Raw genomic sequence first — 111144 nt, forward strand, 5'->3', positions numbered from 1 at the left:
CGCTCAGCCCGTCGAGCTTCCAGATCAGGTCATCGCGAGTCGCCTGGAGGTAGTGGTGCAGCGCAGCCTTCGGGTCGTCCAGATCAGCCATGCCTGCCAGTCTTTCTCATGCGCCGAGCCGGTGTGCGAGGTGTCGCCTGCAAGATCAGCGCCCGCCTGGATGGGGCGGCATCCTCACTTGCCGCCGATCGTGTGCGTCGGCCAGCGATCAGCCGTCACGGCGGATGGTCGGCCCGTGGAGACGACGAAACACCCGGCCTCTATGGTGGGCCGATGGCATCGGTCAAGCAGATCCAAGTCACCTTCGACTGCGCAGAACCTGAGCGCGTCGCTCGGTTCTGGTGCGAGGTGTTGGGGTACGTCGTACCGCCGCCACCGGAGGGGTTTGCTACCTGGGAGGATTTCGGTCGCGCGCTGCCGCCTGAGCATAAGGGCTCAGCGTTCGCATGCCTTGATCCCTCAGGTGTGGGCCCGCGACTGTTCTTCCAGCGCGTTCCCGAAGGCAAGGTCGTCAAGAATCGGGTGCATCTTGACGTGCGGGTCGGCACCGGGCTCGTGGGCGAAGAGCGCGTGGCCGCACTTGAGGCCGAATGCGCACGACTGGTCGCGCTCGGCGCGGTACGCGTGCGACTACTGCCTGCCGATGGCGACAACGAGTCGTGCCTCCTGATGCAGGACATCGAGGGCAACGAGTTCTGTCTCGACTGAGTGGCCGCGAACGTGGCACCTTCGCGAGCAGCCAGCCGCTCGTGGCTTTGCCGATGAGCGATAGACGGTTCCGAAGGACCACCGATCACGCGGGAGTTACGGGCTGCCCAACGGGCGATCGGGCTACTGCGTCTGAGCCGGTCGCGAAGGGGCGTCGAGGAGTACTTCGTACAGGTAGAGGTCACGGTTGGCGCCTATGTGGCGGAACCCGGCACGTTCGAGGGTCCGCTGGGAGGCGACGTTGTCCCCGGTGGTGTCGGCGACAACTCGGGACAATCCGTGATCGGCGGCGACGTTCAGCAGGGCGACGAGTGCCTCCGCTGCATAGCCGTGACCACGGGCTGATGGGGCAAGGCCGTAACCGACCCCGACACATCCGTCGTCCGGCTGACCCTTGAAACCGATTCCACCGATGGCCTTCCCGTCGGCGGTCCGGGTGATCCGGTAGTGCCCGAAAGGGCGCTGGTCCCCGTGGGCGGCCGTGGCTGTGAGAAAGGCCGTGACGCCGATGACGTCGCCGTCGAAAGGAAAATCCTCAGCCCAGGCATCCCCGGCTCCGGCGCGCCGCCCGACGATGCGTTCACCCTCTGCCGCGTCGATGGCGTGCAAGCACAGTCGCGGCGTTCGAAGTTCGGTCACGGGCAACACAGAAGCAGCCCTCGACACTCCGCACAAGCCGATTACGCCACCTCGGAAAAGGCCGGTCGCGGAACCCTTGGGACGCACATGCCGCTGACAGCGCGAGCGTCACGGCGCTGTCGGTGGGTGCCAAGGTCGTGTGCGGCTAGACCTGGCGGCCGTAGGTGACGGCTTCCCGGACGAGCCGAGGCGCCTTCTCAGCAAGCTGCGGATCTGGCCGTGCTCCCAGCGCGTCGTTGATAGTGGAAAACGCCAGCCGGAACGCGATCCAGGTCGTCGCCTCGAAGATTTCCTGGTCAGTGAGACCCGCGTCGCGTAAGTGCTCCACGTGAGCCTCGGTCGTGGCATTCGGATCCTGGACGACCTGACGAGACCAACCGGCCAGTGCGGCCTCCCGCTCGGACAGGTCACTGTCGACGCCTTGCAGCACCCGTGCGGCGGTCGCCTCGTCACTGAGTTCGGCCAGCCGGGAACCCCACGCCAGCGCACAGTATGCGTCGCTGCGGGCAGCGGCGGTGGCGGCGACCATCACGGCTACTTCCCTTGACGACAGGCCTGAATCAGCCAGGAGATCACCACGCAGGGCCTGGAAGGACGCCAGCACATCAGGACGCCAGCACCAGACACGAGTGAGGTTGTTGATGTAGCCGTCGGAGGTGAGATCGGCCTCGTAGGCGGCAGTCACCGCTGGGCTTTGCGACGGATCGGCGAGGAATGCAGCCGGACGGTTCATAGGGTTAGTGTGCTGCACCCGGCGACCGCCCACAGACCGATCAACGACAGCTCGGGGACGGGCGCTCTCGTGCTCGGGGAAGGGTCGGTCAGGCCCGCTCGGCCACGCGGGCGACGAACGCCCGCCAGGCGGCCGGCGAGAAGGTCAACGCCGGACCGGCCGGGTCCTTGGAGTCCCGCACCCCGACGATGCCCGGCACGTTGTCGGCGACCTCGACGCACGCGCCGCCGTTCGTGGAAGAGCGGGATGACTTCCGCCATTTGGCACCGGTCATGTCCATGTCTTTGCCGCTTCCGTGAGAACGTCGAGAGTCAGGCCGAGCGGGAGGGCCTCGCCCCGGACCGCGTCCCACGACAGTCCAAGGCTAGCAACCTCCTCGGCCTGTCCCACGATCTGCGCCGCACGCTGGTTGTCGACGTAGCCGGCCCGAGACCCGTCCGGCAGGTCGGCGACGATGAATGCCCCGGCCAGGCCCGAGTACATGCCAGCCGACGTCGGGACGATGTGCAACTGGATATGCGGCTGTTCGGCGCAGGCGATGAGGTGCTGCAGCTGCTCGGCCATCACGTCCGCGCCGCCGCACGCCCGTCGGACGACCATCTCGTCCAGAACCACGAACAGCTGCGGGGCGGGTTCGCGGGCGAGGACGACTTGCCGCTCCATGCGCGCCGCGACCCGCTGGTCGAGTTCCGAGGTGGGCACCCGTGCCGCCCGGAACGTTGCACGTGCATACCCCTCGGTCTGCAGGAGGCCGGGCACGAAGGCGTGCTCGTACCAGCGCAACGCGGTCGCCTCGCGCTCAATCTCGATCCACTCACGGAGCCAGATCGGCGCGGCGTCGCCCTTGACCAACTCATCCCAGAGGGTCGCGAAGTAGCCGTCCGCGCCCAGCGCGTCGTCGACCGCTGTCAGGTAAGGCCGAGTGGGCGGCTTCGTACCGGTCTCGATCGCGCTTACCTGGGAGTCGGAGCAGAAGACGCGCTCGCCCAGCTGGGCTTGAGTCAGCCCCGCAGCCGTCCGCCGTCGCCGCAGCTCGCGCAGAAGGTACTCCGACGGCGAGATTCCCACAGCTTCCACGCCCTTCCACGGTCTCCCACGGCATTCCTCACCCGTCTCCAACCGACCGCCACGCTCCGCGATCCTGCGGTCACTGTTTCCAGCGTATGAGTCGGGCGTCCAGGGTGGAAGCCAGGACGGCGCGGCCGGTGGAGGAGACGAAACCCGGCGGTCGCGTTCGTGGCGGGGCCGCCCCGGCGATGGCGGGGTGGCCCCATCTCCAACGCCGACAGACAGGGAAGAACCGTGCCCAAGGACAAGCCGCAGCCCGAGCAGAAGCCGAGCGAGCTATCAGCACCGCCACCGCCGCGCGTACCGGGTCCAGTCGGTCCACTCGTCCCGCCGTTCCGAGGCCGCGGACGGGTGAACGCCACACCGGGGGCACCGCCGGCTGCTGTCCCGGGCACGGCCATGAGGCCTGGAGCCACCATCATTGTCCCGGAGGCCGACTACGCCTTCGGCGCGGGCCCGTTGCGCATGCGCGTCGAGGAGGTGGTCGGCCAGGCCACGCACGGCGGCGAGCGCTGGGCCGAGTTGCGGGGGCACGACGTACGGCCGGACGGCTCGGTGGACCCCCGCGAGCGGTACGCCTCCGTGCGGGTCGACCGGGTCACGGTGATCGCATGATCGAGCAGGCGACACGGCACATTCCCCTGCGGCCGATGTGGCTGTGTCGCGTCGACGCCCATCCCTGGCCGTGCGCCTCGGCGAAGCTCGACCTGCTCGACGCGTACGCGGACGACCGGCACGGGCTGCGGCACCACCTGTCGGAGCTGAAGGACGAGGCCGAGGACGACATCGCCCAGCTCGACAGCGGCAACCGCCCCCAGCTGGCCGATCGTTTCCTGTCCTGGGTCCGTCCGCGCGGCTGACCCTCCGCACGGACGCGCCTTCAGCGCTGCCTCCCCGTGAACGGTGGCCCGGGACGGGTCTGCGGCCGGGGGCGGCGACGACCCCGGCAGGAGGCGTCGAGGTCAGGCTCCGGGCTCCTGGTCCACATCGGAGCGGAAGTGGACGACCCCGCTGGCGCGATCCAGCCGGTACCAGGCCGACGCGTCGTCCGCCCCCGCGTCGAAGCGCGCGTCCAGTGCCGGCCCCGACCACCAGTCGGGGCGGGATGGCAACCATGGCGACAGTCGCGCGTCGGGCGCGACCAAGTCGGCGCGGTCCTCAGTGTCCGGCGCTGTCAATCGCGTCAACGCGGCCACGTCGGCGACCCGGGCGACACCCTCGCGGGCCAGGCGCAGGGCACCGGGGCTGAGGTCGCAGAGTCCGCCGTCGACCCGCTGCACCCAGTGCACCTCCAGGATCGCGCCGAGCGGTGCCAACTCCCGGACGACCGGCGCCACGTCGGTGTGCAGCGGCGCGGCGACCCCCGCCTCCCGCTCGTCGCAGCTCGCCGGTGAGAACGACGGGCCGAGTCCGACCGCGCAGAGCCCGACCAGGCCGACGGTCCAGAGCGCGACCGGCCACGCGTGACGGGCCCACCGCCTCACCGACACGGCCACCGGGGAATCGCCGACCGACAACATCTGATCATGGGAAGAGGCTACGCCCGCCGTGCCGGAGCGGACTCGTCGTCGCCCGGCCGGTCGGCCAGCGCCACACCGACCGCCTCCTCCGGGGTGTCGACGTGGCGCGGGCCGGACACCGGCGCCCCGGTGGCGTCCACCACCCGCCAGCCGCCGAGCACCACCACCGGTACCCCGCCCCGGCGCATCGCCAGCGCCACCTCGCTGAGGGTGCCCCAGGAGCCGCCCACGGCGATCACCGCGTCGCCGCTCCACACCAGGACGGCGTTGCGGGCCTGTCCCAGGTTGGTCAGCAGCGTCGCCGAGGCGTCGGCGACCGGGCCGGGGGCGGTGCCGTCGTCGGGGCGTACCGCGATGACCAGGCCGTGGTGGGCCCGGGCGCCGGCGGCGACCGCGGCCATCACCCCGCCGCCACCTCCGCAGAGGACGGTCGCGCCGCGCGCGGCGAGCAGCTCCCCCACCCGGCGGGCGTGGGCCAGCTCGGCCGGCGTCGCGGACGCCGGGCCACAGACCGCCACCTGCACCACCCGGCCTCACCTCCGCCGCCGAGGTTATCGCCGGTGACGGCCGCCGAGGGGGTACGCCACGAGCGCCTCGCCTCGACCCGCACTCGTACCATCCCGGCATGCGGCAGGAGGCGGAACCGCGGCGCCAGGGCGTCGTGCCGCGAGCGGAGATCTGGATCCGCCTCGCACTGGTGCTGGTGTTCGGGGGCAGTCTCACCCTGATCGGCCTGGGTGCCCTGTGGCAGGGTGCCCGGGCGACGGTCGGCGAACACACCGGGGTCCCGGGACGGGTCGAGGTCACCGGATGCGATTCGTCGGTGCGCCGGGAGGTCCGCCGGTGGATCTGCTCGGGCCGGTTCACGGCCGACGACGGGAGCCTGCGCATCCCGCAGGTGACGATCGAACCGATCTTCGACGAGCGCCCGACGACGCCGGTCCGGGCGCGGGTGCAGGGGCCGGGCGCGACCGTGGCATGGCGTCCGAGCAAGGTGCCCTACACCAGCTTCGGCTTCGGGGTGGCGTTCCTGGGGCTGGCGTTCGGCGCGTCCTGGGGGCTCCTGCGCGACTACGGCACCGGCGACGACGGACTGTCGAAGCGGGCCCGCCGGCGTCTGGAACGGCAGCAGCGGGGCCCGGCCGGCCCGCCGCAGCTGGGCAACCGGGCCCGCAGCCGACGCCACAGGCGACGCCGGTCCGCCACGTGAGGTGGCTCCCCGGTGCACGCACCGGGGAGCCACCTCAACCGGCGTCAGAAGACGGCGACGCCGTACTTGCTCAGGGCTTCCTTGACGGGCTGGAAGAAGGTCTGGCCGCCGGTGCGGCAGTTGCCACTTCCGCCGGAGGTCAGGCCGAGCGCGGTGCTGCCGGCGTAGAGCGGGCCGCCGCTGTCGCCGCCCTCGGCGCAGACGTTGGTGGCGATCATGCCGCGCACGGTGCCCTCGGCGTACCGGACGGTGGCGTTGAGGCCGGTGACCGTGCCGGTGCGGGTGCCGGTGGTGCTGCCGCGGCGGGTCACGGCCTGGCCGACGTACGCGTCACCGGCGGCGGTGATGTCCTGCGTGCCGACCGAGCCGTCGATGGCGACCGAGGTGTTGGTGTAGCGGACGATGCCGTAGTCGTTGCCGGGGAAGCTGCTGCCGGTCCGGTCGCCGAGCTTGGTGCTCAGCGCCGAGTTGGCGTACCAGCTCGCCGAGAGGTTGGTGCAGTGCCCGGCGGTGAGGAAGTAGTAGGTGCTGCCGCTGCGCACGTTGAAGCCGAGCGAGCAGCGGTAGCCGCCGCCGTAGATGGCGTCGCCGCCGGAGATCCGCATGCTCAACGTCCCGGCCAGGTCGGTCGTGCGCGCGCTGCCGCCGGAGGCGGCCACGGCGGCCCCGATGCGGGCCCGGTCGGCGGCGCTGACCGTGCTGTCCACGCCGACCACGACCTGGTTGGTCACCGGGTCGACGTACGTCGCGGTGCCGGTGACGCCGAGGTCCACCCGGGACTGCGCGCGCTCCAGCGCGGCGGTGCTGCGGGTGACCAGGCGGGCCTGCCCGCCGGCGGCCCGGACCGTGGCGGCGGCGCGCGCGTCGGTCACGGCGACGACGGTACGCCCGGAAGTGTCGACGTAGGAGCCGGCGGTACGGTCGGCGCCGAGCGCGGCCGTGAGGGTGGCGGCCCGTTCGGCGGACAGGGGTGCGGGGGCGGCGTGCGCCGGTGCCGCGGCGACGGCGCCGGTGAGCAGGGCGACGGTGACGGCGGACATCACACCACGTCGAGTGAGTCTCACGCGTTCCTCCCGGGGAGGGCTGGACGGCCCGATCGGCCGATCGATGAGTGCACATGTTTCTCCCGGCGCCGGGACGGATCCAGGCCCCCGGCGCGGTTGTTCACCCCGGGCCGGACCGGACGTGGCCGCGTAACGCGTCGACATCGATGGACGCTGTTGGATTCGGCGCACTGCCAGCTCAGGGTCGTGCTTCCGACGCGGTGTCGACGCCCATTGCCCGGGTCGGCTAGCCTGCCGGCCATGCCATCGACGCTGACCGAAGCGACCGATCCGTACTGCCTGCGCGAGGGCGAGAGCGCGGCGCTGCTCGCCGGGCATCCGTGGCGCCGGTTCGTGGTGCTGGGCGACAGCGTCGCCGAGGGGATGTGCGAGCCGGTTGACGGGTATCCGCCGGTGCAGTGGGCGGACCGGATCGCCGCCGAGCTGCGTGCGGCCCACCCCGGGCTGGCGTACCTCAACCTGGGCCGGCGGGGGCTGCGGGCGCACGAGGTGCGTGCGGCGCAACTGGACGCGGCGCTGGCCTTCGACCCCGACCTGGCCCTGGTGGTCTGCGGCGGCAACGACGCGTTCCGCCCGGCTTTCGACCCGGACGCGGTCGACGCCGAGCTGGCCGAGATGATCGGTGCGCTGCGGGACGCCGGGGCGGACGTGGTCACCGTCGGCATGTTCGACGTCTCGCACAGCCCGGCCGTCCCGGCTCCCCTGCGGTCCGGACTGAGCGAGCGGATGCGTCGTCTTTCTTCGCACACGGGGCGGCTGGCCGCGCGGCTGGGCACGGTGCACGTGCACCTCACCGACCACCCGGCCGGCGCGGAGGCGTCGCTGTACAGCAGCGACGGCCGGCACGGCAGCGCCCGCAGCGACGCCATCGCGGCGGCGGAGACGGTACGCCGGCTCGGCGCCCACCTCGCCGCCCGACGCGCGCCCCGGCCGTGACCCGGGATCGTCTGTCGTCTCCCGACGCCGGCCGCGACGGGAGACGACAGACGATCCTCGGCCGGGTCAGTCGGTGAGCAGGATGCCGGTCAGCAGGACGCCCCGGGCGAGGTTGAGCACGCCCTCGCAGCCGGGGTAGCCGACCCGGGCCAGCGCGCCGGAGCCGGTGCGGCCGAACAGGTACGGGGCGATGCTGTACGGCACCTCGGCGGTGACCACCTCCCCGGTCTCGATCTGCACGAAGTCCATCGCCACCCGGTCGGCCGGCATGTACCGCTGCAGGATGTTGCCGCCCCGCGCCACGGCCGCGCGAACCCCGTCGGCCCAGGCCGCCGCGCTCAGCTCCGGGCCGATCAGCACGTCGTGGCCCGCGGAGCCGTCGGCCGGCTTGGCCACCAGCTCCGCCTGCTCGGCCAGCGCCCGGTCCAGCTCGGCCTCGGTCAGCACCACCGTGTGCGGCACGTACCGGCGGATCAGGGCCTGGTCGTCGGCGGGGAGCTGGTCCAGGTCCTCGTAGAGCCAGGCGAAGTTGACCTTGTTGCCGAGCAGCCAGGCGGCGGCGCTGACGAACATCGGCAGGGTGCCGGCGGCGAGCGCCCCCGCCACCGCCTCCAGGCCGGGGCTCGGCGTGACCCGGTTGGGCACGAAGAGCCGGAACAGCGCGTCCACCGGCGCGCCGCCCACCACCAGCCGCCGGTCGGCGTCCAGGGTGGCGGTGGCGACCGGGGCGATGACCAGGTCGATGCCGAAGCGCCGGGCCTGGTCCACCAGGGGCGAGAGGATGCGGATGAACGTCTCCGGGTCGTCCAGCCCCGGGTACTCGGCGTCGAAGTCCATCAGCAGCGCCACCCGGGCCCCCTCGGCCAGGCCCAGTTCGTCGCGGATCGCCACGAACCGCTGGTCCAGCAGGGACGGTGCCGGCCGCGCCGGCACGCCGTCGAGGAGGCCGCGCTCCCGGTAGAGCTGGGCGAAGCGCTGGATCACCGTGTCGGCGTCGAAGCCGCCGCCGAGGCTGCTGTCGATGTTGTACTCGACGATCCGCGGCTCCCCGCCGGAGAGCAGCACGTCCGGCCGGTACGCGGCCAGCAGCGCCTCGGTCAGCGGCTCGTCCTCGTCGAGCAGCCGGGTCTCCCCCGCCGGCACGCCGAGCAGCCGCCGCAGTTCGCCCGCCGTTCGGGCGCGCCGCCGGCAGGCGTCCAGGACGAGCTGGGCGATCCGGTCGCAGACCTCGTTCAGCTCGCGGAAGGAGTCGGCCGTCAGCACCGTCGGCCGGGCCAGCCGCCACTGCTTGTTGTACGTCGCCCGGCCGTGGAAGATCCGCTCCCACTCCTGCGCCCCGGCCGCGACCATCGCCCGACGGGCGGCATCCGGCAGGTCGGTCCACGCCCGGCCGGCCGCCGGCCACCGGTAGTTCACATCGATCATGATCCGTCCTTGGTCACGTGGTGGATGGCGGCGGTGAGGGCCGCCCGGCCGGGCTGCACGGCCCGGTCCAGCGCGGGCGCGAAGGGCAGCACGGCGCCGTCCGGGCGGGTGACCCGCCGGGGCGGGGCGGCCAGCGGGACCCGTTCCACGACACTGGCGATGATCTCCCCGGCGATGCCGCAGGACCGGTTGGAGTCGTCGAGCACCACCAGCCGCCCGGTCCGGGTCACCGAGTCGACCAGCCCGTCGAGGTCGAACGGGTAGAGCGTGCGCGGGTCGAAGACCTCGACCGACACCTGGTCGGCCAGTTCCCCGGCGACCGCGAGCGCGTCGTGCACCAGATGCCCGACGGCGACCACGGTCACGTCGTCGCCGGCCCGGCGCACCACGCCCCGGCCCAACGGCACCGGGGCGAGGCTGGCGAAGTCGACGTCCTCGCGGACGTCCAGCGCGCCGGCCGGGGCGAAGACCACCACCGGGTCGTCGTGCCGGATCGCCGAGACCAGCAGCCCGTACGCGTCGGTCGGGGTGGCCGGCACCGCGGTGACGATCCCGACGTGGGCGAAGAGCGAGTACGGGTGGTCGGAGTGCTGCCCCGCCCAGCCGGTCCGGGAGCCGGAGCCGGGCACCAGGTAGGTGACCGGGGCGGCGCACTGCCCGCCGGTCATCAGCGGGAACTTGTGCGCGTGGTTGACGATCTGCTCGAAGACCAGGAAGAGCAGCGACGGGATCTGGAACTCCACCACCGGGCGCATCCCGGCCAGCGCCGCGCCGGTGGCGAAGCTGGTGAACGCCTGCTCGGACAGGGGCGTGTCCAGGACCCGCTCCGGCCCGAACCGCTTGAGCAGGCCGGCGGTGATGTTCGACGCGGCCACCCGGATGTCCTCGCCGAGCAGGAACACCGCCTCGTCGCGGGCCAGTTCGTCGGCGAGCGCCCGGGTCAGCGCCTTGCGGTAGGACAGCCGTGGCATCAGCCACCTCCCGTCCGGGCGGTCAGCCCGCTGGCGTACAGGTGGTCCAGCGCGCCGGCCGGGTCGGGCTCGGGGCTGGCCAGGGCGAACGCGACGGCCGCGTCGAGCGTCGACTCGACCTCCGCGTCGACGGCCGCCCGGTCCGCCGGGACGAGCCGGGCGCCCTGGATGTGCACCGGGTCCCGGGAGCGGCCCTCGGCCACCTCCTCCGGCGGGCGGTAGTCGAGGCGTACCGCGTGTTCGAAGGTGTGGTGGGCGTCGAAGCGGTAGGTGCGGGCCTCGACCAGCTCCGGGCCGCCGCCGGCGCGCATCCGCGCGACGGCGGCGGCCGCGCCGTCGCGTACCGTCTCCGGGTCCTGGCCGTCGACGACGGCGGCCGGCATGCCGAACGCCTCGGCCCGGCCGACGATGGTGCCGGCGACCGCGCCGGCGACCGGCATGGTGGTGGCGTAGCCGTTGTTCTCGCAGACGAAGAGCACCGGCACCCGCCAGAGCGCGGCCAGGTTGAACGCCTCCAGCAGCATCCCCTCGTTGACCGCGCCGTCGCCGAAGAAGGTCGCCCCCACCACGTCGTCGCCGCGCCGCCGGCGGGCCCAGACCGCGCCGGTGAGGATCGCCCCGGAGGCACCGACGATGGCGTTGGCGCCGAGCACCCCGCGGGAGAAGTCGGCGGCGTGCATCGAGCCGCCCCGGCCCCGGTTCAGCCCGGTCTCCCGCCCCAACAGCTCGGCCATCATCCGGGCCGGGTCGGCACCCTTCGCCAGCACGTGCCCGTGCCCGCGATGGGTGCCGGTGACCAGGTCCTCCTCGCGCAGCGCGGCGCACACCCCGGCGGCGATCCCCTCCTGACCGAGGTACGGGTGGATGCCGCCGACGATCGCCCCGGAGTGGACCAGCTCGACGGCCCGCTCCTCGAAGCGGCGGATCAGCCGTACCGTGCGGTAGAGCCGGACCGGGTCGGCGCCGGTCACCGGTCGCGCCCCTCCTTCACGGCGACGAGGATGTCGTCCCACAGCGCGGCCCGGGCGGTGAGCGCCAGGTTGACCGTGTCGGCGCACTCCTGCCACCTGGCGTCGTCGTCGCCGCAGAGGTCGGCGAGCATCTGCATCGCCATCGGGGTGTGCTGCTCCCCGTCGACCTCGATGTGCCGCTCCAGGTAGTCGACGAAGGTGTGCAGCCGGTTGCTGCGCTCGTTGACGGCGACGACCTGGGTGAACATGTCGGGGATCAGGTCCTCGCGGCCGAAGGCGAAGGCGGCGGCCTGGCAGTGCACCGGGGTCGACTCGATGATCTTCCAGGTGGTGGCGGCGAACCGCGTTGACGCAGCCGGGACGCCGGCCTCGGCCAGCGCGGCGGTCACCGGGCGACCGGCCCGCAGCAGCTCGACCAGCGCGTCCACGGCGGTGGTGTCCGCGCCGGCCTCCCGCATGCCGCGCACGTAGAGCTCGAAGTGGCTGATGTAGCCCTCGCCGAGCTCGTCGCTCTCCTCGACCATCACGATGTCGTTGATCAGGCGGCGGCTGCCGGTCGGGCCGGTGGGGATCCACGGCACCGTGACGCAGGTGAGCTGCCGTTGCAACGACTTCAGCAGGGACATGAAGTCCCAGACCGCGAAGACGTGGTGCTCCATGAAGGTGACCAGCGCCTCGTGGGTGTCCAGGTTGGCGTAGAGCGGGTGCTTGACCACCACGTCGCGGCGGTCGGTCACCGCCTGCTCCAGCCGCTCGATGCCCGGATGCGTCTTCCCCCAGTCGTACCGTGACATGTCAGCCTCCCTGCTGGGCGCGGTCGCGCCAGATGACCGGGCAGTATTCGGGGTCCGCGTAGTCGGGCCGCCCCTCGTGGGTGCGGCGGACCAGCACGTCGTGGTTGTACGCGGCGAGCGTGCCGTCGGAGAGCCGATACTCCCGCCAGGCGTTGTCGCCGTCCTGCAGGTGCAGCGAGATCGCCTGGCGCGGGCGGCCGCTGACGTTGGCGCCGCTGCCGTGGTAGGTGCGGCAGTGGTGGAAGCTCATGTGTCCCTTGGGGATGACCATCGGGATCTTGCGGATCTCCGCGCCGTTGTACGCGGCGTTCTCGGCCAGCATCTCCTCGAGCTGGTCGCGGTCCCGGTCGGCGAAGTGCCGTACGACGGTGTCGTCGGCGCCGATCTCCTGCCACCGGTGCGAGCCGTCGACCATGGTGATGGTGCCCATCTCCTCCCCGCAATCGTGGAACGGGATGAAGGCGGTGAGCATCTTCTCCGACGACGAGGACGCCCAGTAGTGCTTGTCGAAGTGCCAGGGCACGATGTTGGACGGCTCGCCGGAGATCGGCGGCTTGTAGATCAGCGTGGACTGGAAGATCCGGATCTCGTCGGCCTGCGCCAGCCGGGCGGCGACCGCGCCGATCAGCGGCTTGCGCAGGATCGCCGCCAGCCCGTCGTGCTCGTGGTGGACGTAGTCGTTGTGCCGCTGCACCGGGCCCTTGGCCGGTTCCCAGTAGGCGAGCTTCGGCGGGCGCACCGGCAGGCGGCGGTCCCGCTCGCCGCCGTAGTAGCGGTCGGCGGCGGCGGTGAGCGCGTCCACCTCCTCGTCGGTGAGCAGCTTCTTCGACAGGTACCAGCCGTGTTCGGCGTAGCGGCGCACGTCCTCGTCGGACGGGAGCAGCGCCTCCTCCTCGGCGGTCAGCGTCGGATGGAACTCCGTGGTGGTCATGCCCCAACCCCTCGTGCCGTGCCGGCCACGACGGCGGGGGTTGCCCCCGCCGCGGCCAGCTCCCGTTCCTTGGCCTCGTAGAGCGCCTTGATGTTGCCGCTGCCGAAGGTGCGCGCCCCGCGCCGCTCGATCAGTTCGAGGAAGAGGGTGCGGCGCACGTGCATCGACTCGGTGAAGATCTGCAGCAGCTGCCCGCCGTGGTCGGAGTCGACCAGGATGCTCAGGTCGCGCAGCCGGTCCAGCGGCGCGTCGATCGGGCCGACCCTCCGCTCCAGGTCGTCGTAGTAGGCCCCGGGGGTGCCGGCGAAGCGCACCCCCCGCTCGGCCAGCGCCCCGACGGCGGTGACGATGTCGTCGGTGCGCAGCCCGAGGTGCTGCACCCCGGCGCCGTGGTGCGCGGTGAGGAACGCGTCGATCTGGCCGGGGCGGTGGCCCGCGTCCGGTTCCAGCAGCACCAGGGTGACCCGCCCGGACGGGCTCTGCACCACCTTGGAGTTCATCGCCTGGCCGGCGACCTCGATGTGCTCCTCGAAGATCTGCGCGAAGCCGAAGACCCGCTGGTAGTGCGCGACGGTCTCGTCGAGCTGCCCCGGCGGCACGCAGACCGCCAGGTGGTCGATCTCGGCGAGCAGCTTGTGGTCGTCGGTGACCGGCGGCGTCGTCTCCACCGCCCCGGGCAGGAACTCCGTCCGGTCGCCGCGCCGCTCCACCAGCCGGTGCAGCACGTCGCCGAAGCCGCCGACCTCGGCGGTCACCACCTCGGCGTCCGCGCCGGTCCAGGTCCGCGGCGCGCTCACCCCGGTCGCACCCCGGGCCACCAGCTCCGCGTACGCCCCGGCGGCGTCGCCGACCTCCAGCGCCACCACCGCGATCCCGTCGCCGTGCCGCTGCACGTACGTCGAGGCGGGATGCCCGGCGGTCAGCCCGGAGGTGAGCAGCATCCGGATGTCGCCCTGGCTGAGCAGCAGCGAGCGCTGCCCGGCCAGCCCGGTCTCCGGTCCCCCCTGGCCCCGCAGTTGGAAGCCGATCGCGGTGCCGAAGTAGAAGGCGGCCTGCCGCGCGTCCCCCACGTACAGTTCGATGTGGTCTATTCCACGGATGTCCATCTCCAGCCCTTCCCCATGTCCCCCCGTGAGTGCGGTCCGGGCGCGTAAGGCCCGGGTTGTCACCTGTGCGGCCCGGCGGCCCGCGCCCCGGCGGTGCGCCGCAGCAGCAGGCTGACGTTCTGGCCGCCGAAGCCGAACGAGTTGGTCAGCGCGAACTCCGTCCCGGTCGCCCGGGGCTCGACCCGGATGTGGTCCGCCGGGCAGTCCGGGTCCGGGTCGTCGAGGTGGTACGTCGGCGGCAGCAGCCCCGCGCCGAGGGCCAGCGCGCAGGCGGCGGCCTCGACCACCCCGGACGCGCCGAGCAGGTGCCCGGTGAGCGCCTTGGTGGAGCTGACCGGCACCCCGCCGACGCCGAAGACCGTCGCCAGCGCGGTGGTCTCGGCGATGTCGCCGAGCTTGGTGCCGGTGCCGTGCGCGTTGACGTAGCCGACGTCGCCCGCCGACACTCCCCCGCCGGCCAGCGCCCGCCGCATGCACTCGGCCGCGCCCGCGCCGTCCGGTCGGGGCGCGGTCGGGTGGTACGCGTCGGTGGTCGCGCCGTACCCGGCCACCTCGGCGTAGGCGGTGACGCCGCGCGCCGCGGCGTGCTCGGCGCGTTCCAGCACCAGCAGCGCCGCCCCCTCGGCGAGGACGAACCCGTTGCGCCGGCTGTCGAACGGCCGGCTGGCCCGGGTCGGGTCCGCCCAGCCACGGGCCAGCGCCCGGGCGTTGCCGAAGGTGTCGGCGAAGGTCGGGAAGAGCGGCGCCTCGCTGGCCCCGCAGATCACCACGTCGGCCTCCCCGCCCCGGATCAGCCGGACCGCGTCAGCGACCGACTGGGCGCCGGAGGCGCACGCCGTGCCCACCGCGGAGCTGTAGCCGCGGATGCCGTGCGCGATGGCGATCCGCGCCGACGGCATGTTCGGCAGGATCCCGGTCAGCAGGTACGGGCTGACCGCCGCCCGCCCCCGGGCGGCCCGCGCCACCACCTGCGTCTCCAGCGTGGACATCCCGCCGACCCCGCCGACGATCACGCCGATCCGCGCCGGGTCGACGTCCCGGCCGACCTCGATCCCGGCGTCGGCGAGCGCGTCGGCGGCGGTGAGCAGCGCCAGCACCACGATCCGGTCGAGCACCTTGGTCTCCGGGCCGGCGGCGACCGTACGCGGGTCGATCGGCGGCAGCAGCCCGGCGACCTCCAGCGACTCCCGGGCGGGGTGCCCCTCGGGCGGCCGGGCCAGCCCGGACTTCCCGGTGGTCAGCGCGTCGAAGGTGGCCGCCACGCCCCGCCCGACCGGGCTGAACAACCCCATTCCGGTGATGACGACGGTCATGACGGCGACTCGGTCAGGTAGCGCTCGCGCAGCGCCACCTTGCGTACCTTGCCGGTGACGGTCACCGGGATGTCGGCGGAGGCGACCGGCACCACCCGGCGCAGGGTCGCGCCGACGTCCGCCCCGAGCGCTGCGCGGACGGCCCCGGTGCGGTCGGTCCCCGGGTCGGCGCCGGCGGCCAGTTCCAGCAGCACGTCGGTGACCACGGTGCCGTCGTCCCGCTTGACGATCACCACGGTGCAGTCGGTGACGTCGGAGCAGGCCGCCAGGATGCGCTCCTCCGACAGCGCGGTGAAGAAGCGCCGCCCGTCGGCCAGCTCCACCGAGTCGACGGCCCGGTCCAGGTGGTAGTAGCGGCCCTCGGCGTCGGCGTACACGAGGTCGCCGGTGAGGTACCAGCCGCGCAGCCGGGACCGGTAGGTGGTCACCGAGTCGTTCCAGTAGCCGCGGAACAGCGACGGGGAGTCGATGCCCAGCCAGCCCACCTCGCCGGGGGGCAGTTCGTTGCCGTCTAGGTCGAGCACCGCCACCCTGGTGAAGCGGTAGGGACGGCCGACGCAGCGGCCGTACCGGTCGGTGTCGGCGGTGTGGGTGAGGTGGAACATCGAGTGGCCCATCTCGCTGGAGCCGAGCCCGTCGATGAAGACCGAGCCGGGTACCCGCACCACGCCCTCGCGGGTGACGGTGTCCCGGGAGCCGACCGCGACGAGGCGCCGCACGTGCGGCTCGTGTGAGCAGTCGCCGGTGTTGAACCACAGCCGCACCGAGTCCAGGTCGTACCCGGACAGGTCGAAGCGGGCCAGCTCCGCCCAGGTGACGGAGAAGCCGAACACCCCGTCGGGGCGCCAGCGCTGGATCGCGTCGAGTACCCGCTCGCCGCCCTGCTCGGACAGGAGCAGCATCTCCGCCCGGTTGCCCAGCGCCTGGTTGACCATCAGCACGGTGGCGGTGTGCGGGGCGGGCAGCGCGTTGAGGATCCGGCTGGTGCCCTGCGCCTGCGGCATGGACAGCAGGTGCCGGGTGGCGGCGAAGAGGCTGGCGTGCGAGTGCAGCACCGCCTTCGGCACCCCGGTGGTGCCGGAGGTGTGGGTGATGACGATCGGGTCCTCGTCGTGGTGGCGGTAGTGCGGCGGCGCGTCGGCCGGGTCACCCGCGCCCGCCTCGGCGGGCTGCCCGAGCAGCGGCGCGCCCAGGTCGTGTCCCGCGAGGGCCTCGGTGTGCGCGGCGTCGGCGAGCACCCCGGCGGCGCGCAGCCGGCGGATGTACTCGGCGGCGATCTCCGGGCGGAGCTTGCCGTTCATCAGCGCGGGGATCGCGCCGAGCCGGGTCAGCGCCAGGAAGCTGAGCACCATGTCGGCGGCGCCGGTGGCCCACACCGCGATCGGGTCGCGGGGCCGCACGCCGCGCCGGTGCAGCCAGGCTGCCCGGGCGGCGACCCGCTCGTCGAGCTGGCCCAGGGTGAGCGGCCGCTCGGCGGGGTGCCCGTCGACCGGGGTGTCGAAGGTCAACCCCGGTCCCGTCGGGTCGGCCCCGTGCGCCAGCACCCGGGCGAGCACGTTGCCGGCGCCCAGCGCGGTGTCGGCGGCGAGCGCCCCGCGCAGTCCCTTCGTCCTCATTGCCTCGTTCCTCCCCCCAGCAGCACCGCGACCGCCCCGGTGGGCGTGCCGTCGGGTGCCTCTTCCATCAGGACCAGCAACGCCTCGTCGGCGTCGCCGTCGTACAGCAGCAGGTCCGCCTGGGCCAGGCCGTCCGCGCGCGGGTCGCCGGTGGGGCTCAGGCACACCACCGGGCCGTCCAGTCCCCAGCGCGCCGCGACGTGCCCGGCCACGCTGTTCGGCACCGACTGGAAGAAGAACAGCGGCCCGACCCGGCCACCGGCGGCGACCGTGGCCCGGACGTGCGCGGCGCTCGGCCGGTCACCGGCGGCGCTGACCAGCACCACCGCGCGGGTGGTGCCCGACGGCGCCGGGCGCGTGCCGTACCGGCGGGTCAGGCAGCGGTCGGCCACCGCCGCCACCAGCGGCGCGAACGGCGAGTGCACGAACCCGGGCAGCGCCGGCGGCGGCCCGTCGCCGGGCTCCGGCCAGCGCGCCTCGGCCAGCACCCCACTCCCCCCACTCCCCACCCCGCGCGATCTTGCAGTTTCGGCCCGCGAATTGCCCGGGTTGGCGGATATGTCGGGGCCGGAAGTGCAAGATCGCGGGGTGTCCGGGGTGGGGGTCATGGGGCACCTACCAGGAGGGCGGTGTTGGCCCCGCCGAAGGCGGCGTTGAGGGTGAGGGCGTGCGGGGTGGTGACGGGGCGGGGGGCGTCGGTGACCACGTCCAGCGGGCACGCCTCGTCGGGGCCGAGCCAGCCGGCGTTGACCGGCAGCTTCCCGTGCCGTAGCGCCTGCACGGTGACCACGAGTTCGAGCAGGCCGGAGGCCTCCAGGGCGTGCCCGTGCACGGACTTGGTGGAGCTGACCGGCACCCGGCCGGCGAGGTCGCCCAGCGCCAGCCGCAACGCGGCCGCCTCGGAGGCGTCGCTGAACCCGGTGCCGGTGGCGTTGGCGTTGACGTAGCCGACCGCCGCCGCCTCCAGCCCCGCCCGGCGCAGGGCCGCCCGCACCGCCCGGGCCAGTCCCCGCCCCTGCGGGTCCGGCTGGCACGGGTGGTACGCGTCGCCGGCCCGGCCCCACCCGCACACGGTGGCGACCGGCGTGCCGCCCCGGCGACGGGCCGCCCCGGCGGACTCCAGCACCACCGCGGCCACCCCGTCGCCGAGCAGCAGCCCCTGCCGGCCGGCGCTGAACGGGCGGACCGCCCCGTCGGCGGCGAGCGCCCGGCCGGCGTCGAAGAGCGCGAACTGGTCCGGTTCGACCAGATAGCCCGCGGCGACCACCACCCGTGCGACGTCGCCCCGACCGATCATCGTGGCCGCGTCCGCGACCGCCGTGCTCGCCGAGACGCAGGCGCTGGTGTAGGTCCGGGTGGGCCCGCCGAGGCCGCACCGGCGGGCCAGGTGCCCGGCGAGCGCCGGCACCTCGACGTCGGCACCGCTTGCCAACCCACCGTCGGGTCCGGTGCGCGAACGGTCGTCGGCGAAGGCGACGGGCTGGGACAGCGGCCCGCCGTGGGTGGCCAGCAGCAGGGCGGACTCCGCCCGGGCCGCCGCGTCCAGGCCGGCGGCCCGGCACGCCGCGTCGATCGCGTCGGCCAGCTCGTCCGGCAGGGTCCCGACGTCGGGCAGGGTGGCCGCGACGGTCACCCGGCGGCCGGTGGTGTCGAAGCGACGTACCGGCCGGAACGCCGGCGTGCCGGCGAGCACTCCGGCGAGCTGGGCGTCGACGCCCCTGCCCAGGGCGCTGACGGCGTAGCTGCCGACGATCGGTACGGGCTCCCGCTCAGCCATCTGCGGGGCTGGTCAGGGAGGTGCGGAACACCGCCAGGGCGTCGTCGACGGTGCGGATCCCGGCGAGCTGGTCGTCGGTGAGGTCCAGCCGCCGGTCGTAGCGCTGCTCGACAAGGTGCACGAGCCAGGCGAGTTCCATCGAGCCGACCCGGTGCGGCACCTGGTCGACGGGTTTCGCGGTCAGTTCGGCGAGCATGCTCACCAGGTCAGCTCGCCCCAGGTCGGGCTGACCGGACATCAGCGGTTGTCGCTGGTCGACCCGGCGACCCGGTCGGCGACCATGCGGGTGAACTCGCCGACCGTCATCAGGGCCAGCTTCTCCGACTCGTCGTCGGCGAACGTCAGGCCGTACCGGTCCTCGACGCGGACGGACAGGTCGGCCAGGGCCAGGGACTCCAGGTCGACCCCGGACGGGCCGAGGGTGGTCTCGTCGTCGATCCCCTCGACGTCGTAGTTCATGTCCTCGAGCTGCTCGATGACGAAGGTGCGGACCTCGTCGCGCATGGCTTTAACCTCTCTTCGTGGGCGAGCTACCGGTGTCCGGTCGGGACACCGTGCACGTGTGGGTCAGCGCTGCCCCCGGCGGTCGGCCGGAGGTGGCGCGCCGGCTGCTGCGGCGGGCGGGGTGCACGCTGCTCGGCCGGGCGGAACGGGAGGTCGGGGTGGGCCGCCGGCCCGACGGGCGGCCCTGGGTGCGGGCCGGTGCCGTGTCGCTGCCGGTCAGCGTCAGCCACGCCGAGGGCGTGGTGGTGGTCGCCGCCCGGCGGGCCGGTCCGGTCGGGGTGGACGTCGAGCGGCGTCGCCCGCTGCCCGCCCTGGCGCTGGCCCACCGCTGGTACGCCCCGCCGGAGGCGGCCTGGCTGGGCGACCTGCCGGACGCCGCCCGGGTCGAGGCGTTCCTGCTGCTCTGGACGGCCAAGGAGGCGGTCGGCAAGGCGTTGGGCCGGGGGCTGCGCGCCGGTGGCCTGCGCCGGCTGATGCCGGTGCCCGAGCACCCGCGCGAGCTGCTGCGCCCCCTGCCCGACCGGGCCGGCGTCCAGGTCGGCCACCCGGGGTGCGGTGCCGGGCTGGTGCTGGCGGTCGCGGTCGGCGCCGGGGCGGATCCGGGCGGCCGTGCCCAGGTCGAGGTATCGGTGGTGTTCGAGTAGCGGGCCGGTGCCCGGGTGTTCGCCGAGCGGGCCGGTCACGGGGCCGCCGCCCGCAGCGCGGTGACCGAGCGGACCAGCTTGCCGGTGGTGGTCCGGGGCAACTGGTCGACCATGTGCAGGGTGCGGGGGCGCTTGTAGCCGGCGAGCCGCTCGGCGAGCAGCTTGTCCAGCACCTCCTCCGACAACGGGCCCTCGGGTTGCACGTACGCGGTGATGCCGTCGTCGTACACGACCACGGCGGCGGCCACCCCGGGCAGCCCGGTGAGGGTGGCCTCGACCTCGGTGAGGTCCACCTTCATCCCGCCGATGGAGACCTGCGAGTCGAGCCGGCCCTTGACGGTGACCAGGCCGGTCGCCGGGTCGACGGTGCCGGCGTCGCGGGTGTGCAGCCAGCCGTCGGCCCAGCGGCTGGGGTCGCTGAGCCCCACGTACGGCGACGCCGGGCAGCTCACCCAGAGCTCGCCGCCGGACTCCCGGACCTCGATGCCGGGGGCGGGGGCGATCGAGGGGCGGTGCCGTCCGTACAGGTCGGTGCCGATCACCCCGACCTCGGTCATCCCGTACATGTTGCCCAGCGGGACGCCGAAGCGGTCGGCGAACGCCTGCGCGGTGGCGGCCGGGACCAGTTCCCCGCCGGTGGTCATCCGCTTGAACTGCGGCAGCGGGCCGTCCGGTCGGGTGGAGGCGAGCAGTCCGATGTGGAAGGGCACGCCGAGCACCGTGGCCGGGGTGTCCTGGGCGGCGACGGCGGCCAGGATCGCGTCGCCGCCGAGCCGCTCCGGCGGGACCAGCTCCACGCCGGCGTGCAGGCCGTAGAGCAGGCCGCCGACCAGGCCGAGCACGTGCACCATGGACGGCAGCAGGATGATCCGCTCCCCGGGCAGCGCCACCCCGTCGATCCGGGTGTAGCGGCGCACCTCGGCGACCAGGTCCGTCGCGGTACGGCCGATCACCTTGGACGGTCCGGTGGAGCCGGAGCTGAGCTGAATCACCGCGTGGCCGCTGGTGGCCGGGGCGTCCGAGTGGGACGTGACGCCCTCGGTGACGTCGACGAAGATCCGCAGCGCGCCGCCGCCGGTGCGCACCGGCGCGACGACCACCTGCGGGGTGAGCCGCTCCAGCGCCCGGTCCACCTCGTGGTCGGTGAGCCGGTGATCGAGCAGCACCGCCTGGGCGCCGGTGCGCCAGGTCGCCAGCAGGTTCACCACGTACGCCAGCGACGGCGGCAACCGCAGCGCGGCGGCGCCGCCGGGGCGCAGTCCGGCCGCGGCGAGACGGGCCTGCGCCTCACCCACCAGGCGCCGCAGGGTGCCCCGGTCGACCGGCTCCGGCAGACGAAGACAGATGTCATTCGGCCGGCCTGTTAACAATATTTCGTCAACCCAACCCGGGTCTGTCGCCGTAGAATCTTCCGTCGGACGATCCATGGTCACTGCCGCCCACCGCCCAGCGTCAAATAGGGCGTAATCCGCCCATCAGGTGCGTCTTTCGGGGTGCTGTCGGAACCCTACGACAGGCCGGAAAGCCATTGCTAGATGCAAATGGCTAGATCAGAAAGAGCGGCCGGCCGGATTGCCGACACTCGATCGGACAGGCAGGATCAGGCGCGGGCGCCGGGTCGGGACACCGCCGGCCGGGCCGCCGTACGCCCGCAGTCGCCGACGGGGCACCGCGGCGTCCGGTGACCGCCTCGGGTTCGGCCTTTCGGCCTGGTCACACGCCACTCAGTGCCGGAGCACGGCCCGGATCCCCGAGATGTGCGCCCCCGGCCGATCCGCCGGAGCGGCGGCGGCGCAGCGAGCCCGACGCCGACCACGCGGCCCGTCGCGACAGGACAGCCGTCGCTACGGCGCGACATTCGGCACGGCACGATCTGGACAGTTGGCGCTCGAAACGGACGTGTCAGTCCTCTACTGGAAATATCCGTAGCTCATCGGGCTTTTCCCGCTCCGGCCTCAGCGGAATCCGGGTGGAAATTGATGACGGAATGACGACAGCCGGGAGAGCGAGCGGAACCGCCGGCATGAGTGATCCCCGGGGGGTGCGGTGACACGAGCAGGCACATTGGGCTTGTCAGAGATAGTTGTGGCGCGGATGATGTGAGGCCACCACGTGCCACACCCACGGGGGGAGGTGGTGGGGATGGCAGCCGCAGAAGCATCTGTCGCACACCGCGCCATGGACGGCCGGCGATTCCGGCTCACCGGCCCACTCGACTTCAGCGCGCCGTTCACCTCGGTGGTCGAGCTGGCCATCGCCGGCCGGCGGCACGAGTTCACGGCCGGCTCGGTCGGCCTGGCCGACGAAATGGCACAGGCGCTCGGCGTCGACGACTTCGACGAGAAGCTGACCTATCAGGGCGGCACCCTGTTGACGGCGCGCGCACGGTCGTACGACGCGCAGATCCGGCTGACCGAGGACCGGCTGGTGGCGGCGTGGCGAGGGCGCCGGTACTGCTTCCTCACCCAGTTGTACGGCGCCTCGACCGCGCAGCTGCTCGCGATGCTGCGGACACTGCGGATCACGGAGCACGACGACGGCGTCATCGTGCGCCCCGACACCAGGGCCGGCAGCCGGTTCGCGGCGCCGGCGACCGTGCTCAAGCAGGTGCCCGGGCTCGGCCTGCTGGACATGACGCCGCTCACCGCGGAGCGCACGCGACAGCTGCCGTCGTGGCGGGGGTTGCGGACCGGGGCGGGAGAACTCTTCCGGGACACGCTCTCCGACGGCCAGCCCTACTTCGTGCTCGCCGCCGCGGACACCTGGGTGACCGTGCTGCCCCTGGCCGACACGGTGCTCGACCGGGTACCGGACCTGGTGGACGGGCTACGCGTCCAGTCGGCCGAGTAGGCCGTCGTGTCCGCGTTGGTGGCCAGCGTCGCGGCGTACACCGTGCTGCTCACCCTGCTCCTCGCCTGCGGTGAGCACCTCTCGAAGCCGGCGGCCCTGTCGACGGCGCTGGCCGCCCACCGGGTGGTTCCCGCGCCGTCCACCGTCGCGGCGGTGGTCATCGCGGCCGAGGGCCTGCTCGGCATGGCCGGAGTCGTCGCCCTGCTCCGCGACGACGGTGGCCGGCTGCTGGGCGTGGTCCTGGCCGGCAGCGTCGCGCTGCTCGCCACGTACGCGGGTTACGGCTGGTACGTCCGCTCGACCCGGCGGGCCGTCCCCTGCGGGTGCTCACGGGTCGAAGTGCCGATGACCGGCTGGGTGGTGGCGCGCGCGTCCACGCTCGCCGGCCTGGCCCTGCTCGGATCACTTCTGTCCGGCGCGGTCGTGCCGGTGGGGCGAGCCGGCACCTCACTCACCATCGTCCTGCTCGCCGCGGCGACGTTCACCGCGCTCCTGGCGCACCTGCCCGCCGCCATGCACGACCCGACCCCGGACCGGCCGGGGGCCGGGGTGACCCGAGGAGGCGTACCCGGATGAGTTTCCAGACGAGCGCGCTGATCCTGAGCTGGATCGCGATCCTGCTGCTGGCCCTCGTGGTGTCCGGCCTGGTACGTCAGGTGCACGCCCTGTCCACCGGCACCGTCGGCCGCCCCGGGTCCGTCGGCCTGCGGCCCGGCTCGCCGGCCCCCCGGTTCCGGGACCTGGCGCCGCCGTCCCCGGCCACCCTGGTCCTGCTCTTCCTGGATCCCGGCTGCGCGACCTGCGACCAGCTGCTCGACGCGGCCGCCGAACACACCCGACGGACCGACGTCGTGCTCCGGATCCTGTACCGCGACACCGTCCCGCCACGAGCGGCGGACCTGCCGATGACCGTCCTCGGCGAGCAGGCGGACCTGTTCGACCGGTACGACGCGATCGCCACCCCGTTCGCGGTCGTGATCGACGCGACCGGCCGGATCCGACGGTCCGAGCCGGTCGGCTCCGCGGTGGCGCTGGGCCACCTGCTCGACGAGGTCGACAACCTGTCCGGCGACGACACCGTCCACTCGATCCGACGGGGAGGCACGCGATGACCACCCTCGACGCGGTGCCCGCGCTGCGGGGAACGGACCCGGGTACCGGCACCGCGTCCCGGCGGCGGCCGCCGGCGAGCCGGACCAGGAGTGGCCTGACCATGTCCTGGGCGCTGTCCCGCCGCACGCTGCTGCAGGCCGGCACCGCGCTGGGCATGGCCGCGCTGAGCATCTTCCCGGCCGCCCGCCGCGCCTACGCCGACGGATACGACATCTACGGCAGCTGCCCGAGCTACGCCAGCGACCAGAACTGTTCCCCCGGCTGCGGTCCGAGCCCGATCTTCGCCGCCGCCTGCAACACCAGCGGGACGAACACGGGCTTCCACAAGAACGACGGCACGACCTGGAAGCTGCGGCCGAACCAGTGCTACGCCGGCACGTACGACGGCTGGCTGTGGCGCTACCAGGGCGCGTGCGGCGCGTGCGCCTGCTCGGTGGAGCGCCGCTGCCACGACGGGTACCGGCAGACCAGCTCGGGCTGGGTGAGGTCGATCTGCCGCTGGAACACCGACTGCGGCTGCCTCACCTCGGTCGGCTGGCCCACCACCAGGCGTGGCCAGTCCGGCCCGAACGTCTACACGGTGCAACACCTGCTGACCGCGTGGCACTATTCCGCCACTGTGGACGGCGTCTTCGGCAGCGGCACCGAGACCAGGGTGAAGCAGTTCCAGTCGGCCAGGGGAATCCCGGCGACCGGCGTCGTCGACGGCCAGACCTGGCCCGTCCTCTTGCCCACCGTGTCGGCCGGCAGAATCACGGTCAGCCGGGTGATCGACCCTCGGCCGCGGCTGCCCATCGTCGGAGCCACCGTGCACTATCCGTACGCCGGACACGTCGTGCGGGGCGTGCAGCGGCAACTCAACAAGCACGCGTACGGGCTGGCTGTGGACGGGGTCTTCGGTTCGGGGACGGAATCCGCGGTACGGGACTTCCAGCGGCAGAACGGGCTCGCCGTCAACGGCGTCGTGGGACAGACCACCTGGCGTACGCTCACCGGCGGCGCCGTATGACGGGCCAGTCGCCACCCGTACGACCCGTTCGACGGCTGCGCCGCTGGGCCACCGACCCGCTCGTACCCGTCCTGCTGCTCACCGCCGGCGCGATGCTCGCCGCCGTCTCCGGGCACGTGCTCACCTGGGCTGTGGTCGGCGGGCTGGCCGGCTACACGCTCTCCGGCTCGGTTTGAACCCGCAACAGCGCGTACGCGCTAGCCTCGCCCGGGCGGCGAGATCGGCATCCGCAGGGGCAGCTCCTCACCCTGTTCGTCCTGGGGCTGCTCGCCGGTGGCCTGCTCAGCGGCGTGGTCCTCGGGACGCTCTCCGGGCTGTCGGCGCCGCTGCCGGTGTCCTGGCGGTACGCGGCCGTCGTGGCGGTGGCGCTGCTCGGAGTGCTCCGGGACGCCAAGGTGGTGAGCATCCCCCTGCCGCAGAATGCCCGTCAGGTGCCGCAGGACGTCCTGCGGCCCAGCCCGCGGCGCGGAGCGCTGCGATTCGGATTCGAACTCGGCACCGGCGTGCGGACGTACCTGTCGGCCACCGCCCCGTACGTGCTCGCGGTCGCGGTTCTGCTCGCCGGTCAGCGCCTGCAGCTCGCCGCACTCGCCGGTGTCGGCTTCGGCGCGGGGCGCGCCGCCACCCCGCTCATCCGCCGCGCCTCCGGGGCGGTCGAGGGCTGGGACGCCGACCTGCCCGCACGACTTCGCACCATCACCGTCACCGCATGCGCCGCGCTCGCCGCCGCCTTCGGCCTGCTCTTCCTGCACCAGTTGTAGCCACGGCAACTCACCCTTCACCGCTGAGCGTTGAGAAATCCGACGGCGGTGGCGGTCCACCAGCCGGCCTGGGAGGTCACCATGACCAGGGTCGCCGCCAGCAGGACCCCGCGCGGTGGGGCGTTTCCGTCCAGTTCCGCCAACCGCTCCTGCACCTGCCGCGCGCAGAGACCATTGACCGCCACGGCCAGCACCGCGACCAGCTTGACGACGGTCCACGGTGCGGACGTGTCGGGGGCGAGAACCACACCGCTGGCCGTCAGGCCACCCAGGCCGAGCCAGACCGGCGTGTGGACGCCGTACGCGACCTGCACGACGGTCGCCAGCTCCCGGCGTCGGAGCAGCCACATCAGCGCGAACCAGTCCAGCGTCAACACCGCGCCGAAGCCCAGCACCATCGCGGCGAGGTGGGCGAAGAGCGCGACCTGCCGGACGCTAGCGCTGGTGCGCAGGTGCGGGGCGACAAGGAAGACCGCCGTCCAGACAACCAACAGGGCCAGGAGGCAGCACGTGGTCCGGCGCCAGGGCCGGGAACGGCGCAACCGGGTGACGGGGGCGCTCCCATCCAGAGCTGACATGGCACTCTCCGCAGGTCGGAACCGTCGTACATCGGGGTGTCCCGAGGTGGTTGCGCGCTTTCCGGGTACACCCCGTCCGACCCAACCGGGGGGCGAGGTCGGTGGATGACGCCGGAGGGGCGTGGGCGGGCCGTGCACCGGGCCGGCCCGCCCACCCGACGTCCGTCGACCGCGCCGTCAGCCCGTCGCGATCCAGCCGGTCATGATGCCCATGACGTCCTCGTGGGGATGGTCGGCGACGTAGTGGGCCGCGACCTCCAGGACATCACCCCGGCGGATGGTCGTGATCGGAGAGCCGGTGCAGGGTGGGGCGCTGGAGATCTCGGGGTTGCCGTGGGGGTCGATGAACTCCGGTGAACCACCTGACACCACGGTGACCGCGCATATTCGTTGACCGGTGGTGACGTTGGTGGTCGTGATGGTCCTGCCGCCGTGGTGCAGGTGACCCTTCAGGTAGACGATCCGACCGTTCACCGTCGACGTCCACCGTGCGGTTCGGGTGGTACTTCCGGCGGGGACGTCGAAGGTGGGGTTGAGGCAGCTGACCACGTCCAACCACATCGGGGTGACCGGCGTCAGTCGCCGCGCGGCCTCACCGGTGACGTAGGTGTACTCGAGGGAGATGTAGACGCTCTTCTCCTCGTGGGCATGGTTCATCAGGTCGTACACCATGCTCCAGCGGTCGCCCGAGTCGATCCGCATGCCGTAGCCGGCGGGCAACGTCACCGGGGTCCGTTCGTTGCCCGTCGAGAACACGCGTTTCGGACCCAGCCCGCCGAGACGGCACACCAGGTCCGGCTCACCGAGCTGGCCGATGACCGCGTGGTGCAGCATCGGACCGGTGTTGACGTTCGCGTTCCGGCCGTCCTCGTACACCAGGTTCGGCTTGATCGCCGTCACCATGCACTGCACGCACGGCTTGGCGATGTTGAGGTCCAGTCGGTTCCCGGTGGTCCCCATCTCGTCGTGGGTGTGGCCGGTGGCGGCGGGAAGAGTCCACGGACCGTACCGGATGGTCCTCGTCTCAGTCACGTCGACCTGCTGCTCGCGACTGTCCCCGGCGCTCGCCACCGGGATGTCGACGACCGTGGTACCGGCGACGGCGACCGCGAGAGCCACTGTCAACGTCAGCCTACGGACAGACATCACGTCCTCCTTCGGTTGGCTGCCCCCAAACGGCGCCACATCCGGACATATATGGCTACTGACCGTTCGGTAACTGCCTGCTGACAGAATGGCCACCGCAACGATCGATGTCAATGGATGGCGGGCCGGCTTCGGGTTGCACCTGGTGCGGGGCAGGGTGCTACGACATCGCCGCTGACGGCACGCACCGGGTGCCCGGCTCGCACCCGAGCCTGAAGTCCGGCCTGCCTACGCCCGGTCCTCGTCCACCGGCAGCCCGTGATGGCGGGCGAGCGCCAGCAGGGCAACGCACAGCTGCTGTACGGGCAACGGCGTCACCGGACCGTCGAACCAGCGCGCCATCGCGGTCCCGCCGACCACGCTCAGCATGAAACGGGCGAGTTCGTCGGCGACGGCCGGGCGGTCGGCGAGGCCGAAGACGTGGCCGAGCGAATCGGTGGCCCACTGCCGCAGGTCCAACCGGTACTGCCCCAGTTCCGCGATGGCCGCGGCGCCCATGCCCTCCTCGAGCATGCCGAGACCGAGCAGCAGCCGTAGGTCGTGCGGATGATGCTCGAAGGCGGCGCTGGCGCCGTCGAGGAACGCGGTGAGCCGCTCCCGCACCGTGTCGCCGGCCGGCCGGGCCCCCGGGAGCGAGCCGACGAGGTACTGGCGGGCACGGCGGAGCACGGCGAGGTAGATCCCGTCCTTGCTGCCGAAGTGCCAGTAGATCGAGCTGACCGGCGCCCCGGAGGCGGCGGAGATCTTCGAAATGGAGGCACCGGCGTAGCCGAGCCGCGCCATCAGTGCCGTGGCGGCGTCGAGAATCGCGTCGCGGGAGGGCACCTGGGCGCCGTGGAGGGCGGCGTCCTGCATGGCCTCGAGCCTAGTGCCGCGGCCCTTCACCGGCCTGCTCCGCCCGACGGTCACCTGATCCGGAACCGCGACCGGACGGCAGCGTCCTCAGTGCGCGCCGCCGAGGTTGAGCACCACGACGCCGGCGATGACCAGACCGACGCCGACCACCTTGGTCACGCTCAGCGGCTCGCCGAGGAAGACCGCGCCGATGGCCACGATCGCCGCGGTGCCGAGCCCCGACCACACGGCGTACGCCACCCCGACCGGGATGTCCCGCACCGCCAGGGCGAGCAGCAGGAACGCCGCCAGGTACGACCCGGCGAGGCCGAGCGTCGGCCAGAGCCGGGTGAATCCGTCGGTCGCCTTGAGCAGGCTGGTGCCGAACACCTCGGCGGAGATCGCGAGCAGCAGGAACAGGTACGCCATGCCCGCGATCCTCCGCCATCCCCGTCGGCGGCGGGTCACCTCGGGTGCGGGTGGGCACGACCACCGCGCGGCGACCGGCGTCGGCGCGGCCGTGGTCCCTACTCCCCCGCCGCTCTCGGCGCCGGTGGCGCCCCGCGCAGCACCAGCGCGCTGTTGAACCCGTCGAAGCCGCGCGCGCCCACCAGGGCGACCCGGTTGCGCGGCTGCCGGGGCGTACGCAGGAAGTCCAGCTCGCAGCCGGGCGCCGGCTCACGAGGGCCGGCCGACGCGGGCAGCTCGTCGTGCCGGAAGGCGAGCAGCGCGGTGGCCACGTCCAGCGCCGACCCGCCCTGGTGGGCCCGGCCGGTCAGCGGCTTCTGGGTGGTCACCGGCGGCGGCCGGTCACCGAAGACGGCCCGCAGCGCCTCGGCCTCGCCGCGGTCGTAGCGGGGCACCCCCAGCGCGTCGGGCAGCACCACGTCCACCTCGTCCGCGGTGACGCCGGCCCGGTCCAGGGCCAGCCGCATCGCCCGGGCGTACTGGTCCGGGTCGCCGGCGGTGTCGGGGCCGGTGTGCGCGGCGTCGTGGGTGGCCCCCCACCCGCTGACCTCGCCGTAGATCCGGGCGCCCCGGGCCAGCGCGTGACCCAGCTCCTCCACCACGAAGACCGCCCCGCCCTCGGCCGGCACGTACCCGCCGGCCGAGCGGTCGAACGGCCGGTACGCCGCCTCCGGGTCGGCGGCGTCGCTGAGCAGCCCCGAGCGCAGCTGGCAGGCCAGCGCGTACGGGCTCAGCGGGCACTCGGTCGCCCCGGCGATCACCACCGGGGTGCCCCGGCGCACGGTGCGCACCGCGTGGGCGAGGCTGTCCAGGCCGCCGGCGGTCTCGGCGACCAGCACCCCGCACGGTCCCTTGAACTGGTGGTGGATGGAGAGCTGTCCGACGCTGGCGGCGTAGAACCAGGCGATCGACTGGTACGCCCCGACGGTGCGGGTCGCCCCGCCCCAGAGCCGTTGCAGCTCCCGCTGCCCGAACAGGTTGCCCCCCGACGAGCTGGCCAGGGTGACCGCCCACCCGTACGGATCGGGGGCCCGCTCGGGCAGGCCGGCGTCGGCCAGCGCCAGCCGGGTGGCGGCGAAGCCGAGGTGGGTCCACCGGTCGGTCTGCACCAGCTGCCGGTTGTCGGCGTACGCCGCCGCGTCGAAGTCGGCCACCTCGCCGGCGACCCGGGTCGGGTAGCTCGCCGGGTCGAACAGGGTGATCGGGCCGGTGCGCCGGATGCCGTCGCGCACCGTGCGCCAGTGCGCGTCGACGCCGATGCCGCTGGGCGCCACCACCCCGATGCCGGTGACCACCGCCCGGGCGCTCACCCCGCCCGGGCCGGTCACGCCGCCACCGCCAGCCGGCGGAAGAGCATCGCGGACTGGAAGCCGCCGAAGCCGCTGCCCACCGAGAGCGCCACGTCCACCGGCGTCTCCCGGGCCACGTTGGGCACGTAGTCCAGGTCGCACTCCGGGTCCCGGGTGGCCCAGTTGGCGGTGGGCGGCACCACGCCGTACTCGATCGCCAGGGCGCAGGCGGCCATCTCGATCGAGCCGATCGCGCCGAGCGAGTGCCCGACCATGCTCTTGATCGAGCTGACCGGCACCCGGTACGCGGCCTCGCCGAGCGCCCGCTTGAACGCCGCCGTCTCGTGCCGGTCGTTCTGCCGGGTGCCGGAGCCGTGCGCGCTGATGTAGGAGACGTCCGACGGGGACAGCCGCGCCTGCCGCAGCGTGTCGCTGATGGCCAACGCCATCTCCACCCCGTCGGGCCGCAGCCCGGTCATGTGGAAGCCGTTGCTGCGGCTGGCGTACCCGGCCAGTTCGCAGTAGACGTGCGCGCCGCGCCGGCGGGCGTGTTCCCACTCCTCCAGCACCAGCACCGCGGCGCCCTCGGCGAGGACGAAGCCGTGCCGGTCGGCGTCGAACGGCCGGGAGGCGTGCGCCGGGTCGTCGTTGTCCGGGCTGGTCGCCTTGATCGCGTCGAACGAGGCGACGGTGACCGGGGAGATGGGCGAGTCGGCGGCACCGGCGAGCACCACGTCGGCCTCGCCGTCGACGATCAGCTGGTGGGCGTACCCGATGGCGTCGATGCCGGAGGTGCAGCCGGTGGAGATCACCTGGGCGGGGCCGTGCAGCCCGTGCCGGCAGGCCACGTCGGCGGCCAGGCTGCTCGGCACCAGGGCCGCATAGAGGTACGGCCCGCCGAGGGCGTGGTCGACCAGCCAGTGCCGGCCGGAGTCGCTGACCCGGACGTACTCCTGTTCCAGGGCCATGGTGCCGCCGACGGCGGTGCCGAGCACCACCCCGGTCACCTGCCGGTCGGCGTCGGTGAGGTCCAGGCCGCTGTCGGCCAGGGCCTCGGCGGAGCAGGCCAGGGCGAACTGCACGTACCGGTCGGCGCGCTGCCGTTCGGCGAGGGTGAGCCCGGCGGCGTCGGCGTCGAAGTCGCACTCGGCGGCGATCTGGGAGCGGAACGGCGACGGGTCGAAGAAGCTGATCCGCCTCGTCGCCGTCCGCCCCTCGGTGACGGTCTTCCAGAACCTGTCCCGGGTGGCGCCGCCCGGCGCGACCACCCCGACGCCGGTGACGACCGTCCGGCGCCCGGTCACGACGCGCCCCGCTGCTCGACCAGTTCGGTGTCCACATGGCCGAGTTCCGGGCGGGGTGCCAGCGGGCCAAGGTGGAAGACCACCTCGGCGGACTCGTCGCCGGTGTTGCGCAGCCGGTGCCGGACGTTGCGGGGCACGAACAGCGCCTCGCCGGCCGCCAGCTCCACCGGCTCGTCGTCCAGGTCGACGGTGATGGCCCCCCGCGCGACGTACAGGAACTCCTCGCTGTAGGGGTGGTAGTGCTCGGCGATCCGCTCACCGGACGCCAGCGCGGCCACTCCCATGAAGCCCGAGGTGCTGCCGACGGTCTTCGGACCCAGCAGCACCCGCAGTTCCCCGCCGCGCCGCCGGTCGGCGGTCACGTCGCGGGCGGCGACCAGCCCGGTGGTGATCTCACTCATCGTCGCCTCCCGCGTACGCCCGCTCGATGCGCTCCTTGATGACGGCCAGCTGCACCCGGCTGTTGGCGTTGATCCGGGCGGTCATGCCGGCGTTGTCCACCGGCGCGGTCGGCTTCATCGCGAAGTCCTGCACCCAGGTCATCCGGACGCCCTCGGGTTCCTCGGTGTAGCGCCAGTGGATGCGCATGTACTCGAACGGCCCGGTCTCCACCCGGTGCGCCCGCACCTGGCGGCTGGCCGGGTCGGTGGTGCGTTCGCTGACCCAGCTCCAGGCGATCCCGTTCTCGTCGGGGTGCATGGTGAGCCGGAAGCGGACGGTGTCGCCCTCGCGGTGCAGGATCTCCACCGCGGCGTACTCGGTGAACAGGTCGGTCCAGCGCGCCACGTCGTTGGTGATCTCCCAGACCAGCGGCAGGGGCGCGGCGATGACGATGCTGTTCTCGGTGTGCCCGGGTGGCTGGGCGCGGCGGGCGACCAGGTCGGCGACGGCGGGGATGCTGAGCTGCCCGGCCTGCTCGGGGATCTGCACCCGCCACCGGTCGGCCACCACGGCGGAGAGTTCCAGCAGGGCCAGCGAGTCCATGCCCAGCTCCTCCAGGGAGGCGGCGGGGGCGCGGGCGGCCGCGTCGGCGTCCAGGCCGCAGTGCGCCACCAGGATGTCGGTGATCTCGGTGGTGAGCGGCTGGCCGTGGGTGACGGTCATCGGGTCCTCCTCGGAAGCGGTCAGGACTGGTCGGTGGCCGGTGCCGCGGTGGCGGCGACCGGACGGGCGGTGGGGCGGGGTCCGGGTGCGGTCCCGCCGGGCCGTGCCGGGAGCGCGGCCCCGACGACGGCGGGACGCGCGGCCGGATGCGGGGTGGGGGGCGACGGGGGTGGTGGCGCGGCCGGGGCCGCCGGTGCACCGGCCGCGCGCCGCGCCGCGCCAGCCCCGGGCGGCGACGCCGGGGGCGCCGCCGGCTCGGCCGGCAGGTCCGCCTCGGGTGGCGGGGTGGGTTCGGGCGCGACGGCGGCCGCTGCCGCCGGGCCGGTCCGGGTCGGCTGCCGGTCGGCGAGCAGGCGGTCGACCAGGGAGGTGGTGTAGCGGCCCTTGCGGAAGGCGGGGTCGTCGAGCACCCGCCGGACGAACGGGATGGTGGTGCGCACCCCCGGCCCGGCGATGTCGAACTCCTCCAGGGCGCGTTCCAGCCGGTTCAACGCCAGCTCCCGGTCCGGCGCCCAGACCGCCACCTTGGCCAGCAACGAGTCGTAGTACGGCCCGACCAGGTAGCCGGGGTGCCCGTGGGTGTCGACCCGGGTGAACGGGCCGCCGGGCGGCAGGAAGCGCTCCAGCCGGCCCGGGGTCGGCGCGAAGTCGCGGTCGGGGTCCTCGACGTTGACCCGGCACTCCACCGCCACCCCGTGCGGCCGGACGTCCTCCTGCCGCAGCCGCAACGGCAGCCCGGCGGCGATGTGCAGCTGCTCGTGGACCAGGTCGATCCCGGTGATCATCTCGGTGACCGGGTGTTCGACCTGGATCCGGCAGTTGATCTCCAGGAAGTGGAACGCCTCCTCGGCGTCCACCAGGAACTCCATCGTGCCGGCGCCGGTGAAGCCGACCTCGAGCGCGCCGCGCAGGGCGGTCTCGGCGATCGTCTCCAGCGTCCGGGCGGACAGCGCCGGCGCGGGGGCCTCCTCCACCAGCTTCTGGTGCCGCCGCTGCACCGAGCAGTCCCGGGTGCCCAGGTGCACGCCGTTGCCGTGCCCGTCGCAGAGCAACTGCACCTCGACGTGCCGGGCCTCGGTCAGGTAGCGCTCGACGTACACGCGGTCGTCGCCGAAGGCGGCCTGCGCGGCCGCGCGGGTCCGCGCGTACGCCCGGGGCAGCTCGGCCGGGCATCGGACCACGGTCATCCCCCGGCCGCCGCCGCCGGCCGCCGCCTTCACGATCACCGGGTAGCCCACCTCGGCGGCGACCTCGGCGGCCCGTTCGGCGGTCGGCACCGGGCTGACGCTGCCCGGCGGCAACGGCAGCCCCGCCCGGCTCATCAGCGCCCGGGCCGAGGACTTGTCCCCGAGCGCGGCCATCACCTGCGGCGGCGGGCCGATGAAGACCAGCCCGTTGTCGGCGCAGATCTCGGCGAAGTCGGCGTCCTCGGAGAGGAACCCGTAGCCGGGGTGCACGGCCTGCGCCCCGACCAGGCGGGCGGCCTCCACGATGGCGGCGGCGTTGAGGTAGCTGCGCCGGCTCGACGCCGGTCCGATCAGGACCGCCTCGTCGGCCAGCCGGACCGGGGTCGAGTCGGCGTCCGCAGTGGAGTAGACCACCGCCGTCCGCACGCCCAGTTCCCGGCAGGCGCGCAGCACCCGCAGCGCGATCTCACCCCGGTTGGCGATGAGCACCTTCTCGAACATCCCCACCACCTCAGGCCGGGTCCAGCGCGACCAGCGGCTGGTCGTACTCCACCGGTCGACCGTCGTCGACCAGGACCTCGGCCACCCGGCCGGCCCGCTCGGCGGTCACCTCGTTCATCAGCTTCATCGCCTCGACGATGCCGACCACCTGCCCGGGCCGGACCAGGTCACCGACGGTGACGAAGGGCGCGGCACCGGGCTCGGGCGCCCGGTAGAAGGTGCCGACCATCGGCGAGCGCACCTCGATCCGGCCGGCCGGCGGGGCGGGCCGGGGGGCCGGCGGCGGGGCCACGGGGGCCACCGCCGGGGCGTCGGGGGCGCGGCCGGTCTCCGTCCCGGCGACCCCCTGCCCGGCGGCGGCTTCGTGCCACTCCACCTCCAGCACCGTGTCGCCGCTGCGCAGCCGCACCCGGCGTACCGGGCCGGCGACCTCGGCGACGAGCTGCCGGGCATGCCGGCGTAGGCCGGCCAGCACGGCGTCCACCTCGTGCGCCGCCTCCGCGCCGTCGGCGGCCGACGGCGCGCCGGCCGGGACCGTCCCGGCGCTCACCGGGCACCCGCCCGGGTGCCGGCGCGGGCCGCGCCGAAGCGCCGGAAGCGCTGGCGACGGCGGCGCACGAGGGTGGCGGGCGGCACGTCGAGCAGCGGCAGCAGGTGCGCCAGCACCGCCTCCCGCAGCGCGCGGGCGGCCGCCTCCGGGTCGTGGTGCGCCGCCGGGACCGGCTCGGGGACGAGGTCATCGACGACGCCGAGCCGGCACAGGTCGGGGGCGGTGAGCCGCAGCGCGCGGGCGGCCTGCGGAGCGGCCCCCCGGTCCGGCCAGAGGATGGCCGCGCAGCCCTCCGGGCTGATCACCGAGTAGACGGCGTGCTGGAGCATCAGCACCCGGTCGGCGACGGCCAGCGCGAGGGCCCCGCCGCTGCCGCCCTCACCGGTGATCACCGCGACCACCGGGGTGGGCAGCATGCTGAGGGAGAGGATGTTCTCCGCGATCGCCGCCGCCTGCCCCTGCTCCTCCGCGCGCACGCCCGGGTCGGCCCCCGGGGTGTCCACCAGGGTGACCACCGGCAGGCCGAGGCGGGCGGCGAGCCGCATCAGCCGCAGCGCCTTGCGGTGCCCGGCCGGGCTGGCCATGCCGAAGTTGCGGGCCACCAGCTCGCCGGTGGTGTGGCCCTTCTGGTGGCCGATCACCATCAGATGCCGGCCGTCGAGGCGGGCCAGGCCGCCGACCACCGCCGGGCAGTCCCCGCCCAGCCGGTCGCCGTGCAGCTCGACGAACCCCTCGAACGCGGTGTCCAGGTAGTCCAGTGTGGTCGGCCGGCCGGGGTGCCGGGCCAGCCGCACCGTCTCCCAGGCGTCGGCCGGCGGCGCGGCGTCGACCACCGGCGGATCCGCGACGGCGGCCGGGCGCGCGGCGGGGGCGGGCTCCTGCCGGGGTACGGCGGGACGCAACGCCGGGCGGCGGCCGGCCCGGGCGGCGGCGAGCAGCGCCACCAGCCGCCCGCGCAGGGCGTGCCGGGGCACCACCATGTCCACCTGCCCGTGCCGCAGCAGGAAGGCCGCGGTCTGGAAGCCCTCCGGCAGCTCCCGGCCGGTGACCTGGCGGATGACCCGGGGACCGGCGAAGCCCATCCGGGCGCCGCTCTCGGCGAGCACCAGGTCGGTGTTGGTGGCGAACGACGCCGCCACTCCCCCGTACGTCGGATCGGTGAGCACGCTGACGGTGAGCAGCCCGGCCTCGCGCAGCGCGGCGATCGCCTGGCTGACCGTGGCCATCTGCATCAGCGACAGCGCGCCCTCCTGCATCCGCGCCCCGCCGGAGGCGGTCACCAGGACCAGTGGGACCGCGTCCTCCAGCGCCCGCTCCGCCGCCCGCGTGATCAGCTCACCGACGGCGGCGCCGAGGCTGCCGCCGAGGAACCGGAAGTCCATCACGGCCAGCGCGCACGGGTGCCGGCCGATGGTCGCGGTGCCGCAGACCACCGCCTCGGCCAGCCCGGTGCCGGCCCGGGCCGCGCTGAGCCGGTGCGGGTACGACAGCACGTCGACGAAGTCGATCGGGTCCACCTCGGCCGCCCGGTCCGGCAGCGGGGTGAACGACTCCGGGTCCACCAGCTGGCGCAGCCGCTCGGGGGCGGCGAGCCGGGCGTGCTCCCCGCACTCCGGACAGACGTCCAGGTTGCGGCGCAGCCGCTTGCGGTACAGCAGCGAGGCGCAGCCGGCGCACCGGGACCACAGCTCCCCCTCCCGGGGGGCGGTGGCGGTCACGGCCGCCGCCCGACGGGGGCGTCCGCGTCGAAGCGGTAGAAGCAGTGGGCCATCGCGTCGCGGGGCTCCCGCCAGGTCGGCAGGTACGGCGAGATGTACGGGCGCAGCCGCGCGCTGACCCGCTGGAACTCCGGATGCCCCCGGGCCGCCTCGACCGCGCCCGGCGTCGGTGCCTCCGTCTCCAACAGGTGCACGTAGAGGTCGTGCAGCCGGTAGAGCGAACGGTGCCGGACACCGACCAGGCGCGGCAGCTCCGTCGCGTCGGACTCGGCGAAGATCTCGGCGACCTGCGCCTCGGCGCTGGGTACCACCTTCGCGACGATCAGCGAACGGTCCATGGATGGGCCTCCCCCCACGGCCGCCGGCGCGGTGTGGACCGCGCCGCGAGCCGGACGACTGCCGACACGATGCGCGCGGCGGCGTCACCCCGGCGTCACCGGCGGGCACCGACCGACGCTGTCGCATCGTGACGGTGCGTTGACGCAATCTGTGTATCCGCTGTGCGGCGCAAGGGCCGCGACCACGGCGTGCGCACAGTTCAGAAGGGGTTTCATGGTTGAGCGTGGCGAACGCCGGACGGAACCTCGACATTGACCGAGAGTGACCACAATTGATAATCTTCGTCACGGTCAGCCCGGTGGCCGTGGCCACACCGCCACGGCGCAGCGACCCGACAGTGCGGTCACGGGTGCCGCACCGGGACACACGAGGAGTCGGGACGCGCGTTCCGCAGGGGGTGCCGCCGTGGCCGCTGATTCGTCCATGCCGACGACCGGGCGCCCACCCGGCACGGACATCTCGCTGCACCTGCTCGGCGGCTTCCGGCTGCTGCACGGCGACACCCCGATCGTGGTCCCCCGCGGGCTGCAACGGGTCATCGCGCTGATCGCGCTGCGCCCGGGCGCCACCCGCAGCCACCTCGCGGGCCTGCTCTGGCCGGACGCGCCGGAGGACCGGGCGTTGTCCTCCCTGCGCACGGCCCTCTGGCGGCTGCGCCAGGACCCGTGCTGCCCCTTCACGACCGCCGGCGACACGGTGCGACTGGACCAGGTCGTCCGGGTCGACGTCGACGCGCTGGTCGGCACGGCCGACCGGGTCCGCCACGGTGAGGACCCGTCCGCCGCGCTCGCCGCCGGCCGGCACGACCTGCTCCCCGGCTGGTACGACGACTGGGTCCTCGGCGACCGCGAGCGGCTGCGCCAGCTGCGCCTGCACATGCTGGAGGACCTGGCCGGCCACCACCTGGCGGCCGGCCGGCACGGGGAGGCGCTGCAGGCCGCGCTGGAGGCGATGGCCGCCGAGCCGCTGCGGGAGACGCCGCACCGGCTGGTGGTGCGCATCCACCTCGCCGAGGGCAACGCCTTCGAGGCGGTGCACGCCTTCTACGTCTACCGCGACCTGCTGCTACGGGAGCTGCGGCTGGAGCCCTCCGCGGCGATGACCGCGCTGCTCGACGACACCCTCGCGCCGATCCGCGACGCCACCCGGGAGCGGCCCGGCCCCCCTGGTCGACCGCCGGCCGCCCGGGTCGCGCCCCAGGGCGGCTGACCGCCGTCACCGCCGTCACCGCCGGCGCGGCACGCGTGACGGTCAGGTGACAGCCGTCCCGGCAGGGTGTGCCGCACAGCAGTCCGTGGGCTCCGACCTCGACGGAGCGCCACCGGCGAGAGGGGTCCCATGAGCCGTCTACTGATCGTCAGCAGGATCCTCCCGGGCTCGGAGGGCCGGGTGGCGCAGATCTTCGCCGAATCCGACGCCACCGAACTGCCCGCCCTGACCGGCGTCCGGCACCGGTCCCTGTACTGCCTGCACGACCTGTGCATCCACCTGATGGAGACCGAGGACGTGGACCCGGACGCGCTGGCCGGGGCCCGCAACCACCCGCTGTACCTCCAGGTCAACGAGCGGCTCTCCGCGCACACCTCCCCGTACCTGCCGACCTGGCATTCCCCCCGGGACGCCATCGCCGGCTGCTTCTACCGCTGGGACGCCGCCGACGTCCCGGCGCCGCGCCCGGCCGGGTGAGCGGGCGGACGCCGAAGAGGACGAGCCGCCCCGGCCGGGTCCGACGACGGCACCTCGTCGCGGCCGGCCGGGTCCACCCGCTTTCCGTACCGTCGGTCATCCCGCCGCCACCCGCCGACACCGTGCATCCCACCTGCGTCGCGATGACCCATCCTCCCTGTCGTCCGCCATACGCGTGTGCGAAGCTGCCGGCGAGTTTTCTTCGTGACTTTCACCGACGTATGCAAGAGGGAGGTTTGCCGTGCCGTCGACTTTCGGGCAGTGGCTGATCGTGATCCTGGCCCTGGTGCTGGGCGGAGCCGGGGGCTGGGTGGCCCGCGGCCGGCAGGCCGCGGCGACCGCCGAGCGGCCGGAGCCCATGGTGGAGGGTGACCCGGTCGTCGGGCTCTCCGAGGAGGAGAAGGCCGAGGCCACGGTGACCGCCACCGTCGACACCCCCCAGCCGGCGGCCACCGTCGACGTCGCGCCGGCGCCCGCCGCCGTGATCGACGCGCCCGCCCCGCACGACCTCGACGCAACGCCGGCCGCCGCGTCCCTGGCCGCCAGCCACACCCCGCTGGCCGTCGACGAGGACACCGCCGCGTCGGACACCGTCGCCGGCCCGGTCGACGTGGCCGCCGCCGGGACCGACGTGGCGGCCGATCACACCGACGCGCTCGACGACCGCACCGACGCGTTCGACGACCGGATCGACGTCGCCGTCGAGGCCGACGAGGAGCGGACGGTGGAGCCGGTCGGCGTCGCGCAGGGCGACCCCGACACCACCGCCACCGCCCACGAGGTGGACGCCGAGCCCGTCGCCCCCGCCGCGCCGGTCGAGGCCGTCGCCCCGGCCGAGGTCGAGGCTCCGGCCCCGGCCGAGGTCGAGGCAGCGGAACCGGTGATCCCCGCTCCCCGCCGTGCGCTGGATGACGAGGCGCCGGTCGCGTCCGACGAGCCGGCGACCGCCGACGCGGACATCGTGGCCACGCCGGACGCCGAGACGGCGGACGACTTCCGCCGGATCCAGGGCGTGGGGCCGAAGATGGCCGCCGCGTTGCAGGCCGCGGGGATCCGCACCTACCGCCAGCTGGCCGAGCTGGACGAGCCGGCGCTGCGCGAGACCATCCGGGCCGCCGGGCTGCGTGCCGCGCCGAGCGTGGCGACCTGGCCGCAGCAGGCGAAGCTGCTGGCCGGTGCCGGCGCCGAGGCCGGTGCGGTACTGCCCGAGCCGGCCGCCGACCAGGCCTGAGCACCACGTGGGCCGGTGTCCGCGCCGAGGCGCGGACACCGGCCCACACCGTCTGCCCCGGACCGTCACCGACCCGGGGCGGCGTACTCCTCGACGATGGCCGCGAGCGTGTGCCGGGCCTCCGCCGCGCGAGCCGGATCGGTGACGTGGAGCGTGATCAGCGCCTTCCACAGCGCCCAACCTCGGCCCCGGTTCCAGGTCGCCTCGTCCACGGCGAGCGCGTCGCGGAACGCGGTCCGGCTCCCGGCGGTGAGCAACGTCCAGGCGACCGTCAGGTCACCGGCCGGATCCCCCACCCCACAGCAGCCGAAGTCGATCACCGCGGCCAGCCGACCGTCGCGGACCAGCAGGTTGCCGAAGGCGACGTCGCCGTGGAACCAGACCGGTGGGCCGGACCAGGTGGAGCGCAGCGCCAGCTCCCAGATTCCGGTGACCAGCTCCCCCGGGATCCGGTCACCCAGTCCGGCGATCGCGGCCCGGGTCTGCGCGTCGTACGTCCGAAGTGGTCCTCCGCGCCAGGCGCTGTGCTCCCCGGCGGCCGGACCGGACGTGACGTCGATCCGGTGCAGGGCCGCGAGGAAGCCGGCGAGCCTGGTGGCGAACGCGGTCAGGTCGGCGATCCGCTCCACCCGGGCCTGTCCCCCCCTCGATCCACCGGTACACCGACCACGCGAACGGATAGCCCTCGGCTGGCTCCCCCTGCGCGAGCGGGATCGGTACGGGCAGCGGCAGGTGCGGGGCGAGCACCGGCAGCCGGCACTGCTCCTTGGCCACCTGTGCGGCGTAGCCGGGCGCGCTGGGCAGCCGTACCGTCATCTCGTCGCCGAGGTGGAAGGTCCGGTTGTCCCAGCCGCCCGCCGCCACCGGGCGGCCCGGACGGGCAACCGGGATTCGCCGGGAAAGCGCCGAACCGGACACGTCGCCCGGCGGCCGTCGCTACCGTCGGTGAGCGGGCCGACCGCGGCCCGCCGCGCCGACAACCCGGTCCGCAGGAGCAGCAACGTGCAGCCACTCATGCCGGAGCCGCCCGCCCGGCAGACCGGCGCGCCGGTGCGCGACCCCGAGGGTCCCCGCCGGGTGACCCTGCTGGAGCTCTTCTTCGACCTGGTCTACGTCGTCGCGCTCGCCCTCATCTCCAACAGCCTGGTCACCGATCTGACCTGGCAGCACGCCGGCCAGTCCCTGATCATCCTGATGGCGGTCTGGTGGACCTGGGCGATCACCACCCTGGTCACCGACATGTACGACCCGCAGCGCACCGAGATCAAACTGTTGATCACCGCAGTGATGTTCGGCGCGCTGCTGATGACCACGGCCATCCCGCACGCCTTCACCGACCGGGGCATGGTCTTCGCCGGCACCTACGTGGCGATCCACCTCGGCCGGGGCCTGTTCCTCATGCCCACGGTACGCAGACACCGGCCGACCCAGCGCCGGGCGGCGCGGATCTTCATCTGGTTCGCCGTCTCCGCGGTCCCCTGGATCATCGGCGCCACGGTGAGCGGGCACGCCCGGGAGGCGTGCTGGGCGCTGGCGCTCGCCCTCGACTACGGCGGCTTCCGGCTGGCGTACCCGGTGCCCGGGCTGGGGATGGTCCCTGAGCGGCAGCGCAACGTCACCGCCGAGCACCTGTCGGAGCGCTTCCAGCAGTTCTTCATCATCGCGCTCGGCGACGCCGTCCTGGTGATCGGCATGATGTTCAGCCGCGTGCACTCCGAGGCGGAAAACATCAGCGCGTTCGCCATCGCCTTCCTCACCACCCTGCTGCTCTGGCGGATCTACGTGCACCGCTCGGGTGAGCTGCTGCCGCACGCGATCCAGGCGGCGAAGGCGCCGAGCCGGTTCCTGCTGACCGCGCCGTACACCCACCTGACGCTGGTGGCCGGGGTGGTGATCACGGCGGCCGGCTTCGACCTGGTGCTGCACGAGCCGCTGGGGCGCACCCCGCCGTCGTGGGCGGCGGTCATCCTCGGCGGGCCGGCGCTCTTCCTGGTCGGCCGGTCCGCCTTCGAGTACGAGGTGTTCAGCCGGGTCTCGCTGTCGCGCCCCGGCGGGCTGCTGGCGCTGCTGACCCTCGCCCCGGCGGTGCTCTTCCTGCCGCCGCTCTTCGCCGCCGCGGGCGCGATGGTGGTACTCGCCGGCGTGGCGGTCGCGGACGCCCGGCGCAGCCGGGGCAAGCCGCCGGAGAGACCGTCCCCGCCGCACTGATCCGGCCGGCGCGCCGGTGACCGTTCCGGATGTCGTTTATCCCCTCGTCGCCTCTGGGTACAAGTGCGTCACCTCGACCCACCACGACCCTGGAGGCACCCCATGCGCGGCACATCGATTTTCGGAGTCATCGTCGTCATCTGGTTGCTCATCGGCGCGATCGCCGCCGGGCAGCGCGGCTACTACAGCAACGACGACACCAACTGCGCCGAGGCCGGCACGATCCTGGTGACCATCGTGGCCGGGCCGCTGAACTACGTCGGCGCCAACCCGAAGGTCGACTGCAAGCTGCCCGAGCCGTCCAAGTAGGTCCGCCGACCCCCGGCCCGCGCCCGCACCCCCGGGGCGCGGGCCGTGTCGTGTCCGCTCCCGATCACGTCCGTCACTACCCGTACGGCGTCCTAGGAGGCTGGGTCGAGGGGTGCGTTTGCCGGCGGACGGGCGGGGAAGGGCAGCGGCCCAGCGCCGGACGGGACGGAGACGCGGCATGCAGATCGGCTACAAGCTGGCCTCGGAGGGGTACGCCCCGCAGGAGATCATTCGCCAGGCGGTCCGCGCCGAGCAGGCCGGCTTCGACTTCGTGGAGATGAGCGACCACTTCCACCCCTGGCTCGACGTGCAGGGCCACTCGTCCTTCACCTGGAGCGTGCTGGGCGCGATCGCCGCGAAGACGAGCAGCCTGGGCCTGGCGACCGGGGTCACCTGCCCCACCGTGCGGTACCACCCGGCGATCATCGCGCAGGCCGCGGCGACCATGGCGTTGATCTCCGACGGCCGGTTCACCCTCGGCGTCGGCGCCGGGGAACGCCTCAACGAACACGTGGTCGGGCAGGGCTTCCCGAGCGTACGGGGGCGACACGAGCGGCTGCGCGAGGCGCTGGAGATCATCCGCCTGCTCTGGCAGGGCGGCTACCAGTCGTACGAGGGCAAGCACCTCCAGCTGGAGGACGCCCGGGCCTTCGACCTGCCGGACACCCCGCCGGTGATCGCCGTCGCGGCCAGCGGCAGGTCGTCGGCCACCATGGCGGCCGAGCTGGGCGACGCCCTGTTCGTCACCGAGCCGAAGTCGTCCATCGTCGAGCACTACCGGGCGGCCGGCGGCTCCGGACCCCGCTACGCCGAGGTGCCGCTCGCCTGGGCCGGCGACGAGGAACAGGCGGTGCGGGCGGCGTGGGAGACCAGCCGGTGGTCGATCACCGGCTGGAAGGTGATGAGTGAGCTGCCCAACCCGGCCAACTTCGACGCGGCGACCTCCTGGGTGGAGGACCACCACATCCGGCGCCAGTTCGCCGTCGGCCCGGATCCCCAGGTGCACGTGGCGGCGGTCAGGGCGTTCGTCGACGCCGGCTACGACCACATCGTCCTGCAGAACGCCGGCCCCGACCCGGACGGCTTCCTGGACTTCTTCGCCGGCGACCTGGCCGGGCGGCTGCGGTCACCGGGCTGACTGGCGGCCCCGGCTCACCAGCGCTCAGCCGCCGACGTGGATGCCCGGTCGGCGCGACGGGTCCGGCTCACTCTTGCGGATGATCTCCCGGACCACCGGCGGCGTGTCGCCCCGACCGAGGATGAGGTAGCGCAGCAGGTGGGCGAGCGGGTTGCCCTCGGACCACTCGAAGTGCGCGTGCGGGCGTACGCCGGTGCCGTCGCGCAGGGCGAGCAGGATGGCCGCGATGGCGTTCGGGACGGCCGGGCTGCTGGCCCGCAGCACCCGGTAGCCGCCGACCTCCACGCCGTGCACCCGCAGCACCTGGCTGAACTGGGACGGGTCCACCACGTCGATCTCCAGGAAGAGCACGTCGGCCGCACCGGGCACCGGGTTCATGCCGCGCTGCGCCCGCTCCTTGACCCGGTACTCCTTGAGCGCCCCGCTGTCGCGCTTGTTGGCGATCAGGTGCAGCCGGCCGTCGTGGGTCAGCGAGTCGGCGATGAACCGCCGGGCGGTCGGGTCGAACTCGATCCGCTCCGCCCGCAGTTCGGTGGTGCGGGACACCCGGGAGATCAGCGAGACGGCGATGATCCCGGCGATGAACAGGGCCGAGATGGCGATGCCGTCCGGCTTCTCGATCACATTCTCGGCGAGGGCGTAGAGCAGGACGGCGGTGAGCAGGCCGAAGCCGGCCCCGGCGATCCGGTGGTGGGCCCGCACGGCCGCGATGGTCACCGCCACCGCGCCGGAGACCATCATCGCCAGGATCCCGGTGGCGTACGCGCCGGCCTGGGCGTTGACGTCCGCCCGGAAGGCGACCGTGATGGCGATGCTGATCACCGTGTAGACGATCACCACCGGCCGGACCGCCCGGCCCCACTCCGGCGCCATCCCGTACGACGGCAGGTAGCGCGGCACGATGTTGATCAGGCCGGCCATCGCCGAGGCGCCGGCGAACCAGAGGATCAGCACGCTGCTGATGTCGTAGACGGTGCCGAACGCCTCGCCGAGGTGTTCGTGGGCCAGCCAGGCCAGGGCCCGTCCGTTGGCGGCGCCACCCGGCCGGAACTCCTCCGCCGGGATCAGCACCGTGGTGACGAACGTGGTGGCGATCAGGTACACCGACATGATCAGCGAGGCGGCGGCGAGCAGCTTGCGGGTGTTGCGGATCCGCGCCTCCAGGCGCTGCCGGGAGTCCGCCCCCACCCCCTTCACCAGCGGCATCATGCTGACCCCGGTCTCGAAACCGGACAGGCCCAGCACCAGCAGCGGGAAGGCCAGCACCGCGGGCCCGAGCAGGTCGCCGAGACCGGTGCCGCCGGCGGTCAGCGCCTGCGTCCAGTCGCCCACCAGGGACGGGCTCGCGGCCACCTCGGCCAGCCCGACCACGACGATCACCGCGTTCAGCCCGAGGAAGACCGCGACCAGCGGGATGGCCACGGTGACCGCCTCGCTGAATCCCAGCAGGAACACCCCGCCGAGGACCAGCAGCAGCACCACGGTCACCACCACGGCGGCGGCCGTGCCGTGCGGGAAGGACGCCGGCAGGTACGGGTTCTCCAGCAGGTGGACCGTCGCGTCGGCGGCGGAGAGGGTGATCGTGATGATCCACGAGGTGGCGACGAAGCCGAGCAGCACCAGGACGAAGATCTTGCCGCGCCAGAACGGCAGCAGCCGTTCCAGCATCGCCACCGAGCCCTGCCCGTGCGGGCTCTCCCGGGCCACCCGCCGGTACATCGGCAGCATCCCGAACAGGGTCAGCGCCACGATGAGCAGGGTGGCCAGCGGGGAGAGCGCCCCGGCCGCCAGCGCCGCGATGCCGGGCAGGTACGACAGGGTGGAGAAGTAGTCGACGCCGGTCAGGCACATCACCCGCCACCAGGGGTGGCGCTTCTGCGTACCCTCCTCCGCCTCGGGACCGGCGGGCTGCACCTGGTGGGCGAAGAGCCAGCGCCGCAGCGGGTCGGCCGCCGGGCGGGGGCGGGCGTGGCTCTCCACGCACTCGGGGACCGTCACCGACCCGGACCGGGTGCGCTCCCCCTGGAGCGGATCGCGGGCCGCCCGTACCTCAGGCCCGAGACCCGCCGGCGTGCCACGCCGCCCCCGGGTACGCCGTGGCGCCGCCCCGTCCCGCCCGTCCCCCATGCCCGTCCCACTCTCTACGGTCCTGCACCGACCGTAGGCGGTCCCCGCGGCACGGCTCGGCGGAACCGGCAAGCCGGGAGATCATCGAGGGCACGCCACCGCGCCGGCCCCGCTGCCCTCAGCCCGGTGGCGCCCCCAGGACGTCCCGCAGGGCCTCCGGGTCGGAGACGGTGACCGTGGCGCCCGGGTGGCGGGGCCACGGCCCCGGCACCAGGGCCGGGACGGCGTCGGCGAATCGCACACAGACCCCCGCGGCGGTGCTGGTGCCGAAGGTGACCCCCTGGTCGGCGAACGACAGGTGCGGCCCGATCGTCCGCCACCACCGGTACGGCCCGTCGAGCCGCGCCCCGGTGATGTTCGCCCGGGGGGTGCGCAGCCGCCAGGGTCCGTACCGGATCTCCAGCGCCTCGTCGTCGACGAGCACCCAGGAGGTCTCCGGGCGTACGCCGAGCAGCGCCAGCGGGGCCCGGAAGGCGGGGTCGAAGCGGAACGCGGAACGGTGCACGGACATGACCCGCGGGTACCCGGTGCGGGCCGGCCGACACCCCGGCTCACTCCAGCGCGCGGGTCCAGTCCTCGACGTGCGCGTCCAGGTGCGCGGCGGTGGCCCGCCAGTACGGGCCGTCGACGGTGAAGATCCGGGCCCAGGGCTGCACCCCGTCGCGGGCGCCGTCGCGCAGCAGCGCGTACATCGCCCGGGCCCGGCGGCCCAGGGTGGCGGCCAGCGCCGGGCGGTCGGCGCCGGCCAGGCCGTACCCGTCGACCAGAGCGCGCAGCCGCCGCGCGGACTCGGCGACCGGCCGGTCCGGCCGGAGGCCCGCCATGGCCTGCGCGGCGTACGCCAACTCCCAGCGCCGGGTGCCGGGGCCGGCGCCGTCCCAGTCGATCAGCACCCAGCCGCGGTCGGCGCGGACCAGGTTCCAGGGCGCGGCGTCGTGGTGGCAGACGAGGTCGGCGCCGTCCGGGGCGATGGCCACCCGCCAGCCGGCCGGCTCCGGGGGCACGAACCCCGCCACCGCGTCGTGCAGGTCGGCCAGCAGCCGGCCGATCGAGGCCAGCTCCGCCAGCGGGTACGTCCCGGCCTCCGCCCCGCACTCCCCCGGCACGTACTCCAGCACCTGGCGGCCGCGCGCGTCGCGGCCCAGCGGCCGGGGCGCGCCGGTGAAGCCCACCGCGTGCAGGTGCGCCAGCAGCGCGTCGACGCTGTCGGTCCACGGGCCGGCCGGCCGGCGCACCGTGTCGCCGACCCGGACCACGCCGGTGGTGACGTTGCCGGGCAGGGGCTGTTCGGTCAGCGGCATCGGGCCATCCTGCCCGGCGGGGACGCGTCCCCGCGCCCCGGTTTTCCGGAGCGCGGGGACCCCCCGTCCCCGGCTACTGCAGGTACGCCCCCAGTGGCGACAGCAGCAGCCGGCCGAGTGCCGCGGCGTTGTCGTCCAGCCGCGTGCGCTCGCAGTCGCGGGCGTGCGGGTCGTGCCGGCACCGCCAGATCCTCTGGGCGTTGCGCCAGGCCACGTCCCGGGTGTATTCCACCAGTTCGCCCTGGTACCAGTCGTCGACGTCCCCGTTGAGCATGTCGATCAGCAGCTGCCACCGCTCCAGGTAGCCGCGCCGTAGCGAGGGGATCTTGTCGGCGAAGATGTCGTTGATCTTGAGATAGTCGCGGTGCTGCTCGCTGCCGTCGACCGGCTCGGACTCCAGGTGGTCGAAGGTCGTCACCAGGGCGAACGGCAGGTCGAAGTTGATGTGCGCGTTCACCCCCGCCGCCGCCGACGGCAGCGGCCGGGCGTCCGGGCCGCGCATCCGCTTGAACAGGCACGACCAGGCCTTCGGGGTGGTCGGGCTGGACTCCGTCCACAGCCGCAGCGCGTCGAAGTAGCGGGTGGCGAACTCCACGTCGAGCCGGGACAGGAAGACCGGGTCGGCGAAGAAGTCGTCGTACAGCCCCTCCAGCACGCTGGTGGTGATGGTCAGGTACAGCTCGTTGAAGTCGGCCAGCGGGCAGCTGCGCTCCAGCGGAGGCAGCCGCACCAGCAGGTCCTGGAGCTTGGTGAGGTGGTCCACCACCGCCGGCACGTCGCCCGGGTGGTCCGCCAGCAGCCCGACGATGTCGGCGTGGACCGGGCCCCAGACCGGTTCCGTCATGTCTCCTCCACAGTGGTCGGGGCACCCCCGTGCCGTCGGCGTCGCTGGACAGCCTTCCAGCGACACCGACGTACGGGATCAGTAGAACGACGTATTCGTCGCGGCCCGGTTTGCGTCAGTCGGCGCGGTTGCGCAGGTAGATCGCGCTGGCCTGGACCCGGGTACGCACCTGGAGCTTGTCGAAGATGTGCGAGACGTGCACGCCGATGGTCCGCTCGCTGATGAACAACCGCTGGCCGATCTCCTTGTTGGTCAACCCCTCGGCCACCGCGGCGAGCACCTCGCGCTCCCGGGCGGTCAGCACCGCCAGTTCGTCGCTGACGGGCTCGCTGCGGGTCGCCCCCGCGCCGCCGGCCGGCTGGGCGCGCTCCTCCAGCTCCACCCGGGCGCGCCCGGCGAGGTTCTTGATCTCGCTGGTCAGCGGCACGGCACCCAGCCCCTGCGCCATCTCGTACGCCCGGCGCAGCAGCTTGGCCGCGGTCGCGCTGCGGCTGCGCCGGGCGAGCAGCGCCTCGGCCTGCCGCAGCCGCGAGTACGCCGCCGGGTACGGGTGGTTGCGCCGGTCCCACTCGGCGGCCGACCGGGCCCACAGGTCGGGGTCGCCCCGTCCGTCGAGCCGACTCAGCTCGGCCGTGCAGAGCACCAGGAAGCCCTCCGCGCCCAGGCGTACCGGCCGGGCGGCGTGGGCGCTCTTGCGGGCGACCCGGTCGACCACCTCGCGCAGCCGCCGGACCACGGTCTCGTCGACCGGCACCGTCCGGCTGGCGTGCGCCTCCGCCTCGGCGCGCAGGCCGTGCCAGGCGAGGGTGGCCAGCAGCACCACGTCGTCCGAGCGGCTCTCGGTGAGACCGCGCTGCACCGCCTGCCGGGCCACGTCGTGCCGGCCCTGCCACATCGCCAGCCCGGCCCGCAGGATCAGCATCGGCAGCACGTGGCGCGCCCCGCCACCGGCCAGCACCGTGGCCACCGCCTCCAGGTCGCGGTCGGACGCCTCCACGTCGCCGTAGCCGACGGAGAGCCGACACCGGGCCAGCAGCAGCTCGACCGCGTCCGCGCCGGACGGGCGGTGCCGCAGCGCCGCCGCGACGACCTTCTCCGCCTCGGCCCACTGCCCCACCCGGAACAGCCCGTTGGTGGCGATGGCCAGCAGCCGGGTCTCGTAGGTGCGTCCCAGGCCCAGCTCGGCGACCCGCTCGGCGCCCCGGCGGGCCACCACCACCCCCTCCTCGAGGATGTTCAGCGGCCCGGTCAGCAGCTCCGCCAGGTGCAGGTACGCGCACGCCACGTCCTCGGGCCGGCCGGCCCGCTCGGCGATCTCCAGCGCCCGCCGCACCACGGCCAGGCCGGCGTCCGGGTCCTCCAGGAACGCCTCGCTGAAGCCGAGCGCCGAGCTGGCCAGCACCACCTCGGTGGTGCTGCCGTCGACCTCGGCCGCCAGCGCCAGCGCCTCCCGGGCCCGGGCGCCGGCGTCGGCGTACCGGCCCAGGTGCAGCAGCAGCTCGGCGAGGTGGGCGGCGGCGGTGGCCCGTTCCCGGGAGGTGCAGTCCGCGGCCTCCAGCACGCGCTGGTACTCGGCCTCGGCGGGAGCCGAGCGCCCGGCGGCGGCGAGGTAGCGGGCCCGCCGGATGCGCAGCGCACAGGACGGCTCGGAGTCGTCGCCGCCGGCCAGCTCGGCCAGCAGGGAGAGCGCCCGGGCGTGCTCGCCGCACTGGTGGGCGGTCTCGGCCGCGTGCTCCAGCAGCGTCGCCCGGTCGACCTGCACCGGCGCCGCCTCCGTCGGCCCGGCGGGCGGGGTGTCGGCCAGCTGCAACGCCACCGACCAGTGCCGGTGCGCCTCGGCGAAACCGTGCAGCCGCTCGGCCTCGCGGGCCGCGGCCATCGCCGCCGGCAACGCCCGGCCGGGCTCACCCGCCAACCGCCAGTGGTGCGCCAGCCGGGCCTGGTGCAGCTCCGCCGGCGCCCGGGTGAGCGCCTCGGCGTAGCGCCGGTGCAGGGCGGAGCGCTCGGCGGGCAGCAGCTCGTGGGCGAGCACCTCGGCGACCAGGCGGTGCCGGAGCCGGTAGCCGTCGTCGGCGCCGACCAGCAGCCGGTGCGCCACCGCGGCGCGGACTGCCTCGATCAGCTCCTGCTCGGGCAGGCCCAGCACCTCGGCCAGCAGCCAGTGCTCGACCGGCTCCACCCCGGCGGCCACGGCGTGCACCACCGCGTGCGCGTGCTGGGGCAGCGCGTCGACCCGGGACAGGAAGATCTCGCGCAGCGTGTCGGAGAGCCCGTCGCGGCCGTCGCGCAGGTCGCGCGCGAGCTCCTCGACCACGAAGGGGTTGCCGCCGCTGCGCTGCCAGACCTGCTCGGCGGCCTCCGGCGTCGGCGGCGTGCCGACGATCGCGGCGACCAGCCGGTCGGTGTCCGCGCGGTCCAGCGGGGCCAGGTCGACCACCCGGACCGAGCGCAGCCGGCGCAGCTCGGTGAGCACCCGGCGCAGCGGGTGGGCGCCCTGCAACGACTCGGCCCGCACCGCGGCGAGCACGGAGAGCTGGAGGTCGCCCAGACCGGCGAGGAGGTAGAGCAGCAGCTGCCGGGTGCTCCGGTCGACCCACTGCAGGTCGTCGAGGACCAGCACCAGCGGACGGCCCTCGGCGATCAGGCTCAGCCCGCGGGACACCCGCTCCAGCAGGGCGCCGCCGTCGGCCGTGGCCGTCTCCTCGGCGAACGTCCGCAGCAGGCCGCGTACGGCCGACGAGGTCCGCGCCTGGGTGGCGGTCAGCTCGGCGTCGAAGCGACGCAGCGCCTGGATCACCGGGTGCAGCGGCGAGGCGTCGCCGATGTCCAGGCAGGTGCCGGTCAGCACGACCGCTCCCCCGTCGCGCAGCCGTGCCCCGACCTCGTGCAGCAGCCGGGTCTTACCTACCCCGCTCTCACCGCTGACGAAGACCGCCGCCGTCTGCCCGGGCCCGAGTTCGTCGAGCAGCGCGGAATGCAGCGCCGTCAGCTGGTCGGCACGGCCGACGAGCGGTGCATTGTCCACATCGCTGGCCATGCCCGCAGCCTAGTCACAGGTCCCCGCACCGTTCTACGGGCTTGATCCCGCTGTGGTACTCCTCGCGTCGACATTGCGACTAAAGGTTGCGACCGGCCGACATACGTCGTTCTGCAGATCCCCCGACGGCCCGGTGGTGACAGTGTCCGGATGTCGTAAGGCACCACTGCTGGGGGGAAAGGTGGGTGCGATGCCACTGTCCACGGTCGCCACCGGTCGGGAGGACGTCACGTCACCCTGGCCGGTCCGGGAGGAACGGCGCGTGGTCAGCGTGCTGTTCGCCGACATCGTCGGTTCGACGGCGCTGACCGAACGGCTCGACCCGGAGGACGTCCGCGCGCTGCAACGCGCGTACTTCGACACCGTCGCCGGGGTGCTGCGGCACTGGCACGGCGTGGTGGAGAAGTACGTCGGCGACGCGGTGATGGCGCTGTTCGGCGCGCGCCGCTCCGACGGGCTCGACGCGTACCGGGCGGTGCGGGCCGCGCTGGAGATCCAGCGTGCCCTGGACCGGCGGCCCATGCCGGGGGGCGTGCGGCTGCGGGTCCGGGTCGGGGTGGCCACCGGTGAGGCGGTGGTCGACCTGGCCGCCGCCCGCGACGGCGGGCACGGCGCGGCCAGCGGCGCGGTCACCACGACCGCCGCCCGGTTGCAGGAGTACGCCCCGGCGGGCGGGGTGGTGGTCTGCGCCGCCACCCACCGGGCCACCGCCGACCTGGTCGACCAGCGGGTGCTCGCCCCGGTGGCGCTGGCCGGCAAGGCGCTGCCGGTCGACGTCTGGCGGGTCACCTCGCCGGCCCGGCCGCGACGGACCCGGCACGAGGGTCCGCTGGTGGGCCGGCGCCGGGAGCTGGCCACCGCCCAGGACCAGCTCGTCCGGGCCGCCCGCGAGCACCGTCCACGATGGGTGTCGCTGGTCGGGCCGGACGGCATCGGCCGCAGCCGGCTGCTGCACGAGCTGCGCCACGCGCTGCGCGAGGTCGACGGGGTGGCGGTCCGCTGGTGCGTGGCGCACTGCCCGCCGTACCCGCAGGGGGCGCTCGGGCCGGTCGCCGAGCTGGTGCGCGACCTGGCCGGGGTGCGCGACAGCGACCCGCCGGCGGTGGTCCACCGGCGGCTGGCCGCCCTGGTCGACGGGCTGGTCGCACCGGCCCGGGCCACCCCGACGGTCGCCGCGCTGGCGGCGCTGCTCGCCGCGCCGGAGGGCACGGCCACGGCGACCGGTGGTCCGGCGGCCTGCCGCCAGCTGCTGCTGGCTCTCGCCGCCCGGCAGCCGGTGGTGGTCGCGGTCGACGACCTGGACCGGGCCGGGCCGGAGCTGGACCGCTTCCTGCGGGCCCTCTTCGCGGCGGCCACCCTGCGCGGACTGCCGTTGGCCGTGGTCGCCACCCACCGGCCGCAGCTGGCCGACCCGCTGCCCGTGCCCGACGACCGCCGCTGCTGGGTGGCGCTGGCGCCGCTGGGCGCGGTCGACACCGGGCGGTTGCTGCGCCGGCTGCTCGGCCGCGCCGGCCGGCCCGCCGCGCTCGCCGGCCGCCTGCTACCGCTGGTCGGCGGCATGCCCGGGTACGCCGGCGCGTACGTCGCGGCGGGTGGCAACGGGGAGCCCGGACTGCCGGAGGCGGTACGCCGGATGGCCTCCGCCCGGCTGGACCTGCTCGACGACGCACGGCGGGCGGTGCTGACGGCGGGCGCGGCGCTCGGCGTCGACTTCACCGCGCCGGCCGTCGACCGGCTGCTCGGCTGGGCGCCCGGGCGGGCGGCGACGCTGCTGCGCCGGCTCGCCACCGCCGACGCCCTGCTCCGGTGCGACCGGCACGGCCGGTACGAGATCGTGGACCCGGCCCTGCGCCGGACCGCGTACGACCGGCTGCCCCGGGCCGTCCGCGCCGAGTTCGGCCGGCGGGCCGAGCAGTGGCGCGCGACGACGCCCGGGCGGGTGGCGCCCACCCGCTCCGGCCCGCCCGCTCCCCGCCTCGCCCCGCCCCGCCCGGCCGCCGCCGAGCCGGCTCCCGCCCTCGACGCCGAGCAGGTGTCCGCCCTCGCCGCCGAGCGGATTGCCGCCCTCGCCTCGGAGCCGGTTGCCGCCCTCGCCGCCTCGGCTGCAGCCTCCGACGGCGGGCGGGACCGCGACGCCACCGCACCGCGCCGCAACCCGGTGGCGCCCGGCAGCCGGTCCACCCTGGACGGTGCCGGGCGGTGGTCGACGCCACCGGCGTCGTCGCCCCGGCACCGGGCTCGGGACGGGCGCACCCGGGCGGCCGGCGGCCTCCGCCCCGACCGGGGGCCGGGTCCGCGTTCCGGCGGCAGCCACGAAGACAGGGTCGTGCTACTCCCCCGGCTCGCGGCCGGGCCGCGCCGGCACGGGCGAGCCCCCGACACCGTCGCGGGCCACGACCGGACCCTGCGCAGCGCGCCGGACGGGCGCGCGCACCGGCCGTCGTCGCCTCCTGCTTTCACCGGCCGGGGCAGCGCGGCCGTCGTGCTGGCACTGCGTCACGCGGCAGCCGAACCCGCCGAACCGACGCCGCCGCACGGTGCCCCGCCACTGAGACGGGTGTCCTGAACCGCTCGCCCGGCACGCTGGGCGGCCGGCGAACCGGCGGATCGCGCGGGCCGGAGACCAGGGCGGCCACAGGCTTCGGCCGGCTGGCGAGTTCGCACCCTGGCTGCGCGCTCTGCGGCGTGTCGCGGGGTCGCCGGGCCGGGGTGCCGCAACACGCCGCAAGGCGGGTCGGGCTGGCCGTGCCGGAATGCCGGTCGGCTGGCCTCGCCGTCCCTGCTGGCCGGCGAATCGCGCCCCGGCCGCTCGGTTTGCGGTGGTGCGGAGCCCGACGGCCCGCCGCTCGGGCCGATGGCCTCAACCGCGCCGGGCGGCCGACCGGCGGACCGGCGGGCGGGTGGCGCGGTGGACGGCCGGGTCAGTCGGCCGACGGGCCGGGCAGCCCGGCGAGGAAGGTCAGGACCCGCTCCCAGGTCTGCTCGGCGGCCCCCGGATCGTGGTCCGGCACGTCCGGGTCGGTGAAGAGGTGCCCGGCCCCCGGGTAGCGGAACACCTCCAGCCGCGCCCCCGCCCCGGTCATCGCCCGCTGCCACTCGGCGACCTCCTCCGGCGTCTCGTACTCGTCGGGGTCGGCGAGGTGCAGTTGCACCGGCAGGCCCGGGCGGACCGCGGCCGGGTCGGCGCCGGTGCCGTGCAGGAGCAGCAGCGCGGCGGCGTCGGGCCGCTCGGCCAGCAGCGCCCCGGCCACCCCCGCCCCCATCGACCAGCCGGCCAGCACCGTCTCGGGCGGCAACGGGGCCAGCGCGGCCCGGCCCCGCCGCAGCACCTCGTCGTGGCCGATCTTGTCGAACAGCGCGAAACCCGCCTCCACGGTGTCGGTGGGCGGCTCACCGTAGAGGTCGGGGGTGACGACCCGGTGCCCGGCCGCGCGCAACCGGTCAGCCTGGGCCAGCACGGCCGGCCGGAGCCCGTACACGGAATGGAAGAGCACGATGTGTGTCATCCGGTCATCGTGCCGGAGACCGCCGACGGCGGGGGCACGCCGCGCGGTCAGCCCCCGGTCCCGCGGGCCAGCGTCCGGCTGCGGCCCCGGAACTCGGCGACCACCTCGTCACCCCGGGAGACGGTGACGTCGTAGATGCCGCTGCGACCGTAGCGGGTCCGTTCGGTGGCCCGGGCGGTCAGCAGATCGCCCTCGCGCACCGGGCGCAGGAAGCTGATCTCCCCGCCGGCGGCGACCGTGGCCGGGCCGTGGCTGTTGCAGGCCAGCGCGAAGGCCGTGTCGGCGAGCAGGAAGACGAAGCCGCCGTGGCCGATGGCGTGCCCGTTGAGCATGGCCGCGGTCACCCGCATCCGGGCCACCGCGGCGCCGTCACCGGCGGAGACCAGCTCGATGCCCAGGGCGCGGGAGGCCACGTCCGCGTCGAACATGTCGTGCGCGGCGGTACGCCCCGCCGCGACCCGGCCGTTCTCCGCCATCTCAGCCCACCCGCCGCTGGTCGACGATCCGCCGCATCTTGCCCATCGAGCGCTCCACCCCGTCCGGCGCGATCACCTCCACCGCCACGCTGACCCCGATGGTGTTCTTCACCTGCTCCACCAGGGCCCGGCCGGCGCGGGCGGCCTCCTCGACGCCGACTCCGGTGCGGCGCTCCACCTTGACCGTCAGGGTGTCCATCCGCCCCTCGCGGGCCAGCACGCACTGGAAGTGCGGCGACAGCGCGGGGGTACGCAGGATCAGCTCCTCGATCTGGGTCGGGAAGACGTTCACCCCGCGCACGATCATCATGTCGTCGGTCCGGCCGGTGATCTTCTCGATCCGGCGCATCGGCCGGGCGGTGCCGGGCAGCAGGCGGGTGCGGTCGCGGGTGCGGTAGCGGACGACCGGCATCGCCTCCCTGGTCAGCGAGGTGAGCACCAGCTCGCCCTGCTCGCCGTCGGGCAGCACCGCGCCGGTGACCGGATCGATGATCTCGGGATAGAAGTGGTCCTCCCAGAGGTGCAGCCCGTCCTTGGTCTCCACGCACTCGGTGGCCACCCCCGGGCCCATCACCTCGGACAGGCCGTAGATGTCCACCGCGTGCATGTCGAGGCGCTGCTCCATCTCCCGGCGCATGTCCTCGGTCCACGGCTCGGCGCCGAAGATGCCGACCCGCAGCGAGGTGGCGCGCGGGTCGACGCCCTGCCGCTCCATCTCGTCCACGATGGCCAGCATGTAGCTGGGGGTGACCATGATGACCTCGGGCTGGAAGTCGCGGATCAGCAGGACCTGCCGCTCGGTCATCCCGCCGGAGACCGGGATGACGGTGCAGCCCAGCTCCTCGGCCCCGTAGTGGGCGCCCAGGCCGCCGGTGAACAGGCCGTAGCCGTACGCCACGTGCACCCGGTCGCCGGGCCGCCCGCCGGAGGCGCGGATCGAGCGGGCCATCAGCCGCGCCCAGGTACGCAGGTCCTCGCGGGTGTAGCCGACCACGGTGGGCCGGCCGGTGGTGCCGGAGGACGCGTGCAGCCGCGCCACCTGCTCGCGGGGCACCGCGAACATGCCGAACGGGTAGTTCTCCCGCAGCTCCGCCTTGCCGGTGAACGGGAACCGGGCCAGGTCGGCCAGCTTTCGGCAGTCGTCGGGGTGCACGCCGGCCGCCTCGAACGCCCGCCGGTAGTGCGGCACGTTGTCGTACGCGTGCCGCAGCGACCAGCGCAGCCGGTCGAGTTGCAACGCACGCAGCTCGTCGACGCCGACCCGCTCGACGGGTTCCAGCTCCTCCGGCGAGGGGGTGCGGTCCTGCACGGTGCCTCCTGTGCGCGCGGGTACCGGCGCGGGTCCGCGCCGAGGCGACGTTGCGTACCGTACGCCCCGCCCCGGACGGCCGACCAGCGCGGCGACGGTCGATGAACCTGCCGCCCCATCACGCAGTGAAGCGGCACAATGGCGCAGGGTGGCACACGGCGTGGGAGGGTGGCGACGATGACGCGTACCGACACGGCACCGGCGGGCATCGGCGGGCGGGCGGGGGTGGCCCCGACGAGCCGGCGGGAGGACCTGGTCGCCGTCCTGCTCGGCGCGTGCCTGGTGGGCGGGGCGCTGGCCGACGGGTGGGCGCACACCCGCCTGCTCGAGACCATCGAGGGTTTCTTCACGCCGTGGCACGGCCTGCTGTACGCCGGCTTCGCCGGCAGCGCGGGGTGGATCTGCTGGCTGGCGTACCGGCGTCGGGATCGCGCGCCGCGGTGGTGGCGCGACGGCTGGCCGCGGGGGTACCGGGTGGGCGCGATCGGCGTCGCGGTCTTCGCCGCCGGCGGGCTGGCCGACCTGGTGTGGCACGAGACGCTCGGGGTGGAGGTCGGGCTGGACGCCGAGTTCAGCCCCAGTCACCTGCTCCTCGACGGCGGGGCGGTGCTGCTGCTGACGAGCCCGCTGCGCTCCTGGTGGGCCAGCCGGGAGGGCGGGGCGCGGGCGGCTACCGGGCTCGCCTCGTTGGCGCTCGGCACGATGGCCACCACGATTCTGCTCGGCCACTCCTCGGCGTTCCTCAGCGCCGCCGCCACCCAGGAGACGGGGGCCTCCGGTGCCCAGCAGGCGGCCGTCCTCGGCGTGGACGCGTACCTGGTCACCACGGTGGTCATCGGCGTGCCGTTCCTGCTGTCGCACCGCCGCCGGGCGACGCCCGGGGCGGCCACCGCCGTGGTCGCCGGGGTGGCGCTGTTCGCCCTGGTGATGTTCGAGTTCCCGGTGCCGCAGGCCTGGGGCGCGGTCGGCGCGGTCGCCGGCGCCGCCCTCGCCGACCTGGTGCTGTGCCGGTCGGACGCGGTACGCGGCCCGGACGCGGCGCTGCGGCTGCCGGTCGCCGGCGCGGTGCTGGCCGCACTGGTCTGGGGTGGGCACCTGGCCGGGCTGGCGCTGGCGGACGGGATCGGCTGGACGCCGGAGGTGTCCAGCGGGGTGGTGACGTTGACCGCGGTCGAGGGCGCGCTGCTCGGTGGGCTGGCCGCCCGCCCGCTGCCCGACGCGAACTGATTCCCCGACGGGCCGGGCCGGGGCGGATGGTCCGGCCGGGCCCGCCGTGGCTCGTCCGCCGACCGCTGTCAGGGGTTCTGCGGGTCCAGGTTCCGGTCCCGGAGCAGGGCGTCGAGCTTCGCCTCGATGCGCTCGTCGGACTCGCGGGACTGCGACGATCCCCAGTGGTAGAACAGCGCCAGCCCGGCGGCCTGCCAGATCAGCTGGAGGAACTCCGACTGCCAGTTCTCGAGCGTCGAGGCGAAGAACTGCGGCAGGAACTCGCTCCAGGCGAAGGACTGCCCGTGCTGGCTGGCCTCGTTGCTCTCCACGACCATCTGGAAGATGAACTGACCGCCCCAGGAGAGGAGGAAGAACGCGCCGGTGACCAGGGCGAACGAGTACGCCTTCGGCCACCCGGGCTTGCGGAACGGCGGGCCGTCCGGCCGCCGGCGACCGCCATGGGACCCCTTCTTCTCCCCGTCCCCCGCCGCGCGTGTGCCGGCTGTGGTGCTGCTTCCCGCCATCACGAACCCCCTCTCGACGATCGTTGTCGCGCGGTTGTGCCCCGACGCCCGTCAGCCGAAACCGACGCGGCGCGGCGCGGGCGGTGCTCCACGCCGAACCGACGCAACCGCCGACGACCGTATGGTGGACCCGATCGGGCAGGTCAGGCCCTGCGCCCGGGGTCGACCGGTGGTCCGTTCACTGATGGGAGGACGGGTGTCAGCACCCCGGCGCATCGACCCCGACGTCGACCTGCGCGTACCCGCCGACCGGCGCGAGCTGGGCGCACGCCCGGCGGCCGTGCTCGGCGCCGTCGCCGCCGGCGGGGTGCTCGGCGCGCTGGCCCGGGCGGGCGTCCAGGCGGCGCTGCCGCACCCGCCCACCGGCTTTCCGTGGTCGACCTTCTGCGTCAACGTGACCGGGTGCCTGCTGATCGGGGCGCTGATGGCGGTGCTCGGCCGGCGTGACGCGGCCCCGCTGGTCCGCCCGTTCCTCGGCGTCGGCGTGCTCGGCGGGTTCACCACCTTCTCCGCGTACGTGGTGGACGCCCAGCGGGCGGTCACCGCCGGGGCGGCGCCGGTCGCGCTGGCGTACCTGGCGGCGACGCTGGTCGCCGGCCTGCTGGCGGTCTGGGTCGGGGACGCGCTGGCCGCCCGGCTGCTGGACCGGGACGTCGACCGGTGACGGTCCTGCTCATCGCCGTCGGCGCGGCGCTCGGCGCGCCGCTGCGCTACCTGACCGACCGGGCCGTGCAGGCCCGGCACGACTCGCTGCTGCCCTGGGGGACCCTCACCGTCAACGTGGCCGGTTCGCTGCTGCTCGGCGTGCTGCTCGCCGTACCCGCCGGGCCGGCCGTCACCGCCCTGGTCGGCACCGGCTTCTGCGGCGCGCTGACCACCTGGTCCACCTTCGGCTACGAGACGCTGCGGCTGGCCCGCGCCGGCGCCCGGCGCCACGCGCTGGCCAACGTGCTGCTCAGCGTGGCCGCCGGGCTGGCCGCCGCGACCCTCGGCTACGCGCTGGGCCGGGCGCTGACGGGCTGACGTCGACCGGGGCCCCGGCGGGCGGGGCCACGCGGCAGGTCCCACCCGTCCGGGGCGGCCGGTCGGCGGCTACGGAACCGGATCGGCCGGCCGGGCGCGCCCGGTCAGCCCGACCACCGGGCCCACCACGAAGACCGCCGGCGGCCGGACGTCCTCCCGGGCCGCCAGCTCCCCCACCTCGTCCAGCCGGGACGACAGCGACCGCTGACCCGGCTGGCCGGCGTCCTGCACCACCAGGACCGGGGTGTCGGCCGCCCGGCCGTGCTCGATGAGCACCGCCGCGATCTTCTGCACCGTGTCGACCGCCATCATCAGCACCAGGGTGCCCCGGGCCCGGCCCAGCGCCGCCCAGTCCACCAGCGAGTCCGGGTGCCCGGGCGGCAGGTGGCCGGAGACGACGGTGAACTCGTGCGCGACCCCCCGGTGGGTGACCGGCACACCGGCCAGGGCCGGCGCGGCGACCGCGCTGCTCACCCCGGGCACCAGCACCGTCTGGACCCCGGCCGCCGCGCAGGCCTGGACCTCCTCGTGGCCCCGGCCGAAGACGTACGGGTCGCCGCCCTTGAGCCGGACCACCCGCCGGCCGGCGCGGGCGTGCGCGATCAGGGTGTCGTTGATGGTGTCCTGCCCCATCGACGGCCCGCGCGGCACCTTCGCCGCGTCGACCACCAGCACCCCGGGGCGCAGCCCGGCGAGCAGGCCCTGCGGGGCCAGCCGGTCGGCCACCACCACGTCCGCGGCGTCCAGCAGCGCCCGCCCCCGTACGGTGATCAGGTCGTCCGGGCCGGGGCCGCCGCCCACCACGGCGACCTGGCCCGGGCGCAGGCCGGGGTCCTGGCCGTGCTGGTGGTGCCCGTGGTGCTGGTGCCCGTCGTGGTGGTGGTGCTGGTGGCCGCCCACCGGATCGTCCGGGTGGTCGTGCGGGGTCTGCGGCCGGCCCACCTTGTCGGCGAAGCCCGGCATCAGCACCCGGTACGCGCAGGTGTCGCAGTTCATCCGGATGTCCCCGCGCAGCGCCTCGGCGTGCCGTTCCAGCACCAGGTCGGCCAGCGCGTCGCAGTCGCCGATCAGGTCGGCCACCCGCACGTCCAGGTCGGGGTGGGCGGCGGCGAACTCGGTCGACCGGGCGACGATCCGGTCCGGCAGCACCCCGGCGAAGAGGAAGTACGGGGCGACCACGATCCGCCGGGCGCCGAGCCGGCGCAGCCGCTCCAGCACCGCCGGCACGGACGGCTCGGCCAGGGAGACGAAGCCCGGTTCGACCCCGGCGTAGCCGCGCCCCTCCCAGAGCAGCCGGGCCACCTTCGCCACCTCGGCGTTGGCGTCCGGGTCGGTGGAGCCCCGGCCGATCAGCGCCACCCAGGTGCCGGCCCGGTCGGCCCCGGCCAGGGCGGCGTCGATCCGCTCCGCCAAGGCGGTGTGCAGCAACGGGTGCGGCCCGAGCGGCCGCCCGTAGCGGTAGGTCAGGCCGGGGTGGCGGTCCTGCTCGCGGGCCAGCGCGGCGGGGATGTCGCCCTTGCCGTGCCCGGCGGCGGTGAGCACCAGCGGCAGCGCCACCAGCGACCGGTGGCCCCGGCCGGCCAGCGCGCCGACCGCGTCGGTCAGCGGCGGGCGGGACAGCTCGATGAAGCCGCCCTCGACGTCGCCGGCGCTGCCGGCGGCGCGCCGCCGGACCCGGTCGACGAGCGCGGTGAACTGGTCGACCCCGGCCGCGCTGCGCGTGCCGTGCCCGACGATGACCAGCGCGGTCATGGCGCCTCCTCCTGGTACAGCAGGGCGTTGAGGGCGGCGGCGGCGACCGCCGAGCCGCCCTTCTCGCCGACGTTGGACACGGCGGGCAGGCCGCTGGCCCGCAGCGCCGCCTTGCTCTCGGCGGCGCCGACGAAGCCGACCGGCAGCCCGACGACCAGGGCGGGCGCCGCGTCGAGCGTGATCAGTTCGGCCAGTGCGGTCGGCGCGCAGCCGACCACCCAGACGGCGCCCGGCCCGACCCGGTCCAGGGCGATGCGCACCGCCGCCGCGGAGCGGGTCAGGCCGGTGTCGCGGGCCAGCTCGGCGGCGGCCGGCTCGGCGACCGGGCAGACGATGTCCCGACCGGCCCCGGTGATCCCGGCGGCGACCATCCAGACGTCGGCCACGATGGGCGCGCCGGCGCGCAGCGCGGCCAGCCCACCTGCCAGCGCCGCCTCGTCGCAGACCAGCTCGGTGACGTAGCCGAGGTCGGCGCTGGCGTGCACCACCCGCTCGGTGACCGCCCGGCTCAGCGGGGGCAGGTGACGCAGGTCGACCCGGTCCCGCAGGATCCGGTACGACTCCCGCTCGATGGGATGCACGACACGGGTCACGGTCGCTCCTCGGCCGTGCCGCCGTAGCGCCGGTCGTGGCCGCGCAGCTTCCACAGCACCACCGCGCCGACCCAGGCCAGCACGAAGAGCAGCACCACCGCGTAGCCGAGCTGTTCGAAGTGGTCGCCCAGCGCGGCGTACCCGGACAGCGCGGTCAGCCCGAGCTGGTCGACCAGCAGGCTGGCCAGGTAGACGCTGGCGACCAGGGCACCGACCAGCACGGTCATCCCGGTGGTGGCCAGGTTGTACCAGAGCCGCCGGGCCGGGTGCCGGTACGCCCACGAGTAGGCGCGGGCCATCAGCAGGCTGTCGGCGGTGTCCATGGCGGACATCCCGGCGGCGAAGAGCAGCGGCAGGGTGAGCAGGGCCAGCACCGGCAGGCCGCCGCCGGCGGCGGTGCTCGCCGACAGCGACAGCAGGGTGACCTCGCTGGCGGTCTCCAGCCCCAGGCCGAAGAGGAAACCGACCGGGGCCATGTGCCAGGAGGAGCGGACCAGCGACCGGGCGCGGGAGCCGAGGATCCGGTGCACCAGGCCCCGGTTGAGCAGCAGCAGGTCCAGTTCGGACTCGTCCAGCGCGCCGGCGCGCAGCCGCCGCCACAGCTTCGCCATCCCGGCCAGCACCGCCGCGTTGAGCACCGCCACCAGCAGCAGGAACGCGGTGGCGGTGGCCGCCGCGACCACCGCGCCGACCTCGCGGATGCCGGCCAGGCCGCCGTCGGTCATGGTGGCCGAGGCGAGCCCGATCACCAGGGCGAGCAGCAGCACCACCGCGCTGTGCCCGAGGGCGAAGAAGAAGCCGACGCCGACCGCCCGGCGGCCGCGCAGCAGCATCAGCCGGGTGGTGTCGTCGATCGCGGCGATGTGGTCGGCGTCGAAGGCGTGCCGCACCCCGAGCAGATACGCGAGGGCGCCGGCGCCGGCCAGCCCGCCGGCAGCCGCCGGCTGGTCGTTCCAGTACAGGTAGAGGCTCCACCCGGCGACGTGCAGGGCGGCGACGGCGGCCACCACGCCGCCGAGGCGGACCCGCTCGGCGCGGCTCCACCGGCCGACGGGCGGGGCGGTGGTCGGGGTCGAAGTCATCGGTCTCCTCGTGGTTCGGCGGTGGCGCGGATGGCGTCCACCGGGCAGATCTCCAAGCACTCCAGGCAGCCGGTGCAGCGGTCGTCGCGGACGGTCAGGCCGCCCGGCGTCGGCCGGATGGCGTGCGTCGGGCAGGTGAGCAGGCAGGCGCCGCAGCCCTGGCAGGCGCCGATGATCACCCCCGCCACCGGTACCCCCGGGGCGTGACCATCCGGCCGGCGACCAGCCGGGTTCGGGTGCTGCCGACGACCACCACGCCGTACATGTCGACCAGGGCCGGGTCGAAGGTGGCCAGGGTGGCCAGGTGGACCCGTTCGCCGGCGCGGCTGGCGTTGCGCACCACGCCGACCGGAGTGTCCGGCGGGCGGTGCGCGGCGAACAGCTCCAGCGCTTCACCGAGCTGCCAGTCCCGAGCCCGGCTGCGCGGGTTGTAGAGCAGCGCGACCAGGTCGGCCTCGGCGGCGGCGGTGATCCGCCGGACGATGACCTCCCACGGGGTGTGCAGGTCGGACAGGCTCAGGTAGACGTGGTCGTGCCCGAGCGGCGCGCCGAGCAGCGCCGCGGCGGCCAGCCCGGCGGTCACCCCGGGCACGCCGACCACGTCGACGCGGGCGTCGGCGTACTCCAGGGCGGGGCTGGCCATCGCGTACACCCCGGCGTCGCCGGAGCCGATCAGCGCGACCGCGTGGCCGGCGGTGGCCTCGGCGACGGCGGCGCGGGCCCGCTCCTCCTCCGCGCCGAGCCCGCTGGCGAGCACCCGGGTGCCCGGCCGCAGCAGGTCGCGGACCTGCGCGACGTACTGGTCGAGGCCGACGACCACGGCGGCCCGGCGCAACTCGGCCACCCCGCGCGGGGTGCGCAGGTCGGGCGCGCCGGGGCCGAGCCCGACGATCGCCAGCCGGCCGCGCGGGGCGTGCCGGGCGACGGCGACCGTCGCCATCGCCGAGGCGGTCTTCGGCACCAGCAGGATGGCGTCGCCGCCGCGCAGCGCCGCGGCCTCCGCGACGCTGGGGGTGCCGACGGCGGCGCGGACCACCTCGCTGGGGTGCGGCACCTCGACGGCGGCCAGCTCCGCCACCGGCCAGGTCCGCAGGGGTACGCCGAGCGCGCGGGCGGTGTCCACGATGCCCACCTCGTCGGCCTTGAGGTCGACGCTGGCCAGGCAGCGCAGGCTGGCCTCGGCCAGCCCGGCCCCGGCGAGCGCCCGGCGCAGCAGCCCGGCCACCTCGGCGGCGGCCACGCCCCGGCTGGAGCCGATCCCGGCGACCAGGGACGGCGGGCGCAGCACGGCGGTCCGCCCGTCCAGCGGCACGACCCGGTCGGTGACCAGCAGCCGGTACCCGCCGTCCGGCGCGTCGGCGCGCACGTTCTCGGGCAGCGGCGGCAGCGGCCAGGTGGCGTCGGAGTCGAGGCGGACCGGCTCGCCGTCGAGGATCGCCCGGGAGACGGCGGCCACCGCCCCCTCGACCGGCCAACCGAGGGTGTCCAGGCCGGGCAGGCCGACCGCGTCGGTGGCGGTGGTGACCACCGGGCGGGCGTCGAGCAGCACGGCCACCTCGGCGGCGAGGGCGTTCGCGCCGCCGGCGTGCCCGCCGAGCAACGCGACCGCGTGCCGGGCGGCCTCGTCGACGACCACCACGGCCGGATCGGTGCGCTTGTCGCCGAGCAGCGGCGCGAGGATCCGGACCACCGCCCCGGTGGCCAGGAACGCCACCACCGCGTCGCACTGCGCCCAGGCCGTCCGCAGCGCGTCGGCGACCGTCTCCCCGGGGATCTCCCGGGCGTGCGGCCAGGCGTCGGCGAGGGTACGGGCGTGCCGCCGGCCCGCGGCGGTGGCGGCGACCAGCCCGACGCTGGCGGGACCGGCCGGGGTCCCGACCGTCGGGCTCGCGGCCGCAACGGTCGTGTCCCCGACCGGGCCGGGCACGGTCGCAGCCGGGCCGGGCGCGGTGTCGGCTCCGGTCGGAACGGTGTCGGGTGGTGCGGTCTGGTGCACGTGTGCTCCCCGCGAGGGTCCGGTGTGGTGGGTGAGTGGCGTGGTCACCGGTGCTCTCCGGTCAGCACGACCACCGGGTTGGTGGCGGCCAGGCGCAGCGAGCCGCCGGGCAGGTCGGCGAGGCGGGCGGCGGCGAGCTGGCTGCCCTCGACCGCGTAGCCGGCGTCGCGCAGCAGGTGAACGGCGGGGGCGACCCGGTCCAGCGCGGCGAGGGTGACCACCACCCGGTCCGGCCGGCGCTCGGCCACCGCGGCGAGCACGTCCGTGCCGCCGCCGCCGACGAAGACGGCGTCCGGGTCGGGCAGCCCGCGCAGCGCCTCGGGGGCGGAGCCGGTCACCAGCCGGACGTCGACGCCGTGCCGGGCGGCGTTGGCCCGCACCGGCGCCCGCGGGTCGCGTTCCACCGCGATCACCGCCGCGCCGAGCAGCGCGCACTCGATGCCCACCGAACCGCTGCCGGCGCCCACGTCCCAGACCAGCCGGCCGAGCCGGGGGCGGAGCCGGGCCACCGCGAGGGCGCGTACCTCCGCCTTGGTGATCATCGAGTCCCGGTGGGCGTACGCGGACTCGGGCAGCGCCCAGCCGCCGGCCGGCGCGGCGGCCGGCTGGTTGTCCGCGCGCATCGGGCCCATCCCGGCCCCGGCGTCCGCGTCACCGGCGGGCGGGGCGAGGCTGAGCAGGACGTGCGGGTCGGCCCAGCAGCGGCTGGCGGCGTCCTCGGGGGTGGCCCAGGTGACCCGCTCGTCGGCCGTGCCGAGGTGCTCGGCCACCACCAGGCGGCGGGACCAGCCGACGAGGCCGGCGCCGAGTTCGGCCGCTCCGGCACCGGGCGCGGTGAGCACCGCGACGGCGGGCAGCGCGCGGCAGGCGTTGAGCGCCGGCCGGGGGTCGCGGCCGTGCGCGGTGACCACGGCGGCGCCGTCCCACGGCAGTCCGGCGCGGGCGAACGCGGCAGCCACGCTGGAGACCGCCGGCAGCACCCGCAGCGGCAGCCCGGCCGCCCGCAGCCGCCGGACGATGCCGAAGAAGCCGGGATCGCCACTGGCCAGCACGACGGCGTGCTCGCCGGCGGCGACGGCGGCGCGGAGCCGGTCCAGGGCGGGGGTGAGCGGCCCGAGGGTCACGGTCGGGCAGCCGGGCGGCACCGGCACGGCGGCGAGATGCCGGGCCCCCCCGACCACCAGCCCGGCCGCGGCGAGCGCCTCGGCCAGCCCGGGGTGCACCGGCCGACCGGCGGCGTCGATCCCCACCACGGTCACGGCCGCGCCGGCGGTCACGCGGCCCACCGGCCCGAGGAGGCGACGACCCGGGAGCCGGCGAAGTCGACCATGGCCACGTCGACGGTGACCGCCCGCTCGGCGAAGCGGAGCAGCACCTGGCGTACCCGGTGGCAGAGCAGGTCCCCGGCGGGGCCGAGCAGGCCGGCGGCCTCCCACAGCTCGTACGCGTGCCGCCCGGTGTTCGCCGCGGTGACCGCCGCGACCAGGTCGGCGTCGCCGCCGGCCTCGGCGGTGACCGCGCCGAGCAGCGACAGGTCCACCTTGGAGCGGGTGTAGTGGGTCATCAGGATGCCGGCGGCGAGCTTGGCCAGCTTGCCGGCCATCCCGACGAAGACCACCCCGGTCATCCCGTCGCCAACGGCGGCGGTGACCGCGGCGCCGGTGAAGTCGCCGACCTCGACGAAGCACACCTCGGGCAGTTCCGGCAGCAGTTCCCGGGCGGCCCGCTCGGTCCGCCCGCCGGTGCAGAGCACCACGGTCGACTCGCCCTGGGCGGCCATCACGTGCACCGCCTGCACCACGCTGGCCCGCCAGGAGGCGGTGGAGAAGGGCCGGACGATCCCGGTGGTGCCGAGGATCGAGATGCCGCCGAGGATGCCGAGCCGCCGGTTGGTGGTCTTGCGGGCCATCACCTCGCCGCCCGGCACGCTGATCACCACCCGGACGCCCACCTCGGTGAGGTCGACCACCTCGGCCACGGCCTGGCCGATCATCCGGCGCGGGGTCTCGTTGATCGCCGGGCCGCCGACGGCGAGGCCGAGCCCGGGCTTGGTGACGGTGCCGACGCCGGGGCCGCCGGCGAGGTCCAGGCCGGGCTCGGCGCGCCAGCAGACGGTGGCGGTGAGGTGCGCGCCGTGGGTGACGTCCGGGTCGTCGCCGGCGTCCTTGACCACCACCGCCTCGGCGCGCGCCTCCGGCGCCGGGGTGAGGTCGCACCGGGCGACCGGGAAGCTGACCCGCCGGCCGCCGGGCAGCCCGATCTCCACCTCCGGCTGCGGCACACCGGTGACCAGGGCGGTCATCGCGGCCTTGGCCGCCGCCGTCGCGCAGGCGCCGGTGGTCCAACCGGTACGCAGCGCGGTGGGCCGGACCTTTGCGGTACGCGGCAGGTCCGGCTCGCGCAGCGGCGGCTCGACGTACGTCACCGGGGGCCGTCCCCCGACCCGGCGGCGCGGGCGCGGCGCAGCTCGGCGCGGGCGGCCGGCTCGGCCCGGCGGAAGGTGTGGAAGTGCCCGGGGTGGTACAGGTGCGAGCGGGTGCCGGTGGCGGCGAGCGCGGGGCCGACCAGGAAGAGGGTGTGCTTCCAGAGCCGGTGCTCCTTGACGGTGGCCTCCAGGTCGGCCAGCGCGCAGCGCACCACCAGCTCGTCCGGCCAGGTCGCCTGGTACGCCACCACGACCGGGGTGTCCGGCGGGTAGCCGCCGGCCAGCAGCTCGGCCTGCGCCTGCCCGGAGCGGGCGGCGGAGAGGAACAGCGCCATCGTGGTGCCGTGCCGGGCGAAGTCGCGGACCCGCTCCCCCGGCGGCATCGGCGTCTTGCCGCCCTCGAGGCGGGTGAGGATCACCGACTGGGCCACCTCGGGGATGGTCAGCTCCCGGCCGACGATGGCCGCCACCGCGGTGAACGAGGACACCCCGGGCACGATCTCGACGGCCAGGTCGAGCGCCCGGCACAGGTCGAGCTGTTCCTGCACCGCGCCCCAGAGCGCCGGGTCGCCGGAGTGGATCCGGGCCACCGTCAGCCCCTCGGCGGCGGCCCGCCGGTACAGCGGCAGCACCCCCTCGATCGGCAGCTGCGACGAGTCGACGATCTCGGCGTCGGCGCGGGCGTGGGCGAGGACGTCGGCGTGCACCAGGCTGGCCGCCCAGATCACCACGTCGGCGGCGCCGATCACCCGGGCGGCGCGCAGGGTGAGCAGGTCGGCGGCGCCGGGTCCGGCCCCGACGAACCAGACCTTTCCGGTGGTCGTCACAGTTTTCCTCCCCGGCGGTCCCGGCGCGCCGGGACCAGCAGTGTCGACAGGTACGGCAGGTCGTCGGCGGCGGCGTCGACCGGCCCGATCCGCTCCCCGGGCAGGCCGACCGACCGGCCGAGCACGGCGTCCGGCAACCGGTCGTGGCGGCGCAGCTCGTCGACCAGCTCGGGGTGCCGCCGCCAGCCCTTGTAGACGACGACGGTGCCCGGCCCGGCCAGCGCGTCGGAGACGAGCGCCAGCCCGGCGGTGGCCGGCAGCAGGGTGAGCGGCTCACGGCCCTCGCAGAGCGGCACGCCGCTGCGCGCGGCCAGCTCCTGCATCGCGGTGATCCCGGGCACGGTGCGCACCTCGACGGCCGGCCGCAGCGCCCGGACGCTCTGCGCCAGGTAGCCGAAGGTGGAGTAGACGTTCGGGTCGCCGATGGTGGCGAAGGCGATCGAGGCGGCGCCGCCGTCGAGGGCGGCCACCACGGCCCGGGCGGCGGCGTCCCAGGCCCGCTCCCGGCGGGCGGTCACCCCGCCCCGGTCGTCCAGCGCGAACGGCAGCCGGCGCAGCCGGTCCGCATCGACGTGCGCGCGCACGGTGGTCTCCGCCCGGCCGGGGGGCGCGTCGCCGTCCGCGGCCAGCCGGTCCATCACCGGTACGACCACCAGGTCGGCCTCGCGCAGCACCCGCACCGCCTTGAGGGTGAGCAGTTCGGGGTCGCCCGGGCCGACGCCCACCCCGGTCAGCGTCGGCGCGCTCACCGGGCCGCCGCCTCGACCAGGCGGCGGGCCGCCGACGGGTGCGCCGCCCAGTGGGTGTGCAGGTAGGAGGCGTGCACCCGGCCGTCGACGAAGCCGTGCCGCCCGCCGTCGAAGTGCCACGCCGGCCGGTCCCCGTGGCCGGGGTCGGTGGCGGTGCGGTGGAACTCGTGGCCGCGTACCGGCTCGCCGGCCCGGTGCGGTGGGGAGTCGGCGGCGGCGACGGCCTCCCGGTAGCCGAGGGTGAGCGTGCCGGTCATCCGGGCGGTGTGCGGCAGCCGCCCGCACATCGGCACCCCGTCGAGGGAGCGCCCGAGGTAGAGCAGGCCGGCACACTCGGCGACGATCGGCCCGTCGAAGTCGGCCAGTTCGGCGCGGAGCGCGGAGTTGGCCGCGAGGGCCTCGACGTACACCTCGGGGAAGCCGCCGCCGACGACGACGGCGCGGGTGCCGGCGGGCAGGGCGGGGTCGCGCAGCGGGTCGAAGCGGACCACGGTGGCGCCGGCCGCAGCGAGCAGTTCGGTGGTCTCGGCGTACGAGAAGGTGAAGGCCGGGCCGCCGGCCACCGCGACGACCGGACGGTCGGGGCCGGCGGGGCCGCCGACGGCGCTGGCCGGGTCCCAGGCTCCGACGGTCAGCGGCGGGGCGGTCCGGGCGAGGTCGAGCACCGCGTCGAGGTCCACGGTGGACTCGATCAGGTCGGCGAGGGCGTCGACGACGGCGAGCGACTCGGGGGCCCGTTCGGCGACCGGCACCAGCCCGAGATGCCGCGACGGCGCGGTCACCTCGGCGGCCCGGGTGACCGCCCCGAGCACCGGTACGCCCACCTCGGCGAGGGCGTCGCGCAGCAGGGTCTCGTGCCGGGGCGAGCCGACCCGGTTGAGCAGCACTCCCCCGATGCGCACGCCGGGGTCGAAGGCGCGCATGCCGAGCACCAGCGCGGCGGCCGAGCGGCCCTGCGCGGTGGTGTCGAGGACCAGCAGCACGGGCGCGTCGATCAGCCGGGCGACGTGCGCGGTGGAGGCGTACGACCCGCGGCCGACCGCCCCGTCGTGCAGCCCCATCACCCCTTCGACGACCGCCACGTCGGCGGGGGTGGGGACGCTCGCGCCGTGCCGCAGCAGCGGCGCGATCCGCTCCTCGCCGACCAGCCAGGGGTCGAGGTTGCGGCCGGGCCGCCCGGCGGCGAGGGCGTGGTAGCCGGGGTCGATGTAGTCGGGGCCGACCTTGTGCGGGCTGACGGTCAGGCCGCGCCGGCGCAGCGCGGCGAGCAGGCCGGTGGCCACGGTGGTCTTGCCGTGCCCGCTGGCCGGGGCGGCCACCACCAGCCGGGGCAGCGGCCACGGCGCGTCCGGGCTCACCATTCGATGCCCTTCTGACCCTTCTGGCCCGCGTCCATCGGGTGCTTGACCTTGGTCAGCTCCGCGACGAGGTCGGCGGCGGCGACCAGCCGCGGGTCGGCGTCCCGGCCGGTGATCACCACGTGCTGGAAGCCGGGGCGGCCGGCGAGGGTGTCGACGACCTCGTCGACGTCGACCCAGCCCCACTTCATCGGGTAGGTGAACTCGTCGAGCACGTACAGGCCGTAGCGTTCGGCGGCCAGGTCGCGCTGGATCTGCCGCCAGCCCTCCAGGGCGTCGGCGGCGTGGTCGGCCGCGCCGCCGCGCTGGATCCAGGACCAGCCCTCGCCCATCTTGTGCCAGGCGACCGGGGCGCCCTGGCCGGTGCGCTCGTGCACCTCGCCGAGGGCGCGGAAGGCGTTCTCCTCGCCGACCCGCCACTTGGCGCTCTTGACGAACTGGAACACCCCGATCGGCAGCCCGGCGGTCCAGGCGCGCAGCGCCAGCCCGAACGCGGCGGTGGACTTCCCCTTCATCTGTCCGGTGTGCACGACCAGCAACGGACGGTGGCGCCGCTGCCGGGTGGTCAGCCCGTCGGCGGGCACCGTGGACGGCTTGCCCTGCGGCATCAGGCGCTCCTTCTGGTCGTGGTGGCGGGTCCGTTCGCGCAGTTGTGGTGGGTGCCGGCACGGCAGGCGCAGGCCCGACCGGTGGCGAGTTGGCGGAGGGGGTCGGTGGCGACCGTGTCGAGGCGGTGGTGGTCCGCGCCGAGCTGGGCGGCGAGGCGGCGACCGAGGCCGAGCCGGACCGGGCCGGACTCGCAGTCGACGACCACGCTGGGCGCGCCGGTGGCGGCGAGCACCGCCGCGGCACGGGCGGCCCGGTCCAGCGGGCGGTCGCCGGCGGTGGCCCGCCCGTCGGTGACGACCAGCACCAGCGGGCGGCGCTTCGGGTCGCGCAGCCGCTCCACCCGCAGCAGCTCGGCGGCGGCGAGCAGCCCCTCCGCCAGCGGGGTGCGCCCGCCGGTGGGCAGCTCGGCCAGCCGGGTCGAGGCGGCCAGCACCGAGGAGGTGGCCGGCAGCAGGGTACGCGCGCCGGCGCCCCGGAAGGCGATCACGGCGACCTTGTCCCGGCGCTGGTAGGCGTCGGTGAGCAGGGCGAGCACCGCGCCCTTGACGGCGGACATCCGCTGCCGGGCGCCCATCGACCCGCTGGCGTCGACCACGAACAGCACGAGGTTGCCCTCGCGTCCCTCCCGGACCGCCTCGCGCAGGTCGTCCGGGCGCAGCAGCAGCGGGCCACCGCGCCGGCCCCGGCCCGGCTGGTGCGGGGCGGCGGCCCGCAGCGTCGCCGGCAGGTGCAGCGCGCCGGGCCGACCGGCCGGCACCCGCTCGCCGGTGGTCCGGCCGCGCCCGGTCCGGGCGCGGGAGCGCCGTCCCGGCACGCCGTCGCCGATCCCGGGCGCGGTGAGCAGCCGGGCCCGCAACCCACCCTGGGGTACGGCCACCGGCTGCGCCCCGCTCGCCGGCCGGCCCTCGGTCCGGCCGTCTCCCGCGTCGCCTCCGGGGCGGGAGCCGTGGCCGTCGCCGCCGTCGGGGCCGTCGCCGGGACCGCCGTCGGTACGGTCCAGCCACCGGTCGTCGTCGTCCGCCGGCCAGCCGCCGTCGCTGCGGCCGGCCGGGTCGGGGCGGTCGTTCCGTTCGCCGGAGCGTCCGTCGTCGTCGGCCTCGGTCGACCCGGGTTCGCCGCGCCCTGCCGGGCCCGAACCGCCGGGACCGTGGTCGTCGGCGTGGCCGCCGGCCGGGTGGCCGCCCTCGCCCCCGCCCCCGCCGGGGCCGTCCGGACCGTCTTGGGGGCCGGCACCGCCAGCCGGGCCGCCGCCAGGCGGGTCGTCGTCCGGGTGCTCGTCCTGGGCCCGCCGCAACGCCTCGTCCAGGCGCTTCTCGTCCAGGTCCGGGCTGTCGAACGGGTCGCGGCGGCGACGGTGCGGCAGTGCGAGCCGGGCGGCGACCCGGACGTCCTCGGCACCCACCCGGTCCCGGCCCTGCCAGGCGGCGTGCGCGAGGGCGGTACGGGCGGTGACGATGTCGGCGCGCATCCCGTCCACGTCGAACGCGGCGCACACCTCGGCGATCTGGCGCAGCGCGGCGTCGGGCAGCCGTACCCGGTCCAGCCGCCGCCGGGCGGCGGCGACCCGGTGGGCGATCTCGGCGTCGGCGTCGGCCCACCGGGCGGCGAACCCGGCCGGGTCGGCGTCGGCGGCGAGCCGGCGGCGGACCACCTCGACGCGGACGGCCGGGTCGCGGCTGGCGCCGACGGCGACGGTGAGCCCGAACCGGTCGAGCAGCTGCGGGCGCAGCTCCCCCTCCTCCGGGTTCATCGTGCCGACCAGCAGGAACCGGGCGGCGTGGCTGACCGAGACGCCTTCCCGCTCGACGTGGCAGCGGCCCATCGCGGCGGCGTCGAGCAGCAGGTCGACCAGGTGGTCGTGGAGCAGGTTCACCTCGTCGACGTAGAGCACGCCGCGGTGGGCGGCGGCGAGCAGGCCCGGCTCGAAGGCGCGTACCCCCTCGCCGAGGGCCTTCTCCAGGTCGAGCGAGCCGACCACCCGGTCCTCGGCGGCGCCGACCGGCAGTTCGACCAGGCGGGCCGGGCGGCGCTCGGCCGCCGGCTCGGCCGGGTGCGGCCCGTCCGGGCAGGCGGGGTCGGCGGCGGCCGGGTCGCAGGCGAAGCGGCAGCCGGCGACCCGATCGACCGGGGGCAGCAGCGCCGCGAGAGCCCGCACGGCGGTGGACTTGGCGGTGCCCTTCTCGCCCCGCACCAGCACCCCGCCGATGGCCGGGGAGACGGCGTTGAGCAGCAGGGCCAGGCGCATGTCGTCCATGCCGAGCACCGCGCTGAACGGGTAGCCACTCATTGCCGGTCCTCCAGGTCGCCCTCGCTGGCCAGGTACGTCTCGCGGAGCCGGTCGAGGGTGGCCGGTTCGGGCGCCGCCCACAGGCCCCGGTCGGCGGCCTCCAGCAGCCGCTCGGTGATGCCGCGCAGCGCCCACGGGTTGGACTGCTCCAGGAACTCCCGGGTGGTCTCCTCGAAGACGTACGCGGCGGCCAGGTGCTCGTACATCCAGTCGTCGACGACGCCGGCGGTGGCGTCGTAGCCGAACAGGTAGTCCACGGTGGCGGCCAGCTCGAACGCGCCCTTGTAGCCGTGCCGGCGCATCGCGGCGATCCACTTCGGGTTGACCACCCGGGCCCGGAACACCCGCCGGGTCTCCTCGCCGAGGGTGCGGGTGCGTACGTCGTGCGGCATCGCCGAGTCGCCCACGTACGCGGCGGGCGCGGCGCCGGTGAGGTGGCGGACCATCGCCACCATCCCGCCGTGGTACTGGAAGTAGTCGTCGGAGTCCACGATGTCGTGTTCGCGGGTGTCCTGGTTCTTCACGGCGACGGCGATGCGGGCGAAGGAGCGTTCCATGTCGGCGCGCGCCTCCCGCCCGTCCAGGTCCCGGCCGTAGGCGTAGCCGCCCCAGACGGCGTACACCTCGGCGAGGTCGGCGTCGGTGCGCCAGTTCCGGGCGTCGATCAGCGGCAGCAGCCCCGCCCCGTACGCCCCCGGCTTGGAGCCGAAGATCCGGGCGGTCGCCCGGCGGGCGTCGCCGTGTTCGGCGAGGTCGGCGTCCACGTGGGCCCGGACGAAGTTCTCCCCGGCCGGCTCGTCGAGGGCGGCGACCCGGCGTACCGCGTCGTCGAGCAGCGCCACGACGTGCGGGAAGGCGTCGCGGAAGAAGCCGGAGATGCGGACGGTCACGTCCACCCGGGGACGCCCCAGCTCCGCCAGCGGCACCACCTCGACGCCGGTGACCCGCCGGGACCGGTCGTCCCAGGTCGGCCGGCAGCCGAGCAGGGCCAGCACCTCGGCGATGTCGTCGCCCTGGGTACGCATGGCGCTGGTGCCCCAGACGGTGAGCCCCACCGAGCGGGGGTACGCGCCGGTGTCGGCGAGGTGCCGGGCGAGCAGCGAGTCCGCGAGGGCCACCCCGACGTCCCAGGCGTTGCGGGACGGGATGGCCTTGGGGTCGACGGAGTAGAAGTTGCGGCCGGTGGGCAGCACGTTGACCAGGCCGCGGGTGGGTGAGCCGGAGGGGCCGGGCGGCACGAACCGGCCGTCCAGCGCGCCGAGCACCCGGTCGATCTCGTCGGTGGTCCGGGCCAGCCGGGGCACCACCTCGCGGGCGGCGAAGCGCAGCACGTCGGCGGCGTCGCCGATCGCCCGGCCGGTGACCTCCTCGACCACCGCGTCGACCTTGTCGGCGTCCCAGCCGAGGGTCTCCATGCCGACGACCAGCCGGCGGGCCAGGGCCTCGACCAGGTCGACGGCGTCGGCGGCGGTGGCGGCCGGCCCGTCGGCCGCCTCGGTCAGCGGCTCGGGCACGGCGATCCGCCGTCCCGGCTCGGCGAGCAGGTCCTGCTCGTCCAGCCCGTACGCGGCGGCGAGCGCCTGGCGCAGGCCGGGCAGGGCGCGGGTGCCGCCCCAGACCTGGGGGGCGCGCAGCACGGCGAGGACGAGGTTGACCCGGGCCTCGCCGGTGGGCGCCTCGGCGAGGATGTGCAGCCCGTCGCGGATCTGCACGTCCTTGACCTCGCAGAGGTACCCGTCGAGGTGCAGCACGAAGTCGTCGAAGTCGTCGGCGGCCGGCATGTCATCGGTGTGCAGGTCGTGGTGCAGCTCGGCGGCCCGGACCAGCTCCCAGATCTGCGCCCGCACGGTCGGCACCTTGGCCGGGTCGAGCGCCTGGACGGTGGCGTACTCGTCGAGGAGCTGTTCGAGTTTGGCCAGGTCGCCGTACGTCTCGGCGCGGGCCATCGGCGGGACGAGGTGGTCGACGACGACGGCGTGCGCCCGGCGCTTGGCCTGGGTGCCCTCGCCGGGGTCGTTGACGATGAACGGGTAGACCAGCGGCAGGTCGCCGAGGACGGCGTCGGGGGCGCAGTCGGCGGCGAGGCCGAGCCCCTTGCCGGGCAGCCATTCCAGCGTGCCGTGCTTGCCGAGGTGCACCACCGCGTCGGCGCCGAAGCCGCCGTCGGCCACCGGCGCGGCCAGCCAGCGGTACGCGGCCAGGTAGTGGTGGCTGGGCGGCAGGTCGGGGTCGTGGTAGATGGCGATCGGGTTCTCGCCGAAGCCACGCGGCGGCTGGATCATCAGCACCACGTTGCCGAAGCTCAGCCCGGCCAGGACCAGGTTGCCGCCGTCGGCGTACAGCTCGCCGGGCGGCTCGCCCCAGTGGGTGCGCATCCGGTCCCGCAGCGGCGCCGGCACCCGGGCGAACCAGCGCCGGTAGGTCTGCCCGGGTACCCGCGCCTCGGCGGCGGCGAGCTGCTCGGGGGTGAGCCATTCGACGTCGTGCCCGCCGGCGGCGATCAGCGCGTGGATCAGCGCGTCCCCGTCGGTGGGGACCGGCTCGTCGCCGAGGTCGTAACCGGCGTCGGCGAGGGCGGCGAGCAGCCGTACCGCCGAGGCGGGGGTGTCCAGGCCGACCGCGTTGCCGACCCGGGAGTGCTTGGTCGGGTACGAGCTGAGCACGACGGCGAGGCGCTTGTCGGCGTTGGGCACGTGCCGCAGCCGGGCCTGGCGGACGGCGATGCCGGCCACCCGGGCGGCCCGCTCCGCATCGGCGGCGTAGACCGAGAGCCCGTCGGCGTCGACGCGCTTGAACGAGAACGGCACGGTGACGATCCGCCCGTCGAACTCGGGGATGGCCACCTGCATCGCGGCGTCCAACGGGGAAAGTCCGGCGTCGCTGCCGGCCCACTGCTCGCGGGTGCTGGTGAGGCAGAGCGCCTGCACGATCGGCACGTCGAGGGCGGCGAGCGCGCCGACGTCCCAGGCATCCTCGTCGCCCCCGCCGGAGGCGTCCGCCGCGACGGCACCGCCGGCGGCGAGCACGGTGACGACCAGGGCGTCGCAGCGGGCGAAGAGGGGCAGCGGCCCGTCGCCGGGGGTGAGCCCGCGCAGCGAGCCGCAGAAGATCGGCAGCGGGTCGCCGCCGGCCGCCTCGACCGCGTCGGCGAGGACGTCGACGAAGCCGGTGTTCCCGGCGAGGGCGTGCGCCCGGTAGAAGACGATCCCGACGGTGGGGCGGGTCGCCGTCGACACCGCGGCGGCCCGGTCGCCGTGCACCCCGTACGCGGGGGTGGGCGCGGGCGGGTCGAAGCCCTCGCCGGTCAGCAGCACCGTGTCGGAGAGGAACCGGGCCAGCTCGGCCAGGTTCTCCGGACCCCCCTCGACCAGGTAGGACAGCGCCTGGGTGGCCACTCCGGAGGCCACCGTGGAGGCGGCCATCAGCTCCGCGTCGGGCACCGCCTCGCCGCCGAGCACCACCGTGGGCACGCCCGAGGCGAGCACGGCGGCCAGCCCGTCCGGCCACGCCTGCCGGCCGCCGAGCAGGCGTACGACGGCGAGGTCGACGCCGTCGAGCAGCGCCGGCACGGCGTCGGCGGCGACCCGGGCGGGGTTGGCCAGCCGGTAGTCGGCGCCGCTGGCGCGGGCGGCGAGCAGGTCGGTGTCGGCGGTGGAGAGCAGCAGGATGCGCACGGACGGCTCCGGAGAGTGACGCCCGGACCGGCGCGGGGCCGGTCGGGCGAGGCGAGGGGACGGGCGCGGTTCAGCGGGTACGACGGGCCGCCGGGCGGATCACCGGCGATGGACCGGTGGGCGGCACGGTGCGGCGGTCAGCGGTGAACGGCGGAACGCGGGGCGCGGGCGCCGGACGGGGTGTCCGGACGGTCGGCCGGCGCGACGGCGCGGCCGGGCAGGGGCGCGTCAGCGCGCCCGGAACGGGTACGACGGGGCTCGTCGGCGGTGGAGACGCTGCGCGTCATCGGGGTCCTCCTCGGGTGTCCACGCCCTGGGGTCGCTCCGACGGCCGAAGTATCCTGGCTTCCGGATCAACGCTCTCCCCCGGCCTTCCAACCGCAGGAACACGGCCGTGACTCGCAAGGGGGGATCGCTCCCCGGTGACAGTGGCGGGACCGCGCCGGAATCGCACCGACTTCCTTCACTGCCGTCAGGCCGCGAATGCTGCCACACCCCTCGGCACCGGGTCAACGCCGCCCCGGCTCGCGCCGGGCGGGCCGGCCCATCGAAGCCCGACGATCATCAGCGACCGTCCCCGCACTTCGGACAATGTCCGACCTCGATGTCGCGCCCCCTTTGCTCTGCTGCCTCGGAGGCACCACTGGGAGCGCTTCGCTGTTGCCGCGGCGGCAGCAGAGCAAAGGGGACGGTGCGGGCGGGTATCCGCCGGTCAGCGTCGACGGCGGGGCCATCGGCCGGGGGCCGAACGCCTACGATCGGTCCCGCCGGCCGAAGAATCGCCGGTCGATCGGGAAAGGACCCCAGCCATCGCCGAGCCCACGTTCCACCACCTCGCCGGCCGGGTCTGGCTCTACCCGGGCGATCCCGACCCGGGCACCATCCAACCGAGCGTGGCGCTGATCACCGACGAGCGCGGCGGCGTGCTGGTCGACGCCGGGCACAGCCCGGGCCACGCCCGGGAGATCCGCGCCGCGCTGACGGCGGCGGGGCTGCCCGAGCCGCGCTGGCTGGTCTACACCCACCACCACTGGGACCACGTGTGGGGCGCCTGCGCCTGGCCGGGCGTGGAGATCGTCGGGCACGTCGCCGGGGAGGCGCCGCTGCGCGCCGAGGCGGCCCGCCCGTGGAGTCAACGCTACCTGCGCGAGCAGGTCCGCGCCGAGCCGCGACTCGGCCCCAGCTTCCGGGCCCGCGCCCTGGCCATGGACTCCTGGGACGACTTCGCGGTGCTGCCGCCCACCCGCACCTTCACCGACGAGCTGGAGCTGCCCACCGGCGTACGGCTGCGCCACGTCGGCGGCCGGCACGCCCCCGACTCGACCGTGGTGCTGGTGCCCGACTCGGCGGTGATGCTGCTCGGCGACTGCTTCTACCCGCCGCCGATGCACCTGCGCCAGGACGGGGACGGCCCCGACCTGGCGCTGGTGCGCCGGCTGCTCGACGACCGCTACCACTGGTACGTCTCCAGCCACGCCGACCCGATGACCCTCGACGAGGCCCGCGCCGCCGTCGAGGGGTGAGCGGTCAGCGCATCCGGCGCTCCGGGTGGGCCCGGTTCCAGACCCGCATCCGCTCCGGGTAGCCGGTCTTCGCCGCCTCGTAGAGCGGCACGGCGTGCCGGCCGGCCAGCTTCGCCGCCACCTGCGGCGAGCCGGTCCGGCGGCGGATCCACTCGCCGTCGTGGGCGATCGCCACCACCGTGGTGTCCGTGGCGGTGGTCTCCGGCTCCAGGTAGAACTCCACGCCCTGCCGGCTCGTCACGAACTCCTCCAGCGCGGCCAGGTCCTCGCGGGTGGCCTCCCGGTCGAGCTTCGTCGGGGTGGGGACGGCGGCCCGCGACCGCCGGCTGAACCAGCCCATCTGCCCGCTCCTCTCCTCGGCGTCCCTCCAGTGGAGCACCGTCACCTGACAGTCGGCTGCGAGGCGGGTGAGCGTGAGCTGACCGGGCGTGCTCAGTCGAGCGCGGCCAGCTCCTCGGCGGAGAGCCGCAGCGCGCCGGCCGCGACGTTCTGGATCAGGTGCGCCTCGTCGCCGGTGCCGGGGATGGCCAGCACGTGCGGCCCCTGGTGCAGGGTCCAGGCGAGGCGTACCTGGTGCGGCGTGGCGCCGTGGGCCCGCGCGATCTCGTGGACGGCGGCGGTGTGCTCGGCCGCCGCGCCCGCCTCCCGCCGGACGCCGGCGAGGGCGAAGAACGGCACGTACGCCACCCCGCGCGCCCCGCACTCGCGCAGCAGCGCGTCCTGGTCGCCCCGGTTGTCGACGGCGTAGCTGTTCTGCACGCAGACCACCGGGGCGATGGCCTGCGCCTCGTCGAGGTGGTCCAGGCGGACGTTGGACAGGCCGAGGTGGCGGATCAGCCCGGCGTCGCGCAGCTCGGCCAGCGCGCCGAAGGACTCCGCCACCGAGTCCCGCCCGGGGCGCTTCACGATCCGCAGGTTCACCACGTCGAGGTGGTCGCGGCCCAGCCGGCGCAGGTTCTCCTCGACCTGGGCGCGCAGCTGGGCCGGCGTGGCCTCCTCGCGCAGGCCGGTCGCCGGGTCGTAGGAGAAGCCGACCTTGGTGACGATCACCAGGTCCTCCGGGTACGGGGCGAGCGCGGCGCGGATCAGCTCGGTGGCGTACCGGGCGGGGCCGGTGCCGACGTTCAGGGTGCCGCCGGGCGAGACGTAGAAGGCGGCGGTGTCGATGTGGTTCACGCCCAGCTCGACGGCGCGGCGCAGCACCCGCACCGCGCGGTCCGGATGGGGGTCGACGGTGGTCCGCATCGAGCCGAACCCCATCCGGCGGACGACGCGGTCGCCCAGGGTCCAGCTGCCCGCGGCGCCGGCGGTGATCTCTTCGGTAGGCATCCGGCGACCCTAGCCAGCACGGCTGGGCTGCGCAGTCGGCCGCGTACCCGATACCGGCCACGGCCGGCCGCTGTTAGGTTCTATCTGCTGGCGGGGTGCGCCGGCGGCCGGGTCACCGGCACCAGCGCCAGGGTGGGCAGCAGCAGCAGCGGCACGACCAGCAGCGCGTGCAGGATGCCGACCCGGTCGCCGAGCAGGCCGAGCAGCGGCGGCCCGGCGAGGAACGACGTGTAGCCCAGCACCGCGACCACGCTGACCCGCGCCGGAGCCCGCTCCTCGTCGTCGGCGGCGGCGCTCATCCCCACCGGGAAGCCCAGCGAGGCGCCGAGCCCCCAGAGCGCCACCCCGGCGATCGCGACCGGCCCGGAGCCGGCCAGCACCGCCACCGCCGCGCCGAAGGCGGCGAGCAGGATGGTGGCGAACAGGACGGGCACCCGTCCCCAGCGGTCGAGGGCGACGGTGCCGGCGGTCCGCCCGATGGTCATGCCGGTGACGAAGACCCCGAAGACGGCGGCACCGACGGCCTCGCTCGTGTCGTACCCGTCGACGAAGGCGACCGCGAGCCAGTCGTTCGCGCTGCCCTCGGCGAACGCCATCACCAGCACCAGCAGGCCGAGCAGCAGGGTGCGCGGCTCCCGCCAGGCGGCGAGCAGGCCACCGCGCCGGGTGGCGGCGGTGTCCGGTGCCGGCTGGGCGGGAAGGAAGGCCCGGGCGCCGAGGATCGTGCCGCCGAGCACCACCGCCGCCAGCACCGCCAGGTGCACGCCGATCGGCAGCCCGACGCGGGCGGCCCCCGCACCGATGCCCGCACCGGCCACCGAGCCGAGGCTCCAGGCGGCGTGGAAGCGCGGCAGGATGGTGCGCCCCAGCCGCTTCTCGACGGCGGCGCCCTCGACGTTCATCGCCACGTCGCAGGTGCCGGAGCCGTAGCCGAGGGCGAACAGGGCGACCGCCACGCCGGGCAGCGAGCCGGCCACTCCCGCGGCCAGCCCGACACCGGCCATCCCGACCGCCACCAGCACGGTGGACGCCACCACCGTGCGGGCCGCGCCGAGGCGCTGGGTGACCAGCCCGGCGGTGGTCAGGGCGAGCACCGCGCCACCGGACATGGCCAGCAGCAGCAGGCCGAGCCGGCCGGCGCTGAGCCCGAGCGCCTCGCGGACCGCGGGGACCCGGGAGAACCAGGACGCCACGGCGAGACCGTTGAGGGCGAAGACCACCGCGACGCCGGTGCGGGCGGCCAGCACCTGCCGGGGTACGGCGGGGCTCGGCGCGGTGACGAGTGGGCTCACGGCTTGCGGTCCTTCCGGTGGTACGGCGTCTCGCCGTCGATCACACACCGGTTTCGTCACGACCACAAGCCAGATGCGCTCCTTACCACATGCTGGTCAGAGCGCGGGCAGCCCGAGCGCCTCGTCGACCCGGGCCAGCACCGCCGCGTCGTCGTCGGCCCGTACGCCCCGCAGCAGGTCGATGGCGGTGGCCCGGACCTGCCCGACGATCATCGCCAGCGGCAGGGTCTGGCCGGCGGTGAAGAGCCGCCCGGCGACGCGTACCGCGGTCAGGGCGGCGGCCTCGGCGCGGGCGGCGTGCCGGTCGCCGGCCTCCTCGGCGCCGTCGAGGTCGGCGGCGAGCGCCTCGCCCGCCGCCCGGACCGCCTCGGCCAGGTCCCGCAGGGCCGCGCCCAGCTCGGGCGGCACCGGGGTGGGCAGCCGGTTGAACGTCACGCCGGCCCGGGCGAGGACCCGCACGTTGCGGACCGCGTAGTCGAGCTGGCCGACCGTGGCGTCGACGGTGCGCAGCCGGCCGATGTGCCGCCGGCGCCGGACGTTGAGCCGGACCGCCTCGCCGGCGGCGAGCACCGCCGTGCGCAGCCGCTCCACCGCGGCGTCGAGCTGGCGGGCCCGGTCCAGGGCGGCCAGCGCGGCGGGCTCGTCCCGGGCGTCGAGGGCCGCGGCGACCTCCTCCAGCACCTCGGCCATCCCCTGATAGGTGCGGCGGAACTCGGCGACCAGCGGGGCGAGCGGCCGCCGGGCGTCGATCAGCTGGCTGGCCACCACCGCCACCGCGCCACCGATGAGCGCGTCGACGAACCGGAACGGCACCAGCGACTCAGTCGGTGGCGAGACCACCACCAGGTAGAGGGCGGAGACCGCGGCCTGCACCACGGCGACCGTGCTCGCCCCGACCGCCACCGCGAGCGCGATGGTGAGCAGGATGACCGTGAACACCGTCCAGCTGGTGCGCGGCCCGAGCGCCTGCACCACCAGGTCGGCGACGAGGACGCCGGCGGCGACCCCGAGCAGCACCTCGACCGCCCGGCGGACCCGCTGGCCCCGGGCCTGGCCGAGCACGATCAGCGCGGCGGCGGGGGCGAAGAACGGCTGCGGGTGGCCGACCAGCCGGGTGGCCAGGATCCACGCCACCGTCGCGGCCAGGGTCGTCTCGACCACCGGCAGCCAGCCCTGCCGCAGCCGCCCGGCGGCGTCCCGGAACCAGCCCCACCGGACCATCGCCGCCTCCTCGCCCCGTTCGGGCCCCACCGTAGCCCGGCCGGCGGGTCAGGCCCGCCAGGCCCCGGCCGCCTCCGCCGCGTACGCCCGGAAGTCGCGCGGCGGCCGGCCGAGCACCCGCTGCACCCCGTCGGCCAGCCGGGCGTTGCGGCCGTCGAGGACCTCGGTGAACAGGTACGTCAGCAGCGCCACCGCCGGCGCCGGGACACCCGCGGCGGTCAGCTCGGCCGCGTACGCGGAGCTGGTGACCGGCACGAAGCGCACCGGATGGCCGGCCGCCGCGGCGATCTCGTCGACCGCCTGAGCGAAGGTGAGCAGTCGGGGGCCGGTCAGCTCGTACGTGGCGCCGGCGTGCCGGTCGGAGGTGAGCGCGGCGACGGCGACCTCGGCGATGTCGTCGGCGTCGACGAACGGCTCCGGCACGTCGCCGACGGGCAGCGCGAGCACGCCGGCGCGCAGCGGCTGCACCAGGTGTCCCTCGCTGAAGTTCTGGGCGAACCAGCTGGCCCGCAGCACGGTGGGGTCGAGCCCGCTCGCCGCGACGGCCCGCTCGGCCTCGGCCGCTTCGGGCTCGCCCCGCCCGGAGAGCAGCACCAGCCGCCGCACGCCGTGCGCGACGGCGAGCCGGGCGAGGTCGCCGACCGTCGCGACCGCGCCGGGCGCGGCCAGGTCCGGCTGGTACGCGAGGTAGACGGCGCCGACGCCGCGCAGCGCCGGCGTCCAGGTGTCCCGGTCGGTCCAGTCGAAGGGTGGCGTGCCGGCGCGGGAGCCGATCCGGGTCGGTACGCCGATCGTGGTGAGCCGCCGCGCGACCCGTCGACCGGTCTTGCCGGTGCCGCCGAGGACGAGTGTCGTCAGGTGTTCCGTCATGGGGACAGTCAACCGATCGGCGGTGAGACGCTGAATGGTTCGCCGTCGTGCGGGCATACGCAGGCGTCTACGCTCGCCACCGTGGATCTCCTGACCGGTCTGCTCGACGGCCCCCGCGCCCGGGGCGCGTTCCTGCTCCGCTCGCTGCTGGACCCGCCGTTCGCGCTGCGGATCGAGGACCGCGCGCCGCTGACCGTGGTGGCCGTGGTGCGCGGCACCGCCTGGGTCGTGCCCGACGACAGCTCCGCCGAGCTGCTGCACCCCGGGGACGTGGCGGTGCTGCGCGGCCCGGACGCGTACACCGTCGCCGACGACCCGGCCACCGCGCCGCAGGTGGTCATCCACCCCGGACAGCGGTGCACCACGCTGCGCGGCGAGCCGCTGACCACCACCCCGGCGGCAGGGGTGCGCACCTGGGGCACCGGCACGCCGGGCAGGACGGCGCTGCTGACCGGGACGTACCAGTTGCCGGGCGAGGTCAACCGGCGGCTGCTCGCCGCGCTGCCCGCGCTGCTGGTGGTCCGGGCCGACGAGTGGCACAGCCCGCTGGTCGGGCTGCTCGCCGACGAGGTGGTGCGGGACTCCCCCGGCCAGGAGGCCGTCCTCGACCGGCTGCTCGACCTGCTGCTGATCGCCGTGCTGCGGACCTGGTTCGACCGGCCCGGCGCCACCCCCTCCTGGTACGCGGCGGCGGCCGACCCGGTGGTCGGACCGGCGCTGCGCCTGCTGCGCGACGATCCGGCGCGCCCCTGGACGGTGGCGTCGCTGGCCGCCGAGGTCGGGGTGTCCCGGGCCGCGCTGGCCCGCCGCTTCACCGAGCTGGTCGGCGAGCCGCCGATGGCCTACCTGACCGGCTGGCGGCTGAGCCTCGCGGCGGACCTGCTGCGTGAACCGGACGCCACCCTCGGCGCGGTCGCCCGCCGGGTCGGCTACGGCAGCCCGTTCGCGCTGAGCACCGCCTTTCGCCGGGTACGCGGGATCAGCCCCCGCGACCACCGCACCCGCACCCCGGTCACCTGACCGTACTCACCGCCGGGCCGTCGATCCCGTAAGGATGCTCGGCCGACCGTAAGGCGATGATGGCGGTCGAGGACCGGGCACCCGGCCGGTCGGACAGGTCAGGCGCCGGTGAAGGCGCGGAGCAGGGCGCGGACGGCGGCCCGCAGGTCCTCGCGGCTCTCCGGGCTGCCGGGCGGCGGCGCGCTGAGCGCACCGGCGCCGACGAGGCGGTCGAAGAGCAGCCCGTCGATGAAGGCGACGAACTGGTCACCCTGCCGCCGTGGGTCCGATGCGCCGGCGCCGGCCAGCAGCGCCCGGGCCTGCTCGCGCAGCACGGTGCCGTGCGCCAGGATCGGCCGCAGCTCGGGTCGGTGCACGGCCTCCAGCAGGCAGGCGTAGCGGGCGAGGCTGCGGTCCCGCCCGACGGTGAGCCAGCGGTCCAGCACCTGCGCCGTGGCCACCGCGAGGTGGTCGAGGTCGGCCGGGGTGAGCCGCGGCGGCGGCCCGGGCGGCGGCGCGGCGGTGGGCAGCTCGCGGTCCACCAGGTCGGCGCGGTCCAGGTCGACCAGGCGGCGTACCACCGCCTCGATCAGCGCCTGCCGGGTCCGCAGGTACGCCGACGTGGTGCCGACCGGCACCCCGGCCCGGGCGTCGACGGCCCGGTGGGTCAGCGCCCGCATCCCGCCCTCGGCGAGCAGCGCGATCGCCGTGTCGGCCAACGCCGCCACCCGCGGGGACCGAGCGTTCATCCGGGCCTCCTCCTCGGTGTTCTACAGCTGTAGTATGAACTTCTACAGTTGTAGAAAGGGCGGTCGGGATGGACGGACACGCGGTGGTGGTCGGCGGCGGGATCGGTGGCCTGGCCGCCGCCCTCGCCCTGCACCGGACGGGCTGGCGGGTCACCGTGCTCGAACGCGCGCCGGAACTGGGCGAGGTGGGCGCCGGGCTGACCCTGATGTCCAACGCGCTGCGGGGGCTGGACGCGCTCGGCGTCGGCGCGGCCGTCCGCGCGCACGGCCGGGCCGAGGCTCCCGGCGGGCTGCGCACCCGGAGCGGGCGCTGGCTGTCCCGGGTCGACGGCGCCGACCTGACCCGGCAGCTCGGCACCACTGCGCTTGGCGTCCACCGGGGCAGGCTGCACGGCGTCCTGCGCGACGCCCTGCCGGCGGCCGCGCTGCGCACCGACGCCGAGGTGGTCGACGTGACGACCGGCCCCGACGGCGCCCGGGTGCGGCACCGCTGGCGCGGGAAGCCCGCCGAGCTCGCCGCCGACCTGGTGGTGGGCGCCGACGGGCTGCGCTCGGCCGTGCGCTCCCGGCTCTGGCCGGAGCACCCCGGACCCACCTACGCCGGGACGACGGCGTGGCGGGCGGCGATCCGCTGGGACGACCCGCTGCCGACCGCGGTGAGCTGGGGCCCGGGCGCCGAGTTCGGCATGGTCCCGCTCGGCGCCGACCAGGTCTACTGGTACGCCGCGGTGACCGCCCCACCCGGCGGGCGGGCCCCCGACGAGCTGGCCGCCGTGCGGGAGCGCTTCGGCGACTGGCACGACCCGGTCCCGGCGCTGCTCGCCGCCACCCGGCCCGAGCAGGTGCTGCGGCACGACCTGCACCACCTGGGCACGCCACTGCCGTCCTACGTGCGCGGCCGGGTGGCGCTGCTGGGCGACGCGGCGCACGCGATGACCCCGTTCCTCGGTCAGGGCGCCTGCCAGGCGATCGAGGACGCGGTCACCCTCGGCGCGGCCTGCGCCGGCGGGCCGGCGAACCTCGACGCGGCGCTCGCCCGCTACGACCGGGAGCGCCGCCCGCGCAGCCAGGCGGTGGCCCGGGCCTCGGCCCGCGCCGGCCGCTTCGGCCAGCAGCTGCGCCACCCGGTGGCGGTCACCCTCCGCGACACCCTGATCCGGCTCACCCCGTCCCGCGTCGCGCTGCGCCAGGCGGCCCGGTACGCCGACTGGCACCCGCCACGCGACTGAGCCGACCGGCCCCGGCCTCGACCGACCCGGCGGCCTGAACCGGGCCCGGCGGTCAGCGACCAGCGGCGGCCAGGCCGGCGTATTCGGGCGAGGCCAGGAAGCGGGTCAGCACTTCTACGGTGCCGGGGGTGTACGGGCGACCGTCGAGCACCTCGCCGGGCGGGACGAAGAGCATCGCCGCGCCCTCACCGAGCACCACGTCCTCCTGCCGCGCCCGGGTGGCGGCGCAGAAGTAGTGCTTCACCCGGTCCAGCTCCGGCAGCTCCTGGCGGGCGAAGAGCCGCAGCTCGCCGTCGGGGCGCAGCCCGGTCTCCTCGTACAGCTCGCGGCTCGCGGTCTCCGCGGCCGCCTCCCCCGGCTCCCCGTGCCCGCCCGGCAGCCCCCAGACGTGCGGATGGTACGGGGCGTGCCCGTCGCGTAGCTGCAACAGCAGCCGGCCGGTCGGGTCGACGAGCAGCACGCAGGCGACGAGACGCACCCGCTCAGCCTAGTCGCCGGGCCCGCCACGGCGGCCGGGCCCGGCGGGCGGCGCGGTCAGGGGCGGTCGCGCCACAGCGGACTGTCGACGTAGTGGTTGTCGTAGCGCTGTCCGCTGGCGGCGATCTCGGCCGGATCGGCCTCGCCCCGGTACACCCGCTCGAGGAGCCGGTAGTAGTCGAACCGGTCGATGCCGGGGGTGAAGACCACCAGCACGTCGGCGGACTCGCCGCGGGCCGGTGCGAAGGCGTGCGGGGTGTGCGCGGGGACGAGCAGGAAGTCGCCGCGGCGCAGGGTGCGGATCTCGTCGGCCACCAGCACGTCGAGGACCCCGTCGAGGACGAAGAACGTCTCGGCGGCGCGGGTGTGCAGGTGCGGTGGGGCGCCGGGCGAGCCGGTGTGCAGGGTGGCCCGGTTGGCGGTGAGCGCGCCGCCGGTCTCGCCGGCGTCGCCGAGCAGGGTGATCAGGCTGGTCGGGCCGTCGGCGAGGACGGTGGCGTCGTCGGCGCGGACATGCAGGGGTGCGGTGGTCATGGGTGCTCACCTTCCGATGGGGACGATGCTCAGGACGGGGGCGCGACGAGGCGCTCGCGGGTGTTCCGCGGGGTGTCCGGGTAGCGGTCGCCGACCGCCTCCCGCAGCTGCGCGAGGGTCTGCCCGGCCAGCTCCCGCCGCCAGGCCAGGTCGGCGCGGCGCATCGCCTGGGAGATCAGACAGGCCTGCCGGTAGTCGACGTCGGCGCGACCTCCCGGCCCCTGGCGGAGGAGCTGCGCGCAGCGGAACGCCTCCTCCGCCCCCTCGATGGCGGTCACCACGTCGAGCAGGGTGATCTCCTCGGGGGCGCGGGCCAGTCGGAACCCGCCGCGCGGGCCAGAGACGGACCGGAGGATCCCGGCCCGCACCAGGGCCTGCAACTGCTTGTTGAGGTACGCCGTCGGCAGCCCGTAGAACGCGGCCAGCCGGGCCGCCGACACCGCCCGCCCCGGCTCCAGCCAGGTCATGTTGAGGCAGCTGTGCAGCGCCCACTCGACGCCCTCCGCCATCTTCATATTCTGGATACTAGATGTCCAGGATCCGCTCGGCAAGCGTTCCGCACAGCCGGGCGCCGATGCCGGCCCGCCGTCGTCGGGTCGGCCCGTCGCCCGGCGGCTCGTCGCGGGCACCGTCCACCCTGGCCGAATTCCGTCACCGCCCCCCGGGGCGTCGAAATTGCGTCCGGCCAACCCTCCAGAATATCGATCGCACCCATTTTCGGCGTCAGCCGAAAGGGAGAACGGGCCGGTAAGATCGGTGACACCGTTGTGACTGATCGCTGACTGCGGATAGTGAGGGCGATCACACACACTGCTGGCATGAATACGAGACTCGACCGCGGCAGGGCATTCCGCCTCGCGGTGTGTCTCGCCCTGGTGGCGATGCTCACCGGGTGCATGCAGCTCAACATCGGCCTGACCGTCAACGCCGACGACACGATCGACGGGCAACTGCTCCTGACCGCCGACAAACGGTTCCTGACCACCGACAACAGGACCGTCCAGGTCGGCTTCGCCGAACTCCGGCAGAACATCCCCACGTTGCCGAAGGGCGAGGAGCGGGTCTACGAGAATGAAGGCTTCTACGGTTCCCTGATCACCTACCACCACACTCCGCTGAAGGATTTCACCAGCGAGAGCGTGAAACTGGTCCGGGAGGACGATCTCTACCGGTTCAGCCTCCCGCTCGATCCGAAGAAATACGGCGGGAAGGTGGCCGAACAGGATCCGTTGAACCAGGCGCGGTTCATGCAGTTGATGTCGTTCGAGATTTCCCTGACCTTTCCCGGTCGGGTGATCGACACCAACGGCACGCGCATCGGCCGCTCGGTCACCTGGAAGGTCGTCGCCAACCAGGAAAAGCCGCTCGAGCTGCGGGCGGTGGCCGAGGCGGCGCCGAAGCCCTCGCCGTCCGCCACGGCGGCCGCCTCCCCCGGCGGTGACGAAGGCGGGTCGTTCCCATGGCTCCTGGTCGTCGGGGCCGTGGTCGTACTGCTCGTGGTCGGCGCGGTCGTCGCCGTCCTGCTGCTGCGCCGACGGGGCCGGTCCGCCGCCGCCCCCGCCGCGGCGCCGACGGGCGCGGCCGTCGCGCCGGCCGCCACGCCACCGGCGGAGCATCCGAGGCCGGTCTGACCCCGTCAGGGCCGGACATCGCCACCACCCGGGCGGCCGGGCCGGGCACACCAACCCGGCCGCCGTACCTCACCACCACCACACCACCCTCCCGGCACCACCCGAAGGGAGATCGCCGTGAACGATCTCTTCACCTGGCCCGCCCTCGGCAGCCTCACCGGCGCGAGCGCCGCCACCCTGCTCACCGCCAACGTCGTCGGCGGCCTGCTCGGACCCGCGGGCGACAAGGCCCGCAAGTGGATCGCGTTGGGCGTCGCCCTGGCGCTGTCCTACCTGACCGCGGCGTTCGCCACGGACGTCGGCGCCGAGAAGTGGATCATCGCCTTCTTCAACGGGCTGATCATCTTCTCCGCCGCCCTCGGCATCAACCAGCTGCCGCCGGGCAACCGGCAGGCGACGCAGACGTCGCCGAGCCGGATCGCCCAGGGCGGTGGCGAGCCCCGCTACATCCGTTCCTGGGTCTGAGAGAGGTGAGCGTCATGGTCTTCGGAATCATCAGCGCCGCCGTCCACATCGTCCTCGGCGCCGCGCTCGGCGGCTGGGCCGGCGGCACCCTCGGCCTGCTGATCGGCGCCGTCGCCGGGCTGCTCGTCGGCGGCCCGTTCGGCTGGGCGGTCGCCTCCGCCCGGGTGTACGGCCCGGACGTCCGCGGCGTCTGGCTCTTCGTGGTGGACCACACCTGGAGCCTGCTGAACACCGCCGTCGGCGCGGTCTACCTCGCCGTACACCTGATCTTCGGCCACCAGCTCGACCGGACCACCTCGCAGCACAGCTGCCGGGTCGACGTCGTGGAGGGCGTCTCCCCGAGGTACGCCACCACCATCGGCACGGTCTGCGCCGGCTCCAGCCCCGGCATCCAGCGGCACGAGGACGTGCACATCTTCCAGGGCCGGCTGCTCGGCCCGCTCTACATCCCACTGGTGCTGCTCAACTACGTGCTCTTCACCATCGCCCCGGTCTGGTTGCTCTGGCACGACCACACCAACGCGCCGATCAACGCCTTCACCCGGTACTTCGAGATCGGCGTCTACCCGCACGTCTGGAACGAGGCCATCGCGTACCGGATCCAGGGAAGTCCGCCGCGATGACCGACGACGGGCGTGGACCGGTCGAGGCGGCCACCACCGCCCTGGCGGCGTGGCTGGCCACCGCCGCGGGCGAGGTCGTCCCGGTCGGCCCGCCCGCCGACGGCGGACCCGCCGACGGGCTGACGGTCTGGCCGCTGGAGCTGCGGCCCGGCCGGCAGACCCGCGGCACCGGCAACCGGGAGCCGTACCGCTTCACGGTTCGCTACCTGCTCAGCGCCGCCGGCCCGGCGGCGCTGCCCCGGCTGGACCGGGTGCTCGCCGCCGCGGTCGTCGACGGGGAGCAGGAGGTGCTGCTGGAGGCCGGCGACCCGGAGCTGTGGCGGGCGTTCGGCGTGCCGCCCCGGCCGGCGCTGCTGATCGACGTACCCGCGCAGGTGGCCCGGCCGCTGCCGGCGGCGCCGCCGGTGCTGCGCCCGCTGCGGCTGCGGCAGCTGCCGATGCGCACCCTGGACGGCCGGGTGGTCGGCCCGCAGGAGCAGCCCCTCGCCGCGATGCGGGTCGAACTGGTCGGCACCTCGCAGGCCACGCACACCGACCCGGCCGGCCGGTTCCGGCTCACCGGCGTGCCGGACGACCCCGAGCAGCCCGGCCAGGTCCGGCTGCGCCTGGTCGGCCGCGGCCACACCCTCACCGCCGACGTCGACCCCGCCGACACCGACCTCGTCATCGTCTGCGAACCCCCGGCCCGCTGACCCGGACCGCCCCGCGCACCAGGAGGACCGATGCCCAACTACTTCTCCCCCGGCATCTACGTCGAGGAGGTGCCGAGCGGGGCCCACCCGATCGGGCCGGTCGGCATGAGCACCGCCGCGTTCGTCGGCATCGCCCCGGACCGCGGCGCCCACGTCGACCGGGCGATGCCGGTGAACAGCTGGTCGGAGTTCCTGCGGCTCTACGCCGGCGGCGAACGCCCGGAGAGCACCCCGCTGGCCCGCGCCGTCTTCGGCTTCCTCGACAACGGCGGCACCCGGTGCTGGGTGGTCAACGTCGGCGAGGGCGGCCAGGTCACCGGCGGCGGCCAGCGCCGCGCCGGCCTGCAACTGCTGGAGGCCGTCGACGAGGTCTCCATCCTCGCCGCCCCCGGCTTCCACGACCCGGTCTCACACGAGGCGCTGCTGAGCATGGCCGAGCGGCTGCGCACCATGGTGGCGATCTGCGACCCGCCCCCGGGCATCGACGACATCTCGGCGCTGACCCGCGTCGCCACCCCCAGCTCCGCCCGGGCCCCCCGGGCCGCCGACGGCAAACCCGCCGAGGGTACGGCGAAGCCCGCCGACGACGACGGTGGCGGCACCACCGCGTACCGGCCCCGGCAGTCGGACTTCGGCACCTGCTACTTCCCCTGGCTGCGGGTGCGCGACCCGCTCAGCGGCGAGCTGGTACTCACCCCGCCGAGCGGGCACATGGCCGGTATCTGGGCCCGCACCGACGGGCTGCGCGGGGTGCACAAGGCCCCGGCCAACGAGCCGGTACGCGGCGCCGTCGACCTGGAGTACCTGGTCACCCGCCCGGAGCACGACGTGCTCAACCCCAGGGGCGTCAACGTGATCCGCTACTTCGCCGGCGAGGGCATCCGGGTGTGGGGCGCCCGTACGCTCGCCGCCGAGGCCAGCGAGTGGCGCTACCTCAACGTGCGGCGGCTCTCCATCTCCATCGAGCAGGCCATCGCCAACGGCACCCGGTGGATGGTCTTCGAGCCGAACGACTTCTCGCTGTGGCGCTCCATCCGGCGCGACATCGGCGCCTTCCTCACCCGGGTCTGGCGCGACGGCGCCCTGCTGGGGCGTACGCCCGAGGAGGCGTTCTTCGTCAAGTGCGACGAGGAGACCAACCCGGCCGACGTGCGCGACGCCGGCATGGTGGTCGCCCACATCGGCATCGCGGTGGTCAAGCCCGCGGAGTTCGTGGTGTTCAAGCTGAGCCAGTGGGCCGGTGGCACCGAGACCGAGACGATCGGAGGCTGACATGACGACCCCCGCCACGCCGCAACCGGGCGCCCCGGTCGACCCGTACCGGGCCTACAACTTCAAGCTGCTCATCAACGGCATCACCAACGGGCACTTCACCGAGGTCAGCGGCCTGGAGGTGACGATCGCCCGGCGGGCGTACCGGGAGGCCGGCAACGACCGGATCCGGGCCGTGCCCGGCCAGGTCGACTACGCCCCGGTGACCCTGCACTTCGGGCTCACCTCCTCCCGCGAGCTGTGGGACTGGGTGCAGGCCGCGGCCCGGGGGACGGTGAACCGCCGCAACGTCTCGGTGGTGCTGCTCGACGCCGCCGGCACCAGCGAGGCGCTGCGCTGGAACATGATCAACGCGTGGCCGATGCGGTGGCGGGGCGCGCACCTGCACACCCTCTCCCAGGAGATCGCCATCGAGGCGCTCACCCTGGCGTACGAGGGCCTGGAGCTGGAGTCGGGCAGTGCCGCCGCCGCGCCCAGGACCGCGTAGCTGGCTGGCTCGGCGGCTGCGGGACGCCGCCGACGCCGCCGAGCGGTGGTCGGACGATCCCGCCCCGACCGCCGGTGGCTCGCCGGCCGGGACGACGCCGGGCCTGCCGCCGGCCGAGGCCGGGCCGCCGGCCCACGCGACGCCGGGCCTGCCGCTGCCCGGAGCGAGGCCGGAGGTGCCGCCGGCCGAAGCGACGCGGGACGTGCCGCGCCGGCCGGGCCAGCCCCCCGAGCACTGGCTGCGCCTGGTCGCCGCGCACGCCCCCGGCCTGCTGCGCGGCCTGGACGTCGACCCGGACGCCCTTCCGGACGCCGGGCCGTCGACGGTTGCGCGCGGCCTGCTGGGCGGGCCCGCCGACGGGGTGGCTGGCAACCGGCCGCCCGCCCGCTCCGGTACGCCGGCGCTGCCCCCGACCGGCTCGGTCCGGCGGGGAATGGCCGCGGGCTCGTGGCCCCGCAACCCGGACGGGGTTCCGGGCTCGTGGCCCAGTGACGCCGACACCGTGGGCGCGTCGCGGGGCGACCCGGATGGGGGCGCGTGGCCCGGCGAGCCCGATGGAACTGTGGGCTCGTCGCCCGGTGACCTCGGCACAGGCGTGGGCTCCCGGCCCGGCGACCCCGGCAGGGGCGTGGGTTCGTGGGCCGGCGACTCCGGCGCGGATCCCCGTCCGGGATCCGTGACTGCGGGCAACCGGCCCGACGGCGTCAACCGCCCAGCCGGGCCCGGTTCTCCAGCCGCCGGCAGGTTGCGCGGCGTCCCCGATCCGAGCGGCCGGCCGGGAGCCCCGACGCCGGACTCCCGGCCGGGACCGCCGCCCGCGCATTCCTCGCCGGGCGGGCCAGGGCACCACCGGTACCCACCGCCCGCGCGACGGGTCGGGCAGTCGGTCGACGACGTCGACCGGTCGCCGGGGTCTGGTGCCGGCGCTCAGCCGGGGCCGGCAACCTGGCGGATCCGGCCGGCGGTACCCGGCCCCGCCGCCGGATTCAGGAGCGACCTGTCGCAGACCGGGCAGGGCGACGGCGGCACCCGCTGGCACTCGGACGTGCCGCCCGCCGGTCCCGACGAGCCCCGCGTCGGCCGGGTCGACCAGTCCGGACCACCCACCGGCCAGGATCCGGCCGCATCCGTCGAGGGGACGACAGCCGATGGCCGAGCGCGCGCCGCCACGGACCCGGCGCACCGGCAATTCACGACCGGCGGAGACGACGTCGGTGCGTTCCGGTTCCCCGCCCCCTGGTCCGCTCCGACGGGAGCGCAAGCCGGCACCGCACCGCCGGCCGGTCTCTGGGCGGGCCGGGCGCGCGGGGCCGGACCGGATGAGCCCACCCGGACGGCCGAGCGCGCCACCGCACCGGCACGCACCGACTTCGACAGCGGATCCTGGTCCGCCGACCGGTGGCTGCCGGCACAGCCCGGCAAGGAGTGGCCCGACGCCGCCCCGGCACCCGACCCGTGGCCGGTCCTGCCGGACGGGCCGGCGGGCGGCACCGGGGGCGTACCCCCGACGGGAGCGACCACGACGGGGCCGGCGGGGCGGTGGGCCGGGGATCCGTGGCCGGCACTGCCCGACGACCCGGCGTGGCGGCCGGCCACCGGCGACGGTGACGGCGAGCGGCTGCGCTGCCTCGACCACGAGCAGCGGGGGGCCTGATGGAACGGGTGGCCTTCCTGGTGGACTCCTCCGGCGTCCGGGTGGACTGCCTGCTGAACCCGGAGACCGTGCAGGTGACCCGGCTGGCCGGGGTACGCCCGCGCGGCGCCGGCGACGGGCAGCTCACCGGCGCCGGGCTCGCCGACGACCCGCTGGTCTTCACCGGCGGCGGCCGCACCGAGCTGGTGCTCGATCTGCTCTTCGACACGGACCTGGTGGACGCGCCGACCCGCCCGGAGGACGTGCGGGCCCTGACCCGTCCACTGTGGATGTTGGCGGAGAACTCCGCCACCGCGCACGGCTGGCTGCGACCGCCGCTGGTCCGGCTGGTCTGGGGCAAGACCTGGAACGTGCCCGGCGTGATCGTCGCGATCGCCGAACGGTTCGACGCGTTCACCCTCACCGGCTCGCCCCGCCGGTCCTGGCTGCGGCTGAAGCTGGTGCGGGTGGCCGAGTCCGCCGACGAGGCCCAGGAGGGCTTCGACGAGGAGCTGGCCGCCGCCACCACTCCGGTGGCCGCGCCCGGTTCGGCGGTGGTGGCCGCCGGGGACGGCTCCGCCGTGCCCGGGTACTCCGGGGTCCGCTTCGACCTGCTCGCCCACGACGCGCTCGGCTCGCCGCTGCGGTGGCGGCTGCTCGCCGAGCACAACCGGATCACCGATCCGCTGACCGTGCCGGCCGGCACCGCCCTCGCGGTGCCCCCGCTGACCGCCGCCGCGACCACCCCGCCCCCTCCGGGAGGTGCCCCGTGACCGCCTGGCCGACCGTGCTGCTCGACGGGGTACCGCTGGACGGGCGCCGGCTCCGGTCGGTGCGGATCGCTGGGCGGCTGGACCAGCCGACCCAGTGCGAGATCGGCTACGCCGCCGGCCCCGGCCCCACCGCGCTGGACCTCGGCCCCGCCCCGGCGGTGCCGACCGGCGCGACCCTCGACGTCCGGCTGGACGACGCGCGCCTGTTCACCGGGGAGGTGACCTGCGTCGAGGTGGAGTATGCCGCCGACGGCGTCGCCCTGGTCCGGCTGCGTGGCTACCAGCCGCTGCACCGGCTGCGCAAGCGGCAGCAGTTGCGGGTGTTCGAGTCGTTGACCGCCGCCGACCTGGCCCGGGACCTCTGCGCGGAGGTCGGCCTCGACGTCGACGCCGAGGAGGACGGCCCGCGCCTGGAGCGGGTGCTCCAGCACCGGCACAGCGACCTCGACCTGCTGCTGGAGGTGGCCGGCCGGGCCGGGCTGCACCTCGCCGACGACGAGGACCGGCTGCGGCTGGTCACCCTGGACGGGCACAGCGAACCGGTCACCCTGACCCTCGGCCACACCCTGCACTCGCTGCGGATCGCGGCCAACCTGGACCGGGCCGCCGGGCAGAGCGCGGCGCTGGGCTGGCATCCGCAGCGCGCCGAGCCGATCAGCCAGCGGGCCGACGCGGCGCGCACCGGCCGGCGCATCCCGCTCGACCCGGACCCGGCCGCCGTCGGCGCGGACGGGGTACGCACCGCGGTGGACCAGCCCGGCCGCAGCGACGACGAGCTGGCCGCCATCGCCCAGGCCGGCCTGGACGCCCGGGTGGCCGCGCTGGTCACCGCCGAGGGAGTCGCCGAGGGCGACCCGGCGCTGCGGCCCGGCCGCCGCGTCGAGCTGGCCGGGGTCGCCGACCCGGTCGCCGGGGTGTACGTGCTGACCGAGGTGGTGCACACCATCGACGCCAACGGCCACCTGACCCGGTTCAGCACCGCCCCGCCGCCCGCCCCGGCACCCGCCCCGGTCGCCGGCGCGGTGGTCACCCTCGGCACGGTCACCGACGTCGACGACCCGGACCGGCTCGGCCGGGTCCGGCTCACCCTCCCCGCCTACGGGGACCTGGACGCCGGCTGGCTGGCCGTGCTCTGCCCCGGCGCCGGGGCCGGCAAGGGAATCGTGGCGCTGCCCGACCCGGAGGACACCGTGCTGGTGGCGCTGCCCGGGGGCGAGCCGGCCGCCGGGATCGTCCTCGGGTCGCTCTTCGGCGCCGTCGAGCCGTACGACGCGGGCATCGCCGACGGGCGGTCCGGCCGGTGGTCGGTGCGGACCGGCAGCGGCCAGACGATCGTGGTGGACGACGCGGCGCGCAGCCTGAAGCTCGCCACCGACGCCGGCAGCTTCCTGGAGCTGACGCCGGAGCTGACCACCCTGCACGCCGCCACCGACCTGGTGCTCTCCGCGCCGGGCCGGGCGATGGTGGTGCGGGCCCGCAGCGTCGACTTCCTGCACGCCGACACGACCGAGGACGCGCCGACCGCGCGGGAGCGGGCCGCCGCACTCGCCCGGCAGAGCTCAGGAGGCGGCTGATGCGCTGGATCCACCTGCAATCCGTGATCACCTGCGACCACGACGGGCGGGTGACCAACCGGGCGTCGCAGCGCTGGGTGAGTGTCACCGGCGTACCGGTGCTGGTCGACGACGACCCGCAGGGGCGGGACATCGTGGCCTGCCCGAACTACGGGCCGACGGTGAAGCCCTGCACGAAGACGCTGCCGGTGCGGGTCGGCTACAGCGACTGGCTGCGCGTCGACGGGCACCGGATCGTCCTGTCGCACCTGGACGGGCTCACCGACGGCACCCCGCCGGGCCTGGTCCACCACACCGTCCGTGACCCGCGGCAGACTCTGGTGGAGGCGGACCGATGAGGGCGTTCCGCTTCGTGGGCGCCGGCTTCGACGCCGGCCGCACCGGTGGTCTGGCACTGACCGCGGCCGGCGGGCTCGCGATGACCGAGGGCGACGAGACGGTACGCCAGGCGCTGTACCTGCTGCTCTCCACCACCCCGGGCGAGCGGCTGATGCGCCCCGGGTACGGCTCCCGGCTGCACCGGCTGGTCTTCGCGCCCAACGACGACACCACCGCCGGCCTGGCCATCCACTACGTCCGGCAGGCGATCCGGCGCTGGGAGCCGCGCGTCGAGGTGATCGACGTCGACGCCGGACCGGACCCGGACGACCCGTGGCGGCTGGTGATCCGGCTCGACTACCGGGTCCGGGCCAGCCTCTCCCCCGGCCAGCTGGTCTTCTCCGTCGACCTGCTCCCCGACGACGAGGAGACCGACGGGCCGGCCCGCGACCACGCCGAGGGGAACCCGTCATGACGCTGCCCGTGCCGCACCTCGACGACCGCGACTTCCTCGACCTCGTCGCCGAGGCCCGGGAGCGGATCCGGCAGTCCTGCCCGGCCTGGACGGACCTGTCCGCGCACGACCCGGGAATCGCCCTGGTGGAGGCGTTCGCGCACCTCACCGAGGTGATGATCTACCGGCTGAACCAGCTGCCGGAGAAGGCGTACGTGCAGTTCCTCAACCTGCTCGGGGTGGCCCGGCACGCCCCGTCGGCGGCCTGGGCGGACGTGCGGTTCACCCGTACCGGCGGCGAGCACGGCGCGGTGCGCATCCCCGCCGGCGCCCGGGTCGCCGCGGCGCGCGGCGCCGACCCGAGACCAGTCGTCTTCGTCACCACCGAGCCGGCGACGCTGCCCGCCGGGCAGGCCGAGGTGACCGTGCGGATGCACCACTGCGAGCCGGTCGAGGCGGAACTGCTCGGCACCGGCACCGGGCAGCCGGGGCAGGCGCTGCGCGCCGCCCGGGCGCCGCTGGCCCGGACGGCGGAACCGCTGGACCTGCTGCTGGGGGTGGAGGTGCCGCCGGGCTCGGTGGAGCTGGGCGCGGCCGCCCGGGAGCACGAGGGACGGACGTACGAGATCTGGCGGCCGGTGGACAGCTTCGCCGGGGTCGGCCCGCAGGCCAAGGTGTACCTGGTGGACCGCTGCTCCGGGGTGGTCACCTTCGCCCCCGCCCTGGACCTGCGCCCGTCCGGCGACGGGCCGGCCGGGGCGGCGGCGACCGGCGCGGCCGGCTCCGGACTGGTGACGGTGGCCGCGGTGCCGCCGGCCGGGGCGGGGATCCGGCTCTGGTACCGGGCCGGCGGCGGGCGCACCGGCAACGTCGCCGCCGGCACGCTGACCAGCCTGCGCGACCCGCTGCCCGGGGTACGGGCGGACAACCCGGAGCCGGCCAGCGGCGGGCGGGACATGGAGACGCTGGACTCGGCGCTGGTCCGCGGGCCGTACGAGTTCTTCGCCCAGCAGCGGGCGGTGACCGCCCGGGACTTCGAGATCCTCGCCGCCGGCTCCGGGGCGGTGGCTCGGGCGCGGGCCTTCACCCGGGCCGCGGTCTACAGCTTCGCCCGGCCGGGCGAGGTCGAGGTGGTGCTGGTGCCGTACGTGCCGGACGAGGCCCGGCCCGGCGGCCGGCTGCCGGTGTCGGTGCTGCGCGAGCACGAGGTGGAGGAGGCGCGCCGCCGGGTCGAGGCGGACCTGGACCAGCGCCGCGCCCTCGGCACGAGCTGCCGGGCCGGTTGGGCCCGCTACAAGGCGGTCTCCATCCGGGCCCGGGTGGTGGTGCGCCGGGAGGAGGACGTCGAGGCGGTGCGGCGGCGCATCCACGACCGGCTGCACCAGACGCTGAGCCCGCTGCCCACCACGCTGAACCCGGCCGGCTGGGCGTTCGGCGAGCCGCTGCGGGCCTCCAACGTGTACCGGATGCTGGAGCACGCCGAGCCGGGCGTGCGCTACGTGGAGTCGGTCCGGTTCGTGGTCGACGAGGCCCCCGACGCCGAGGTACGCACCCTCGCCGTCGACCAGTACCAGGCCCGCACCTGGTACGCGGGCCGTGGCGAGGTGCTGTTCCGCTCCACCAACGCCGGTGCGGGCTGGGAGCCGGCCGGCCGGTTCGAGGGCGAGACGGTGGTGCGGGTGTCCCCCGCCCCCGCCCCGGTACGCCCCGGCGTGACCGCCCGCCCCGGCTCGGTGGCGGCGGTGACCGTCCGGGCCGCCGGTGGCTCCCGGGTGCACCTGAGCACCGACCTCGGCGAGAACTGGTCGCTCCTGACCGACCTGGACTCCCGCATCTCCGACGTGGCCTGGATCGACCGGGACGGCGCGGGCGCGCTGCTGCTGGCCACCGACACCGGCCTGTACGAGGTCTCCCTGCTGCCCGGCTCGGTGCCGTTGCAGATCCTGGTCGACCCGGCCGACGCCGACCGTGGCTTCTACGCCGTGCGCGCCTTCGTCTCGGAGCGGGGCGCGCCCGGGGTGGCGGTCGCCGCGCAGGCCGGGTTCGGCGTCTACCTCTCCACCGCCGCCGGCCGCCCGGGCAGCTTCACCCACGTCGGCCTGGCCAACGTGGACAACCGCGTTCTCGCCGTGCAGTACGACGGCCCGGCCACCCTGCTCTGGTCGGGCGCGGGCGAGCCGGACCCGAAGAAGCCCGGGCAGGGCTGCCACCGCACCCGGCTGTTCGAGTCGGACGTGAAGTGGCAGGCGGTGCAGGCCGGCTGGATCGGCGGCACCTGCCGCGACCTGGCCTTCGCCGGCACCCTCGCGCTGGCGGCCACCCAGAGCGGCGGGGTGGTGCGACTGGACACCCTCGCCGCGCAGCCGCAGTGGCAGCCGGTGATGGTCAACTGCGGGCTGCCGCTGCGGGACCGGTCCCGGTTCGTACCGGTCGACGCGATCGCCGCCACCGGCGGCACCGACCGGCTGATCCTGGCCGGCGGCGAGCGCGGGGTGTACCGCAGCGGCGACGCCGTGGACTGGTCGCCCAGCGCCAACCAGGCCACCGCCGACGTGGTGACCGTCCCCGACACCTGGCTGCTCTGCTCCGGCGAGCACGACATCGAGGTGGTGCGGCAGGATGCGCCGAGCGGCGATTGAGCGGCTGCTGCCCGCCGCGTACCAGCGGGCCAGCGTCCCCGGCAGCGTGCTGTTCGCGCTGCTGGAGGTGATGGAGGCGCTGCACGCCCCGGACGAGGCGGTGCTCGCCGACGTCGACGCGCTGTTCGCCCCGTACCGGGCGCCGGACGGGTTCGTCGGGTACCTGACCCGGTGGGTGGCGATGGACCACGTGCTCGCCTCGCCCCGCCCGGACGCGCCGCCGGCGCTGCCGGTGGGGCGGCTGCGGGACCTGGTGGCGCACGGCGCGCACCTGGCTCGCTGGCGGGGCACCCCGTACGGGATGCGGAGCGCCCTGGAGCTGGCCACCGGGGTGATCGGGTTCGTCCTGGACGAACCGGTCGACCGGCCCTTCCACCTGGTGGTCCGGGTGCCGCCGGCCGCCGCCGGCTCGCTCGCCCTGATCAGCCGGATCGTGGCGGCGGAGAAGCCGGCCGCGGTGACCGCCGAGGTCGTCCTGCTCGGCGACACCGACCCCGTCGACCCGCCGGCCGACCCCGAACCGCCCGTCGACCCGTCGCCGCTGCCCACCGGGCCGGCGGTCGGCCGGGCCTCCGTCCCGCCCCCACGCACCCTTCCACCTCCGGGACCGTCCGCAGAGGAGCCGTCATGACCACCGAATGGGCCGTCGTCGCCGCCGCCGAGCAGTTCACCCTCGACACCGGCAACCACGGCGAACTCACCTTCACCGTCTCGAACCCCGGCGCGGCCCCGGACACGGTGGTCTTCGACGTCGCCCCCGGGGAGGGCACCCAGCGGTCCTGGTTCACCGTCGCCGAGCCGCAGCGGGTGGTGCCGGGTCAGGGCTCGGTCTCCTTCCTGGTCCGGCTCGCCGTGCCGCCCGGCACCGCGCCCCGCCGCTACGACATGACCGGCTTCGCCTACTCGGCGAACACCGCGCCGGAGGAGAGTTCCCGCTCCAGCGGCCGGGTGACGTACGAGGTCCGCGCCGTCGCCCCGCCCCGCCGCGCCCCCTGGCCGTGGATCGCCGCGGCCGTGGCGCTGGTGGTGCTGGTCGGGGCGGTGGTGGGCTGGCTGGTGACCCGACCGGAGGACGCGCCCGCCCCGGACGAGCCGCAGGTGGTCACGCTGGAGGCGGAGAGCCTGGTGGCGCAGGCGAAGGTGGAGTCGCCGACCGGCGCCGCGGCAAAGGTGGTGGTCCAGCCGAACTGCTGCGGGGTCACCTGGTCGCAGGACCGGCAGCTGTTCTTCCAGGGCCTGGCGGTCGGCGACCAGGTCACGATGACCGTCGACCTGCCGAAGGACGCGGTCTGGCGGTTCTCCGCCGCCCGCACCACCTCGTTCGACTACGCCAACACCATCTTCCAGATCGACGGCGTCCAGGTCGGCGGGACCTTCCTCGGCTTCACCCCGAAGGTGGTCCGCACCGACTTCGAGGACGTCGGCACGCTGCGGCTCGGCAAGGGGCCGCACCAGGTGACCCTGGTGGCGGTGAGCAAGACGCAGGCCTTCGAGCGGTACTTCGCCGGGATCGATCAGATCCGGTTCACCGAGGTCGGCGGGGCGGCGGCGGCCCGGCGATGAGCGGGCGACGCAAGCTGCTGCTGGTGGGGCTGGCCGTCCTGCTGGTGGTGCTCTTCGCGGTGGCCGTGGGCACGGGTCGGGGCGACCGGGGCGGCCCGGACGACGACGGCGCCATCCGCTGGCTGGGCCGGCTGGTCGGCGACAGCGCCACTGTCGATCCGGCGACGGTGCGGGCCGGCTGTGACCGTACCGGGGACACCCTCACCGTGGTCGGCGCCTGCGTGCTGCACGTCGCCGACCCGGACGGGCTGCGCACCCTGGTGCTGCGCAGCCCGGGCCGGTTCCAGGTCACCGCGCCGGCGCCCCGGGACGCGGGCTTCACCTTAAACGACGAGGTGGAGCCGGCCGAGGACGGCACGGCCGTGGCGAATGTCGCCGTCGACCGGGCCAGCGAGATCACCGTCGGCTGTGCGGGAGGTGTGGCGTGCGCGGTCACGATCGGATCCTGACCCTGAGGCCGTCGTCGGGCCGTGGCGGCCGGTCCGGCATCGCGGCGGCCTCGACAGCGAACGCCGCGCCGGGCCCGACGACGGTCGGCCGAAGCCTCCTGCCGTGGCTCGGCCCGACCCGCGAGGAGGCCCGTCGTGGGTGAGCTGCGCAAGCCGTTCCTGCTGCTGGCGTTGCTGGCCGTGGCGCTGGTGGTCGGGGTGGAGCTGGGCTCGTCGCTGCTCACCGGCGGCGGGGACGCGGGCGGCTCGCTGCGGGCCAGCGCGCAGGACCTGGGGGTGGACGTCGGCGAGGTGGGCCGGGTCGACGAGCCCTCCGGTCGGGGCACCGGCTATCTGGCGCTGATCGACGTGGTGGCGCTCTGGACCACGGGGCTGTTCTGCCTGAGCCTGGTGGTGCCGGACCGGGTCCAGGGGCGGGTGCAGGGCGTGGCGACGCTGGTCTTCTCGATCGTGCTGATCCTGGTGTCGCTGCTGATGCTGGTGCTCGCCTTCGTGGAGCTGTCCATCATGGTCTCGCTCTTCCTGGCCGCGCCCTTCGGCACGCTGGCGTACCTGGCGCTGTGGGGTTTCTTCCCGGTCGGCGAGGCGAGCCTGCTGCTCGGCCTGGTGCTGCTGCTCAAGCTGGTCTGGGTGGCGCTGCTGCTGCTCGCCCAGCCCCGCTTCCTGCAGAACAAGGGGCTGGTGCTGCTGGCGCTGACCACGCTGCTCTGCACGGTGCTGCTGGAGTTCCTGCACAACCTGGTGCCGGTCGTCGTGGTGAGCATCCTCGACGACGTGGGCGCGCTGGTCTTCGCGGTGGTCGCGATCGTCTGGGGCCTGGTCCTCCTGATCGGCTCGATCCCCGCCATCGTCAAGGCCGTCCGGGTGACCGCCGCCCTCCCCACCCGCTGACCCGGCTCGCCACCAGCGGCCCGCCGCCCCTCGATCGCGTCGGCGCGATCGTGGAGGGTTGTTGTCGCAGGGACGACAACAACCCTCCACGATCCCGACTGCCGACCCCGCGGCGCGGGAACGGGGGGTGAGGGGATCAGACGAGGTGGGTGCGGTGGGCGGTGATGGCGGCGGCGAGGATCTCGGGTCCGGGGCGGGACCAGAGGTCGGCCGGAAGACCTCCACCTCGACCGGGCCGGTGTAGCCGGCCGCGTCGACCGCCTGCCACAGCCGGCGCAGCTCGACGCAGCCCTCCCCCGGCAGGGCCCGGCCGAGCAGCACCCCCTCGGGCAGCGGGGTCACCCAGTCCGCCACCTGGAACGCGGCGATCCGCGCGCCGACGCGGGCGATCTGCTCGTGCACGGCTCAGGCAGGCGCTTTCCTAGCAGTCGTAGGCGGCCGCCCGCAGCACAGGCAAGGGCTTTCCTGACACCCGTACGGTAGCCTGTGCCCGACCGCGGGACGCGGGACCGAGGCGGGCAGGGGGTGGCCATTGGCGACGCTGGCCGACGTCGCCCGCCGTGCGGGCGTCTCCCCCGCCACCGCCTCCCGGGTCATCAACGGCAGCAGCAAGCCGGTCGCCGACGAGCTGCGCGAGCGCGTGCTGCGGGCCGTCGCCGACCTCCGGTACGTCCCGAACGCGCACGCCCAGCTGCTGGCCCGGCCGCAGCGCAGCGTGGTCGGCGTGGTGGTGCACGACGTCTCCGACCCGTACTCCGCCGAGGTGACCCGGGGCCTGCAACGGGTGGCCACCGACCGGGGCCGGCTGGTCATCATCTGCAACAGCTACCGCGACCCGGAGCGCGAGCTGGAGTACGTCGAGATGCTGCGGGGCCAGCAGGTCGCCGCCATCGTGCTGGCCGGCTCGGGCTACCACGACCCCGCCTTCACCGCCCGGCTCACCGAGAAGCTGGCCGCGTACGAGGCGACCGGCGGCCGGGTGGCGGTGATCGGCCGGCACGAGCACCCCGGCGACGCGGTGATGCCGGCCAACGCCGACGGCGCGCGCCGGCTCGGCGCGGAGCTGCGCCGGCTGGGGCACCACCGGGTCGGCGTGATCGCCGGTCCCCGGGAGCTCACCACCACCAGCGACCGCCTCGGCGGGGTGGCCGAGGGGCTCGGTGCCGCGCTGCCGCCGGAACGGGTCCGGTACGCCGACTTCACCCGCGACGGCGGAGCCCGTGCCGCCGACGAGCTGCTGGCGGCGGTGCCGGGGCTGACCGCGCTGGCCGCGCTCAACGACTCGATGGCGGTGGGCGCGCTGACCCTGCTGCGCGCCCGGGGCGTCCGGGTCCCCGAGGAGGTCTCCGTCGTCGGCTTCGACGACATGCCGGTGGCCGCCGACGTCACGCCCGCGCTGACCACCGTCCGGCTGCCCCTGGTGGAACTGGGCGCCCGCGCGATGACCCTGGCCCTGGAACCGGCCGTCGACCGTCCCCGGGTCGAGGTGCTTCCCGCCGAACTCGTCCGCCGCGACAGTCTCGGCCCAGCCCCCGCCTGACCGTCCTCGCTCGAACCGCAGCTCCGGCAGCGGGCTGGCGACCGACGTCATGCGCGCTCCCTTCCTGGTCGTGGGTTACGGGCGCGGCCGGGCGGACCGGTCCCCGCGCGTCGAGGTCCAGCTCCGCCCACTTTCGGGCGGGCAGGTCGAGCAGCCGGTCGACCGGTGCCGGGGCGCCTCGAGAGTGCCGTCGGCGACCAGCACCTGGTGCCGGCCGTACCGCCGCCCGGCACCGTGGCCGGCTCACACCCGGGAGGCGCTGCGGGGCTGGCTGGCCGGACTCGGGGTGGGTGCGTCGGACGTCGAGGCGGTGCTGATCGCAGTCGGGGAGGCCTGCGCCAACGCCATCGAGCACGGCTACGGCGTGGACGGCGGGGAGCGGGGCCGGGGCCGGCTGATCATGGCCCGGCTGATGGACGAGGCGGTCATCGACGGCACACCGCACGGGACGGTCGTGCGGTTGGTCAAGCGGCTCTCCGGCACCGCCTGAGCGGTCGCGTACGCGACGCCCGGGTCGGGCCGGTAGTGAAGATCGGCTATAAGTGGTGCATGGAGTTCCCGCCGTACCTCGCCACCATGCCGATGCACGCGATCACCGAGATCCACGGCGAACCCGGCCTGCTGGAACGGTTCCGGCTGGAGATCCGGGCGTTCGACCCGGCCGCGCGGGAGCGGCTCGGCGCCGCCCTCGACCTCGCCGCCGAGTTGCACCGCGACGATCGGCGGGTGCGCGAGCCGTACCTCAACCACCTGCTGCGGGTGGCGATCCGGATGATGCACCACTACCAGGTGCGCGACGTGGACGTGATTGTCGCCGGCCTGCTGCACGACGCGGTGGAGGACCATCCGGGCGAGCTGGCTGGCACCGACGTCGCCGACCCGACGGCGGCGGCGCTGGCCACGCTGGCCGCGCGCTTCGGCCCGCGGGTCGCCCGGCTGGTCGCCGCGGTCACCAACCCGGAGTACGACCCCGACCGCGACCGCAACGCCCAGTACCGGGAGCACGTGGCGGCCAGCCTGGACCGGGAGCCCTGGGCGCGGGTGATCAAGGTGTCCGACTTCACGGACAACGGGGTGGGCGTGGTCTACACCATCGGTCCGAAGGTGGCCCGGTCGGCGGCGAAGTACCGGCCGCTGGTGCCCGTCTTCCGCGACCTGATCAGCCGGCCCGACACCCCGCTGTCGGCGCCGGTGAAGCGACACATCTTCGCCCAGCTCGACCTGGCCGAGGAGCGGTTCAGCGCGATCCTCGACCAGCCCAACTGAGCCCGGTCCGGACCCGGCGGCCCAGCGCGGGCAGCCGGTCGCCGGTGGTGCGCAGGACGAGCCGGAACGGGTACCGGCCGTGCGACCACACGTCGTCGCAGAGCCGGAGCAGGGTGGCGAGCTGCGCGGGCGGCTCGTCGGCGAGGAGTTGCTCGGCGTCATCGACGCGCAGGGCGAGCGGGCCGGCGTCGTCTCGGTCGAGCAGGCAGTCGGCCAGCGCGTCCCAGTTGCGCCCGAACCACTCGGGCAGGTCGAGGACCTGCGCGAGCAGCCCGAACAGGTCCGCGCGGCTGCGGGCGTCGGCGCCCGGCACGACGACCGTGCCGGCGGTCGGGTCGGCGATGGGGTCGGCGGTCAGCTCCAGCCACGGTGGCAGGTCGGGCGCGTCCATCCGGTCATCCTCCCCGCTCCGGTCGGGCCGGCCGGTACCGGCCCGACCACTGCCGGCTCAGAGCCGGTAGAAGTTCGCGTAGTGGTCCGGCGAGAACCAGGTGACCCCGGTGCTCCGGTTGACCACGATCCGGTACGCGTCCCGGGAGGCCCCGTACGCCCGGGGGTAGACGTCGTACTCGTGGTAGGTGGCGTTGGCGGGGAGCTGGCCCTCCCGGTTGTAGAACTGGCCGCCGGCGAAGTTGTAGAGGCCGCCGCTCCAGGTGTACCAGCCCCGGCTGGTCGGGAAGCCCTTGGCGGCCCAGCCGGACCGGGCGGTGCGGGCGTCCGCGCAGCGGGTCATCGTGCACGAGCTGTAGACCGCGGCGGACGCGGCGTCGGTGAGCGCCGGGGTCACTACGGACGGGCCGACGAGCGCCCCGGCGACCATGGCGGTGAGCAGGGCGAACGTGCCGACCAGGCGGCGCAGGCGGGTGAGCGGGGCGGGCGGGGTCACAAGAGTGGTCAACGAGCCCTCCGGATCACTAGGCATCGATCGATGTCGAGCCCCAGTGTCCGACCCGGCGGGCTCGCGCGGGAAGTCCCGGTGCCCGAATTCGTCCACAACGGTCGATGACATCCCGGTGCCGCCGTCCGGTGGAGCGTCGGCGCGATCTTGGCTGCTTCCCTGGGGATGGCACGATGTCCGGCATGGACTGGATGCCGTTGCTGAGCACGGGAGCGGGCGCCATCATCGCGCTCTCCGGCAGCTTCCTGGTCGACCTGCGGCGGGAACGGGACACCCGGGACCGGGACCGGGACCTCGACCGGTGGCGCACCTGCATCGACTTCGCGCTCGCCCTGGGCACCGCGCACAGCATGCTGCGCAACACCGCCGCCGGTGATCGCGCCGCGACCACCCGGGCGATGAGCGAGTCCGGGGCGTACCAGGAACGGGAACGGCTGTTGATGTCCGGCACGCCGGAGCTGGTGGTGGCGGGCGAGGACGCGTTCCACCGGCTCGTCGACATGCAGCGGCTGATCCGCACCGGTGCGGATCTGCGCACCGCCGAGGGGCACGAGGCGTACCACCGGTTCGCCGAGAAGCTGTGGACGTTCCGGATGGCGGTGCGCCGGCACTTCGGGCACCGGGCGATCGATCCGGGGACGCTGGACCGCAAGGACTGGTCCGAGCGCAACGAGTGCGTGTACTGCGGCGCCGCCGCCTAGCGGGTGCTTGCCACCGCGCGCCAGCACCCTGCTGCGGAGAGCCCCGGCCCCGACCGGCAGATCAGAGATAGGCGAACCGTACGGGTTCCTTGAGGACCGCGGCGGCTGCCTCGACGTCCGCGAGCCGCACAGCAAGCGTTGCGGCAGCCAGGCGCGGCGGTAGGGCGGCGCTGAACTTGAGCCCGGCGAGCGCCTTCTCAGTCACGTCAGGCAGGCAGATCCGCTGGTCGACGTCTGCCGTCGCGACGCGCCACATCTCCCGATCCAGATCGGAGCGGAGTCGGATGCTGGCGTCGTCGTACCGCTGCGTCGGGTCAGCGAGATCGCTCAGGGTGGCGATCAGGGTCGCGTTGGCCCGGAAACCGGCCCAGGTCCACCAGCGGACCTCGCCCTCTCTGTCCCGAACCACCACGGAGCCCCCCGGGTGCACCGTGGCGGTTGCGTCATCGCGAAGTGCCGCCAGCCTCGTCGTGGCGCGAGCGGTGAGCGCGACCTTCGGGTCGGCGCCGACGAGCACATCCCGCATGGCCCGGGTCATCCGGTACGACAGGCCCTGCGGTGAGGCTCCGCTCATCCACAACGCCTTGCCACCACCGTCCGCCGGCTCGACGAAGCAGCGGCGCCGCTTCCAGTCGATGTGGGTGACCCGCCAACTGCGTCCGCCGAGCAGGAGCAGGCGGGGTCCCTGCACCTTCGCGGTCAGCAGGGCCGGATCTGTCCGGCCGATCTCGGCACGCCCCGAGAGCACGGTGAACTCCGGTGGTGCGGTGAAGACCGCGAGCATGTCCATGAAGTGGCGCCGTCCGAACCGCAGTTCGGCTTCCGGGCCGATGAACAGCATGCCGGAGTCCGAGTCGAGGAATCCGTGCTCAACCAAGTGGCGCACGATGACCTCGGCACTCCTGTCGAACGGTGGAAGTCCGTTCCACTCCTCCGGCCACAGTTGGTCACCCACCCGGTGCCGCTGAAGCGACAGGGCGAGCACCTGCTGGGCCACGATGTGCCGCGGCTCAGGCGGCGGCACGACGGCCTCGATCCAGCCCTCCTGCCACAGGTTGAGCAACCCGGCCGCGTGCAGCAGTCCGTCACCGTCGAGAGCGAGGAACAGGCAGTTACGGACACTGCCCGGTCGCCGACCGGTCCGACCAATGCGCTGCAGGAAGGCGGCGACACTGCGTGGGGCGCCGATCTGGATGACTCGGTCCAGGTCGCCGACGTCGATGCCCAGTTCCAACGTGCTGGTCGCCACGATGACGCAGTCGCGTTCCTGCGCGAACGCCTCCTCGGCGCGCCGTCTCTCCTCGACGGAGAGCGACGCGTGGGAGAGGAACGTCTTCACCTGCATCTCGCGCAGCTTCTGACCGAGTTCCTCCACCAACGCCCGCGATTCGCAGAACACCAGGCGCTTCTCGCCCCGATGCAGCGTCGCAATCACCTTGGCGGCGTTGTGCACCGAACCGACGTAGTCCAGTTCCACCTCGCCGGGCGGTGCGGACGCGGTGGCGACAGCGACCGGTGACACCACGCGGGCTGGCCGACGAGCTCGGCCGGAGCCCTGCAGCCAGCTCAACAGCTCGTCCGGGTTGCCGACGGTCGCGGATAGCCCGACCCGCTGGACGGGCCGACCCGCCACCCGGCTGAGCCGTTCCAGTACGGCCAGCAGGTGCCAGCCGCGGTCGTCGCCGGCGAACGCGTGCACCTCGTCCACCACGACCGTACGGAGGTGGCGGAAGAACTCACCCTCGTCCACGGCGGCGCTGACCAGCATCGACTCCAACGACTCGGGTGTGGTCAACAGCACGTCGGGACGCTCGCGCAGGATCGTCCGACGGCGCCCCATCGTGGTGTCCCCGTGCCACAGCGCGGCTCGGCGGCCCAGCCAACCGGTGTACGTCTCCAACCTCGGCAGGAGGTTGTTGAGCAGCGCCTTGAGCGGGCAGATGTAGAGCACAGTCGTGCCCGACCAGTTCTCCTGCGCCATCCGTGACAGCAGCGGGAACACCGCTGCCTCGGTCTTGCCCCCGGCCGTCGGCGCGAGCAGCAGGGCGTCGTCCCCGTCGAGCAGTGGCTGGACAGCGGCCTCCTGCAGTGGGCGCAGTCCAGGCCACTGCAGCGAGTTCACCACGTGGTGCAGCACGACCGGGTGGAGCAGGTCCGCGCCGGCCATCAGCGGTCCGCGGAGAGATCGAGCGATATCTCGTCGGCCCTGGTCGCGTTGCGCTCGACGTCGGTCATCTCCGCGTCCGACATGGTCAGGGCGTAATGCTCACGCGGATTGAAGTCGCCGAACTGGTCGACCCGGTCGAGCACCTCCCCGACCAGCTTCTTGAGGAACAGGCGCGGGGCCACCCCCACCTTGCCGCCCAGCCCACCGGCCACGGCCTGCGCCAACTGGCCGAGGTACGCGTCGTCGACCAGCGCACGCACCCGGTCCGGCGCGGTGGCGCCGTCTGCGTAGAGGTCCCGCACCCGGCCGCCGAGTTCGACCAAAGAGTCGACGGTGAAGCCGGCGAGCCGGATCTGCACCGCCCGAGGGTTGTCGAACCGGGCGTCGGTGGTGAAGTCGACCGCAAGTCGCTGGGCCAACGGGGCGAGCCGCTGCACGCCCTGCGGCCCGTCGTAGAACGCCGGCGTGCCGGTGATGACGAGGTAGAGCCCGGGAAAGCGCCCGGAGTGCACCTCGTCGATGAGCTGGCGCAGCGCGTTGAGCGCCTTGTCCCGCGCGTCCGAGCGGACCCGTTGCAGCGTCTCCACCTCGTCGAGGACCAGCAGCAGCCCCGGATGGCCGCTGTCGCGCAGCACCGCGAGCAGGCCCTGCAGGAAGCTCAGCGCCGCGAAGTGGTCGAGGTCGCCCCGTACCCCGGCGACCCGGCGGGCGGACGCGGCGACGTGCGGCTGTCCGCCCAGCCAGGCCAGCACCGCGTCGGCGGTCGCCTGGTCACCGGCGAGCGCGGCGGTCCGATATCCGCGGAGCGCGGCGGCGAAGGCTGGGGCGGTGCGGTTGACCGCGGCGAGCCGCTGGTCGAGCAGGACTCCGACCGCCCGGTCGAGGGCGTCCGCGTCCTCGGCCGCCACGTCCCCCGCCGCGAGGACGTCCTCCTCCAACGCGTAGAACCAGCCGTCCACCACGGGTCGCAGGGCGCTTGGCGGGAAGGTCGAGGTGGTGAGCCGCTCAGTCAACCTCCGGTACACCGTCTCGAGCTTGTGCAGCGGGGTCTCGTTCTCGGAGACCTGCACCTCGGCGGTGGCGAAGTTGGCGCGCTTCGCCCGCTCGGCGATCCAGCGGGTGAAGAAGGTCTTGCCGGAGCCGTACTCACCCCGGACGGCCTTGAACACCGAACCGCCTGCGGTGACGGTGTCGAGGTCCTCCCCCACCGCGACTGTGAACCGGTCGAGCCCGACGGCGAAGAGGTCTAGGCCCGCCGACGGGACGGCACCCCGGCGCAACGCGTCGATGACCTCTCGCCGCCGCGCCGGGCTGACGGCGGTCACGGCGCACCCCCCGGCGGGCCGAACTGCGTCCGCAGCAACGCGATGTCCAGCTTGACCGTGCGCCCCTCGTCGATCTGCGACAGCACCGGATAGTTGTCGACGTTGAAGATCCGCTGCAGGGTGTTGACGAATCCACCCACCCGTCCGGGCAGCTCACCGGCCCGCTGGCCGACCACGGCCAACGGCAGCACGCCCTTGGCGTCGACGAGCGCACGCAACGCCGCCTCGATCTTCTTGCGGTCCACCTTGCGCGGGGTCAGGCCGTGCTGCGCCTCGAACAGCTCGGTGGCTAGCACCGCGGCCACCAGATCGCCGTCTCCAACCGGCGGTGCCGCGGCGGGGGCGCTGGGTGCCTCCGGTACGTCGAACAGCGCGTCTCCGGTGACGGCAGGCGCCTTGCGGCGCGGCCGGGGTGCGGGCCCCGGAGCCGTAGGGGCAGCCGGAACCGGAGCGGGCGCGGACGCCTCCCACCAGTCCGGTCGGCTGCTCTCGACGGGAGCCCAGCCGGCCGGGGGCTGCGTCGCGTTCGGCATCAGGTACGCCAGCAGCGGGATGGTGACCTCGGCGAGTGAGGCGCCGCCGTGGTAGCCGGCCTTGCTGGGGCGGTAGCGCAGCATCGGGTCCCACAGCGCGATGATCCGTTTGCCGTCGGCCACCACCCGGGGGCCGGTCAGCTCCACCTCCCCGGGGGCGGTCGGGCCGGGTCCGGTGCGGTGCCGGGCGGAGGCGGCGTCGGTGGCCTTGACGTGCTGCCCACCCCGCTCCAGCACGTGCCCGTGGTCGCTGGTGATGACGACGGCGCGTCCGGAGGAGCGGGCCTGGTCGAGCAGGCTGCGCAGGAAGCCGAGGTCGTCGAGCTGCCAGCCGGGTTCGTCGCCTTCGCGGCCGTGGGTCAGCGACTCGTCCACCGTGTTGATCACGACGGCCACCACGGGCGCCGTGCCGGCCACCTCGTCGGCCAGTTCGCCCGCGTACGCCCAGCCGGCCCCACCCTTGGCCGGCCCCTTGTGGAAGATCCGGGAACCCTTGCCCCACCGACCGTCGGCGAAGAGCTTCTTCTCGTGGGCCTGGTTGCCTTCGCGGAGAGCGCCGCCGAAGAGCGAGGTCCGGGACACCGCGGTCAGGGTGGGCAGGGCGGCCACGACCCCCCGTCGGCGGCCCGAGGCGGCACCGGCGAGCGGGTCGTACTCGACCCAGTGCTGGGACAGCTCGTCGGCGAGCTGCACGGCGACGGCGGCGCTCATCCCGTCGAGCACGACGAGCAGCACCGGCCGGTCGGCCTTGACCAGCGGGTCGATGACTCGGGGCAGCAGGTTCTCCACGGTGAGCAGGCCACCGTCGTTGCCGGGGCCGGCGGTCGCCCACGCCGCGAGACGCCCGGCGAACGCCTGATCCAGGTCCCGCCGCCGCTGCTGCGCCCGGTCGTGGATCTCCCGGAACGCGGCCTGCAGTTCCGGGTTGGCGTCGTCGCCGGCCCAGACCTGGTTGAGCGCCACGTCGACCCAGCCCCACTGGCCGATCTGCTGGTCCACCCCGTCGGCCACACTCGCCGGCGGCTCCTGCTCGGTGCCGAGCCACCGCACGAGCCGCTGGCCCATC

The 111144-nt window shown here is 75.0% G+C and carries 114 protein-coding genes, 1 pseudogene and 1 riboswitch (1 of these 116 only partly in view); of the genes and pseudogenes, 45 read left to right on the forward strand and 70 right to left on the reverse strand.

Annotation, left to right across the window (positions count from 1 at the left end; translation table 11 throughout):
* Window positions 1-273: 273 nt before the first annotated feature.
* Window positions 274-708: a VOC family protein gene (locus ACTMS9_RS12710; protein WP_441145956.1), complete on the forward strand. Its 435-nt coding sequence runs from the start codon at window positions 274-276 to the stop codon at window positions 706-708.
* A 123-nt stretch (window positions 709-831) separates the two neighbouring features.
* Here the strand turns inward: ACTMS9_RS12710 and ACTMS9_RS12715 are convergent, their stop codons facing one another.
* From ACTMS9_RS12715 to ACTMS9_RS12730, 4 genes are all read right to left on the reverse strand, one after another.
* Window positions 832-1347, reverse strand: coding sequence for a GNAT family N-acetyltransferase (locus tag ACTMS9_RS12715; RefSeq protein WP_441164978.1), 516 nt, complete (start codon window positions 1345-1347; stop codon window positions 832-834).
* A gap of 145 nt (window positions 1348-1492) precedes the next feature.
* Window positions 1493-2080, reverse strand: coding sequence for a carboxymuconolactone decarboxylase family protein (locus tag ACTMS9_RS12720; protein WP_441164979.1), 588 nt, complete (start codon window positions 2078-2080; stop codon window positions 1493-1495).
* A gap of 88 nt (window positions 2081-2168) precedes the next feature.
* A complete protein-coding gene (locus tag ACTMS9_RS12725) occupies window positions 2169-2360 on the reverse strand; it encodes a DUF397 domain-containing protein (protein WP_441145962.1) in 192 nt (63 codons plus the stop codon).
* A complete protein-coding gene (locus ACTMS9_RS12730; RefSeq protein ID WP_441164980.1) occupies window positions 2351-3157 on the reverse strand; it encodes a helix-turn-helix domain-containing protein in 807 nt (268 codons plus the stop codon). Before ACTMS9_RS12730 ends, ACTMS9_RS12725 begins: the two co-directional genes overlap by 10 nt.
* 390 nt (window positions 3158-3547) lie before the next feature.
* On the opposite strand from ACTMS9_RS12730, the gene ACTMS9_RS12735 reads away from it, so the two are divergent.
* Window positions 3548-3763 (forward strand): hypothetical protein, encoded by a 216-nt coding sequence (locus ACTMS9_RS12735; protein WP_441145965.1) that lies wholly within the window; start codon window positions 3548-3550, stop codon window positions 3761-3763.
* Window positions 3760-4008, forward strand: coding sequence for a flavin reductase (locus ACTMS9_RS12740; RefSeq protein WP_441145967.1), 249 nt, complete (start codon window positions 3760-3762; stop codon window positions 4006-4008). The genes ACTMS9_RS12735 and ACTMS9_RS12740 overlap by 4 nt, the downstream gene beginning before the upstream one ends.
* A gap of 102 nt (window positions 4009-4110) precedes the next feature.
* On the opposite strand, the gene ACTMS9_RS12745 is transcribed toward ACTMS9_RS12740, so the two are convergent.
* Together ACTMS9_RS12745 and ACTMS9_RS12750 are read right to left on the reverse strand one after the other, a co-directional pair.
* Window positions 4111-4668 (reverse strand): hypothetical protein, encoded by a 558-nt coding sequence (locus ACTMS9_RS12745; RefSeq protein WP_441164981.1) that lies wholly within the window; start codon window positions 4666-4668, stop codon window positions 4111-4113.
* 17 nt (window positions 4669-4685) lie between these two features.
* Window positions 4686-5195 carry a dethiobiotin synthetase gene (locus tag ACTMS9_RS12750; RefSeq protein WP_441164982.1) on the reverse strand — a complete coding sequence of 170 codons (510 nt, stop codon included), beginning with the start codon at window positions 5193-5195 and terminating at the stop codon, window positions 4686-4688.
* Between the two features lie 98 nt (window positions 5196-5293).
* On the opposite strand from ACTMS9_RS12750, the gene ACTMS9_RS12755 reads away from it, so the two are divergent.
* Entirely contained in the window at window positions 5294-5878 is a 585-nt protein-coding gene (locus tag ACTMS9_RS12755) for a hypothetical protein (protein ID WP_441145973.1), read from the forward strand.
* Window positions 5879-5922: 44 nt separating this feature from the next.
* Here the strand turns inward: ACTMS9_RS12755 and ACTMS9_RS12760 are convergent, their stop codons facing one another.
* Window positions 5923-6918, reverse strand: a complete 996-nt coding sequence (locus ACTMS9_RS12760; RefSeq protein ID WP_441164983.1) for a S1 family peptidase — start codon at window positions 6916-6918, stop codon at window positions 5923-5925.
* A gap of 264 nt (window positions 6919-7182) precedes the next feature.
* Here ACTMS9_RS12760 and ACTMS9_RS12765 point away from each other — a divergent pair, with 264 nt between their 5' ends.
* A complete protein-coding gene (locus ACTMS9_RS12765; protein WP_441164984.1) occupies window positions 7183-7878 on the forward strand; it encodes an SGNH/GDSL hydrolase family protein in 696 nt (231 codons plus the stop codon).
* A gap of 66 nt (window positions 7879-7944) precedes the next feature.
* Here the strand turns inward: ACTMS9_RS12765 and ACTMS9_RS12770 are convergent, their stop codons facing one another.
* The 12 genes from ACTMS9_RS12770 to ACTMS9_RS12825 all read right to left on the reverse strand — a co-directional run bounded on the left by ACTMS9_RS12770 (window position 7945) and on the right by ACTMS9_RS12825 (window position 19286).
* Window positions 7945-9303 carry a hypothetical protein gene (locus tag ACTMS9_RS12770; RefSeq protein ID WP_441164985.1) on the reverse strand — a complete coding sequence of 453 codons (1359 nt, stop codon included), beginning with the start codon at window positions 9301-9303 and terminating at the stop codon, window positions 7945-7947.
* A complete protein-coding gene (locus ACTMS9_RS12775; RefSeq protein WP_088961682.1) occupies window positions 9300-10274 on the reverse strand; it encodes an alpha-ketoacid dehydrogenase subunit beta in 975 nt (324 codons plus the stop codon). The genes ACTMS9_RS12770 and ACTMS9_RS12775 overlap by 4 nt, the downstream gene beginning before the upstream one ends.
* Window positions 10274-11245: a thiamine pyrophosphate-dependent dehydrogenase E1 component subunit alpha gene (locus ACTMS9_RS12780; RefSeq protein ID WP_441145982.1), complete on the reverse strand. Its 972-nt coding sequence runs from the start codon at window positions 11243-11245 to the stop codon at window positions 10274-10276. The genes ACTMS9_RS12775 and ACTMS9_RS12780 overlap by 1 nt, the downstream gene beginning before the upstream one ends.
* Entirely contained in the window at window positions 11242-12039 is a 798-nt protein-coding gene (locus ACTMS9_RS12785) for a DUF3050 domain-containing protein (protein WP_441164986.1), read from the reverse strand. Before ACTMS9_RS12785 ends, ACTMS9_RS12780 begins: the two co-directional genes overlap by 4 nt.
* Before the next feature lies 1 nt (window position 12040).
* Entirely contained in the window at window positions 12041-12970 is a 930-nt protein-coding gene (locus ACTMS9_RS12790; protein ID WP_441164987.1) for a phytanoyl-CoA dioxygenase family protein, read from the reverse strand.
* Entirely contained in the window at window positions 12967-14076 is a 1110-nt protein-coding gene (gene hppD, locus ACTMS9_RS12795; protein WP_441164988.1) for a 4-hydroxyphenylpyruvate dioxygenase, read from the reverse strand. The genes ACTMS9_RS12790 and hppD overlap by 4 nt, the downstream gene beginning before the upstream one ends.
* Window positions 14077-14135: 59 nt before the next feature.
* On the reverse strand, window positions 14136-15389 hold the full coding sequence (locus ACTMS9_RS12800) for a beta-ketoacyl-[acyl-carrier-protein] synthase family protein (protein WP_441164989.1): 1254 nt from the start codon (window positions 15387-15389) through the stop codon (window positions 14136-14138).
* On the reverse strand, window positions 15386-17005 hold the full coding sequence (locus tag ACTMS9_RS12805; RefSeq protein WP_441164990.1) for a class I adenylate-forming enzyme family protein: 1620 nt from the start codon (window positions 17003-17005) through the stop codon (window positions 15386-15388). The genes ACTMS9_RS12800 and ACTMS9_RS12805 overlap by 4 nt, the downstream gene beginning before the upstream one ends.
* Window positions 17002-17514, reverse strand: coding sequence for a beta-ketoacyl synthase chain length factor (locus ACTMS9_RS12810; RefSeq protein WP_441164991.1), 513 nt, complete (start codon window positions 17512-17514; stop codon window positions 17002-17004). Before ACTMS9_RS12810 ends, ACTMS9_RS12805 begins: the two co-directional genes overlap by 4 nt.
* A 95-nt stretch (window positions 17515-17609) precedes the next feature.
* Window positions 17610-18782 (reverse strand): beta-ketoacyl-[acyl-carrier-protein] synthase family protein, encoded by a 1173-nt coding sequence (locus ACTMS9_RS12815; RefSeq protein ID WP_441164992.1) that lies wholly within the window; start codon window positions 18780-18782, stop codon window positions 17610-17612.
* Complete coding sequence (locus tag ACTMS9_RS12820; protein WP_088961673.1) at window positions 18775-19020, reverse strand: hypothetical protein; 246 nt, start codon at window positions 19018-19020, stop codon at window positions 18775-18777. Before ACTMS9_RS12820 ends, ACTMS9_RS12815 begins: the two co-directional genes overlap by 8 nt.
* Window positions 19020-19286 carry an acyl carrier protein gene (locus ACTMS9_RS12825; protein ID WP_088961672.1) on the reverse strand — a complete coding sequence of 89 codons (267 nt, stop codon included), beginning with the start codon at window positions 19284-19286 and terminating at the stop codon, window positions 19020-19022. The genes ACTMS9_RS12820 and ACTMS9_RS12825 overlap by 1 nt, the downstream gene beginning before the upstream one ends.
* Window positions 19287-19303: 17 nt before the next feature.
* Between ACTMS9_RS12825 and ACTMS9_RS12830 the strand changes: the two genes are divergently transcribed.
* Entirely contained in the window at window positions 19304-19930 is a 627-nt protein-coding gene (locus ACTMS9_RS12830) for a 4'-phosphopantetheinyl transferase family protein (RefSeq protein ID WP_441145998.1), read from the forward strand.
* 35 nt (window positions 19931-19965) lie between these two features.
* On the opposite strand, the gene ACTMS9_RS12835 is transcribed toward ACTMS9_RS12830, so the two are convergent.
* On the reverse strand, window positions 19966-21357 hold the full coding sequence (locus tag ACTMS9_RS12835; protein WP_441164993.1) for a class I adenylate-forming enzyme family protein: 1392 nt from the start codon (window positions 21355-21357) through the stop codon (window positions 19966-19968).
* Window positions 21358-22072: 715 nt separating this feature from the next.
* Between ACTMS9_RS12835 and ACTMS9_RS12840 the strand changes: the two genes are divergently transcribed.
* From ACTMS9_RS12840 to ACTMS9_RS12865, 6 genes are all read left to right on the forward strand, one after another.
* A complete protein-coding gene (locus tag ACTMS9_RS12840) occupies window positions 22073-22780 on the forward strand; it encodes a hypothetical protein (RefSeq protein ID WP_441164994.1) in 708 nt (235 codons plus the stop codon).
* A 6-nt stretch (window positions 22781-22786) separates the two neighbouring features.
* Window positions 22787-23356, forward strand: coding sequence for a MauE/DoxX family redox-associated membrane protein (locus ACTMS9_RS12845; protein WP_441164995.1), 570 nt, complete (start codon window positions 22787-22789; stop codon window positions 23354-23356).
* Window positions 23353-23892, forward strand: a complete 540-nt coding sequence (locus ACTMS9_RS12850; RefSeq protein ID WP_441164996.1) for a hypothetical protein — start codon at window positions 23353-23355, stop codon at window positions 23890-23892. Before ACTMS9_RS12845 ends, ACTMS9_RS12850 begins: the two co-directional genes overlap by 4 nt.
* On the forward strand, window positions 23889-24902 hold the full coding sequence (locus ACTMS9_RS12855; RefSeq protein WP_441164997.1) for a peptidoglycan-binding domain-containing protein: 1014 nt from the start codon (window positions 23889-23891) through the stop codon (window positions 24900-24902). The genes ACTMS9_RS12850 and ACTMS9_RS12855 overlap by 4 nt, the downstream gene beginning before the upstream one ends.
* Entirely contained in the window at window positions 24899-25078 is a 180-nt protein-coding gene (locus ACTMS9_RS12860; protein ID WP_179805328.1) for a hypothetical protein, read from the forward strand. The genes ACTMS9_RS12855 and ACTMS9_RS12860 overlap by 4 nt, the downstream gene beginning before the upstream one ends.
* Window positions 25079-25192: 114 nt before the next feature.
* Window positions 25193-25663: a hypothetical protein gene (locus ACTMS9_RS12865; protein WP_441164998.1), complete on the forward strand. Its 471-nt coding sequence runs from the start codon at window positions 25193-25195 to the stop codon at window positions 25661-25663.
* A 17-nt stretch (window positions 25664-25680) separates the two neighbouring features.
* On the opposite strand, the gene ACTMS9_RS12870 is transcribed toward ACTMS9_RS12865, so the two are convergent.
* The 12 genes and pseudogenes from ACTMS9_RS12870 to ACTMS9_RS12925 all read right to left on the reverse strand — a co-directional run bounded on the left by ACTMS9_RS12870 (window position 25681) and on the right by ACTMS9_RS12925 (window position 36680).
* Complete coding sequence (locus ACTMS9_RS12870; RefSeq protein ID WP_441164999.1) at window positions 25681-26241, reverse strand: hypothetical protein; 561 nt, start codon at window positions 26239-26241, stop codon at window positions 25681-25683.
* 177 nt (window positions 26242-26418) lie between these two features.
* Entirely contained in the window at window positions 26419-27387 is a 969-nt protein-coding gene (locus ACTMS9_RS12875; protein WP_441165000.1) for a hypothetical protein, read from the reverse strand.
* Window positions 27388-27615: 228 nt separating this feature from the next.
* Entirely contained in the window at window positions 27616-28242 is a 627-nt protein-coding gene (locus ACTMS9_RS12880; protein ID WP_441165001.1) for a TetR/AcrR family transcriptional regulator, read from the reverse strand.
* Window positions 28243-28329: 87 nt separating this feature from the next.
* Window positions 28330-28650 (reverse strand): DMT family transporter, encoded by a 321-nt coding sequence (locus ACTMS9_RS12885; protein WP_154936427.1) that lies wholly within the window; start codon window positions 28648-28650, stop codon window positions 28330-28332.
* Between the two features lie 98 nt (window positions 28651-28748).
* Window positions 28749-29999: a beta-ketoacyl synthase N-terminal-like domain-containing protein gene (locus ACTMS9_RS12890; protein ID WP_441165255.1), complete on the reverse strand. Its 1251-nt coding sequence runs from the start codon at window positions 29997-29999 to the stop codon at window positions 28749-28751.
* 14 nt (window positions 30000-30013) lie between these two features.
* On the reverse strand, window positions 30014-31282 hold the full coding sequence (locus tag ACTMS9_RS12895) for a beta-ketoacyl-[acyl-carrier-protein] synthase family protein (RefSeq protein WP_441146021.1): 1269 nt from the start codon (window positions 31280-31282) through the stop codon (window positions 30014-30016).
* Entirely contained in the window at window positions 31279-31683 is a 405-nt protein-coding gene (locus ACTMS9_RS12900) for a cupin domain-containing protein (protein ID WP_441146023.1), read from the reverse strand. The genes ACTMS9_RS12895 and ACTMS9_RS12900 overlap by 4 nt, the downstream gene beginning before the upstream one ends.
* Complete coding sequence (locus tag ACTMS9_RS12905; protein ID WP_441165002.1) at window positions 31676-32386, reverse strand: SRPBCC family protein; 711 nt, start codon at window positions 32384-32386, stop codon at window positions 31676-31678. The genes ACTMS9_RS12900 and ACTMS9_RS12905 overlap by 8 nt, the downstream gene beginning before the upstream one ends.
* Window positions 32387-32727: 341 nt before the next feature.
* Window positions 32728-34074 (reverse strand): annotated as a pseudogene (locus ACTMS9_RS12910) (acetyl-CoA carboxylase biotin carboxylase subunit); the annotation flags it as partial.
* 10 nt (window positions 34075-34084) lie between these two features.
* Window positions 34085-34624 (reverse strand): acetyl-CoA carboxylase biotin carboxyl carrier protein, encoded by a 540-nt coding sequence (gene accB / locus ACTMS9_RS12915; protein WP_441165003.1) that lies wholly within the window; start codon window positions 34622-34624, stop codon window positions 34085-34087.
* The gene (locus ACTMS9_RS12920) at window positions 34621-36342 is read right to left on the reverse strand and encodes an acetyl-CoA carboxylase carboxyltransferase subunit alpha (RefSeq protein ID WP_441165004.1); all 1722 of its coding nucleotides are present in this window, start codon (window positions 36340-36342) and stop codon (window positions 34621-34623) included. The genes accB and ACTMS9_RS12920 overlap by 4 nt, the downstream gene beginning before the upstream one ends.
* Window positions 36339-36680, reverse strand: coding sequence for a TcmI family type II polyketide cyclase (locus ACTMS9_RS12925; RefSeq protein ID WP_441146031.1), 342 nt, complete (start codon window positions 36678-36680; stop codon window positions 36339-36341). The genes ACTMS9_RS12920 and ACTMS9_RS12925 overlap by 4 nt, the downstream gene beginning before the upstream one ends.
* A 406-nt stretch (window positions 36681-37086) precedes the next feature.
* Between ACTMS9_RS12925 and ACTMS9_RS12930 the strand changes: the two genes are divergently transcribed.
* The 3 genes from ACTMS9_RS12930 to ACTMS9_RS12940 all read left to right on the forward strand — a co-directional run bounded on the left by ACTMS9_RS12930 (window position 37087) and on the right by ACTMS9_RS12940 (window position 39598).
* Window positions 37087-37890 carry an AfsR/SARP family transcriptional regulator gene (locus ACTMS9_RS12930; protein ID WP_441165005.1) on the forward strand — a complete coding sequence of 268 codons (804 nt, stop codon included), beginning with the start codon at window positions 37087-37089 and terminating at the stop codon, window positions 37888-37890.
* Window positions 37891-38019: 129 nt separating this feature from the next.
* On the forward strand, window positions 38020-38367 hold the full coding sequence (locus tag ACTMS9_RS12935) for a TcmI family type II polyketide cyclase (protein ID WP_441146035.1): 348 nt from the start codon (window positions 38020-38022) through the stop codon (window positions 38365-38367).
* 241 nt (window positions 38368-38608) lie between these two features.
* Complete coding sequence (locus ACTMS9_RS12940; protein ID WP_441146036.1) at window positions 38609-39598, forward strand: helix-hairpin-helix domain-containing protein; 990 nt, start codon at window positions 38609-38611, stop codon at window positions 39596-39598.
* Window positions 39599-39663: 65 nt separating this feature from the next.
* Here ACTMS9_RS12940 and ACTMS9_RS12945 read toward each other — a convergent pair whose 3' ends face one another.
* Window positions 39664-40167, reverse strand: a complete 504-nt coding sequence (locus ACTMS9_RS12945; RefSeq protein WP_441165256.1) for a phosphotransferase — start codon at window positions 40165-40167, stop codon at window positions 39664-39666.
* Entirely contained in the window at window positions 40052-40414 is a 363-nt protein-coding gene (locus ACTMS9_RS12950; RefSeq protein WP_441165257.1) for a phosphotransferase, read from the reverse strand. Before ACTMS9_RS12950 ends, ACTMS9_RS12945 begins: the two co-directional genes overlap by 116 nt.
* Before the next feature lie 129 nt (window positions 40415-40543).
* On the opposite strand from ACTMS9_RS12950, the gene ACTMS9_RS12955 reads away from it, so the two are divergent.
* From ACTMS9_RS12955 to ACTMS9_RS12965, 3 genes are all read left to right on the forward strand, one after another.
* Window positions 40544-41806 (forward strand): low temperature requirement protein A, encoded by a 1263-nt coding sequence (locus tag ACTMS9_RS12955; protein ID WP_441165006.1) that lies wholly within the window; start codon window positions 40544-40546, stop codon window positions 41804-41806.
* A gap of 102 nt (window positions 41807-41908) precedes the next feature.
* Window positions 41909-42115: a hypothetical protein gene (locus ACTMS9_RS12960; protein ID WP_441146042.1), complete on the forward strand. Its 207-nt coding sequence runs from the start codon at window positions 41909-41911 to the stop codon at window positions 42113-42115.
* 178 nt (window positions 42116-42293) lie between these two features.
* Window positions 42294-43253 (forward strand): TIGR03557 family F420-dependent LLM class oxidoreductase, encoded by a 960-nt coding sequence (locus tag ACTMS9_RS12965; RefSeq protein WP_441165007.1) that lies wholly within the window; start codon window positions 42294-42296, stop codon window positions 43251-43253.
* 24 nt (window positions 43254-43277) lie between these two features.
* Here ACTMS9_RS12965 and ACTMS9_RS12970 read toward each other — a convergent pair whose 3' ends face one another.
* The 5 genes from ACTMS9_RS12970 to ACTMS9_RS12990 form a co-directional block, all read right to left on the reverse strand.
* Window positions 43278-45251 (reverse strand): amino acid transporter, encoded by a 1974-nt coding sequence (locus ACTMS9_RS12970; RefSeq protein ID WP_441146046.1) that lies wholly within the window; start codon window positions 45249-45251, stop codon window positions 43278-43280.
* A gap of 247 nt (window positions 45252-45498) precedes the next feature.
* Window positions 45499-45891, reverse strand: coding sequence for a hypothetical protein (locus tag ACTMS9_RS12975; RefSeq protein WP_441165008.1), 393 nt, complete (start codon window positions 45889-45891; stop codon window positions 45499-45501).
* A 40-nt stretch (window positions 45892-45931) separates the two neighbouring features.
* The gene (locus tag ACTMS9_RS12980; RefSeq protein ID WP_441146050.1) at window positions 45932-46681 is read right to left on the reverse strand and encodes a phosphotransferase; all 750 of its coding nucleotides are present in this window, start codon (window positions 46679-46681) and stop codon (window positions 45932-45934) included.
* A 73-nt stretch (window positions 46682-46754) separates the two neighbouring features.
* Entirely contained in the window at window positions 46755-47525 is a 771-nt protein-coding gene (locus ACTMS9_RS12985) for a DUF5995 family protein (RefSeq protein WP_441146052.1), read from the reverse strand.
* 115 nt (window positions 47526-47640) lie between these two features.
* Window positions 47641-50562: a helix-turn-helix transcriptional regulator gene (locus ACTMS9_RS12990; RefSeq protein WP_441165009.1), complete on the reverse strand. Its 2922-nt coding sequence runs from the start codon at window positions 50560-50562 to the stop codon at window positions 47641-47643.
* A 190-nt stretch (window positions 50563-50752) separates the two neighbouring features.
* On the opposite strand from ACTMS9_RS12990, the gene ACTMS9_RS12995 reads away from it, so the two are divergent.
* The gene (locus ACTMS9_RS12995) at window positions 50753-53128 is read left to right on the forward strand and encodes an AAA family ATPase (protein ID WP_441165010.1); all 2376 of its coding nucleotides are present in this window, start codon (window positions 50753-50755) and stop codon (window positions 53126-53128) included.
* Window positions 53129-53483: 355 nt separating this feature from the next.
* On the opposite strand, the gene ACTMS9_RS13000 is transcribed toward ACTMS9_RS12995, so the two are convergent.
* The 3 genes from ACTMS9_RS13000 to paaK are packed head-to-tail and all read right to left on the reverse strand — an operon-like array spanning window position 53484 to window position 55853.
* Complete coding sequence (locus tag ACTMS9_RS13000; RefSeq protein ID WP_441146058.1) at window positions 53484-54068, reverse strand: dienelactone hydrolase family protein; 585 nt, start codon at window positions 54066-54068, stop codon at window positions 53484-53486.
* A gap of 47 nt (window positions 54069-54115) precedes the next feature.
* Window positions 54116-54544 (reverse strand): hydroxyphenylacetyl-CoA thioesterase PaaI, encoded by a 429-nt coding sequence (gene paaI, locus ACTMS9_RS13005; RefSeq protein ID WP_280836593.1) that lies wholly within the window; start codon window positions 54542-54544, stop codon window positions 54116-54118.
* Window position 54545: 1 nt separating this feature from the next.
* Entirely contained in the window at window positions 54546-55853 is a 1308-nt protein-coding gene (paaK, locus tag ACTMS9_RS13010) for a phenylacetate--CoA ligase PaaK (RefSeq protein ID WP_441165011.1), read from the reverse strand.
* Window positions 55854-56030: 177 nt separating this feature from the next.
* Here paaK and ACTMS9_RS13015 point away from each other — a divergent pair, with 177 nt between their 5' ends.
* A complete protein-coding gene (locus tag ACTMS9_RS13015) occupies window positions 56031-57080 on the forward strand; it encodes a hypothetical protein (protein ID WP_441165012.1) in 1050 nt (349 codons plus the stop codon).
* A gap of 68 nt (window positions 57081-57148) precedes the next feature.
* On the opposite strand, the gene ACTMS9_RS13020 is transcribed toward ACTMS9_RS13015, so the two are convergent.
* A complete protein-coding gene (locus tag ACTMS9_RS13020) occupies window positions 57149-57586 on the reverse strand; it encodes a DUF6766 family protein (protein ID WP_441146066.1) in 438 nt (145 codons plus the stop codon).
* A 184-nt stretch (window positions 57587-57770) separates the two neighbouring features.
* On the opposite strand from ACTMS9_RS13020, the gene ACTMS9_RS13025 reads away from it, so the two are divergent.
* Entirely contained in the window at window positions 57771-58250 is a 480-nt protein-coding gene (locus ACTMS9_RS13025; protein ID WP_441146068.1) for a FluC/FEX family fluoride channel, read from the forward strand.
* Window positions 58247-58609, forward strand: coding sequence for a fluoride efflux transporter CrcB (gene crcB / locus ACTMS9_RS13030; protein ID WP_441146070.1), 363 nt, complete (start codon window positions 58247-58249; stop codon window positions 58607-58609). The genes ACTMS9_RS13025 and crcB overlap by 4 nt, the downstream gene beginning before the upstream one ends.
* A gap of 69 nt (window positions 58610-58678) precedes the next feature.
* Here crcB and cobA read toward each other — a convergent pair whose 3' ends face one another.
* The 13 genes from cobA to cobN form a co-directional block, all read right to left on the reverse strand.
* Window positions 58679-60361: a uroporphyrinogen-III C-methyltransferase gene (cobA, locus tag ACTMS9_RS13035; RefSeq protein ID WP_441165013.1), complete on the reverse strand. Its 1683-nt coding sequence runs from the start codon at window positions 60359-60361 to the stop codon at window positions 58679-58681.
* Window positions 60358-60954 carry a precorrin-8X methylmutase gene (locus tag ACTMS9_RS13040; RefSeq protein ID WP_280836586.1) on the reverse strand — a complete coding sequence of 199 codons (597 nt, stop codon included), beginning with the start codon at window positions 60952-60954 and terminating at the stop codon, window positions 60358-60360. The genes cobA and ACTMS9_RS13040 overlap by 4 nt, the downstream gene beginning before the upstream one ends.
* Complete coding sequence (locus tag ACTMS9_RS13045) at window positions 60951-62036, reverse strand: HoxN/HupN/NixA family nickel/cobalt transporter (protein ID WP_441165014.1); 1086 nt, start codon at window positions 62034-62036, stop codon at window positions 60951-60953. The genes ACTMS9_RS13040 and ACTMS9_RS13045 overlap by 4 nt, the downstream gene beginning before the upstream one ends.
* Window positions 62033-62224: a 4Fe-4S binding protein gene (locus ACTMS9_RS13050; RefSeq protein ID WP_441146076.1), complete on the reverse strand. Its 192-nt coding sequence runs from the start codon at window positions 62222-62224 to the stop codon at window positions 62033-62035. Before ACTMS9_RS13050 ends, ACTMS9_RS13045 begins: the two co-directional genes overlap by 4 nt.
* Window positions 62212-63882: a precorrin-3B C(17)-methyltransferase gene (cobJ, locus tag ACTMS9_RS13055; RefSeq protein ID WP_441146799.1), complete on the reverse strand. Its 1671-nt coding sequence runs from the start codon at window positions 63880-63882 to the stop codon at window positions 62212-62214. Before cobJ ends, ACTMS9_RS13050 begins: the two co-directional genes overlap by 13 nt.
* 194 nt (window positions 63883-64076) lie before the next feature.
* Window positions 64077-65318, reverse strand: a complete 1242-nt coding sequence (gene cbiE / locus ACTMS9_RS13060) for a precorrin-6y C5,15-methyltransferase (decarboxylating) subunit CbiE (protein ID WP_441165015.1) — start codon at window positions 65316-65318, stop codon at window positions 64077-64079.
* Entirely contained in the window at window positions 65306-66457 is a 1152-nt protein-coding gene (locus tag ACTMS9_RS13065) for a cobalt-precorrin-5B (C(1))-methyltransferase (RefSeq protein WP_441165016.1), read from the reverse strand. Before ACTMS9_RS13065 ends, cbiE begins: the two co-directional genes overlap by 13 nt.
* Complete coding sequence (cobM, locus tag ACTMS9_RS13070) at window positions 66454-67284, reverse strand: precorrin-4 C(11)-methyltransferase (protein ID WP_088961633.1); 831 nt, start codon at window positions 67282-67284, stop codon at window positions 66454-66456. The genes ACTMS9_RS13065 and cobM overlap by 4 nt, the downstream gene beginning before the upstream one ends.
* Window positions 67281-68033 (reverse strand): precorrin-2 C(20)-methyltransferase, encoded by a 753-nt coding sequence (cobI, locus tag ACTMS9_RS13075; RefSeq protein WP_441146082.1) that lies wholly within the window; start codon window positions 68031-68033, stop codon window positions 67281-67283. The genes cobM and cobI overlap by 4 nt, the downstream gene beginning before the upstream one ends.
* Window positions 68030-69394, reverse strand: coding sequence for a cobyrinate a,c-diamide synthase (locus ACTMS9_RS13080; RefSeq protein ID WP_441165017.1), 1365 nt, complete (start codon window positions 69392-69394; stop codon window positions 68030-68032). Before ACTMS9_RS13080 ends, cobI begins: the two co-directional genes overlap by 4 nt.
* Entirely contained in the window at window positions 69388-69999 is a 612-nt protein-coding gene (gene cobO / locus ACTMS9_RS13085; RefSeq protein WP_441146086.1) for a cob(I)yrinic acid a,c-diamide adenosyltransferase, read from the reverse strand. Before cobO ends, ACTMS9_RS13080 begins: the two co-directional genes overlap by 7 nt.
* Window positions 69999-72287 (reverse strand): putative cobaltochelatase, encoded by a 2289-nt coding sequence (locus tag ACTMS9_RS13090; RefSeq protein WP_441146088.1) that lies wholly within the window; start codon window positions 72285-72287, stop codon window positions 69999-70001. The genes cobO and ACTMS9_RS13090 overlap by 1 nt, the downstream gene beginning before the upstream one ends.
* On the reverse strand, window positions 72284-75961 hold the full coding sequence (gene cobN / locus ACTMS9_RS13095) for a cobaltochelatase subunit CobN (RefSeq protein WP_441165018.1): 3678 nt from the start codon (window positions 75959-75961) through the stop codon (window positions 72284-72286). Before cobN ends, ACTMS9_RS13090 begins: the two co-directional genes overlap by 4 nt.
* Window positions 75962-76273: 312 nt before the next feature.
* Window positions 76274-76450, reverse strand: a riboswitch (cobalamin riboswitch).
* A 404-nt stretch (window positions 76451-76854) separates the two neighbouring features.
* Between cobN and ACTMS9_RS13100 the strand changes: the two genes are divergently transcribed.
* Window positions 76855-77484 carry an MBL fold metallo-hydrolase gene (locus ACTMS9_RS13100; protein WP_441165019.1) on the forward strand — a complete coding sequence of 210 codons (630 nt, stop codon included), beginning with the start codon at window positions 76855-76857 and terminating at the stop codon, window positions 77482-77484.
* A gap of 4 nt (window positions 77485-77488) precedes the next feature.
* Here ACTMS9_RS13100 and ACTMS9_RS13105 read toward each other — a convergent pair whose 3' ends face one another.
* From ACTMS9_RS13105 to ACTMS9_RS13125, 5 genes are all read right to left on the reverse strand, one after another.
* A complete protein-coding gene (locus ACTMS9_RS13105) occupies window positions 77489-77824 on the reverse strand; it encodes a hypothetical protein (protein ID WP_154936393.1) in 336 nt (111 codons plus the stop codon).
* Between the two features lie 92 nt (window positions 77825-77916).
* Complete coding sequence (locus ACTMS9_RS13110) at window positions 77917-78813, reverse strand: aldo/keto reductase (protein WP_441165020.1); 897 nt, start codon at window positions 78811-78813, stop codon at window positions 77917-77919.
* Between the two features lie 80 nt (window positions 78814-78893).
* A complete protein-coding gene (locus ACTMS9_RS13115) occupies window positions 78894-80105 on the reverse strand; it encodes an MFS transporter (RefSeq protein WP_441165021.1) in 1212 nt (403 codons plus the stop codon).
* Between the two features lie 96 nt (window positions 80106-80201).
* Window positions 80202-81326, reverse strand: coding sequence for an FUSC family protein (locus ACTMS9_RS13120; RefSeq protein WP_441146099.1), 1125 nt, complete (start codon window positions 81324-81326; stop codon window positions 80202-80204).
* Between the two features lie 48 nt (window positions 81327-81374).
* A complete protein-coding gene (locus ACTMS9_RS13125; protein ID WP_441165022.1) occupies window positions 81375-82196 on the reverse strand; it encodes an NmrA family transcriptional regulator in 822 nt (273 codons plus the stop codon).
* Window positions 82197-82277: 81 nt separating this feature from the next.
* Here ACTMS9_RS13125 and ACTMS9_RS13130 point away from each other — a divergent pair, with 81 nt between their 5' ends.
* On the forward strand, window positions 82278-83216 hold the full coding sequence (locus ACTMS9_RS13130) for an AraC family transcriptional regulator (RefSeq protein WP_441165023.1): 939 nt from the start codon (window positions 82278-82280) through the stop codon (window positions 83214-83216).
* 98 nt (window positions 83217-83314) lie between these two features.
* Here the strand turns inward: ACTMS9_RS13130 and ACTMS9_RS13135 are convergent, their stop codons facing one another.
* Complete coding sequence (locus ACTMS9_RS13135; RefSeq protein WP_441165024.1) at window positions 83315-83944, reverse strand: TetR/AcrR family transcriptional regulator; 630 nt, start codon at window positions 83942-83944, stop codon at window positions 83315-83317.
* 68 nt (window positions 83945-84012) lie between these two features.
* On the opposite strand from ACTMS9_RS13135, the gene ACTMS9_RS13140 reads away from it, so the two are divergent.
* The gene (locus ACTMS9_RS13140; protein ID WP_441165025.1) at window positions 84013-85173 is read left to right on the forward strand and encodes an FAD-dependent oxidoreductase; all 1161 of its coding nucleotides are present in this window, start codon (window positions 84013-84015) and stop codon (window positions 85171-85173) included.
* Between the two features lie 52 nt (window positions 85174-85225).
* Here ACTMS9_RS13140 and ACTMS9_RS13145 read toward each other — a convergent pair whose 3' ends face one another.
* From ACTMS9_RS13145 to ACTMS9_RS13155, 3 genes are read right to left on the reverse strand one after another with little or no spacing between them, the layout of a single operon-like run.
* Entirely contained in the window at window positions 85226-85651 is a 426-nt protein-coding gene (locus ACTMS9_RS13145; protein WP_441165026.1) for an NUDIX domain-containing protein, read from the reverse strand.
* Between the two features lie 56 nt (window positions 85652-85707).
* Window positions 85708-86184 (reverse strand): cupin domain-containing protein, encoded by a 477-nt coding sequence (locus tag ACTMS9_RS13150; RefSeq protein ID WP_154936386.1) that lies wholly within the window; start codon window positions 86182-86184, stop codon window positions 85708-85710.
* Between the two features lie 29 nt (window positions 86185-86213).
* The gene (locus tag ACTMS9_RS13155; RefSeq protein WP_280836566.1) at window positions 86214-86699 is read right to left on the reverse strand and encodes an RrF2 family transcriptional regulator; all 486 of its coding nucleotides are present in this window, start codon (window positions 86697-86699) and stop codon (window positions 86214-86216) included.
* Window positions 86700-87080: 381 nt separating this feature from the next.
* Here ACTMS9_RS13155 and ACTMS9_RS13160 point away from each other — a divergent pair, with 381 nt between their 5' ends.
* The 19 genes from ACTMS9_RS13160 (at window position 87081) to ACTMS9_RS13250 (ending at window position 104454) form a co-directional block, all read left to right on the forward strand.
* Window positions 87081-87815 carry an LppM family (lipo)protein gene (locus ACTMS9_RS13160; RefSeq protein ID WP_441146110.1) on the forward strand — a complete coding sequence of 245 codons (735 nt, stop codon included), beginning with the start codon at window positions 87081-87083 and terminating at the stop codon, window positions 87813-87815.
* A gap of 117 nt (window positions 87816-87932) precedes the next feature.
* A complete protein-coding gene (locus ACTMS9_RS13165) occupies window positions 87933-88280 on the forward strand; it encodes a hypothetical protein (RefSeq protein WP_441146112.1) in 348 nt (115 codons plus the stop codon).
* Window positions 88281-88294: 14 nt separating this feature from the next.
* On the forward strand, window positions 88295-88903 hold the full coding sequence (locus tag ACTMS9_RS13170; RefSeq protein WP_441165027.1) for a glycine zipper family protein: 609 nt from the start codon (window positions 88295-88297) through the stop codon (window positions 88901-88903).
* Entirely contained in the window at window positions 88900-89595 is a 696-nt protein-coding gene (locus ACTMS9_RS13175) for a carboxypeptidase-like regulatory domain-containing protein (protein ID WP_441165028.1), read from the forward strand. Before ACTMS9_RS13170 ends, ACTMS9_RS13175 begins: the two co-directional genes overlap by 4 nt.
* Before the next feature lie 30 nt (window positions 89596-89625).
* Window positions 89626-90867 carry a phage tail sheath family protein gene (locus ACTMS9_RS13180; RefSeq protein WP_441165029.1) on the forward strand — a complete coding sequence of 414 codons (1242 nt, stop codon included), beginning with the start codon at window positions 89626-89628 and terminating at the stop codon, window positions 90865-90867.
* A gap of 1 nt (window position 90868) precedes the next feature.
* A complete protein-coding gene (locus ACTMS9_RS13185; protein ID WP_088961616.1) occupies window positions 90869-91354 on the forward strand; it encodes a phage tail protein in 486 nt (161 codons plus the stop codon).
* A 1045-nt stretch (window positions 91355-92399) separates the two neighbouring features.
* Window positions 92400-93008, forward strand: coding sequence for a hypothetical protein (locus tag ACTMS9_RS13190; RefSeq protein ID WP_441165030.1), 609 nt, complete (start codon window positions 92400-92402; stop codon window positions 93006-93008).
* Window positions 93008-93760 carry a CIS tube protein gene (locus ACTMS9_RS13195; RefSeq protein WP_441146118.1) on the forward strand — a complete coding sequence of 251 codons (753 nt, stop codon included), beginning with the start codon at window positions 93008-93010 and terminating at the stop codon, window positions 93758-93760. Before ACTMS9_RS13190 ends, ACTMS9_RS13195 begins: the two co-directional genes overlap by 1 nt.
* Window positions 93757-95334: a phage baseplate assembly protein V gene (locus ACTMS9_RS13200; RefSeq protein WP_441165031.1), complete on the forward strand. Its 1578-nt coding sequence runs from the start codon at window positions 93757-93759 to the stop codon at window positions 95332-95334. Before ACTMS9_RS13195 ends, ACTMS9_RS13200 begins: the two co-directional genes overlap by 4 nt.
* The gene (locus ACTMS9_RS13205) at window positions 95334-95672 is read left to right on the forward strand and encodes a hypothetical protein (protein WP_350799846.1); all 339 of its coding nucleotides are present in this window, start codon (window positions 95334-95336) and stop codon (window positions 95670-95672) included. The genes ACTMS9_RS13200 and ACTMS9_RS13205 overlap by 1 nt, the downstream gene beginning before the upstream one ends.
* Window positions 95669-96127 carry a GPW/gp25 family protein gene (locus ACTMS9_RS13210; protein ID WP_441165032.1) on the forward strand — a complete coding sequence of 153 codons (459 nt, stop codon included), beginning with the start codon at window positions 95669-95671 and terminating at the stop codon, window positions 96125-96127. Before ACTMS9_RS13205 ends, ACTMS9_RS13210 begins: the two co-directional genes overlap by 4 nt.
* Window positions 96124-98745, forward strand: coding sequence for a putative baseplate assembly protein (locus ACTMS9_RS13215; protein ID WP_441165033.1), 2622 nt, complete (start codon window positions 96124-96126; stop codon window positions 98743-98745). The genes ACTMS9_RS13210 and ACTMS9_RS13215 overlap by 4 nt, the downstream gene beginning before the upstream one ends.
* A complete protein-coding gene (locus ACTMS9_RS13220; RefSeq protein ID WP_441146123.1) occupies window positions 98726-99376 on the forward strand; it encodes a phage tail protein in 651 nt (216 codons plus the stop codon). The genes ACTMS9_RS13215 and ACTMS9_RS13220 overlap by 20 nt, the downstream gene beginning before the upstream one ends.
* Window positions 99373-100308, forward strand: coding sequence for a hypothetical protein (locus ACTMS9_RS13225; RefSeq protein WP_441165034.1), 936 nt, complete (start codon window positions 99373-99375; stop codon window positions 100306-100308). The genes ACTMS9_RS13220 and ACTMS9_RS13225 overlap by 4 nt, the downstream gene beginning before the upstream one ends.
* The gene (locus ACTMS9_RS13230; protein ID WP_441165035.1) at window positions 100305-100757 is read left to right on the forward strand and encodes a hypothetical protein; all 453 of its coding nucleotides are present in this window, start codon (window positions 100305-100307) and stop codon (window positions 100755-100757) included. Before ACTMS9_RS13225 ends, ACTMS9_RS13230 begins: the two co-directional genes overlap by 4 nt.
* Before the next feature lie 135 nt (window positions 100758-100892).
* Window positions 100893-101648 (forward strand): hypothetical protein, encoded by a 756-nt coding sequence (locus ACTMS9_RS13235; protein ID WP_441165036.1) that lies wholly within the window; start codon window positions 100893-100895, stop codon window positions 101646-101648.
* Window positions 101649-102180: 532 nt separating this feature from the next.
* Window positions 102181-103188: a LacI family DNA-binding transcriptional regulator gene (locus ACTMS9_RS13240; RefSeq protein WP_441165037.1), complete on the forward strand. Its 1008-nt coding sequence runs from the start codon at window positions 102181-102183 to the stop codon at window positions 103186-103188.
* A 49-nt stretch (window positions 103189-103237) separates the two neighbouring features.
* Window positions 103238-103678, forward strand: coding sequence for an ATP-binding protein (locus ACTMS9_RS13245; RefSeq protein ID WP_441165038.1), 441 nt, complete (start codon window positions 103238-103240; stop codon window positions 103676-103678).
* 59 nt (window positions 103679-103737) lie between these two features.
* On the forward strand, window positions 103738-104454 hold the full coding sequence (locus ACTMS9_RS13250) for an HD domain-containing protein (RefSeq protein ID WP_357610744.1): 717 nt from the start codon (window positions 103738-103740) through the stop codon (window positions 104452-104454).
* Here the strand turns inward: ACTMS9_RS13250 and ACTMS9_RS13255 are convergent.
* Both ACTMS9_RS13255 and ACTMS9_RS13260 read right to left on the reverse strand, forming a co-directional pair.
* Window positions 104426-104845 (reverse strand): barstar family protein, encoded by a 420-nt coding sequence (locus tag ACTMS9_RS13255; RefSeq protein WP_441165039.1) that lies wholly within the window; start codon window positions 104843-104845, stop codon window positions 104426-104428. The genes ACTMS9_RS13250 and ACTMS9_RS13255 overlap by 29 nt on opposite strands.
* A gap of 57 nt (window positions 104846-104902) precedes the next feature.
* A complete protein-coding gene (locus ACTMS9_RS13260; protein WP_441146803.1) occupies window positions 104903-105340 on the reverse strand; it encodes a ribonuclease domain-containing protein in 438 nt (145 codons plus the stop codon).
* A gap of 194 nt (window positions 105341-105534) precedes the next feature.
* Here ACTMS9_RS13260 and ACTMS9_RS13265 point away from each other — a divergent pair, with 194 nt between their 5' ends.
* A complete protein-coding gene (locus tag ACTMS9_RS13265) occupies window positions 105535-106053 on the forward strand; it encodes a hypothetical protein (RefSeq protein ID WP_441165040.1) in 519 nt (172 codons plus the stop codon).
* A gap of 61 nt (window positions 106054-106114) precedes the next feature.
* On the opposite strand, the gene ACTMS9_RS13270 is transcribed toward ACTMS9_RS13265, so the two are convergent.
* The 3 genes in view from ACTMS9_RS13270 to pglZ are tightly spaced (each overlapping or abutting the next) and all read right to left on the reverse strand, a layout consistent with a single transcriptional unit that may run on beyond the window.
* Window positions 106115-108220: a DEAD/DEAH box helicase gene (locus ACTMS9_RS13270; protein ID WP_441165041.1), complete on the reverse strand. Its 2106-nt coding sequence runs from the start codon at window positions 108218-108220 to the stop codon at window positions 106115-106117.
* Window positions 108220-109545, reverse strand: a complete 1326-nt coding sequence (gene brxD, locus ACTMS9_RS13275; RefSeq protein WP_441165042.1) for a BREX system ATP-binding protein BrxD — start codon at window positions 109543-109545, stop codon at window positions 108220-108222. The genes ACTMS9_RS13270 and brxD overlap by 1 nt, the downstream gene beginning before the upstream one ends.
* A protein-coding gene (gene pglZ / locus ACTMS9_RS13280) for a BREX-2 system phosphatase PglZ (RefSeq protein ID WP_441165043.1) crosses the window boundary here: on the reverse strand, window positions 109542-111144 show its 3' portion. 1139 nt of this gene lie beyond the right edge of the window; the window shows 1603 of its 2742 coding nt (coding positions 1140-2742); its start codon lies beyond the right edge, outside the window; it ends in the stop codon at window positions 109542-109544. Before pglZ ends, brxD begins: the two co-directional genes overlap by 4 nt.

The sequence above is a fragment of the Micromonospora sp. L31 genome (assembly GCF_052068075.1).
Lineage (GTDB): Bacteria > Actinomycetota > Actinomycetes > Mycobacteriales > Micromonosporaceae > Micromonospora > Micromonospora purpureochromogenes.

Bases quoted from the DNA above. Each gene is read 5' to 3' on its own strand.
- ACTMS9_RS12710 (WP_441145956.1), top strand. From the start codon at position 274: ATGGCATCGGTCAAGCAGATCCAAGTCACCTTCGACTGCGCAGAACCT.
- ACTMS9_RS12720 (WP_441164979.1), bottom strand. From the start codon at position 2,080: ATGAACCGTCCGGCTGCATTCCTCGCCGATCCGTCGCAAAGCCCAGCG.
- ACTMS9_RS12725 (WP_441145962.1), bottom strand. From the start codon at position 2,360: ATGGACATGACCGGTGCCAAATGGCGGAAGTCATCCCGCTCTTCCACG.
- ACTMS9_RS12735 (WP_441145965.1), top strand. From the start codon at position 3,548: ATGAGGCCTGGAGCCACCATCATTGTCCCGGAGGCCGACTACGCCTTC.
- ACTMS9_RS12740 (WP_441145967.1), top strand. From the start codon at position 3,760: ATGATCGAGCAGGCGACACGGCACATTCCCCTGCGGCCGATGTGGCTG.
- ACTMS9_RS12745 (WP_441164981.1), bottom strand. From the start codon at position 4,668: ATGTTGTCGGTCGGCGATTCCCCGGTGGCCGTGTCGGTGAGGCGGTGG.
- ACTMS9_RS12755 (WP_441145973.1), top strand. From the start codon at position 5,294: ATGCGGCAGGAGGCGGAACCGCGGCGCCAGGGCGTCGTGCCGCGAGCG.
- ACTMS9_RS12760 (WP_441164983.1), bottom strand. From the start codon at position 6,918: ATGTCCGCCGTCACCGTCGCCCTGCTCACCGGCGCCGTCGCCGCGGCA.
- ACTMS9_RS12765 (WP_441164984.1), top strand. From the start codon at position 7,183: ATGCCATCGACGCTGACCGAAGCGACCGATCCGTACTGCCTGCGCGAG.
- ACTMS9_RS12770 (WP_441164985.1), bottom strand. From the start codon at position 9,303: ATGATCGATGTGAACTACCGGTGGCCGGCGGCCGGCCGGGCGTGGACC.
- ACTMS9_RS12775 (WP_088961682.1), bottom strand. From the start codon at position 10,274: ATGCCACGGCTGTCCTACCGCAAGGCGCTGACCCGGGCGCTCGCCGAC.
- ACTMS9_RS12785 (WP_441164986.1), bottom strand. From the start codon at position 12,039: ATGTCACGGTACGACTGGGGGAAGACGCATCCGGGCATCGAGCGGCTG.
- ACTMS9_RS12790 (WP_441164987.1), bottom strand. From the start codon at position 12,970: ATGACCACCACGGAGTTCCATCCGACGCTGACCGCCGAGGAGGAGGCG.
- hppD (WP_441164988.1), bottom strand. From the start codon at position 14,076: ATGGACATCCGTGGAATAGACCACATCGAACTGTACGTGGGGGACGCG.
- ACTMS9_RS12800 (WP_441164989.1), bottom strand. From the start codon at position 15,389: ATGACCGTCGTCATCACCGGAATGGGGTTGTTCAGCCCGGTCGGGCGG.
- ACTMS9_RS12805 (WP_441164990.1), bottom strand. From the start codon at position 17,005: ATGAGGACGAAGGGACTGCGCGGGGCGCTCGCCGCCGACACCGCGCTG.
- ACTMS9_RS12815 (WP_441164992.1), bottom strand. From the start codon at position 18,782: ATGGCTGAGCGGGAGCCCGTACCGATCGTCGGCAGCTACGCCGTCAGC.
- ACTMS9_RS12820 (WP_088961673.1), bottom strand. From the start codon at position 19,020: ATGTCCGGTCAGCCCGACCTGGGGCGAGCTGACCTGGTGAGCATGCTC.
- ACTMS9_RS12825 (WP_088961672.1), bottom strand. From the start codon at position 19,286: ATGCGCGACGAGGTCCGCACCTTCGTCATCGAGCAGCTCGAGGACATG.
- ACTMS9_RS12835 (WP_441164993.1), bottom strand. From the start codon at position 21,357: ATGGATCGTCCGACGGAAGATTCTACGGCGACAGACCCGGGTTGGGTT.
- ACTMS9_RS12840 (WP_441164994.1), top strand. From the start codon at position 22,073: ATGGCAGCCGCAGAAGCATCTGTCGCACACCGCGCCATGGACGGCCGG.
- ACTMS9_RS12850 (WP_441164996.1), top strand. From the start codon at position 23,353: ATGAGTTTCCAGACGAGCGCGCTGATCCTGAGCTGGATCGCGATCCTG.
- ACTMS9_RS12855 (WP_441164997.1), top strand. From the start codon at position 23,889: ATGACCACCCTCGACGCGGTGCCCGCGCTGCGGGGAACGGACCCGGGT.
- ACTMS9_RS12860 (WP_179805328.1), top strand. From the start codon at position 24,899: ATGACGGGCCAGTCGCCACCCGTACGACCCGTTCGACGGCTGCGCCGC.
- ACTMS9_RS12870 (WP_441164999.1), bottom strand. From the start codon at position 26,241: ATGTCAGCTCTGGATGGGAGCGCCCCCGTCACCCGGTTGCGCCGTTCC.
- ACTMS9_RS12875 (WP_441165000.1), bottom strand. From the start codon at position 27,387: ATGTCTGTCCGTAGGCTGACGTTGACAGTGGCTCTCGCGGTCGCCGTC.
- ACTMS9_RS12880 (WP_441165001.1), bottom strand. From the start codon at position 28,242: ATGCAGGACGCCGCCCTCCACGGCGCCCAGGTGCCCTCCCGCGACGCG.
- ACTMS9_RS12885 (WP_154936427.1), bottom strand. From the start codon at position 28,650: ATGGCGTACCTGTTCCTGCTGCTCGCGATCTCCGCCGAGGTGTTCGGC.
- ACTMS9_RS12900 (WP_441146023.1), bottom strand. From the start codon at position 31,683: ATGAGTGAGATCACCACCGGGCTGGTCGCCGCCCGCGACGTGACCGCC.
- ACTMS9_RS12905 (WP_441165002.1), bottom strand. From the start codon at position 32,386: ATGACCGTCACCCACGGCCAGCCGCTCACCACCGAGATCACCGACATC.
- ACTMS9_RS12925 (WP_441146031.1), bottom strand. From the start codon at position 36,680: ATGGACCGTTCGCTGATCGTCGCGAAGGTGGTACCCAGCGCCGAGGCG.
- ACTMS9_RS12935 (WP_441146035.1), top strand. From the start codon at position 38,020: ATGAGCCGTCTACTGATCGTCAGCAGGATCCTCCCGGGCTCGGAGGGC.
- ACTMS9_RS12950 (WP_441165257.1), bottom strand. From the start codon at position 40,414: ATGACGGTACGGCTGCCCAGCGCGCCCGGCTACGCCGCACAGGTGGCC.
- ACTMS9_RS12960 (WP_441146042.1), top strand. From the start codon at position 41,909: ATGCGCGGCACATCGATTTTCGGAGTCATCGTCGTCATCTGGTTGCTC.
- ACTMS9_RS12965 (WP_441165007.1), top strand. From the start codon at position 42,294: ATGCAGATCGGCTACAAGCTGGCCTCGGAGGGGTACGCCCCGCAGGAG.
- ACTMS9_RS12975 (WP_441165008.1), bottom strand. From the start codon at position 45,891: ATGTCCGTGCACCGTTCCGCGTTCCGCTTCGACCCCGCCTTCCGGGCC.
- ACTMS9_RS12980 (WP_441146050.1), bottom strand. From the start codon at position 46,681: ATGCCGCTGACCGAACAGCCCCTGCCCGGCAACGTCACCACCGGCGTG.
- ACTMS9_RS12985 (WP_441146052.1), bottom strand. From the start codon at position 47,525: ATGACGGAACCGGTCTGGGGCCCGGTCCACGCCGACATCGTCGGGCTG.
- ACTMS9_RS12990 (WP_441165009.1), bottom strand. From the start codon at position 50,562: ATGGCCAGCGATGTGGACAATGCACCGCTCGTCGGCCGTGCCGACCAG.
- ACTMS9_RS12995 (WP_441165010.1), top strand. From the start codon at position 50,753: ATGCCACTGTCCACGGTCGCCACCGGTCGGGAGGACGTCACGTCACCC.
- ACTMS9_RS13000 (WP_441146058.1), bottom strand. From the start codon at position 54,068: ATGACACACATCGTGCTCTTCCATTCCGTGTACGGGCTCCGGCCGGCC.
- paaI (WP_280836593.1), bottom strand. From the start codon at position 54,544: ATGGCGGAGAACGGCCGGGTCGCGGCGGGGCGTACCGCCGCGCACGAC.
- ACTMS9_RS13015 (WP_441165012.1), top strand. From the start codon at position 56,031: ATGACGCGTACCGACACGGCACCGGCGGGCATCGGCGGGCGGGCGGGG.
- ACTMS9_RS13020 (WP_441146066.1), bottom strand. From the start codon at position 57,586: ATGGCGGGAAGCAGCACCACAGCCGGCACACGCGCGGCGGGGGACGGG.
- ACTMS9_RS13025 (WP_441146068.1), top strand. From the start codon at position 57,771: ATGGGAGGACGGGTGTCAGCACCCCGGCGCATCGACCCCGACGTCGAC.
- cobA (WP_441165013.1), bottom strand. From the start codon at position 60,361: ATGACCGCGCTGGTCATCGTCGGGCACGGCACGCGCAGCGCGGCCGGG.
- ACTMS9_RS13045 (WP_441165014.1), bottom strand. From the start codon at position 62,036: ATGACTTCGACCCCGACCACCGCCCCGCCCGTCGGCCGGTGGAGCCGC.
- ACTMS9_RS13080 (WP_441165017.1), bottom strand. From the start codon at position 69,394: ATGGTGAGCCCGGACGCGCCGTGGCCGCTGCCCCGGCTGGTGGTGGCC.
- cobO (WP_441146086.1), bottom strand. From the start codon at position 69,999: ATGCCGCAGGGCAAGCCGTCCACGGTGCCCGCCGACGGGCTGACCACC.
- ACTMS9_RS13090 (WP_441146088.1), bottom strand. From the start codon at position 72,287: ATGAGTGGCTACCCGTTCAGCGCGGTGCTCGGCATGGACGACATGCGC.
- ACTMS9_RS13105 (WP_154936393.1), bottom strand. From the start codon at position 77,824: ATGGGCTGGTTCAGCCGGCGGTCGCGGGCCGCCGTCCCCACCCCGACG.
- ACTMS9_RS13110 (WP_441165020.1), bottom strand. From the start codon at position 78,813: ATGCCTACCGAAGAGATCACCGCCGGCGCCGCGGGCAGCTGGACCCTG.
- ACTMS9_RS13120 (WP_441146099.1), bottom strand. From the start codon at position 81,326: ATGGTCCGGTGGGGCTGGTTCCGGGACGCCGCCGGGCGGCTGCGGCAG.
- ACTMS9_RS13125 (WP_441165022.1), bottom strand. From the start codon at position 82,196: ATGACGGAACACCTGACGACACTCGTCCTCGGCGGCACCGGCAAGACC.
- ACTMS9_RS13135 (WP_441165024.1), bottom strand. From the start codon at position 83,944: ATGAACGCTCGGTCCCCGCGGGTGGCGGCGTTGGCCGACACGGCGATC.
- ACTMS9_RS13140 (WP_441165025.1), top strand. From the start codon at position 84,013: ATGGACGGACACGCGGTGGTGGTCGGCGGCGGGATCGGTGGCCTGGCC.
- ACTMS9_RS13150 (WP_154936386.1), bottom strand. From the start codon at position 86,184: ATGACCACCGCACCCCTGCATGTCCGCGCCGACGACGCCACCGTCCTC.
- ACTMS9_RS13155 (WP_280836566.1), bottom strand. From the start codon at position 86,699: ATGAAGATGGCGGAGGGCGTCGAGTGGGCGCTGCACAGCTGCCTCAAC.
- ACTMS9_RS13160 (WP_441146110.1), top strand. From the start codon at position 87,081: ATGCAGCTCAACATCGGCCTGACCGTCAACGCCGACGACACGATCGAC.
- ACTMS9_RS13170 (WP_441165027.1), top strand. From the start codon at position 88,295: ATGGTCTTCGGAATCATCAGCGCCGCCGTCCACATCGTCCTCGGCGCC.
- ACTMS9_RS13175 (WP_441165028.1), top strand. From the start codon at position 88,900: ATGACCGACGACGGGCGTGGACCGGTCGAGGCGGCCACCACCGCCCTG.
- ACTMS9_RS13180 (WP_441165029.1), top strand. From the start codon at position 89,626: ATGCCCAACTACTTCTCCCCCGGCATCTACGTCGAGGAGGTGCCGAGC.
- ACTMS9_RS13185 (WP_088961616.1), top strand. From the start codon at position 90,869: ATGACGACCCCCGCCACGCCGCAACCGGGCGCCCCGGTCGACCCGTAC.
- ACTMS9_RS13195 (WP_441146118.1), top strand. From the start codon at position 93,008: ATGGAACGGGTGGCCTTCCTGGTGGACTCCTCCGGCGTCCGGGTGGAC.
- ACTMS9_RS13205 (WP_350799846.1), top strand. From the start codon at position 95,334: ATGCGCTGGATCCACCTGCAATCCGTGATCACCTGCGACCACGACGGG.
- ACTMS9_RS13210 (WP_441165032.1), top strand. From the start codon at position 95,669: ATGAGGGCGTTCCGCTTCGTGGGCGCCGGCTTCGACGCCGGCCGCACC.
- ACTMS9_RS13215 (WP_441165033.1), top strand. From the start codon at position 96,124: ATGACGCTGCCCGTGCCGCACCTCGACGACCGCGACTTCCTCGACCTC.
- ACTMS9_RS13220 (WP_441146123.1), top strand. From the start codon at position 98,726: ATGCGCCGAGCGGCGATTGAGCGGCTGCTGCCCGCCGCGTACCAGCGG.
- ACTMS9_RS13225 (WP_441165034.1), top strand. From the start codon at position 99,373: ATGACCACCGAATGGGCCGTCGTCGCCGCCGCCGAGCAGTTCACCCTC.
- ACTMS9_RS13230 (WP_441165035.1), top strand. From the start codon at position 100,305: ATGAGCGGGCGACGCAAGCTGCTGCTGGTGGGGCTGGCCGTCCTGCTG.
- ACTMS9_RS13245 (WP_441165038.1), top strand. From the start codon at position 103,238: ATGCGCGCTCCCTTCCTGGTCGTGGGTTACGGGCGCGGCCGGGCGGAC.
- ACTMS9_RS13250 (WP_357610744.1), top strand. From the start codon at position 103,738: ATGGAGTTCCCGCCGTACCTCGCCACCATGCCGATGCACGCGATCACC.
- ACTMS9_RS13255 (WP_441165039.1), bottom strand. From the start codon at position 104,845: ATGGACGCGCCCGACCTGCCACCGTGGCTGGAGCTGACCGCCGACCCC.
- ACTMS9_RS13265 (WP_441165040.1), top strand. From the start codon at position 105,535: ATGGACTGGATGCCGTTGCTGAGCACGGGAGCGGGCGCCATCATCGCG.
- ACTMS9_RS13270 (WP_441165041.1), bottom strand. From the start codon at position 108,220: ATGGCCGGCGCGGACCTGCTCCACCCGGTCGTGCTGCACCACGTGGTG.